This is a genomic window from Kitasatospora sp. NPDC029312 (genome assembly GCF_055569215.1).
On the sequence record NZ_JBVHXY010000001.1, the window covers coordinates 30,749 to 144,872 of the forward strand.

General features: G+C 72.6%; 90 protein-coding genes and 6 pseudogenes (1 of these 96 only partly in view). 50 read left to right on the top strand and 46 right to left on the bottom strand.

The genetic code is table 11. The features are described 5' to 3' along the window. Nucleotides 1-227: 227 nt before the first annotated feature. From ACZ4WV_RS00155 to ACZ4WV_RS00165, 3 genes are all read left to right on the top strand, one after another. Nucleotides 228-929: a class I SAM-dependent methyltransferase gene (locus ACZ4WV_RS00155; RefSeq protein ID WP_465741134.1), complete on the top strand. Its 702-nt coding sequence runs from the start codon at nucleotides 228-230 to the stop codon at nucleotides 927-929. A gap of 132 nt (nucleotides 930-1,061) precedes the next feature. Next, complete coding sequence (locus tag ACZ4WV_RS00160) at nucleotides 1,062-1,832, top strand: SDR family NAD(P)-dependent oxidoreductase (protein ID WP_465741644.1); 771 nt, start codon at nucleotides 1,062-1,064, stop codon at nucleotides 1,830-1,832. A 102-nt stretch (nucleotides 1,833-1,934) separates the two neighbouring features. Further along, nucleotides 1,935-2,540 carry a TIGR03086 family metal-binding protein gene (locus ACZ4WV_RS00165; RefSeq protein ID WP_465741136.1) on the top strand — a complete coding sequence of 202 codons (606 nt, stop codon included), beginning with the start codon at nucleotides 1,935-1,937 and terminating at the stop codon, nucleotides 2,538-2,540. A 126-nt stretch (nucleotides 2,541-2,666) separates the two neighbouring features. Here the strand turns inward: ACZ4WV_RS00165 and ACZ4WV_RS00170 are convergent, their stop codons facing one another. Beyond that, complete coding sequence (locus ACZ4WV_RS00170) at nucleotides 2,667-3,929, bottom strand: hypothetical protein (RefSeq protein WP_465741138.1); 1,263 nt, start codon at nucleotides 3,927-3,929, stop codon at nucleotides 2,667-2,669. Nucleotides 3,930-4,194: 265 nt separating this feature from the next. On the opposite strand from ACZ4WV_RS00170, the gene ACZ4WV_RS00175 reads away from it, so the two are divergent. Then, the gene (locus ACZ4WV_RS00175) at nucleotides 4,195-4,602 is read left to right on the top strand and encodes a hypothetical protein (protein WP_465741140.1); all 408 of its coding nucleotides are present in this window, start codon (nucleotides 4,195-4,197) and stop codon (nucleotides 4,600-4,602) included. Nucleotides 4,603-4,666: 64 nt separating this feature from the next. Here ACZ4WV_RS00175 and ACZ4WV_RS00180 read toward each other — a convergent pair whose 3' ends face one another. Continuing rightward, nucleotides 4,667-5,131 carry a (2Fe-2S)-binding protein gene (locus ACZ4WV_RS00180; RefSeq protein WP_465741142.1) on the bottom strand — a complete coding sequence of 155 codons (465 nt, stop codon included), beginning with the start codon at nucleotides 5,129-5,131 and terminating at the stop codon, nucleotides 4,667-4,669. Nucleotides 5,132-5,216: 85 nt separating this feature from the next. Continuing rightward, complete coding sequence (locus ACZ4WV_RS00185) at nucleotides 5,217-7,580, bottom strand: xanthine dehydrogenase family protein molybdopterin-binding subunit (RefSeq protein ID WP_465741144.1); 2,364 nt, start codon at nucleotides 7,578-7,580, stop codon at nucleotides 5,217-5,219. A gap of 485 nt (nucleotides 7,581-8,065) precedes the next feature. Here ACZ4WV_RS00185 and ACZ4WV_RS00190 point away from each other — a divergent pair, with 485 nt between their 5' ends. From ACZ4WV_RS00190 to ACZ4WV_RS00200, 3 genes are all read left to right on the top strand, one after another. Further along, nucleotides 8,066-9,349 carry an MFS transporter gene (locus ACZ4WV_RS00190; protein ID WP_465741146.1) on the top strand — a complete coding sequence of 428 codons (1,284 nt, stop codon included), beginning with the start codon at nucleotides 8,066-8,068 and terminating at the stop codon, nucleotides 9,347-9,349. Nucleotides 9,350-9,461: 112 nt separating this feature from the next. After that, the gene (locus ACZ4WV_RS00195) at nucleotides 9,462-10,193 is read left to right on the top strand and encodes a Mut7-C RNAse domain-containing protein (protein WP_465741148.1); all 732 of its coding nucleotides are present in this window, start codon (nucleotides 9,462-9,464) and stop codon (nucleotides 10,191-10,193) included. Between the two features lie 188 nt (nucleotides 10,194-10,381). Continuing rightward, a complete protein-coding gene (locus ACZ4WV_RS00200; protein ID WP_465741150.1) occupies nucleotides 10,382-10,807 on the top strand; it encodes a cupin domain-containing protein in 426 nt (141 codons plus the stop codon). Nucleotides 10,808-10,825: 18 nt separating this feature from the next. On the opposite strand, the gene ACZ4WV_RS00205 is transcribed toward ACZ4WV_RS00200, so the two are convergent. Further along, nucleotides 10,826-11,641: a hypothetical protein gene (locus ACZ4WV_RS00205; RefSeq protein WP_465741152.1), complete on the bottom strand. Its 816-nt coding sequence runs from the start codon at nucleotides 11,639-11,641 to the stop codon at nucleotides 10,826-10,828. A gap of 130 nt (nucleotides 11,642-11,771) precedes the next feature. Between ACZ4WV_RS00205 and ACZ4WV_RS00210 the strand changes: the two genes are divergently transcribed. Then, nucleotides 11,772-12,257 (top strand): inorganic diphosphatase, encoded by a 486-nt coding sequence (locus ACZ4WV_RS00210; protein ID WP_465741646.1) that lies wholly within the window; start codon nucleotides 11,772-11,774, stop codon nucleotides 12,255-12,257. A 265-nt stretch (nucleotides 12,258-12,522) separates the two neighbouring features. Here ACZ4WV_RS00210 and ACZ4WV_RS00215 read toward each other — a convergent pair whose 3' ends face one another. Continuing rightward, nucleotides 12,523-13,887 carry a pyroglutamyl-peptidase I gene (locus ACZ4WV_RS00215; protein ID WP_465741154.1) on the bottom strand — a complete coding sequence of 455 codons (1,365 nt, stop codon included), beginning with the start codon at nucleotides 13,885-13,887 and terminating at the stop codon, nucleotides 12,523-12,525. A gap of 70 nt (nucleotides 13,888-13,957) precedes the next feature. On the opposite strand from ACZ4WV_RS00215, the gene ACZ4WV_RS00220 reads away from it, so the two are divergent. Continuing rightward, on the top strand, nucleotides 13,958-15,142 hold the full coding sequence (locus ACZ4WV_RS00220) for a cytochrome P450 family protein (RefSeq protein WP_465741156.1): 1,185 nt from the start codon (nucleotides 13,958-13,960) through the stop codon (nucleotides 15,140-15,142). Between the two features lie 127 nt (nucleotides 15,143-15,269). Continuing rightward, nucleotides 15,270-16,358: a TerD family protein gene (locus ACZ4WV_RS00225; protein ID WP_465741158.1), complete on the top strand. Its 1,089-nt coding sequence runs from the start codon at nucleotides 15,270-15,272 to the stop codon at nucleotides 16,356-16,358. 110 nt (nucleotides 16,359-16,468) lie between these two features. On the opposite strand, the gene ACZ4WV_RS00230 is transcribed toward ACZ4WV_RS00225, so the two are convergent. Both ACZ4WV_RS00230 and ACZ4WV_RS00235 read right to left on the bottom strand, forming a co-directional pair. Beyond that, a complete protein-coding gene (locus ACZ4WV_RS00230) occupies nucleotides 16,469-17,188 on the bottom strand; it encodes a C39 family peptidase (RefSeq protein WP_465741160.1) in 720 nt (239 codons plus the stop codon). Between the two features lie 88 nt (nucleotides 17,189-17,276). Further along, a complete protein-coding gene (locus ACZ4WV_RS00235; RefSeq protein ID WP_465741162.1) occupies nucleotides 17,277-17,897 on the bottom strand; it encodes a TetR/AcrR family transcriptional regulator in 621 nt (206 codons plus the stop codon). Nucleotides 17,898-18,058: 161 nt separating this feature from the next. Between ACZ4WV_RS00235 and ACZ4WV_RS00240 the strand changes: the two genes are divergently transcribed. Beyond that, entirely contained in the window at nucleotides 18,059-19,096 is a 1,038-nt protein-coding gene (locus tag ACZ4WV_RS00240; protein WP_465741648.1) for an aldo/keto reductase, read from the top strand. A 71-nt stretch (nucleotides 19,097-19,167) separates the two neighbouring features. After that, entirely contained in the window at nucleotides 19,168-19,419 is a 252-nt protein-coding gene (locus ACZ4WV_RS00245) for a hypothetical protein (RefSeq protein WP_465741164.1), read from the top strand. A 14-nt stretch (nucleotides 19,420-19,433) separates the two neighbouring features. Here ACZ4WV_RS00245 and ACZ4WV_RS00250 read toward each other — a convergent pair whose 3' ends face one another. Continuing rightward, nucleotides 19,434-21,500: an MDR family MFS transporter gene (locus ACZ4WV_RS00250; RefSeq protein WP_465741166.1), complete on the bottom strand. Its 2,067-nt coding sequence runs from the start codon at nucleotides 21,498-21,500 to the stop codon at nucleotides 19,434-19,436. Between the two features lie 177 nt (nucleotides 21,501-21,677). Between ACZ4WV_RS00250 and ACZ4WV_RS00255 the strand changes: the two genes are divergently transcribed. Beyond that, nucleotides 21,678-23,216, top strand: coding sequence for an MFS transporter (locus tag ACZ4WV_RS00255; RefSeq protein ID WP_465741168.1), 1,539 nt, complete (start codon nucleotides 21,678-21,680; stop codon nucleotides 23,214-23,216). Further along, nucleotides 23,213-23,854 (top strand): maleylpyruvate isomerase N-terminal domain-containing protein, encoded by a 642-nt coding sequence (locus ACZ4WV_RS00260; RefSeq protein ID WP_465741170.1) that lies wholly within the window; start codon nucleotides 23,213-23,215, stop codon nucleotides 23,852-23,854. Before ACZ4WV_RS00255 ends, ACZ4WV_RS00260 begins: the two co-directional genes overlap by 4 nt. 3 nt (nucleotides 23,855-23,857) lie before the next feature. On the opposite strand, the gene ACZ4WV_RS00265 is transcribed toward ACZ4WV_RS00260, so the two are convergent. After that, nucleotides 23,858-24,685 (bottom strand): ABC transporter permease, encoded by an 828-nt coding sequence (locus ACZ4WV_RS00265; RefSeq protein WP_465741171.1) that lies wholly within the window; start codon nucleotides 24,683-24,685, stop codon nucleotides 23,858-23,860. Further along, nucleotides 24,682-25,593 (bottom strand): ABC transporter ATP-binding protein, encoded by a 912-nt coding sequence (locus ACZ4WV_RS00270; RefSeq protein WP_465741173.1) that lies wholly within the window; start codon nucleotides 25,591-25,593, stop codon nucleotides 24,682-24,684. Before ACZ4WV_RS00270 ends, ACZ4WV_RS00265 begins: the two co-directional genes overlap by 4 nt. Before the next feature lie 125 nt (nucleotides 25,594-25,718). On the opposite strand from ACZ4WV_RS00270, the gene ACZ4WV_RS00275 reads away from it, so the two are divergent. Both ACZ4WV_RS00275 and ACZ4WV_RS00280 read left to right on the top strand, forming a co-directional pair. After that, nucleotides 25,719-26,951, top strand: coding sequence for a sensor histidine kinase (locus ACZ4WV_RS00275; protein ID WP_465741175.1), 1,233 nt, complete (start codon nucleotides 25,719-25,721; stop codon nucleotides 26,949-26,951). Next, nucleotides 26,948-27,670, top strand: a complete 723-nt coding sequence (locus ACZ4WV_RS00280; protein WP_465741177.1) for a response regulator — start codon at nucleotides 26,948-26,950, stop codon at nucleotides 27,668-27,670. The genes ACZ4WV_RS00275 and ACZ4WV_RS00280 overlap by 4 nt, the downstream gene beginning before the upstream one ends. Nucleotides 27,671-27,718: 48 nt before the next feature. On the opposite strand, the gene ACZ4WV_RS00285 is transcribed toward ACZ4WV_RS00280, so the two are convergent. From ACZ4WV_RS00285 to ACZ4WV_RS00300, 4 genes are all read right to left on the bottom strand, one after another. Further along, nucleotides 27,719-28,495, bottom strand: a complete 777-nt coding sequence (locus tag ACZ4WV_RS00285) for an SAM-dependent methyltransferase (protein WP_465741650.1) — start codon at nucleotides 28,493-28,495, stop codon at nucleotides 27,719-27,721. Between the two features lie 205 nt (nucleotides 28,496-28,700). Further along, nucleotides 28,701-29,471: a hypothetical protein gene (locus ACZ4WV_RS00290; RefSeq protein ID WP_465741179.1), complete on the bottom strand. Its 771-nt coding sequence runs from the start codon at nucleotides 29,469-29,471 to the stop codon at nucleotides 28,701-28,703. 200 nt (nucleotides 29,472-29,671) lie between these two features. Continuing rightward, a complete protein-coding gene (locus ACZ4WV_RS00295) occupies nucleotides 29,672-30,664 on the bottom strand; it encodes a DUF1648 domain-containing protein (RefSeq protein WP_465741181.1) in 993 nt (330 codons plus the stop codon). A 14-nt stretch (nucleotides 30,665-30,678) separates the two neighbouring features. Beyond that, nucleotides 30,679-31,026, bottom strand: coding sequence for a GntR family transcriptional regulator (locus ACZ4WV_RS00300; RefSeq protein ID WP_465741183.1), 348 nt, complete (start codon nucleotides 31,024-31,026; stop codon nucleotides 30,679-30,681). A 132-nt stretch (nucleotides 31,027-31,158) separates the two neighbouring features. Between ACZ4WV_RS00300 and ACZ4WV_RS00305 the strand changes: the two genes are divergently transcribed. Both ACZ4WV_RS00305 and ACZ4WV_RS00310 read left to right on the top strand, forming a co-directional pair. After that, nucleotides 31,159-32,136: a right-handed parallel beta-helix repeat-containing protein gene (locus tag ACZ4WV_RS00305; RefSeq protein WP_465741185.1), complete on the top strand. Its 978-nt coding sequence runs from the start codon at nucleotides 31,159-31,161 to the stop codon at nucleotides 32,134-32,136. A 126-nt stretch (nucleotides 32,137-32,262) separates the two neighbouring features. Continuing rightward, on the top strand, nucleotides 32,263-32,556 hold the full coding sequence (locus ACZ4WV_RS00310) for a hypothetical protein (RefSeq protein WP_465741187.1): 294 nt from the start codon (nucleotides 32,263-32,265) through the stop codon (nucleotides 32,554-32,556). Here the strand turns inward: ACZ4WV_RS00310 and ACZ4WV_RS00315 are convergent. Together ACZ4WV_RS00315 and ACZ4WV_RS00320 are read right to left on the bottom strand one after the other, a co-directional pair. Beyond that, nucleotides 32,505-34,514, bottom strand: a complete 2,010-nt coding sequence (locus ACZ4WV_RS00315) for a family 20 glycosylhydrolase (RefSeq protein WP_465741189.1) — start codon at nucleotides 34,512-34,514, stop codon at nucleotides 32,505-32,507. The genes ACZ4WV_RS00310 and ACZ4WV_RS00315 overlap by 52 nt on opposite strands. A gap of 695 nt (nucleotides 34,515-35,209) precedes the next feature. Continuing rightward, nucleotides 35,210-36,514, bottom strand: a complete 1,305-nt coding sequence (locus tag ACZ4WV_RS00320) for a helix-turn-helix domain-containing protein (RefSeq protein ID WP_465741191.1) — start codon at nucleotides 36,512-36,514, stop codon at nucleotides 35,210-35,212. 261 nt (nucleotides 36,515-36,775) lie between these two features. Between ACZ4WV_RS00320 and ACZ4WV_RS00325 the strand changes: the two genes are divergently transcribed. The 4 genes from ACZ4WV_RS00325 to ACZ4WV_RS00340 all read left to right on the top strand — a co-directional run bounded on the left by ACZ4WV_RS00325 (nucleotide 36,776) and on the right by ACZ4WV_RS00340 (nucleotide 43,652). Next, on the top strand, nucleotides 36,776-38,059 hold the full coding sequence (locus ACZ4WV_RS00325; RefSeq protein WP_465741193.1) for a L,D-transpeptidase: 1,284 nt from the start codon (nucleotides 36,776-36,778) through the stop codon (nucleotides 38,057-38,059). A 662-nt stretch (nucleotides 38,060-38,721) separates the two neighbouring features. Beyond that, nucleotides 38,722-40,638 (top strand): putative Ig domain-containing protein, encoded by a 1,917-nt coding sequence (locus tag ACZ4WV_RS00330; protein ID WP_465741195.1) that lies wholly within the window; start codon nucleotides 38,722-38,724, stop codon nucleotides 40,636-40,638. A 1,014-nt stretch (nucleotides 40,639-41,652) separates the two neighbouring features. Further along, the gene (locus tag ACZ4WV_RS00335) at nucleotides 41,653-43,245 is read left to right on the top strand and encodes a restriction endonuclease fold toxin-2 domain-containing protein (protein WP_465741197.1); all 1,593 of its coding nucleotides are present in this window, start codon (nucleotides 41,653-41,655) and stop codon (nucleotides 43,243-43,245) included. A 17-nt stretch (nucleotides 43,246-43,262) separates the two neighbouring features. Further along, nucleotides 43,263-43,652: a hypothetical protein gene (locus tag ACZ4WV_RS00340; RefSeq protein WP_465741199.1), complete on the top strand. Its 390-nt coding sequence runs from the start codon at nucleotides 43,263-43,265 to the stop codon at nucleotides 43,650-43,652. A 368-nt stretch (nucleotides 43,653-44,020) separates the two neighbouring features. On the opposite strand, the gene ACZ4WV_RS00345 is transcribed toward ACZ4WV_RS00340, so the two are convergent. The 3 genes and pseudogenes from ACZ4WV_RS00345 to ACZ4WV_RS00355 all read right to left on the bottom strand — a co-directional run. Next, nucleotides 44,021-45,115 (bottom strand): hypothetical protein, encoded by a 1,095-nt coding sequence (locus ACZ4WV_RS00345; RefSeq protein ID WP_465741201.1) that lies wholly within the window; start codon nucleotides 45,113-45,115, stop codon nucleotides 44,021-44,023. 20 nt (nucleotides 45,116-45,135) lie between these two features. Continuing rightward, entirely contained in the window at nucleotides 45,136-46,245 is a 1,110-nt protein-coding gene (locus ACZ4WV_RS00350; RefSeq protein ID WP_465741203.1) for a hypothetical protein, read from the bottom strand. 153 nt (nucleotides 46,246-46,398) lie between these two features. Next, nucleotides 46,399-46,497: pseudogene (locus ACZ4WV_RS00355) on the bottom strand (transposase); the annotation flags it as partial. 388 nt (nucleotides 46,498-46,885) lie between these two features. On the opposite strand from ACZ4WV_RS00355, the gene ACZ4WV_RS00360 reads away from it, so the two are divergent. The 10 genes and pseudogenes from ACZ4WV_RS00360 to ACZ4WV_RS00405 form a co-directional block, all read left to right on the top strand. Then, nucleotides 46,886-50,515 carry a hypothetical protein gene (locus ACZ4WV_RS00360; RefSeq protein WP_465741205.1) on the top strand — a complete coding sequence of 1,210 codons (3,630 nt, stop codon included), beginning with the start codon at nucleotides 46,886-46,888 and terminating at the stop codon, nucleotides 50,513-50,515. A gap of 3 nt (nucleotides 50,516-50,518) precedes the next feature. Then, nucleotides 50,519-54,250 (top strand): hypothetical protein, encoded by a 3,732-nt coding sequence (locus tag ACZ4WV_RS00365; protein WP_465741207.1) that lies wholly within the window; start codon nucleotides 50,519-50,521, stop codon nucleotides 54,248-54,250. Between the two features lie 30 nt (nucleotides 54,251-54,280). Further along, a complete protein-coding gene (locus tag ACZ4WV_RS00370; protein ID WP_465741209.1) occupies nucleotides 54,281-55,234 on the top strand; it encodes a hypothetical protein in 954 nt (317 codons plus the stop codon). 8 nt (nucleotides 55,235-55,242) lie between these two features. Then, entirely contained in the window at nucleotides 55,243-55,974 is a 732-nt protein-coding gene (locus tag ACZ4WV_RS00375; RefSeq protein WP_465741211.1) for a hypothetical protein, read from the top strand. Further along, nucleotides 55,971-56,885: an MvdC/MvdD family ATP grasp protein gene (locus tag ACZ4WV_RS00380; RefSeq protein WP_465741213.1), complete on the top strand. Its 915-nt coding sequence runs from the start codon at nucleotides 55,971-55,973 to the stop codon at nucleotides 56,883-56,885. The genes ACZ4WV_RS00375 and ACZ4WV_RS00380 overlap by 4 nt, the downstream gene beginning before the upstream one ends. A 15-nt stretch (nucleotides 56,886-56,900) precedes the next feature. Continuing rightward, the gene (locus ACZ4WV_RS00385; RefSeq protein WP_465741215.1) at nucleotides 56,901-58,403 is read left to right on the top strand and encodes a hypothetical protein; all 1,503 of its coding nucleotides are present in this window, start codon (nucleotides 56,901-56,903) and stop codon (nucleotides 58,401-58,403) included. A gap of 317 nt (nucleotides 58,404-58,720) precedes the next feature. Then, nucleotides 58,721-59,083, top strand: a complete 363-nt coding sequence (locus ACZ4WV_RS00390) for a hypothetical protein (RefSeq protein WP_465741217.1) — start codon at nucleotides 58,721-58,723, stop codon at nucleotides 59,081-59,083. Between the two features lie 150 nt (nucleotides 59,084-59,233). Continuing rightward, on the top strand, nucleotides 59,234-60,400 hold the full coding sequence (locus ACZ4WV_RS00395; protein WP_465741219.1) for an alpha/beta hydrolase family protein: 1,167 nt from the start codon (nucleotides 59,234-59,236) through the stop codon (nucleotides 60,398-60,400). A gap of 122 nt (nucleotides 60,401-60,522) precedes the next feature. Beyond that, nucleotides 60,523-60,756 (top strand): hypothetical protein, encoded by a 234-nt coding sequence (locus ACZ4WV_RS00400; protein ID WP_465741221.1) that lies wholly within the window; start codon nucleotides 60,523-60,525, stop codon nucleotides 60,754-60,756. A gap of 61 nt (nucleotides 60,757-60,817) precedes the next feature. Then, nucleotides 60,818-61,525 (top strand): annotated as a pseudogene (locus tag ACZ4WV_RS00405) (HAD-IC family P-type ATPase); the annotation flags it as partial. 309 nt (nucleotides 61,526-61,834) lie between these two features. Here ACZ4WV_RS00405 and ACZ4WV_RS00410 read toward each other — a convergent pair. From ACZ4WV_RS00410 to ACZ4WV_RS00425, 4 genes are all read right to left on the bottom strand, one after another. Next, nucleotides 61,835-62,746 carry an esterase/lipase family protein gene (locus tag ACZ4WV_RS00410; protein WP_465741223.1) on the bottom strand — a complete coding sequence of 304 codons (912 nt, stop codon included), beginning with the start codon at nucleotides 62,744-62,746 and terminating at the stop codon, nucleotides 61,835-61,837. A gap of 1,356 nt (nucleotides 62,747-64,102) precedes the next feature. Next, a complete protein-coding gene (locus tag ACZ4WV_RS00415) occupies nucleotides 64,103-64,432 on the bottom strand; it encodes an esterase (RefSeq protein WP_465741225.1) in 330 nt (109 codons plus the stop codon). Between the two features lie 88 nt (nucleotides 64,433-64,520). Beyond that, nucleotides 64,521-64,733, bottom strand: a complete 213-nt coding sequence (locus tag ACZ4WV_RS00420) for a hypothetical protein (RefSeq protein WP_465741227.1) — start codon at nucleotides 64,731-64,733, stop codon at nucleotides 64,521-64,523. 9 nt (nucleotides 64,734-64,742) lie between these two features. Continuing rightward, nucleotides 64,743-65,642: an SPDY domain-containing protein gene (locus tag ACZ4WV_RS00425; RefSeq protein ID WP_465741229.1), complete on the bottom strand. Its 900-nt coding sequence runs from the start codon at nucleotides 65,640-65,642 to the stop codon at nucleotides 64,743-64,745. Between the two features lie 140 nt (nucleotides 65,643-65,782). On the opposite strand from ACZ4WV_RS00425, the gene ACZ4WV_RS00430 reads away from it, so the two are divergent. Next, nucleotides 65,783-66,046 carry a hypothetical protein gene (locus tag ACZ4WV_RS00430; RefSeq protein WP_465741231.1) on the top strand — a complete coding sequence of 88 codons (264 nt, stop codon included), beginning with the start codon at nucleotides 65,783-65,785 and terminating at the stop codon, nucleotides 66,044-66,046. 72 nt (nucleotides 66,047-66,118) lie between these two features. On the opposite strand, the gene ACZ4WV_RS00435 is transcribed toward ACZ4WV_RS00430, so the two are convergent. After that, a complete protein-coding gene (locus tag ACZ4WV_RS00435; protein ID WP_465741652.1) occupies nucleotides 66,119-67,213 on the bottom strand; it encodes a transposase in 1,095 nt (364 codons plus the stop codon). 294 nt (nucleotides 67,214-67,507) lie between these two features. Between ACZ4WV_RS00435 and ACZ4WV_RS00440 the strand changes: the two genes are divergently transcribed. Then, nucleotides 67,508-67,855, top strand: coding sequence for a hypothetical protein (locus ACZ4WV_RS00440; RefSeq protein WP_465741233.1), 348 nt, complete (start codon nucleotides 67,508-67,510; stop codon nucleotides 67,853-67,855). 178 nt (nucleotides 67,856-68,033) lie between these two features. On the opposite strand, the gene ACZ4WV_RS00445 is transcribed toward ACZ4WV_RS00440, so the two are convergent. Further along, nucleotides 68,034-68,600: a hypothetical protein gene (locus tag ACZ4WV_RS00445; protein ID WP_465741235.1), complete on the bottom strand. Its 567-nt coding sequence runs from the start codon at nucleotides 68,598-68,600 to the stop codon at nucleotides 68,034-68,036. A 415-nt stretch (nucleotides 68,601-69,015) separates the two neighbouring features. Here ACZ4WV_RS00445 and ACZ4WV_RS00450 point away from each other — a divergent pair, with 415 nt between their 5' ends. From ACZ4WV_RS00450 to ACZ4WV_RS00460, 3 genes are all read left to right on the top strand, one after another. Continuing rightward, a complete protein-coding gene (locus tag ACZ4WV_RS00450) occupies nucleotides 69,016-69,210 on the top strand; it encodes a hypothetical protein (RefSeq protein WP_465741237.1) in 195 nt (64 codons plus the stop codon). Between the two features lie 141 nt (nucleotides 69,211-69,351). Further along, a complete protein-coding gene (locus tag ACZ4WV_RS00455; RefSeq protein WP_465741239.1) occupies nucleotides 69,352-69,684 on the top strand; it encodes a metalloregulator ArsR/SmtB family transcription factor in 333 nt (110 codons plus the stop codon). Next, nucleotides 69,681-70,418: a DUF2071 domain-containing protein gene (locus ACZ4WV_RS00460; RefSeq protein ID WP_465741241.1), complete on the top strand. Its 738-nt coding sequence runs from the start codon at nucleotides 69,681-69,683 to the stop codon at nucleotides 70,416-70,418. The genes ACZ4WV_RS00455 and ACZ4WV_RS00460 overlap by 4 nt, the downstream gene beginning before the upstream one ends. Nucleotides 70,419-70,521: 103 nt before the next feature. Here the strand turns inward: ACZ4WV_RS00460 and ACZ4WV_RS00465 are convergent, their stop codons facing one another. Beyond that, on the bottom strand, nucleotides 70,522-71,004 hold the full coding sequence (locus ACZ4WV_RS00465; protein ID WP_465741243.1) for a MarR family winged helix-turn-helix transcriptional regulator: 483 nt from the start codon (nucleotides 71,002-71,004) through the stop codon (nucleotides 70,522-70,524). Between the two features lie 58 nt (nucleotides 71,005-71,062). On the opposite strand from ACZ4WV_RS00465, the gene ACZ4WV_RS00470 reads away from it, so the two are divergent. The 4 genes from ACZ4WV_RS00470 (at nucleotide 71,063) to ACZ4WV_RS00485 (ending at nucleotide 76,525) form a co-directional block, all read left to right on the top strand. Next, nucleotides 71,063-71,566 carry an SgcJ/EcaC family oxidoreductase gene (locus ACZ4WV_RS00470; RefSeq protein WP_465741245.1) on the top strand — a complete coding sequence of 168 codons (504 nt, stop codon included), beginning with the start codon at nucleotides 71,063-71,065 and terminating at the stop codon, nucleotides 71,564-71,566. Nucleotides 71,567-71,869: 303 nt separating this feature from the next. Further along, nucleotides 71,870-73,075 carry an SMI1/KNR4 family protein gene (locus ACZ4WV_RS00475; protein ID WP_465741247.1) on the top strand — a complete coding sequence of 402 codons (1,206 nt, stop codon included), beginning with the start codon at nucleotides 71,870-71,872 and terminating at the stop codon, nucleotides 73,073-73,075. Between the two features lie 52 nt (nucleotides 73,076-73,127). Continuing rightward, nucleotides 73,128-75,857, top strand: coding sequence for a tetratricopeptide repeat protein (locus tag ACZ4WV_RS00480; protein WP_465741249.1), 2,730 nt, complete (start codon nucleotides 73,128-73,130; stop codon nucleotides 75,855-75,857). A 92-nt stretch (nucleotides 75,858-75,949) separates the two neighbouring features. Further along, on the top strand, nucleotides 75,950-76,525 hold the full coding sequence (locus ACZ4WV_RS00485) for a hypothetical protein (RefSeq protein ID WP_465741251.1): 576 nt from the start codon (nucleotides 75,950-75,952) through the stop codon (nucleotides 76,523-76,525). A gap of 425 nt (nucleotides 76,526-76,950) precedes the next feature. Here the strand turns inward: ACZ4WV_RS00485 and ACZ4WV_RS00490 are convergent, their stop codons facing one another. Next, on the bottom strand, nucleotides 76,951-77,703 hold the full coding sequence (locus tag ACZ4WV_RS00490; RefSeq protein ID WP_465741253.1) for a hypothetical protein: 753 nt from the start codon (nucleotides 77,701-77,703) through the stop codon (nucleotides 76,951-76,953). 261 nt (nucleotides 77,704-77,964) lie between these two features. Between ACZ4WV_RS00490 and ACZ4WV_RS00495 the strand changes: the two genes are divergently transcribed. Further along, nucleotides 77,965-78,183 carry an aromatic-ring hydroxylase C-terminal domain-containing protein gene (locus ACZ4WV_RS00495; protein ID WP_465741255.1) on the top strand — a complete coding sequence of 73 codons (219 nt, stop codon included), beginning with the start codon at nucleotides 77,965-77,967 and terminating at the stop codon, nucleotides 78,181-78,183. A 671-nt stretch (nucleotides 78,184-78,854) separates the two neighbouring features. On the opposite strand, the pseudogene ACZ4WV_RS00500 reads toward ACZ4WV_RS00495, so the two are convergent. From ACZ4WV_RS00500 to ACZ4WV_RS00555, 12 genes and pseudogenes are all read right to left on the bottom strand, one after another. Beyond that, nucleotides 78,855-78,992: pseudogene (locus ACZ4WV_RS00500) on the bottom strand (GNAT family N-acetyltransferase); the annotation flags it as partial. Further along, nucleotides 78,944-79,309, bottom strand: a complete 366-nt coding sequence (locus ACZ4WV_RS00505; protein ID WP_465741257.1) for a transposase — start codon at nucleotides 79,307-79,309, stop codon at nucleotides 78,944-78,946. The pseudogene ACZ4WV_RS00500 and the gene ACZ4WV_RS00505, both read right to left, overlap by 49 nt. Before the next feature lie 800 nt (nucleotides 79,310-80,109). Continuing rightward, nucleotides 80,110-80,952 carry an SDR family NAD(P)-dependent oxidoreductase gene (locus ACZ4WV_RS00510; protein WP_465741259.1) on the bottom strand — a complete coding sequence of 281 codons (843 nt, stop codon included), beginning with the start codon at nucleotides 80,950-80,952 and terminating at the stop codon, nucleotides 80,110-80,112. Nucleotides 80,953-81,616: 664 nt separating this feature from the next. Continuing rightward, nucleotides 81,617-82,251: pseudogene (locus tag ACZ4WV_RS00515) on the bottom strand (FAD-binding protein); the annotation flags it as partial. A gap of 247 nt (nucleotides 82,252-82,498) precedes the next feature. Beyond that, nucleotides 82,499-88,714 (bottom strand): amino acid adenylation domain-containing protein, encoded by a 6,216-nt coding sequence (locus ACZ4WV_RS00520; protein WP_465741261.1) that lies wholly within the window; start codon nucleotides 88,712-88,714, stop codon nucleotides 82,499-82,501. Between the two features lie 20 nt (nucleotides 88,715-88,734). Continuing rightward, entirely contained in the window at nucleotides 88,735-88,920 is a 186-nt protein-coding gene (locus ACZ4WV_RS00525; protein ID WP_465741263.1) for an MbtH family protein, read from the bottom strand. Next, nucleotides 88,917-90,149: an aminotransferase class V-fold PLP-dependent enzyme gene (locus ACZ4WV_RS00530; RefSeq protein WP_465741265.1), complete on the bottom strand. Its 1,233-nt coding sequence runs from the start codon at nucleotides 90,147-90,149 to the stop codon at nucleotides 88,917-88,919. Before ACZ4WV_RS00530 ends, ACZ4WV_RS00525 begins: the two co-directional genes overlap by 4 nt. Then, nucleotides 90,149-91,432, bottom strand: coding sequence for a phenylacetate--CoA ligase family protein (locus tag ACZ4WV_RS00535; protein ID WP_465741267.1), 1,284 nt, complete (start codon nucleotides 91,430-91,432; stop codon nucleotides 90,149-90,151). Before ACZ4WV_RS00535 ends, ACZ4WV_RS00530 begins: the two co-directional genes overlap by 1 nt. Beyond that, on the bottom strand, nucleotides 91,429-92,442 hold the full coding sequence (locus tag ACZ4WV_RS00540) for a TauD/TfdA family dioxygenase (protein WP_465741269.1): 1,014 nt from the start codon (nucleotides 92,440-92,442) through the stop codon (nucleotides 91,429-91,431). Before ACZ4WV_RS00540 ends, ACZ4WV_RS00535 begins: the two co-directional genes overlap by 4 nt. Then, nucleotides 92,439-95,543 (bottom strand): non-ribosomal peptide synthetase, encoded by a 3,105-nt coding sequence (locus tag ACZ4WV_RS00545; protein ID WP_465741271.1) that lies wholly within the window; start codon nucleotides 95,541-95,543, stop codon nucleotides 92,439-92,441. Before ACZ4WV_RS00545 ends, ACZ4WV_RS00540 begins: the two co-directional genes overlap by 4 nt. Further along, a complete protein-coding gene (locus ACZ4WV_RS00550; protein WP_465741273.1) occupies nucleotides 95,540-96,133 on the bottom strand; it encodes a DUF6817 domain-containing protein in 594 nt (197 codons plus the stop codon). Before ACZ4WV_RS00550 ends, ACZ4WV_RS00545 begins: the two co-directional genes overlap by 4 nt. Then, complete coding sequence (locus tag ACZ4WV_RS00555) at nucleotides 96,126-97,436, bottom strand: MFS transporter (protein ID WP_465741275.1); 1,311 nt, start codon at nucleotides 97,434-97,436, stop codon at nucleotides 96,126-96,128. The genes ACZ4WV_RS00550 and ACZ4WV_RS00555 overlap by 8 nt, the downstream gene beginning before the upstream one ends. A 650-nt stretch (nucleotides 97,437-98,086) precedes the next feature. On the opposite strand from ACZ4WV_RS00555, the gene ACZ4WV_RS00560 reads away from it, so the two are divergent. Then, complete coding sequence (locus tag ACZ4WV_RS00560; protein WP_465741277.1) at nucleotides 98,087-98,890, top strand: AfsR/SARP family transcriptional regulator; 804 nt, start codon at nucleotides 98,087-98,089, stop codon at nucleotides 98,888-98,890. Between the two features lie 78 nt (nucleotides 98,891-98,968). Beyond that, a pseudogene (locus tag ACZ4WV_RS00565) lies at nucleotides 98,969-99,901 on the top strand (IS5 family transposase). A 936-nt stretch (nucleotides 99,902-100,837) separates the two neighbouring features. On the opposite strand, the gene ACZ4WV_RS00570 reads toward ACZ4WV_RS00565, so the two are convergent. The 3 genes from ACZ4WV_RS00570 to ACZ4WV_RS00580 form a co-directional block, all read right to left on the bottom strand. Then, nucleotides 100,838-102,088: an NAD(P)/FAD-dependent oxidoreductase gene (locus tag ACZ4WV_RS00570; RefSeq protein WP_465741279.1), complete on the bottom strand. Its 1,251-nt coding sequence runs from the start codon at nucleotides 102,086-102,088 to the stop codon at nucleotides 100,838-100,840. A 140-nt stretch (nucleotides 102,089-102,228) separates the two neighbouring features. Then, nucleotides 102,229-102,660 carry a nuclear transport factor 2 family protein gene (locus tag ACZ4WV_RS00575; RefSeq protein ID WP_465741281.1) on the bottom strand — a complete coding sequence of 144 codons (432 nt, stop codon included), beginning with the start codon at nucleotides 102,658-102,660 and terminating at the stop codon, nucleotides 102,229-102,231. A 7-nt stretch (nucleotides 102,661-102,667) separates the two neighbouring features. Beyond that, nucleotides 102,668-103,471 (bottom strand): MBL fold metallo-hydrolase, encoded by an 804-nt coding sequence (locus ACZ4WV_RS00580; RefSeq protein ID WP_465741283.1) that lies wholly within the window; start codon nucleotides 103,469-103,471, stop codon nucleotides 102,668-102,670. Between the two features lie 306 nt (nucleotides 103,472-103,777). On the opposite strand from ACZ4WV_RS00580, the gene ACZ4WV_RS00585 reads away from it, so the two are divergent. The 3 genes from ACZ4WV_RS00585 (at nucleotide 103,778) to ACZ4WV_RS00595 (ending at nucleotide 106,604) form a co-directional block, all read left to right on the top strand. Continuing rightward, a complete protein-coding gene (locus ACZ4WV_RS00585) occupies nucleotides 103,778-104,671 on the top strand; it encodes a PhzF family phenazine biosynthesis protein (RefSeq protein WP_465741285.1) in 894 nt (297 codons plus the stop codon). Between the two features lie 139 nt (nucleotides 104,672-104,810). Further along, nucleotides 104,811-105,233 (top strand): tautomerase family protein, encoded by a 423-nt coding sequence (locus ACZ4WV_RS00590; RefSeq protein ID WP_465741287.1) that lies wholly within the window; start codon nucleotides 104,811-104,813, stop codon nucleotides 105,231-105,233. 114 nt (nucleotides 105,234-105,347) lie between these two features. Next, nucleotides 105,348-106,604, top strand: coding sequence for a phosphotransferase family protein (locus ACZ4WV_RS00595; RefSeq protein WP_465741289.1), 1,257 nt, complete (start codon nucleotides 105,348-105,350; stop codon nucleotides 106,602-106,604). A 105-nt stretch (nucleotides 106,605-106,709) separates the two neighbouring features. On the opposite strand, the pseudogene murJ reads toward ACZ4WV_RS00595, so the two are convergent. The 3 genes and pseudogenes from murJ to ACZ4WV_RS00610 all read right to left on the bottom strand — a co-directional run. Beyond that, nucleotides 106,710-107,711 (bottom strand): annotated as a pseudogene (gene murJ / locus ACZ4WV_RS00600) (murein biosynthesis integral membrane protein MurJ); the annotation flags it as partial. Nucleotides 107,712-107,797: 86 nt separating this feature from the next. Then, nucleotides 107,798-108,055 (bottom strand): ferredoxin, encoded by a 258-nt coding sequence (locus ACZ4WV_RS00605; protein ID WP_465741291.1) that lies wholly within the window; start codon nucleotides 108,053-108,055, stop codon nucleotides 107,798-107,800. Then, nucleotides 108,052-109,272: a cytochrome P450 gene (locus ACZ4WV_RS00610; RefSeq protein ID WP_465741293.1), complete on the bottom strand. Its 1,221-nt coding sequence runs from the start codon at nucleotides 109,270-109,272 to the stop codon at nucleotides 108,052-108,054. Before ACZ4WV_RS00610 ends, ACZ4WV_RS00605 begins: the two co-directional genes overlap by 4 nt. Nucleotides 109,273-109,860: 588 nt before the next feature. Between ACZ4WV_RS00610 and ACZ4WV_RS00615 the strand changes: the two genes are divergently transcribed. The 3 genes from ACZ4WV_RS00615 to ACZ4WV_RS00625 all read left to right on the top strand — a co-directional run bounded on the left by ACZ4WV_RS00615 (nucleotide 109,861) and on the right by ACZ4WV_RS00625 (nucleotide 112,131). Beyond that, nucleotides 109,861-110,946: an S-(hydroxymethyl)mycothiol dehydrogenase gene (locus ACZ4WV_RS00615; protein WP_465741295.1), complete on the top strand. Its 1,086-nt coding sequence runs from the start codon at nucleotides 109,861-109,863 to the stop codon at nucleotides 110,944-110,946. After that, nucleotides 110,943-111,575, top strand: coding sequence for an MBL fold metallo-hydrolase (locus ACZ4WV_RS00620; RefSeq protein WP_465741297.1), 633 nt, complete (start codon nucleotides 110,943-110,945; stop codon nucleotides 111,573-111,575). Before ACZ4WV_RS00615 ends, ACZ4WV_RS00620 begins: the two co-directional genes overlap by 4 nt. A 154-nt stretch (nucleotides 111,576-111,729) precedes the next feature. Then, nucleotides 111,730-112,131 (top strand): pyridoxamine 5'-phosphate oxidase family protein, encoded by a 402-nt coding sequence (locus tag ACZ4WV_RS00625; protein WP_465741299.1) that lies wholly within the window; start codon nucleotides 111,730-111,732, stop codon nucleotides 112,129-112,131. 69 nt (nucleotides 112,132-112,200) lie between these two features. On the opposite strand, the gene htpG is transcribed toward ACZ4WV_RS00625, so the two are convergent. Then, nucleotides 112,201-114,124, bottom strand: the 3' portion of a protein-coding gene (gene htpG, locus ACZ4WV_RS00630; RefSeq protein WP_465741301.1) for a molecular chaperone HtpG. The gene runs 8 nt beyond the window's last position; only the last 1,924 of its 1,932 coding nucleotides appear in the window; its start codon lies beyond the right edge, outside the window; its stop codon occupies nucleotides 112,201-112,203.

Genomic DNA, 114,124 nt, shown 5'->3' on the forward strand with positions numbered 1-114,124 from the left:
CCCCTTCCCCCCCCCCCCCCCCCCCCCCCCCCCCCCCCCCCCCCCCCCCCCTTCCGCCCCCCCCCCCCCCCCCGCGTTCGCAGGATCGCGCGCCGGGTGTCCGTGTCGGGTGCCGGTGTGTGTGCCGGGTGCGGCTGCGTGTGCCGGCGCCTCCTGCGGGTGGGGGATGCCTCCGGTCGCCGGGTACCCGCTGCGGACGGCGCCGGTAGGGTCGGATGATGGTTCGATTGATCAGTGACAGTGCGCTCACCGGCAGCTCCGTGGTGGCCAACAGCGCCATGAACCGTGAGCGGGGGCTCAGCGGCGTCAACAGCTACGCCCGCGAGCTCGGCTTCGATCCGGCGGCCTGGCTGCGGGAGCACGGTGGCGCGGCGCCCGCCTGGCTCGACCTGTGCAGCGGGGAGGGGCGGGCGCTCGCGGAGGCCGCGCGGGTGCTGCCCGCAGGCGTCGAACTCACCGGCGTCGACCTGGTGGGGCCGCTCACCCCTCCGCCCGTTCCGCCGCCCGCCGCGCCGTCGGACGTGTCCGCCCGGCCCCGGCTACAGCTGGTCACGGCGGCGCTCGCCGACTGGACGCCCGCGCGGTCGTACCACCTGATCACCTGTGTGCACGGCCTGCACTACCTCGGCGACCAGCTCGGCGCGATCGCCCGGGCCGCCGCCTTGCTGACGCCGGACGGCCGGTTCGCCGCCCACTTCGACCCGGAGTCCGTGCGACGGCCGGACGGGTCCAGCGCCGCCCGCCAGGTGGTGGCCGCCCTGCGGGAGGCCGGCTTCGACTACCGGGCGCGTCGGCACCTGCTGCTGCTCGACGGCGGGCGGCCGGTCGAGCTGCCCTTCGAGTACGCGGGCGCCGACCCGTCGGCCGGGCCGAACTGGACCGGGCAGCCGGCGGTCGGGTCGTACTACCGGGGGCGTGTGGAGTCGTAGTTGAACGTTGAACGCGACGTCTGAATACCGCCGGAACCGCGGGCCGTTCCAGCCGAGGATCGAGTCATGTCCGAGAGCGGACCGAAGAGTTCTGCACACATGACCGTGACGACCGCGATGGCGGAGACGACGATGACGATGACGGAGACGGCGATGAACGGTGCGACGGCGCTGGACGGCAAGGTGGCCCTGGTGACCGGCGGCAGCCGGGGGATCGGGGCGGCGGTCGCGCTGCGACTGGCCGAGGAGGGCGCCGACGTCGCGCTCACCTACCAGGGCGCGGCGGAGCGGGCCGCGGAGGTGGTCGCGAAGATCACCGCGATGGGCCGGACCGGCTGGGCCGTCCGGGCGGACAGCGCCGACCCCGAGGCGGTGCGCGCCGCCGTGGCGGCGGTCGCCGAGCGGTTCGGCCGCCTGGACGTCCTGGTGAACAACGCGGGCGTCGGTGCGATGGGGCCGATCGAGGAGGTCGGGCTCGACGACCTCGACCGGGTGCTGGAGGTCAACGTCCGCGCGCCGTACCTCTATGCGCAGGCGGCGCTCGGCCACCTGGCCGACGGCGGGCGGATCGTCAGCATCGGCAGCTGCATCGCCCAGCGCGTCGCCTTTCCCGGCGGCACGCTCTACGCCACCAGCAAGGCCGCGCTGATCGGTCTGACCAAGGGCCTGGCCAGGGAACTCGGCCCGCGCGGGATCACCGCCAACCTGGTCCACCCGGGCCCGATCGACACCGAGATGAACCCGGCCGACGGGGAGTCCGCCGACTTCCAGCGCGGCCTCACCGCGCTCGGCCGCTACGGCACCGCGGCGGAGGTGGCGGCCGCCGTCGCCTACCTGGTCGGCGAGGACGGCCGGTACGTCAACGGCGCGGAGCTGGCGGTGGACGGCGGCTTCGCGGCCTGACGGCCGGTACACGGGGGCCCGGTGTCGTGCCGGGCGGTCGTCGGTGCGCGCGCTTACGATCGCCCGGCACGACCCGTGCCCTTGCCGACCGAGAGGTGTGCCATGACCGCAGCGGACGATCCGATCGGGCTGCTCGCCCGGGCCCTCGCCCAGACCGCCGGCCTGATCGACGGCACCGGTGTGGAGCTGGCCGGGCGCCCGACCCCCTGCCGCTCCTGGGATGTCGGCGACCTGGTCAGCCATCTGCTGTTCGACCTGCGGCAGTTCACCGTGCGGGCGCAGGGCGGCCAACCCGACTGGTCGCAGTCCTTCGAGCGGGTGGAGGAGGGCTGGCTGCACGCCTTCGAGGCCGGCGCGGAGCGGCTGATCTACGCCTGGCGGGCGGTCGGCGACCTCACCGGGGTGGTGGAGCTCCCCGGCGGCCACACCCTTCCGGCGCGCTTCCCGGTGGATCAGCAGACCGCGGAATTCGCCGCCCACGCCTGGGACTTGGCCCGCGCCACCGGCCAGTCCACGGACGGCTTGGACCACGAGGTCGCACTCGCGGCTCTCGCCTGGGCCCGCGGCGCACTCAAACCCGAGTACCGCGGCGAGGAGTCCGAACAGCAGGCGTTCGGCCCCGAAGTCCCCGTCCCGGCGGACGCCCCGCCGTACGACCGGCTCGCCGCCTTCTTCGGCCGGGACCCGCAGGCGGCCATCGGCTCGTGACGGTACCGGGCGGCGAATCCTGGTACCCGGCCCACGGGCGAAGCACGCGCCGTGGCCACTTCGGCCGGCGCGAACGGGCCGCTGCGGAAGCCGCGGCTGCCGAACCCCGTCCGTGGAGAGCGCGGTTCACCGCAGCACGGCCAGAACGGCGCCCCACTGGGAGGTGGTCCGGCCGGTGGCCACGCAGTGATCGGGGTCGGTCGTGATCCGGTGCGCGGTGGTGAGGCGGAACGACGACAGCGGCAGCACCGGCAGGGTCGTCCAGCCGGTGCCGAACTCGGGAGCGGTGCCGGAGTTGCTGCCGACCGTGCCCACCAGGAGGTCGCCCGGATCGCAGGCGGCCGCGTTGGCCGCGGTGGTGAAGGTGGTGCCGCCGGCGTCGCCGGAGGCGCGGGTGACGGCCCGCACGGTGGTGACACCCCGGAACTCGTCCACGCTGACGTGGTACTCGGCGGCGCGCGGGTAGTCCGCGCGGATCGAGTCGGCGGTGGTCAGGGCGGAGGCGTCGAAGGCGGCGAGGACGAGCACCCGGTGGCGCAGCGAGTCGGTCACGTCCCCGAGCAGCTGGAAGCGGTCGCCATGACTGTCGGTGACCTTGATCGGGCCATCGCAGGTACTGATGAGCATCATCGAGACGACCAGGGCGTCCCCTCGGGCGACCGCGACGCGTACGGGCAGCGTGATCCCCGTACTGGAGCCGGCCCGTTGTTCACCGGCGGTCCGGGCGATCCAGGACGGGGGCGCGGTGCTCGCGGCCGGGCCGTCCTGCGCCGTGGGCGTCGGCTGCGGGTCGGGGGCATCCGGGCCCGCCGGGGGACAGCCGTGCGCGTCGGGCTGCGCGGCGGGCGCGCGCACGGCGAGCAGGCCCAGGGTGCCGAGGACTCCGAGCACCAGGCCGAGGAGCAGGCTGAGCGCGTGCGTCCAGAGCCGGCGGGGGTGTGAGTGCGGGTGCGGCGCGGCCGGCGGCGATGGCTCCGGCGGCCCGGACAGCCCCGACGGCCCCGGTACCTGCAGAGATCCCGGCACCAAAGCCGGCACCAAAGCCGGCGCCGGGGCCGGCCCGGGCGCTGCGGGCGGCGGCTCGGCGAGCGGAGGCTCTCCCGGCGGTTCGCCGCTGACGGCGGCGGTCCAGCGGCGGTGCCACTGCTCCTCGTTGCCGCCGCACGCCTGGACGAAGGCCCTCGTGGTGGGCCATGAGGGGAGGCGGGAGCCGCAGGCCGCCTCGTAGAGCGTGGTGTGGGAGATCGAGCCGGCCCTCTTGGCCATCGTGCGGAACGACGGCTGGCCCGCGTCCAGCCGGAGGGTGCGGAGCTCGCCCGCGAAGCTTTCGGCGGCGGTCGGTGCCGGAGGTTCCTGCCCCGGTCGCGGCTCCTGCCCGTGCTGCGCCATGGCGCCCCCTGTTGTCAGATGTCAGATCCCTTGGTGGCGCTGCTTGCTCGTCGCGTCCGGATCATAGTGGCGCGTGGCCAACCGCGATCGGTGCTCTGCCAACTTCGGTCGGAGTGAGGGCCCGTGGGGCTCTCGCCGGCCGGGTGTCAGCTGTTGTCAGTTCCTGTCAGGCGGTACCGAACACCGGTGGGGATCGGGTCAGCTGTGTCCGCCGCCGGGGTCAACCGGTGGCGCGGAGACGGTTCGACCGGACAGGAGAGTCGATATGGTCAAGGGCATCCTCAAGAAGATCGGGCGCCGGGGCGGCACCACGGTGGCGGCGGTGGCGCTGGCGGCGGCCGGTGTCGGTCTGTCGGCAGGCGACGCGAACGCCGTCGGCTGGTACTACCTCAACAACCACCCGACCAACCACGGCGTGGGCGTCTACTCGCAGCCGTACTCGTGGTCGGCCAAGGTCGCCGGCGACCTGTACTCGTACTCGTGGTCCGGGGACGCGGTCGACATGGTGTGCTGGACTCGCGGCGAGAACATCAACAACCAGGGCAACGTCTGGTACCAGGTGACGACCGTGTATTCCACGAGCTACGGCTACCACGGCCAGACGGCCTACGTGTACGGGGCCTACACGGACGGCAACTGGAACTTCCACGTTCCGACCATCCCCGAGTGCTGAGCCCGCACTGACACGCGTGCGCCCCGTCCCTGGAATTCGCCTTCCTGGGCGGGGCGCACGCGTGTCAGTGCGTTCGGCCGGCGGTCGCCGCGCGTTTGACGGCCTCGCGGATGCGCGGGTAGCTGCCGCAGCGGCAGATGTTCTGGATCTGGTCGATGTCCGCGTCCGTGGGGTCGGGGGTGCGGCGCAGCAGGGCGACGGCGGTCATGATCTGGCCGGGCTGGCAGAAGCCACACTGGGCGACGTCGCAGTCGATCCAGGCCTCCTGCACCGGGTGCAGGACGTCGCCGTCGGCCAGGCCTTCGATGGTCGTGACGGTGTGGCCCTCGCAGTCCTTGACGGAGCGGGTGCAGGGCTGGAACTCCTGGCCGTCGAGGTGGCTGGTGCAGGCCCGGCAGACGCCCACCCCGCAGCCGTACTTGGGGCCGGTGACGCCGAGCTTGTCGCGCAGCACCCAGAGCAGCGGCATGTCGTCCGGGGCGTCCACGGTGACGGGCTGCCCGTTGAGGACGAAGGTGTGGGTGGGCATGGGGAGTGGAGGTCCTCGGTTCGGTCGGCGGCGGTTCGGTCGGATCGGACGGGTGGAGTGGTTCGGCGGTTCGGTGGGCGACGGTTCAGAAGTCGACGGGGAAGGAGCGCGGGCTGGTGCCGGTCGCGCGCGCGTACGCGTTGGCGACGGCCGCCGAGGCCGCGGGGACGCCCAACTCGCCTGCGCCGCCCGGGGATCCGCTCGGCGGCATGAGGTGGATCTCGACCACCGGTGGGGTGTTCCGCTGCCGGGCGTAGTGGAAGTCGGCGTAACTCCCCTCCCGTACCGCGCCGTTGTCGATGTGGTTGCCCGCTTGCAGGATGACCGAGATACCGTCGACCAGCGCGCCGGTCAACTGGGCTTCCAAGCCACGGGGGTTGATGACCTGGCCGACGTCGGCGGCGATCACCGCCTTGGTGACCCGGGGGGCGGCCCGGTCGGTGGCGTCCAGTTCGACCAGGTAGGCGACCCGGCTGCCGTGCTCGTCGTGGTAGCCGACGCCCTGGGCCTGGCCGGCCGGCATCGGACGGCCCCAACCGCCGGCCTTGGCGACGGTGTCCAGGACGGCGCGGCCGGCGGTGTCACGCAGCCGGGCGCGGCGGAAGGCGACCTCGTCCTGGCCCATCCGGCGGGCGAGTTCGTCCATCATGATCTCGTCGGCGACCCGGACCGTGCCCGAGTAGACCGAGCGCCAGCTGCCGGTGTGCATGGCGAGCGGGACCTCGGCGAGCAGTTGGGTGGGGAGGCCGACGTCGTACGGGTTCTTCTCGGTGAGCAGGAAGAAGGCCTGGGCGAGGCTGAGGCCGGCCAGCGAGAGGTTGAACCCGGCCCCGGTGAGCGCCTCGCCGAGGCCGTGTGAGAGGTCGGTCCGGACGGTGGCGACCCGGTGCTCCCAGGTGAGGACCTGGCCGAGGCCGTAGGTCGCGCGGATGCGGTGGTGGCTGGCGGGCCGCATCCGGCCGTGGCGCATGTCGTCGTTGCGGGTCCACATCAGTTTGACCGGGCGGCCGGCGGCCTTGGAGATCCGGGCGGCCTCCAGGGCGGCGTCGAAGAACAGCCGGCGCCCGAAGGACCCGCCGCCGCGCACGACGTGGACGGTGACGGCGTTCTGCGGCAGGCCGAGTTCGGCGGCGATGGTCTGCTGGGCGATGATCGGGCTCTGCGCCGCGAACCACAGGTCGGCGCGGCCCGGCCGAACGTCGGCGACGGCGGTCAGCACCTCCATCGGGGCGTGGTTGACGAAGGCGAAGTCGAACTCGCCGTCCAGGTGGGGGGTGAGCAGCGGCGGGAGGAGGAACGGTGCGTGGGCGGCGCGCAGCCGGGCCTGGATGTCGGCGGTGGACAGGTCCGCGACCGGGCCCGGGTTCCACGTGGTGCGCAGGGCGTCGCGGGCCTTGAGTGCCTGGTCGAAGGTCTCGGCGAGCACGGCGACGCCGCTGGGGACCGGCACCACGGCGAGCACCCCGGGCATGGCGCGGGCGACGGAGGCGTCCAGGGACTTGAGGGTGCCGTTGATGGTGGTCGGGCGGGCGACCACGGTGGGCACGGCGCCCGGGATCCGGAGGTCCCCGGCGTACTCGGCGCGCCCGGTGACGATGTCGCGGGCGTCGATCCGGCCGGTGGGCCTGCCGACCAGGCGCCGCTGGTCGGCCGGCTTGGGGGTGGCGGGTATGGCGGGAACGGCGATCGCGGCGGCGTCGGCGGCGAGTTCGCCGTAGCCGAGGCGGCGGCCGTCCGGGGCGAGGACGGCGGAGTCGGCGGTGCGCAGGGTGGTCGCGGGAACGTCCCAGCGGTCGGCGGCGGCGGTCACCAGCCGGGCGCGGGCGGCGGCGGCCGCGGCGCGCACCGGATCGTACAGTGAGCGCACCGAGTTGGAGCCGCCGGTCAGCTGGTTGAAGAGCAGCTCGGGCCGGCCGTCGGAGAGCGGGACGTCCACGTCGGTGAGCCGGGCGTCGAGTTCCTCCGCGACGAGCATGGCGATCGCGGTGGTGAGGCCCTGGCCGACCTCGAGCCGGGGCAGGTGCAGGGCGGCACGCCCGTCGGGGGTGACTTCGAGCACCAGCAGGTGTGAGGTCGGCAGCCCGGCGAGGATCATCGCGTCGCCGAGGTCGAGGACGTCCGGAATGCCCGGCAGGCCGAGCAACTGCGGGGGTGCGGAGGCGCTCTGGGGCGTCGCGGCGGTCGCGGCGGCAGCCTCGGCAGCCTGGGCAGCGGACTGGACGGCGGCCTGCGCGGTGGCGGGGGCGGCGGCGTCCAGGCCGAGCCGGGCGGCGACGGTGAGGGTCGGGGCGGCCAGCAGGTAGGTGAGGAAGCGACGTCGGCCGGTGGCCTCGGGGGCGGCCGGCGTCGCCGCTCCGCCGGCGTGGCCGGTGGCGTCCGGGGACGCGGTGGAGGTGCTGATGGGAGGAAAACCCTTCGAGCCGGAGGCGGCGCCGGATCGGGCGGGCACCGACGGGCCCCGGCCCCGGTGCCGGATCGCGAACGCCGATGAGCATAGGAGGGTGCCACTGGCGGGGCAACACGGCAACCTTGGTCCTCTGGTGGGGCGGTGGAGCCGCTCGGTCGGCTTGTGTGGGGAGGTTGGAGCGGGTACGGACGGCGCTTGGGCGGCGCGGACGGGGCCGGGCCCACGGCGGTGAACCGGCCGCGCGGGGCAACAGGGTCCGTCGCACGGCAGTTCAGCGGTCGCCCGGCGGTGCGGCGGCGGCCCGGGAAATGGCCCAGGAAAACTCAAGATCACTGGACCTGTCGGCCGGTCCACTCGCCCTCTAGGGTGGGTTTGAGGACGCCGAGACCCACAGACAGCGGTTGCGAACGCCGCGCTCGCGCGCCGCCGACGGCGCGACCCCGCCCGCCGGGCTCGCGCGCCGGGCCGTCATGCCATCAGTCCGTCAGCTGACCAGCCGATCGGCTGGTCCGTCAGTCAGGAGAGAAGTGCCGAACGGGAGAGACACGTCGAACCGCGGTGCCGCCGCCCGGTTCGCCCTGCTGCCGCCCGCTGGACCGCAGCGGACGCTGGCCGCGGCCCAGTTGGCGAGCGCCGTGGGCGACGGCGCCTACTACACCTGCTCCGCGCTCTACTTCACCCGCGTGGTCGGCATGTCCCCGACCGCCCTCGGCATCGGCCTCGCCGTCGCCTGGGCGCTCGGCTCGCTCGCCGGCGTCCCGCTCGGCCACCTCGCCGACCGCCGGGGCCCGCGCCGTACGGCGGTGGCGCTCGCCCTCGGCACCACGGCCGTCGTCGCGGCCTTCCTGGTGATCCGCTCCTACGGGTCGTTCCTGCTCGCCGTCTGCCTCTACGCCACCGCGCAGTCCGGGCTGACCGCGGCCCGGCAGGCGCTGGTCGCCGGCCTCGTTCCGCGCGCCGAACGGACCGGACTGCTCGCCCACCTGCAGTCCACGCTCAACGGCGGGCTGGCGGTCGGCGCCGCCATCGGCGGCGTCGCGCTCACCGTCGGCACCAGGACCGCCTACCTCGGTGCCTTCACCGTGACCGCGCTCGGCTTCCTGGCCGGTGCGCTGGTCCTCCGCCGACTGCCCGAAGTCCCGTCCGCCGCAGTCGAGTCCGGCACCGGCCCGCGCCTGGCCGTGCTGCGGGACCGCCGCTACGCCGCCGTCACCCTGGTCAACACCGTGCTGCTGCTGCGGATGCCACTGCTCAGCCTGGTGCTGCCGCTGTGGATCGCCGAGCGGGCCCCGGGGATCGGCTGGCTCGGCTCGGCGCTGTTCGTGCTCAACACCGTTGCGGTGCTGGCCTTCCAGATCCGGGCGGCGCGCGATGTCACCGGACTGGACTCGGCGGTGAAGGCGGTCCGTACGGCGGGGGTGCTGCTGCTCGCCTCCTGCGCCGTCTGCGGACTGACCGCGCTGGACGTGCCGGTGTGGGCGGTCGGCGCACTGCTGGCGGTGGCGGCCGTGCTCCAGGTCGCGGGCGAGATGCGGCAGTCGGCCGGGTCCTGGCAGCTCGGCTTCGACCTGGCCCCGCCGGAGCGGATCGGCCAGTACCAGGGCTTCTTCGGCACCGGCGTGGCCGTCGCCCGCACCGTCGGGCCGCTGCTGCTCACCACCCTGCTGCTGGACGGCGGCCTCGCGGGCTGGCTGGTGCTCGGCGCGGTCTTCCTCGTCGCCGGGTTCGCGATGGGGCCGGTGGCCCGCTGGGCGGCGAGCGGCCGCCGGCCCGTGCCCGCCGGCCCGGCGGTCGCGGCCGCCCGGGGATAGCCGGGCAACGGGGCGGCCGGGGGGCAGGGGGCCGCGCTGACAAGGACGCGGCCGGGCGGGCACGCCCGGAAAACGGTGGCCTCCGCCCGCCGCGCGCTGGCATGCTGACCGCGTGGACAGACCCCTGATCTGGCTCGACTTCGCCCCGGAGCTGCACCTCTTCGTCTCCGCGCCCCGGCGGGCCGGCCGCACCCAGCTGCACACCGACGGCACCTCCACCCTCGGCCACGTCGTCGAGTCCCTGGGCGTCCCGCTCACCGAGGTCGGCGCCCTCCTGGTGGACGGACGGCCCGTCCCCGACTCGCACGTCCCGGCCGACGGCGAACACCTCACCGTCGAGGCCGTGACCAGGCCGCAGCCCTCGCCCGCCCCGCCGCGCTTCCTGCTGGACGTCCACCTCGGCACCCTCGCCCGCCGACTGCGCCTGCTCGGCGTCGACGCCGCCTACGAGAACCCCGACATCGGCGACGCCGCGCTGGCCGCCCGCTCCGCCGCCGAGCAGCGCATCATGCTCTCCCGTGACCGCGGCCTGCTGCGCCGCCGCGAACTGTGGGCCGGTGCCTACGTCTACAGCCACCGCCCGGCCGAGCAGCTGCGCGACGTGCTCTCCCGCTTCGCCCCGCCGCTGGTGCCCTGGAGCCGCTGCACCACCTGCAACGGCGCGCTGCGCAGCGCGACCAAGACCTCGGTGCGCGAGCAGCTGCGGGACGGCACCGAGCGCTCCTACGACGCCTTCGCCCAGTGTGAGGAGTGCGGGCAGGCCTACTGGCGGGGCGCCCACCACGCCCGGCTGGAGGCCATCGTCACCGACGCGGTGCGCGAGTTCGGGGGCGTTCCGGGATAGCCGTGGGCGGGTGCTTGGCCGGCGCGGGCCGGCCGGGCCGGCGGTGGGCCTGGCGGTCCGCCGGACGGTCGTGGTCTCATCGGTGGTGGGGATGTGCCCAGGAACTCCGCCACCGTTTCCGCCATGGGGCCTCATGAGGCGTACGTGCGGCGCCATGGTCGGTCAGGAGAGAGAGGCCGGGTCGTCGGATGAGCAACCAGCCGGTGCACCAACCCTTCGGAACCGCCGAACTCGATGACGCACCCCAGGTGACCGCCCCGGACGGCGCCGAGGTCCGGCCCCTCCTGGTCCTGGACGGGCAGGGCAGCCTCGCCGTCTTCCGCCTCGCCCCCGGGCAGGTCACCCACACGGTGTCGCACGCCACCGTCCAGGAGCTGTGGCAGGTCACCGCCGGCAGCGGGGAACTGTGGCGGCGCCAGGACGGCCGGGAGCAGACCGTCCGCCTGGTACCAGGGACGGCCGTGTCGATACCGCTGGGCACCGCCTTCCAGTTCCGCGCCGACGCGGACGCCGACGAGCCGCTGCGGATCACCGCCGTCACCATGCCGCCCTGGCCAGGGACGGACACCGAGGCGCGGCCCGAGGACGGCCCCTGGACGGCGACCGTCGGGTGAGGGGCCCGGACGGCGGCGCTACGGCGCGTGCAGACCGAGGGTCCAGACGTGGGTGGTGTAGTCGCCCATGCGGGTCGGATGGCGCTCGACGAGCGTCACGACCAGGCCCCCGGCGGTGCGGCGCAGCGAACCGGTGAAGCGGTGCTGCTCCTCCGGGGCCAGCGGGCGGAGCTCCGCCAGCACGACGTCGTCCAGATCCCGCCCGACGGCGCGGAGCACTCCCGCGTCCAGCACCAGCATCGTGCCGTCGGGCAGCACCAGCGGCGCCGGGGCCTGGGCGTCGGCGAGCAGCGGGCCGCGCTCGATCCGCCCACCGGGCAACAGCCGCACCACCCGGCTCTCGGTGGGGAGGCGGCGGTCCGTCTCGACCACCCGCAGGCCGCTGCCGACCACGTAGTGGCCGTAGCTGCGCCAGGAGTCGACGAGGGCGCCGTTCCGGTCGTAGGCCCAGGTGGCGAAGGTGCCGTAGCCCTCCAGCCCGAGCACGAAACGACCCCCGCCCAGCGCCGCGCCGCGTTGGCCGCGCAACTCGGCGACCGGGGAACCGTCCGCCAGGTCCAGCAGCAGGGCCGGGCCGAGGATGCCCCAGGCGGTGTACTCGAAGGAGTCGGTGGTGACCAGCACCCGGCCGGAGGAGACGTGCGCCGCGTTCGGCCGCCCCGGGCAGGGCTGCCGCCAGCGGATCCGGCCGGTGGAATCCACGCAGCTGATCTCGCCGTCCCGGCCGTGCACCTCCCAGCCGTCCCGCCGCGCCAGCGGCCCTTCCGGGCGCCCCTGCGGACGACCGCCGCGCTCACGTCGGTGGTCCGTGACCGTGACCCGCCAGCTTCCCATGGGTCGGATGCTACCGGCCGGCCCTGAACGACGGGGGCCGTTCGGCGGGTGCCCCCGGGGCCCGGACGACGGACAATCTCCTCAGGATGCCGAGCAGGAGGCCACGGTGGAGTTCGCGGAGTTCGATGTCATGATCGAGATCCCCCAGGGGTCCCGGAACAAGTACGTGATGGACTTCGACGCGGGCCGCATCCGCCTCGACCGCACCCTCTTCACGGCCACCCGCTACCCCAACGACTACGGCTACGTCGAGGGCACGCTCGGCGGCGACGGCGAACCCCTCGACGCCCTGGTCCTCGGCGGCGAGCCCGCCGTCCCGGGCTGCGTGCTGACCTGCCGGGCGGTCGGCATGTGGGTGATGCGGGACGAACGCGGCCCGGACCAGAAGGTGCTGTGCGTCCCGGCCCGCGACCCGCGCTACGCCGACCTGCGGGACGTGGGCGACCTCCGGGAGTTCGACCTGCTGGAGATCACCCACTTCTTCCAGGTGTACAAGGACCTCGAACGCGGCAAGTCGGTCGAGGGCTCGCACTGGGCGGGGCCGGAGGCGGCGTACGCGGAGATCGCGGAGTCCCGCGCCCGCGCGGCGGGGACGCGGTTCGCCCGCCCGGCGTAGGGCGGGCGGCGGGAAGGGCGGAGGCTCGGAGCGCGGACGGGCGCGCGAGAGCCGGGGGCGACCGCGGGGGAGCGTCGGCAGCCAGGCGGTTGCTCGTCGGCTGCGGGCACCGAAGGGGGAGAGGCCGGGCGCTGTGAGGTATCGGGCGGCGCGGTGGGCTGGTGTCACATGCCCGTCGCGCCGACCTGATTCCTGGCCCGCCTGTGTCCGGCGGGCCAGGAGGCCCGGGCTTTCGATGGGCAGGGCGCCCACCGGGCGCGGGTGGTCAGAGGCGGGCGCTGCGCAGGATGGCGCCGACCTGGTCCGAGATCGCGGCCTCGTTCTCTTCGAACTCAGGCGAGGTCACCTGGGCTTGATCGGCCGGGAGGCCGGTCAGGACCGGGGTGTGGAGGTGGCCGCCGGGGAGGTCGGGGGCGAGGTCGAGGCGGAGGCGGTTGGAGCGGTACGCGACCTCGTTGGAGAGGTACCCTCCGCCGCCTCCGGCGACGGCGCGGGAGCCGGGGGTGGGCCCGTCGTCGCGGGTGACCGGGGTGGTGGAGCCCGCAGGGATCTCCGTGACGGGGGTGTTGAGCAGGACCGGGTAGGGCTGTTGGACGGCCGTCATCGCGTCGGTGGGCAGGGTGGTGTGGATGAACTGGGGCCCGTCGGCCAGGCCCGGGGCGTCGACCGGGTGGGTGCTGGTGCCGCCGGAGAGGGCGCCCACGTTGTCGGTGGCCGGGTCGGCGGAGCGGGCGCGGCCGGCCCAGGCCTCCAGGGTGAACACGCCGGGGTAGCCCTGGCTGATGCTGGTGATCAGGTCGGCGGACTGGGGGCCGGGCACCAGGTGCGGGCCGAAGGCGCGTTCCACGATGCCGTCGTCGAAGTCGCCGTAGCGCACCGGCAGGACGACGGCCCGGACCTCGGCGGTGCTGCCGTCGGCGAGGGTGATCCGCCGGCCGTGCAGTTGCAGGACGGCGGCGCCGGAAGGGTTGGCGCGGCGCGGTTCGGTGTCCAGGCCGTACGGGTCGAAGCCGCTGACGAAGACCCGTCGGATGCCGGGATCGCCGGTGAAGCCGTCGTCCAGGCCGCGCGAGGAGTCCTCGAAGCGGGCCCGCAGACCGGCCTGGTCGACGTCGAACGTCGGTTGCCAACGGGCGAGTTGGACGGTCATGGCGAGCCTGGCCCAGTACAGCGGGCGGTCGTCGCGGGCGGGCAGCGCGCCGCTCGGCCGGCGGCCCTGGGCGCGGTCGAGCCCGGTCTGCCAGAGTGCCCGGCCCCAGGCCTGCACCACCCACTCGGCGCGGCGGGTGTTGCGGGCGGAGCAGAGAGCGGCGGGGAAGCGCGCCAGCAGCTCGTCGAAGCCGGTGTGCTCGGTGAAGGCGGCGGTGCGGCCGTCCTGGAGGCGGGCCTGCTCGGCGTCGAGGGCGGCGGTGGTGACGGTCCGGCAGCCGGCCTGCTCGGCCTGGGCGGTCGCCGGAACCAGCAGGGCGGCGAACGTCCCGGCGAGGGCGGCGGCCAGAGCGGCGGCGCGGCCGACGGTGTGTCCGGCGGTGTGGTGGGCGGTGCGCCCGGCACGTCCGGAGCCGCGTCCGGTGGCGCGGGCAGGGTGACGTTCGGCGGCGCGGGCGGAGGCACGGCGAGGCTGTGTCATGTCCACCGACAATAGGTCCCGGGCTGACACCCCGCCAGAGCACCCGCCGCCGCGACCGTAGGCTGGGCGGGTGACACCCATCGACCCGACCGTGAAGTCCCTGCTCACCGACCCCTACGGCAGCTACGCCGAACTGCGCGCCGAGGCCCCCGTCCGACGGATCGTCGGCCCGGACGGGCTGCCCTTCTGGTTGGTGACCCGCTACGCGGACGTCCGCCAGGCGCTCGCCGACCCCGCGCTCGCCCTCGACAAGGCGCACGCCGCCCCCGGGAACTACAAGGGCTTCGCGCTGCCGCCCGCGCTCGACGCCAACCTGCTCAACATGGATCCCCCGGACCACACCCGGATCCGCCGCCTCGTCTCCCAGGCCTTCACCCCGCGCCGGATCAGCGCCCTGCGCGCGCCGATCGAGCGGACCGCCGAGCAACTCCTCGACACCATCGAGCCGTTGGGCCGTACCGACCTGCTGGCGACCTACGCCGCGCCGCTGCCGATCACCGTCATCTGCGACCTGCTCGGCGTCCCGGAAGGCGACCGGCTCGACTTCCGCACCTGGACGGACACCCTGATCACCCCGGACCCGGCCCGCCCCGAGCAGGCCCGCGCCGCCGTCGCGTCGATGCTCGGCTTCTTCACCGGCCTGATCGAGCGCAAGCGCGCCGAACCGGCCGACGACCTGCTCTCCGACCTGATCACCGTCCGGGACGAACAGGACCGCCTGAGCGAGGACGAGCTGACCTCACTCGCCTTCCTGATCCTCTTCGCCGGCTACGAGAACACCGTCCACCTGATCGCCAACGCCGTCCTGGCCCTGCTCACCCACCCCGAGCAACTCGCCGCGCTGCGCGCCGAACCGGAGCTGATCGCGGGCGCCGTCGAGGAGTTCGCCCGCTACGACGGCCCCGCCCCGCTGGCCATCCGCCGCTTCCCGCGCCACGACGTCACGATCGGCGACGTCACGGTCCCCGCCGGGGAGACGGTGCTGCTCTCGCTCGCCTCCGCCAACCGCGACCCCGAGCAGTTCACCGAGCCGGACCGGCTCGACGTCCGGCGTCGCGAGAACGGCCACCTCGCCCTCGGCCACGGCATCCACTACTGCCTGGGCGCTCCGCTGGCCCGCCTGGAGACCTCCCTCGCGCTGACCGCGCTGCTGCGCCGCTTCCCCGACCTCGCCCTGGACGTGCCGGTCGGACAGCTGCGCCACCGGCCCGCCCTGCGGGCCCGGGGCCTGCTGGAACTCCCCGTCCGGTACTGACGGGGACACCTGCCGGGCAGCCGCGAGCCGCTGACGCGGTCTTGACGCGGCGGGTGGGAACCGGCGTGACCTCTACAGCGTTGTCGTGGTCGAACAGCGTGATTCGGACGGTGGTGGAGGAAACCCCATGAGTGTGGCCCTGACGAAGGGCGGCAACGTCTCCCTGGGCAAGCAGGCCCCCGGCCTGCGCGTGGTACGGGTGGGCCTCGGCTGGGCGGCCGGCGGCGGATACGACCTGGACGCCAGCGCGCTGCTCTGCGGCGCCTCCGGGAAGGTCCTCACGGACCAGCACTTCGTCTTCTTCAACAACCTGCGGAGCCCGGACGGGTCCGTCCGGCACCAGGGCGGCAGCGGCGGTGGTGACGACCGGGAGCGGATCGAGGTCCGGCTCGCGGAGGTCGCCGCCGACGTGGAGAAGATCGTCTTCGCGGTGGCGATCTACGACGCGGCGCAGCGGCGGCAGACCTTCGGTCAGGTCCGTGGCGCCTACATCCGGCTCACCGACGCGGACGGCGGCGCCGAGGTGGCCCGCTACGACGTGCAGCCGGAGGCGGGCAGCGAGACCGCGATGGTGTTCGGCGAGCTCTACCGGCACGGCGCGGACTGGAAGTTCCGCGCCGTCGGGCAGGGGTACGCCGCAGGCCTCGCGGGCATCGCGACGGACTTCGGCGTCGACGTCCTGCAGCCCGCGCCCGCCGCCGCCCCGACGCCCGCCCCGACGCCCGCGCCGGTTCCCCTCCCGGCCGTGCCGTCGGCCCCCGCGGTGTCGCCCGCCGTTCCGAAGCCCCAGCCAGCAACAGGGAGTTCACCCGTGACGTGTTTCTTCGACCCCTCGCACGGCTACGGCTCGACCGCCGTGCTCTGGCAGCCGCAGTGGGGCGTGCCGCGCCAGGTCGAGGCGTGCGCCGCCTGTGCCCAGCGGATCCAGACCACCGTCCCGCCGTTCTACACTCCGCAGCAGGCGGGCTATCCGCAGCAGGCCGCCTATCCGCAGCAGGCCGCCTATCCGCAGCAGGGCGGCTTCCCGCAGCCGGTCCAGCAGGGCCACCCCCAGGTGCCCGGCCAGCAGGACCAGGGCCGGCGCTTCGGCACCGGCGCGCTGATCGGCGCGGGCGCGGCGGGCCTGGTCGGCGGGGTGCTGCTCAACGAGGCGCTGAGCGACGACGCGCCCGAGGTGGTCGTCAACAACTACTACGAGGACGACGACTTCTTCTAGACCGTCAGACGCGAACGCACCGGTACGGGCCGTCGGGGATGCTCCGGCGGCCCGTAGCGGCTGCCCGTCCGCCTGTCGCCTGTCCGCCTGTCGCCTGGCCGATTCGGCGGTCAGTCGATCACGACCGCCATGTGGCCGTAGGTGGCGTAGCCGTTCTCGAAGTCCTTCTCGGAGACCGTGGTGCGGCCGCGGGCGGGGTCGTTGAGCGACACCCTGCCGTTGTTGAAGCCGGTGACGACGACGGTGTGCTCGGCGGGCCCGGCGTACGGGACGCTCCTCCCGTCGTAGGCCGTGTAGGTGGTCGCGTCCAGGTGCCGCCACAGGTAGTCCACCCAGACGATCGCCGGGTGGCCGGCCGCCAGCTGGTCCTTGAGCGTCGCCGTGGAGACGTCCTGGCCGTCCTGGAGCACGGTGAGCCCGAAGGCGCGGGCGGCCTTCGCCACCGGCGGGTCGTAGACACCGAACCCGGTGCCGTCCTCCTCCGAGCCGTCCGGATCGCCGACGAAGGCCTCGAAGGGGTCACCGGACAGCGGGCCCGAGTGGCCGAACTCGTAGTGCACCCGGTCGACGCCGATCCGGTCCAGCACCTCTCGGTCGTCCGCGGTCACCCCGCGCGCAGCGAGGATCATGCGCAGCGCGGCGGCCTCGCAGTCGTCATTGAGCTGCTGGCGGTAGTAGGGGACGCTCGCGGCGGTCGGCGCGGCTGCGGGGGCTGCGGCGATCGTCGCGGCTGTGGTGACTGCCGCGGCGGGACCGGCGCCGACCGCCAGGACCGTGCTGGTCAGCGCGACGAGCCAGGGCAGGCTTGCACGTGGTGAAGAAATCGTCATGGCCATGAAGCTACGAACGTTGGTCGCGCTCCGCAGCCGGTGGACCGCGATCAGGTGACGAGGCGTATGCCCTACCGCCGGTACGCCCCTACCGCCGGTACGCCCCGGCCCGGGCGGCCGCCTCGGCGGCGGCCGCGGCACGGTCGGCGGCGGGCTCGTCCAGCGGCTCGGCGGTCGTGAGCATCCGGTAGTAGAGCGGCGCCGAGACGGCCCGGATCACCTCCGAAGGGTCGGTTCCCGGCGGGAGTTCGCCGCGCTCGACCGCCTCGGTGACGCACGGCGCCCACTCCTCGACCCGGCGCCGGTAGAACAGCCGCAGGGCTTCGGCCGTCCCCGGATCGCCGTCGGCCGCCACGATCACCGCCCGGAACAGTGCGCCCTGCCGGGGGTCGGCCAGGGTGCGCTGGACGAGCCGGGCGTTGGCGCGCAGGTCCTCGGCGAGCGTGCCGCTGCGGGTGCGCGGCAGGGACTGCTCGGCCATGTCGGTGAGCAGGTCGGCGACCAGGGCGGTGGTGCTGCCCCAGCGGCGGTAGACGGTGGTGCGGCCGACCCCGGCCCGCTGGGCGATGTCGCCGAGGTCGAGTCCGCCGAAGCCGTGCTCGACGAGGGCGTCTTCGGCGGCCCGCAGGACGGCGGCGCGGACCCGGGCGGTTCGGCCGCCCGGGCGGATTGTGCCGGGTGTGGAGGTCTCGACGGGCTCGGCGACCATTAACGGGAATCCTGTTCCATTAGCTGGCGGAGATCTGCTAGGTTCGAGGCATCCTAACGGAATGGGAGTCCCATTAGGGGCTTTTCGAGGGGAGCACCGTCATGGCCACCACGACCACCGCCGGCGCCCGGACCACCACCGGCACCCGGACCACCGCCGACATGGAGTACCGCCGGCTCGGCGCGTCCGGACTCAAGGTCCCCGCGCTCAGCCTCGGCACCGGCACCTTCGGCGGCCGGGGCCCGCTGTTCGGCGCCTGGGGCACCACCGACGTCCAGGAGGCCCGTCGCCTGCTCGACATCGCCCTCGACGCCGGGGTCACCCTCTTCGACACCGCCGACGTCTACTCCGACGGCGCCTCCGAGGAGGTGCTCGGCCAGGCCGTGCGCGGCCGCCGCGACCAGGTGCTGATCTCCACCAAGGCCGGGCTGCCCGTCGGCGACGGCCCCCAGGACGCCGGCACCTCCCGCGCCCGGCTCATCCGCGCCGTGGACGACTCGCTGCGCCGCCTCGGCACCGACTACCTGGACCTCTTCCACCTGCACGCCTACGACGCCGGCACCCCGATCGAGGAGGTCCTGGCCACCCTGGAGGACCTGGTCCGCGCGGGCAAGATCCGCTACACCGGCGTCTCCAACTTCTCCGGCTGGCAGCTGATGAAGTCCCTCGCGCTCGCCGACCGCCACGGCCGCCCCCGCTACGCCGCCCACCAGGTCTACTACTCCCTCGTCGGCCGCGACTACGAGTGGGAACTGATGCCGCTCGCCCACGAGGAGGGCGTCGGCGCCCTGGTCTGGAGCCCGCTCGGCTGGGGCCGCCTCACCGGCCGGATCCGGCGCGGCCACCCGATCCCGGCCGGCAGCCGCCTGCACGACACCGCCGACTACGGCCCGCCAGTCGAGGACGAGCTGCTCTACCGGGTGGTCGACGCGCTGGACGAGGTCGCCGCCGAGACCGGCCGCACCGTCCCCCAGGTGGCGATCAACTGGCTGCTGCGCCGCCCGACCGTCTCCTCGGTCATCATCGGCGCCCGCAACGAGGAACAGCTCCGGCAGAACCTCGGCGCGATCGGCTGGTCCCTGACGCAGGACCAGGTGGCCCGCCTGGACACCGCCAGCGCCCGCACCGCCCCGTACCCCTACTTCCCCTACCGCCGGCAGGAGGCCTTCGCCCGCCTCAACCCGCCCCTCGCCGGCTGAACCGCCGGGCCCGACCACGCCTGCCGGCCGCCCGGCATGGGAGAGAATCGCGTGAGGGAAGGAGACGCGTTGTGAGTACGGCACCCCAGGCCCCTGGCGATTACAGCACCGTCAGTGACCCCGAGCGGGCCCTGAAGTACGCGATCCGGCACATCGCGGGCGACCGCACCGAGATCATCGAGGGCGTCATCACCCCCATGTCGCCGTCGTGGGCTCACGAGTCCGCCGCCGAGGTCGTCCGCCGCCAGCTCGCTCCCCGTCTCGAACAGCTCGACCTGGTATCCGCTCCGGCAACCTGGACCTGCTCGACCTCTCGGCTGTAGCCGCGGGGGAGTCGTCAGGAGCGGGCGGGTTCCTTGGGGCGGGCGTGGGCCGGGAGGCCGTTGGTGAGGTCCTCGACCAGGAGGCGCCAGGCGATGGCGTCGGCCGCGGTGCGCAGTTGGGGGCTGCGGGGGCGGCCGGCGTCGGCGTCGAGGCGGGCGTTGAGCCAGCCGGACCAGGCGCGGGCGAGGGCCTGGACTTCGCGGGCGCCGGCCTCGGTGGGGCTGAGCCGGTCGGCGTCGCGGGTGAGGTAGCCCTCGGCGGCCATCCGGTCGAAGACCGGCTCCAGCACCTCGGGCGGCACCCGCTTGCGGGCGGCGATGAGGTCGAGCGAGGCGTGCCCGACGGCCTTGGTGTGGCCGGCCACCTCCATCAGCGCCCAGGCGCCGGCCAGGTCGACCCGGGTGTCGGCGTCGCCGACGATCGTCCGTACGGTGTCGAGGTCGACGCCGCGCACGATCTTGCAGACGGCGTACTCCAGGTGCGGGTCGGAGTCGCTGGTGGTCGGTTGGGCGAAGCCCTCGCCCATGTCGGTGGAGCCGGCCCGGGTGGTGTCGCGCAGTTGCACCTGCTTGAGGAAGAGGGCGACCACGAAGCCGACCACGGCCACCGGGATCGTCCACAGGTACACGGTGTGCAGGGCGTCGGAGTACCCCTGGACGATCGGCGCGGCCTGTGCGGCGGGCAGCGCGTGCAGGCCCTGTGGGCTCTCGGCGGCGCGGGCGAGGGCGGCCGGGTCGGCGCCGGTGAGCCGGGCGGCGGAGGCGATGCCGTCGGCCAGGTCGGTCTTGAGGCTGTTGGCGTAGATGGTGCCGAACACGGCGGTGCCGAAGGAGCTGCCGATGGTGCGGAAGAAGGTCACCCCGGAGGTGGCGGTGCCGAGATCCGCGTAGTCGACGGTGTTCTGCACGGCGATGGTCAGCACCTGCATGCTCAGCCCGATGCCGACGCCGAGCACGAACATGTAGAGCGAGGCCAGTGCGGTGCCGGTGCCGGGCTCCAGCCGGGAGAGCAGGTAGAGGCCGACGGCCATCACCAGGGTGCCGGCGATCGGGAACAGCCGGTACCGGCCGGTCTTGCTGACCACGTTGCCACTGGTGATGGAGGCGATCAGCAGGCCGATGACCATCGGCAGCATCCGCACGCCGGAGACCGTCGCCGAGTCGCCGTCCACGTACTGCAGGAAGGTCGGCAGGAAGGTGAGCGCGCCCAGCATCGCGAAGCCGACGATGAAGCTGAGCACCGAGCAGACCGCGAACACCGGGTTGCGGAACAGCCGCATCGGCAGCATCGGTTGGGCGGCCCGGGTCTCCGCCCAGCAGAACAGTCCGAGTGCCACGATGCCGCCGGCGAACAGCCCGATGATCACCGCGGAGCCCCAGGCGTACTGGTTGCCGCCCCAACTGGTCGCCAGGATCAGGGCGCTGGCGCCGACCGTGACCAGCGCGATGCCCAGGTAGTCGATCACCGGCCGCACGGCCGCCCGCACCGACGGGATGGTCCGGGCTGCGGCCACCACCACCACGACGGCGATCGGCACGTTGACGTAGAACGCCCAGCGCCAGGACAGGTGGTCGGTGAACAGGCCGCCGAGCAGCGGCCCGATCACCGTCGCCAGGCCGAACACGGCGCCGATCGCGCCCTGGTACTTGCCGCGCTCGCGCAGCGGGATGACGTCGGCGATCAGCGCCATGGCCGTCACCATCAGACCGCCCGCGCCGATGCCCTGGAGCGCCCGCCAGGCGATCAGCAGGGTCATGTCGGTGGCCAGGCCGCACAGGAACGAGCCGGTGATGAAGACGATCGCCGAGAGCTGGAACAGCAGCTTGCGCCCGTACAGGTCGCCGAACTTGCCGGCCAGCACGGTGGCGACCGTCTCGGCCAGCAGATAGGACGTCACCACCCAGGACATGTGCGCGGCCCCGCCGAGGTCCGCGACGATGGTCGGCAGCGCGGTGCCGACGATGGTCTGGTCCAGGGCGGCCAGCAGCATGCCGAGCACGATGGTGGCGAAGACGACGTTCCGCTGCCGTACGTCGAGCACCGGTGGGGCGGAGGGCTGGGTCTCGGTGGCGACAGTCATGCCGCCAGCCTCGGGCGGGTGCGGGCCGGTCGCGATCCGGTTCGGCCGTTCGGGTGAGGGGCGCTCCTCACCTTGGCCCAGTGGCGGCGCCGTACCGGGCGGGTGACGATGGGCCGGAGCCGAGGGCGTGTCCGTCAGGCCGGAACGCCGACCCCCGGACACCGGGAAGGGGCTCCCATGACCACCCAGTCCCCCCGCGACGCGGGGAAGCCCGAGCCGCGCGGCGCCTCCGCCGTGGGCGGACGGGCCGAGGAACGGCGCTGGCGGGCGCTCACCGTCTGCCTGGTCGCCGGGTTCATGACCCTGCTGGACGTCAGCATCGTGAACGTCGCCCTGCCGACCGTCCGGGCCGGTCTGCACATGTCCGACAGCGGGCTGCAGTGGGTGCTCAGCGGTTACGCGCTCGCCTTCGGCCTGGTGCTCGTCCCGGCCGGGCGGCTCGGCGACGCCCGCAGCCGGCGGGCCGTCTTCCTCACCGGGCTCGCCCTGTTCACAGTGGCCAGCGCCCTCGCCGGGGCGGCGCAGAACCAGGAGTGGCTGGTGCTGGCCCGGCTGTTCCAGGGCGCGGCGGGCGGCGTGCTAGTACCACAGGTGTCCGGCTTCATCCAGACGCTGTTCCAGGGCGCCGAGCGCGGCCGGGCCTTCGGTGCGCTCGGCGCGACCATCGGGCTGTCCACCGCCGTCGGGCCGCTGCTCGGCGGGCTGCTGATCCACCTGTTCGGGCCAGAGAACGGCTGGCGCTGGGTGTTCCTGGTCAACCTGCCGATCGGTGCGGTCGCGCTGCCGCTCGCCTACCGGCTGCTCCCGCCGCCCCGCCCGGCCGCCGAACGGGCCGGGCACCGAGACTTCGACCCGGTCGGGGTGGTGCTGCTCGGCGCCGGGACGGTCGCGCTGCTGCTGCCCTTCGTCCAGCAGCAGCAGTGGCACAGCCCGGCCCGCTGGCTGCTGCTGCCGCTGGCGGCGGTGCTGCTGGCGGCCTTCGTCGGCTGGGAGCGGCACTACGCGCGCCGGTGCGAGCCCCTGGTGAGCATGGCGCTGTTCGCGGTGCGCCCGTACGCGGCTGGTGTGACGCTGTCGCTGGTGTACTTCGCCGGGTTCACCGCGATCTTCTTCATCTTCACGCTCTACCTGCAGGCGGGCCTGCACTACTCGGCGCTGACGGCGGGCCTGGCGATCACCCCCTTCGCGGTCGGCTCGGGCGTGTCGGCGGCGGTGGGCGGGCGCCTGGTGAGCCGGCTCGGGCGGCGGCTGGTCGTGCTGGGGCTGGTGCTGGTGCTGGTCGGGCTGCTGGCCTCGGCCCTGGCGGTGCAGCTGTGGTCGGGGCCGTCGGTGGGCTGGGCGACGCTCGGCCCGCTGCTGGTCGCGGGGGCGGGCAGCGGTCTGGTGATCACCCCGAACCAGACGCTCACCCTGCAGCAGGTTCCGGTCGCCCGGGCGGGCAGCGCCGGCGGCGTGCTGCAGACGGCGCAGCGGGTCGGCTCGGCGGTCGGGATCGCGGTGGTCGGCTCGGTGTTCTTCGCCCACGTCGGCGGCCGCCGCCCGGACTGGGCGCTGGCCTTCCAGCTGGGTGTCGCGGTGGCCGCGGGCCTGGTCCTGCTGGCCCTGCTGGTGGCGACGGCGGACGAGGTGGCGAACCGGCGGGCGGCCCAGGTGCCGTCCGGCGGCGCCGGGCCCCGGGTTTCCGGCGGGCGCGGCGGCGGTAGGTGGGGGTCGTGACGGATGCCCGAGCGGACTTCCTGGCCGCGGCCCGTGCGGCCGAGTCGCTGCTGCGCCGGGCGGAGGTGGCCGAGGCCTGGGCCCGGCCGAGTGCCCTGCCCGAGTGGAGCGTCGGCGGCCTGGCCGGGCACCTGGCCTACCAGGTGCTGTGCGTGCCGGAGGTCCTGGAGGCCGGGGCACCGGCGGAGGGGACGGTCGGGCTGCTGGAGCACTACCGGCGGTCGGCGTGGATCGGCACCGGGGTGGACGCCGAGATCAATGTGCGGATCCGGCGGGGCGGTGAGCTGGTCGCCGCCCCGGGTGCGGAGGCGCTGAGCCGCCGCGTCGCGGAGGCACTGGACGGAATGACCGCCGTCCTCGAGTCCGCGAGCGCCGACCGGCCGGTCCGGTTGCCGTTCTGGGGCCCCTGGTCGTTGACGCTCGACGACCTGCTGGCCACCCGCACGATGGAACTGGCCGTGCACGGCGACGACTTGGCGGTCAGCGTCGGCGTCCCGACGCCCGAACTGCCGCCGGACACGGCGGAGTCCGTGATCGCCCTGCTGACCCGGCTGGCGGTCCGCCGGCACGGCCCGGTGGACGTGGTGCGGGCGCTCAGCCGGGCCGAGCGGGCGCCGGGCAGCATCGCGGCGTTCTGACCGTCAGTGGTCGCGGCGCCGGATCACCGCCGCCGCGAGCGCCAGCGTGCCGAGCGACCAGGCGGCGTAGGTCGTCCAGGAGCCCGCGACGGTGGCCGGGAAGTCGGTCGGCCGCAGTCCGGACAGAGTGGTGCGGGCGAGGCGCTGCCAGGCCGGGAGGGGCAGGGCGTGCAGCAGGTCCGCCGTCCAGCGGTGGCCCTCGGTGAGGAGGGACGGCAGGAAGAACAGCACCACCACGGTGGCCACCGCGGCACCCGCACTGTGCCGGATCACCGTGCCGAGGCAGAAGCCGACCAGCGCGCACACCGGGGCGAACAGCGCGGCGGCGGCCAGGTACCGCAGGGCGGTCGGATCGGTGACGGACTGCCCGATGCCGCGGTCGGCCAGCACCGCCTGGGTGAGGCCGAAGGAGAGGCCCGCGCTGACCACCCCGAAGCCGAGCATCACCGCCGTCAGGACGGCCGCCTTGGCGAGCAGCACCGCCCGGCGGTCGGGGACGGCGGCCAGCGTGCTGCGGATCAACCCGGTCGCGTACTCGCCCGCGATGACGGTCGCGCCGAGGCCGCCCGCGAGCAGCATCAGGACGTCGGCGGAGACGGCGTCGAAGGAGTCGTTCAGCGCGACCTGGGCCATCACCGCCGGATCGCCCTCGCCGGGCGTGTAGTGGTCGTGGGTGTACTGCGCGGACTTGAGGTTGGCGGCGACGATCAGGAGCGTGCCCAGGCCGACCACCCACGGGATCGAGCGCAGCGACCAGAACTTGAGCCACTCGGCGGCCAGCAGATCGCCGAACCGGTGGCGGGGGAGGGGGCGGGGGGTCACGGTGCTCAACGGGGATCTCCGGCGAGGTATTCGACGCTGTCGGCGGTCAGTTGCATGAAGGCGTCCTCCAGGGAGGCACCCCGGTCGGTCAGCGCGTACAGCAACAGGCGGTGGTCCAGGGCGAGTTCGCCGATCCGGGCGGCGTCCAGGCCGGTGACGTCCAGGGTGGCGTCCGGGCCGGCCCCTACGGTGGCGCCGGCGGCGCGCAGCACGGCGGCCAGCCGCTCGGGTTCGGCGGCGCGCACGGCGACCGCGGCCCCGCCCGCGCGGGCGGCGAACTCGGCCGGGCTCTGGTCGGCGATCAGCCGGCCGCGGCCGATCACCACCAGGTGGTCGGCGGTGTGCTCCATCTCGGCCATCATGTGGCTGGAGACGAACACCGTCCGCCCCTCGCCCGCGAGCCGCCGGAACAGTCCGCGCACCCAGAGCACGCCCTCCGGGTCCAGCCCGTTCAGCGGCTCGTCGAAGAGCAGCACCGGCGGGTCGCCGAGCAGCGCCCCGGCGATGCCCAGACGCTGCTTCATGCCCAGCGAGTAGCCGCCGATCCGCCGCCCGGCGGCCTCGGCGAGGCCGACCTCGGCGAGGACCTCGCCGACCCGCGCGGCCGGGATGCCGTTGCTGCGGGCCAGCGCCCGCAGGTGGGCCGCGCCGGTGCGCCCGCCGTGCACGTCGCCCGCGTCCAGCAGCGCGCCGACCTCGCGCAGGCCGCGCGGCAGGCCGCGGAACACCCGGCCGTTGACGGTGGCGGCGCCGCTGCTCGGTTCGTTCAGGCCGAGGACCAGCCTCAGGGTGGTGGACTTGCCCGCGCCGTTGGGGCCGAGGAAGCCGGTGACCCGGCCGGGGCGGACGGTGAAGGTCAGGCGGTCGACGGCGGTCCGGCGGCCGTAGCGCTTCGTCAGTTCGAGGACTTCGATCATGGGCACCACGGTGCCGGGGATGCCCCGGCAGCCGCATCGGACCGGCGTCGACACCGCCGGTCACCCCCGGCCGTACAACCACGGTCGGATGACGGCGCCCGGCCCCCTGGTTACGATCTTGAACCATGTCCGCGACGCCTCCGCCCCCGCTGTTGCGACGGATCCCGCCCGAGGCCTGGGTCGCCCTCGCCTGGTGCGCGGCCGCCGCCTACCCCGCCGTGCTGCTCGGCGGCACCGCGCGACTGCACCGGGGCGCCGCCGAGCACGGCGGTCTGGCGTTCACCCTCGCCGACACGGCGGTGGCCTTCCTCGGCGCCGCGCTGGTGCGCCGGCTGCCGGTGCTCTCCGTCACCCTGCTGCTGATTGCCACCTGGACCGAGACCGACGGCTGGGCCGCCGGCACCCAGGTGCCCCCGGCGGCGCTGCTCGCCGTGGACGTCGCGCTCTTCCTGATCACCGCCACCCGGCCGCGCCGCAGCTCCCGCGCCGCCTTCGCCCTGGTGGCCGTCTTCCTGGTGCTCCACCTGGGGCTGGTGCGCGGCAGCACCGTGGGCATCTTCACCGGCACCCACATCGGCTCGGCCGACGGCGCCGCGCTGCTCGCCCTGGTCGCCTGGCTGGCCGGGCGCTCACTCCGGCAGAACCGGGAGCACGCCGAGGCCCTGAGCAGCCGGACGGCCGCCGAGGCGGTGACCGCCGAACGGCTGCGGATCGCCCGGGAGATGCACGACACCGTCGCGCACAGCATCGGCATCGTCGCCCTTCAGGCCGGTGCCGCCCGCCGGGTGATCGACAGCCGGCCCGAACGGGCCAAGCAGGCCCTGGGTGCGATCGAGGCCGCCGGGCGGGAGACCCTCGCCGCGCTGCGCCGGATGCTGGTCGCGCTGCGCGAGGCCGACGGCGAGGCGTCGGCCACCGCCCCGCAGGGCCTGGCCGACCTCGACCGGCTGGCCGGGGCGACCACCGCGGCGGGCGTGCGGGTCACGGTTCGGCGGGCGGGCGAACAGCGGCCGCTGCCACCGGAGATCGACCTGTCGGCGTTCCGGATCATCCAGGAGGCGGTCACCAACGTCGTCCGGCACGCGGGAGTCCGCGACTGCCTGGTGACGGTGGACCACAGCAGGAAGGGCGAGTTGGCCGTCGAGATCACCGACCGGGGCCGGAGTGAAGGCCGGGGCCGGGGCGAGGGCCGGGGCCAGGCCCAGGGGCGCGGTGCCGCGCCCGGCGGCGGCTTCGGCCTGGCCGGGCTGCGCGAGCGGGTCGCCCTGCTGCACGGCGAGTTCGAGGCCGGGCCGCGCCCGGACGGCGGCTTCCGGGTCGCGGCCCGGCTGCCCGTTCCCGAGGAGGTGGCGCGGTGATCCGCGTCGTGCTGGCCGACGACCAGCCGCTGGTGCGGGCCGCCCTGGAGATGGTCATCACCGAGACCACGGACGTCGAGGTGGTCGGCGAGGCCGGCGACGGCGCCGAGGCCGTCCGGCTGGCCGCCGAACTGCGCCCGGACGTCGTGGTGATGGACATCCGGATGCGCCCCCAGCCGGGCGGCCGGGAGGTGCCCCCGGTCCCGGACGGCATCGAGGCCACCCGGCTGGTCACCGCCGCCGGCGGACCGACCCGGGTGGTCGTGCTCACCACCTTCGACGAGGACGAGCACGTGTACGCGGCGCTGCGCGCCGGGGCGTCCGGCTTCCTGGTCAAGGACATGGCGCTGGACGACATCCTCGCCGCGGTCCGGGTGGTAGCCGCCGGAGACGCCCTGATCGCGCCGAGCGTCACCCGGCGGCTGATCGGGGCGTTCACCGGGCAGCAGCACCAGCAGCAGCGGCCGACGTCGGCGCCTGGCCGCCCGGCATCCGGCCCGGCCGCCGGGCGCCTGGCGGCGATCACCGCGCGGGAGCGGGAGATCCTCACCCTGGTCGGCCGCGGCCTGTCCAACGCCGAGATCGCCGCCGAGCTGGTGCTCAGCATCGCCACCGTGAAGACGTACATGACCCGGCTGCTGGCCAAGTTGGACGCCCGCGACCGGGTGCAACTGGTCATCCTGGCGTACGAGGCGGGTCTGGTCGCCGTTCCCGGCTGACCGTCCCCAGCCCCGGCCGTTCCCGGCTGACCGGGCCCGGTTCCGCCGTCACCGCTTGACGGCCACGCCCGCGTACATCGCGATGTCCTGGTCGCGGACCACCGGCGCGTCGGCGTCCGGCCGCCAGTGGTGGACGAGCGTGACGCCCGGGTCCAGCAGCTCGTAGCCGTCGAAGAAGGCCTCGGTCTGCGCCTTGTCGCGGATCTGCAGCGGGATGCCGCGCGCGTTGTACTCCCGGCCGACGCCGCCCACCCCGACCGGGTCGGTGTCGCCGGTGAACACCGTCAGGGCGAGGAAGCTGCCGGGCGCCAGCGCGTCCATGAAGCGGTGCACGATGCCCTGCGGGTCGTCCTCGTCCAGCACGAAGTGCACGATCGCGATCAGCGACAGCGCGACCGGCCGCGAGAGGTCGAGGACCTCGCGCAGCCGGGGGTCGTTGATGATCGTCTCCGGGTCGCGGAAGTCGGCGTCCACGTAGCAGGTGCGGCCCCCGTGGGTGCTGTCCATCAGGGCCCGCGCGTGGGTCAGCACGATCGGGTCGTTGTCCACGTAGGCGACCCGGGCCTCGGGGGCGATCGCCTGGGCGATCTCGTGCACGTTCGGCGAGGTGGGGATACCGGTGCCGATGTCCAGGAACTGCCGTACCCCGTACTCCCGGGTGAGGTGGCGCACCGAGCGCTGCATGAACGCGCGGGTGGTGCGCATCGACACCGGCAGCGACGGCCAGGCCCGCACCGAGGCGTGCGCGGCGGCTCGGTCCGCCTCGAAGTTGGTCTTGCCGCCGATCAGGTAGTCGTAGACCCGCGCGGAGTGCGGCACGTCCATCCGCAGGTCCACCGAGGGGTAGTGCGCCCCCGGCTCCCGCGACGCCTGCGACTCCCGCGGCGGCTCCTGCTGCGCCCGGACCTCGTTCGCCATCCTCGCCCTCCCGTTGCTGCTGGGCGCCCGTTGCCGCCGGGCGCCCGTCACCGGCCGCCGTGAGGGCGGTCCTTGGTCCGCATGGTAACGGCCTGCCGGTGCGACGAGATGACTAACCCTCAGGCTGGACCTCGGGACTGCCGAGCGGGAGGCCCTCGGACCGGACCGCCTCCGCCTGGTGCGGGAACGCCGCCCCCGTACCGCTCCCGCTCCGCCCGGCCGCCAGCTCCACCGCCGCGCCGGTCCAGGCCGCACCGAAGGCCCAGGTCGCCACCCACTCGCTCAGGTACATCGGCTGCACCGCCCAGTCGTCGCCGAACCCGACCAGCCCGCAGAGCGCCGCCGCCCCCAGTGCCACCAGCATCAGCACCCCCGCCGCCAGATAGGCCGCGCCGACCCCGGCCGGCTGCGCCGAGCGCGGATTGCGGAAGGAGTAGAGGCAGAACAGCGCCAGCATCACGAACAGCAGCGAAGCGAAGACCAGGTGGAAGGCCCCGACCACGCGCTGCACCTCCGTCGGGTTCCCCGGCGTCGTCGGGCACAGCGCGACTCCGAGGGCGAACACCCCGGCCGCCGTGCTCCACCGGTCGTCCCGCCGGTCGAAGCGGTAGCAGATCAGGAACACCCCGAGCGCGCACAGTGCCCCGACGAAGAGGTTCCGCGTGCCGGTGTAGTACGAGCCGCTCATCGTGGCCGGCCAGAAGCCGTCCGTGGCGCGCCCCATGACCTTGTCCATCAGCCAGTCGCCGAGCGGCAGGGCCGGTGGCAGCAGGATGCCGATCGCCCCGACGCCGAAGCGCAGGAAGGTGACCGTCCGTTCGTCCTGGACGCTGTGCCGCTGTGGGGAGTCGGGAATTCTCTCAGTGCGCAGGTCGTCGCTCACGGACGCCTCCTCGCCTACCGTACGGGCAGCCGTGGCCCGCGGATCTTCCGGCCGCTGGGGGTTCGCGTGGGGCGGTGTCGTGGGGCGCCACCGCACGGAAGCGGCCGTGAACTGGTGTACCCGCCAGAAGGCGTGGTCCACCGCCGGATCAGGTGGTTTACGGCAGCGCGGAATTGACGTCGACCCCCCCCGGCGGGGCGTCAGGCCCTCCGCGCGTCGGCCCGGTCGGCGAGGGCGTTGAGCAGGGCGGCCCCGCGCTCGGCGTCGTCGATGCTGACCGCGAACTCGGCGCCGGCGCGGGTGCGGACGACCAGGCAGCCGCCGCCGCGCAGCATCACGGTGGTGCCCAGGCCGTTCACCCGGTAGCCGAAGCCGCCCGCCTGGGCGGCGGTGCGCCGCTCGGCGCGCGCCGACTCGATCTCGGCGGGGGACCAGCTCCGCCGGGGCCAGCCGAACGGGCCGAAACCGACGACCAGCCCCTTCGCCGTCACCCGGGCCTGCACGGAGGAGACCGCGCCGATCCCGAGGGCGAGCGTGACCAGCGGCAGGAGCAGCATCCAGTGCGGGCCGGTCAGCCCGGTGCCGGACGCCACCGCCGTGCCGACGGCGCCGAGGCCGACGACGGCGGCGGTCAGCTGGAGCACCGGGTTGGCGGCCCAGGAGAGCCAGACCACCCGCTCGACGTCCGGGAGGTCCAGCACCGGCTCCCGCGCGGCGCTGCCGGCGCTGGTGCCGGCGCTCCGGGGCCGCCTGGTCGCCAGGCGGGCGAGCACCGCCACCAGGGCGGTCAGCGTCACGACGACGGCCACCCAGAGGTTCGCCGAGCCGGCGTCCTGCCACCGGGCGCGGTCCAGGTTGGAGTGGACGATCGACGCCTGCGCCCCCATCAGCAGCACCCCGCCGCCCGCGAGCAGCGCGGCGGGCAGGCCGGAGCCGGGGCCGCCCCGGAAGTGACGGGTGACCACGGCGGCGAACACCAGGGCCAGCCACACGCCGGCCGGGAACAGGGCCGCCGCCGTCACCGACATCGAACCGTCCGGCCGGCTCCCGTTCCAGTGCGTGGCCAGCGGGTCCGGCAGCCGGTCACGGGCTACCAGCGGCATCGTGACGAGCAGTGCCAGCACGCCGAGCGTCCAGGCCGTCCCCGCCCAGACCGCCCCCCGCCGGGTCATCATCGCCGGTCCCGTCCCCACGGGCTCCGAGTCCTTCACGGCATCCCCCTGATCAGTTCCACGAGTTCGTTCCTGCTGTAGCCGGCCCGCGCCGCGTCGGCGATCAACCGCCGTACCCGGTCGACCAGTTCGGCGCGCGATCCGGCGTCCGCCGCGACCGTGATGCCACGGCCCCGGCGGAACTCCAGCACCCCCTCGTCGCGCAGGGCGCGCAGCCCGCGCAGCACGGTGTTGGTGTTCACCCCGAGGGCCCGGGAAAGCTCCCGGGCGGGCGGCAGCTTGTCGCCGGGGGCGCACTCGCCCTCCGCGACGGCGCGTCGGATCGCACCCGCCACCTGCTCGTGCAGGGGGCGGGCGTCACCAAGGTCCAGCTTCAGCAACATGGTGCTACTGACGATAGCACCATGCCGACCCGGCCTTGCGGCTCCGAGGCGCCCTTGACGCCTGGAATGGTCCAGTCCACTGTGGGCGGCGGCCCGTTCCTACCCGTCGCACCCACCGCAGGGAGCACCGTCGTGACGAACCGCCTCACCACCCTCACCGCGCTCACCGCCCTCGCCCTCGGCTGCGCCGCCGCCCCCGCCGCCGTCGCGGCCTCCCCGACCGGGGCCGTGGTCAAGGTCAGCACCGCCAAGCAGTTGCAGGCCGCGCTCGCCGCCGCCGTGCCCGGCCAGACCATCCAACTCGCCGACGGCACCTACTCCGGCAGCTTCAAGGCGACCACCCCCGGCACCGCCGCCGCGCGGATCACCCTCACCGGCTCGCCGAAGGCCGTGCTCACCACCCCGACCGGCGGCGGCTACGGCCTCCACCTCGACGGCGCGAGCTACTGGACCGTCCACGGCCTGACCGTCACCGGCGCGCAGAAGGGCATCATGGCCGACGCCGCGAACTACGTCCTGCTGGACGGCGTGACGGTCCACCACACCACCATGGAAGGCGTGCACTTCCGCAACTCCAGCGCCCACGGAACGCTGCGCGACTCGCACATCCACGACACCGGCCTCAACCGGGACGGCATGGGCGAGGGCGTCTACGTCGGCACCGCCAACACCCTCACCGACCACAGCGACTACGTGCAAATCGCCGGCAACACCTTCGGCCCCGGCATCGGCGCCGAGAACGTCGACCTCAAGGAGGGCACCCGGGGCGGCGTGGTCTCCGGCAACTCCTTCGACGGGGACGGCCTCACCGGCCGCAACTACGACGACTCGTGGATCGACGTGAAGGGCAACGGCTACACCATCGAGAACAACACCGGCCGGCGCACCACCGACGACGGTTACCAGACCCACAGCGTCCAGCCCGGCTGGGGCTGCGGCACGGTCTTCCGGGGCAACCACTCCGACCTCACCGGCGCCACCGGGCCGGACCGCTACGCCATCGACGTCACCAACTACTCCGCAAGCTGCCCGGCGACCATCGGCGCGGGCAACACCGTCACCGGCGGCCGTGGCCTGGTGAACCCCGGCGTCCCGGTCGGACCGAACTAGGCGTCAGGGACCGCAGACCCGGGCCCCAAATCCCGGCCCTCGGCCCGGCGGTTTCTAAGGTCGTTGCAACACGTGGTCGGTTTCGTCAGGCTGCGATGACTTTGTGCGGGGGCTCGCGGCCAGGGTGTGCCGACCAAGGGGGAAGAACGGCAGACGTCGCCGACCGCCGAAGCCGCCCGCCCAGCCACCCGCCGCCGCCTGCGCCACAGCGAGCCGCGCACCGACCGCGTCTGCCCCCGTCTCAGCGACACCGGGTGGACGCTCCGCCAGGCCGCCGCCGGGCAGAGCGGCCTCGCCCCTGGCGGCTACACGGCCGCCGCCGCAGTCGCCGCCGCCGCGAGCACCGACCCCAACGCCGCCGTCGCCGACTACCGCTGGCCGGCGGCGGACGTCGAGTCGCCGGTCAGGTCGTCGGCGTAGGCGCCGGAGCCGACGTCGGCCACGGTGTGCGTGCCCGCGGTGATCATCCCGGTGGCGGGCGGGCCCCAGAATTGGGCCTCGGCGATGTTGGCGTATCCGCCGGCCGGGCTGACGTACCGCACCCAGCGGTACTTTCCGGTGTCGGTGACCGGCAGTTGGAACCAGTCGTCGGTGGGCCGGCTCGTGACGGTCGCCAGGGTCACACAGTTGCTGTCAGGACCGGTGGTGCAGCCCTGGAACAGCCCGTCGACCATGCGTTGCTCCTGGCCAGGGCGTGGCACGAAGCGGATCCTCGTGACCTGCTGTGGCGTGCCCAGGTCGAGGCCCGCGTAGCCACCGTCGGGCTGCGAGTAGTCGAAGTAGGTGCCGACATTGCCGTCGAACACGTTCTGGTAGGTGTTGGTGCCGTTCTCGTATGCGGGGGAGGTGCCGTAGGCGGTTCCGGCCAGCAGGGTGCCGCCCTGCGGCGCGTACTGCGGGACGCCGGGCGGGGTGCCGATCGCGTCGGCGTTGTCCTCGAAGGTGTAGTTGCTGCTCGCGGTGAGCGGTCCGCCCCAGGTGCGGTCGGCCAGGAGCTCGAGTGGGCGGTGCAGGTACGAGTCGAAGGTGGCGTCGGTCATCGTCTGCTTGTAGTCGCCCCACAGCGAGACCTCATAGCCGTTGATGCCGGTCGCGGTGGAAGGCGTCCAGGAGGAGTACAGGGAGGCGTCGTCGGGATAGAGGCCCAGGCCCGGTGTGATGTACCAGTTCTGGGAGCTGACGACGACCTCGTAGCCCTCCTGAGTGAGCCCAGTGGGGTCGGCGGTCCAGCCGTCGATGAGGATGTCCTTGTTCGGGCCGACTGTGGAGCTGTTCAGGGCGTCCCACCAGTTCCAGACCTCCATCCGTTTGCCGAGTCCCTTGACGACGGTGTCGAGCTTGTTCGTGAAGTCCACGAACACGGCGTCGGTGCTCGGGTAGTGGTTGTTCGCCGCGTACTGGACCAGCTCGGGGCATGCCTGCTGGGCTGTGTCATCGGGGTACTCGTCGCCGCCGGTGTGGAAGACCGGGGAGTTGGGGAACAGCGGCACGAACTCCTTGAGCAGGTTGGTGACGTAGGTCAGCGTGGCCGGATTGGTGATGTCCAGCGTCCGGTTGTTCTGACTCCCCGGGGCGGCCATCGACGGGCACTGCCAGGCCAGGCTCGGGTCGGCGGCCAGGATCGGCGCCGAGTGCGCGGGAACGTCGATCTCCGGTAGCAGCGTCACGTTGTACTTGGCCGCGTAGGAGACCAGATCGGCGATGTCTGCGTGGCTGTACGAGGCGCCGGGTGCGGCGAGGTTCGGGTAGGTCGTGGACCGCAGGCGGAAGCCGTCGTTGTCGGTGAAGTGGATGTGGAAGTCATTGAGCTTGTACCAGCTCATCTGCCGGATCTCGGCCTTCAGGTCGGCGACCGACCAGAAGTGCCGGCCGACGTCGATCATGACGCCCCGCTGTCCGACGGTCGGCCAGTCGACGGCCGTGCCGAGCGGAAGACTCTTGTGGGTGGGGCTCAGCGCGAGGATCTGCTCGATCGTCTGCTCGCCATGGAAGACGCCGGCAGCGGTCCGGCCGTGGATGGTGACGTTGGCGCCGATCGCCGCTGTGTAACCCTCGGCCTGGGTGGTGGTGGTGTCGAGTTCGACGAAGATGTCGCCGCTTTTCGGCGCCGAGCCGGTCACCACGGGCAGGGCCAGCCCGGTCTCGTTGGCCAGATCGGCGGCAAAGGTGCCGGCGTCGGCGGTCAGCGAGCGCGCGTCGGCAGGTCGGACCACGATCCGGCTCGCGCTGGTGAGGGTCAGTGTGCCGGTGCCGCCGGTCCACTGCTGGATCGAGGGAACAGTCAGCGGCGCCGGATTCACGGTCGCCGCGGCGGCGCTGCCGGAGGTGAGCGCGCTGGTGGTCGTGGTGAGGATTGCCAGGACTGCGAGGACTGCCACTCGCCGCCTTGATGACGCTCCGAGCGGGTTTCGGGTGCTGGCCGCCGCTGCCAGGAGGGCGGTTGGGGCGACGTGTGTGCGCCCGGTCCGCCGTCGGTGAAGTCTCACGGGAGCTCCAATGTGCGAGTCTGCTCGATATTGATCGAATAAGCGAGCAAAAACCCAGATTTTGGCAAAACCGTCGCACCCTGCAAGCAGCAAGTCAAGGAGAGCAGGCCGCACCGCAGTCGGGAGCAAAGTGGGAGTGGCCGCCAACGCACGTACTACCAAAGCACTTTGGGTGTAGCTCTTCTGCAGTGAGCACGTCGATCAGGCTGTGAGGGGTGCATCTGTCCTGGTGAACGTGTTAGGGGTGTTGTCAGGTCTGCTGGGGCCACGGGCGTCTGAGCACGCGTCATGGCGTGGTGGGCCCGGGGGCGCCGGGTGAGGCTGCGGTCGGCAGGTCTGCGCTGCCGGTGACGCGCTCCCGGATGGTGAAGCGGGCGAACAGCTCGGTGCGGTATCGGGTGGCGGCGAGGAGGTGGCGTCGGGTCGGAAGTGGAGTGAGATGCCACTGAGGAGGTTTCATCGTGATTCGTGCAGGTCACCGGCTGCGGTGTGGCGTGTGATGGGGGTGCTCGCGCAGCTCGAGCCCGTTCCGGCGGCCCCGGTTTCGACATCCGAGGCGGGGCCCCGGTGCCGGGACCCCGCGGCCGTCACTGCTGGAAAGGGCTCGGCTCCCAGTCCGTCCCGCCGGTCGGGTAGCTGTACAGCGGCCGGCCCTTGACCGCGCTGGTGCGGAAGGGCGTGCCCTGGCCGGGGTGCGTGCCCGTGTCGGGGCCGATGGTCAGCGTGCCCTTCCGGTTGCCGCTGGTCCACTCCAGTTCCAGGTACCAGCTGACGTCATGGGAGGTGGTCTCGGCGGTCACCTCGATGACCTCCGGGTCCCGCTCGCTCACCTTGACCGGCAGACCGGTGCTGCCCTCGGTCACGACCGGACGGGGGCGGGCCGCGTCCAGGTCGAGGTCGAAGGAGTGGACGTCGACTCCGCCGCCGCAGCCCTCGCCCATGGAGTAGGCGTTCCAGGGCAGCGGGGCAGCCATCCGGGCGATGCGGACGTTGAGGGTGGTCAGCACCACAGTCTCGCTGTCGGTGCCCTGCACGGTGAGCTCGATCGACTGGTAGTGGCCGGCGACCGCACCGACCCGGGAGACCCATGCCGGGACGTCCACCACTGCGGGCGGTCGGGGGACTTCCGACGGCGGGCGGTCGACCACGTACTGGTCGCACGCGGTGTCCCGGCCGGACGGCCGGACCGAGACGCTGATCGGGGCGTTCGCGCCCTGGTCCGCGGCGCCGGTCGGCCCCGACGGGGTCGCGCCGGTGCCGACGGGCGTAGCGGCAGAAGCGGGCGCCGGGGAACCGGTGGACGGACCGGCGTCCGCGGCCCGGGCGGGAGCGGAGGTGAGCGAACCGCCAGAGTGGGTCTTGAGGCCGGTGGCGACGGCCCCGATGGTGGCGAGCACCGCGGCAGCCGTCACGGCGGCGAGTGCACCCCGGGGCACTCGCCGCTGCGGTGGTACGGCGGGGACGCGCCCCGGGGCGGCCATCCCGGCCCCGGCGGCGGCTGCCGTGGCCGGTGTCTCCTCCCGTGTCTCCTCCGGTCCCGGAGCGGCAGGGGTGTCCGGAACCATCCGGGCCACCGGAGCCGCTGACGAAGCCTCCGCCTCCGCCGCGGGCGCGGGCGCCTGCCGGTTCGTCCGCGCCGCGTGGGCGATGACCCACAGCCGATAGAGCTCGGTGCGCTCCTCCGGTGTCGCCCGGCACAGCCGCGCGAGGCGCTCAAGCGGGGCGAACTCCACCGGCATCACATCGCCGTTGCAGTAGCGGTGCAGGGCCGAGGTGCTCACGTGCAGCCGTTTCCCCAGCGCGCCGTAACTGAGCCCCGACCGGCTCTTCAGCTCCTGGAGCAGCCGCGCAACCTCGTCCGCCTCCCTCAACTCCCCGGTCCCCTCTGGCACTGCTCCTCCACCCGCTCGTGAGCCCCCTCGGTGTCGACGCGAGCTCCGGCAGAGAAGCACGCCGCAGACCGTCCCGCGGTTCCCCGAGGCACCGCCGGCGCCGGCCGCGCGCTCCCGGCGCCGCGAGCGCGTCCCAGGAAGATTACGTCTTCCCAGCTCAAACCCGGTAAAGGCGTCCCCGCGTCCCTGATCGTCGGCGCACCGTTGCGGCCGGGACGACCCGGCGCCCAAGCTGACGGCGAACACCGAGAGGGAGCAACTGTGAGCACTGTTGGGGCGGCCCGGGCCGCGATACGCACCAGCGACCGTTTCCACCGCGGCGCGGTGGCACTGGCGATGGGCGGGGCCCTGCTGATGACCGCGGCCTGCGGCGACGGCCAAGGCGAGCATGGTGACGCCGCATCGGCCGGCGCCGCCGTCTCCGGAGCCTCCAGCGGGGCGGCCGCCGCCGCCTCGGCCGCCTCCGGCGGGGCCGCCGCTGCGGCGACGCCGAGGACATCGACCGCGGTGCTGGACGTGGAGCCGAAGGACGGGGCGCAGGGAGTCGCGCCGACCGCGCTCCAGGTGTCCGTCTCCCACGGAAAGCTCACCGCCGTCGACGTGACGGACAAGGACGGCAAGTCCGTCCAGGGCTCGATCACCCCGGACGGCACCGGGTGGAAGCCTGCCGCCGCGCTCGCCCCCGGCACGGCGTACACGGTGAACGCCCAGGCGAAGGACGGCGATGGTCTGGTCTCCGCGGCCACCAGCGCCTTCACCACCGTCTCGCCCGGCAAGCAGGTTTCCACCAACGACAACATCGCCGACGGCCAGACCTACGGCGTCGGCATGATCGTCAAGGTGGACTTCAGCACCAAGGTCGTGAACAAGGACGCCGTCGCCAAGGCCATCACCTTCGAGACGGACAACGGCACCGAGGTGAAGGGCCACTGGTTCGGCGACAACCGGATCGACTTCCGCCCGGCCGAGTACTGGAAGCCGAACACCAAGGTCACCATCCACTTCCGGCTGAAGAACGTCGAAGTCGCCCCCGGCGTCTGGGGCGACGTCGACAAGGACGAACCGTTCACCATCGGCCGCTCCCAGGTCTCCACCGCGGACGCCGCCGCGCACCAGATGACGATCGTGCGGGACGGCAAGTCCACCACCGTGCCCGCCACCCTCGGCGACGACAAGCACCCCTCCTGGGGCGGCACCATGGTCATCATGTCCAAGGAGAGGGTCACCCACATGAACTCCCAGACCGTCGGCCTGGGCAGTGAGTACGACATCCCCGCAGTACCGCACGCGATGCGGCTGACCAGGTCCGGCACCTACCTCCACGGCAACTACTGGTACAAGGGCGACCCGTTCGGCAAGACCAACACCAGCCACGGCTGCGTCTCGCTCAAGGACGTGGAGGGCGGCAGCGACACTTCCGTCGCCGGGTCGTTCTTCAACAGCTCGCTGATCGGCGACGTCGTCACGGTCGTGAACACCAAGGAGAAGACCGTCGCCCCCGACAACGGCCTCGGCGGCTGGAACCTCCACTGGGTCAACTGGTAGCGGATCAGAGAGGCCGGTCGCGGCGGCGTCCGGCGGATTCGTGGCTGAGGAGGCTGGCCCGGGTACGGCTGGAGGGGTTGGATTGGACGATGACCCCGACGACCTCGGCGAAGTCTTGCGTTCCTGTTGGCGCCGCCGACCCTCGGTGTTGGATTCAGGCGAGCCGGCGACGCCGTCTGAGGCCGGGTCCGATGGTGTTGTAACGCGTCGGGGCGGACCGGGCGTTGCCGAGAACGTCGGGCCGGTGACCGGGGTACGCGCTATTCCGGAGATCCCGAAATGATGGAAGACGAGAGCATTTCATTGCCGATTTCTCGTCAGGTTCTTCCCTTCCCACGAGTTTCGGCGGCGCGCACATCCTTCTTTTGCATTATCCGTTGACTGAGGCCTGTCACCGCTGCTTTTCTTCCGTTCACGGCCCCCGCCGGAGCCTCCGCAGGCCGGCCACCGGGCACTGGTTTCCGCTGCTCCACCACCGCACCGCAGCTCGCCGCTGACACGGCGTCGGTCGACGCCCATCAGCCCCCCACGGCACTGCCGGCAAGCACGGGCCACTCCACCGTTACGCCTCGCGCCCGAGTCCTCGCCGGCACCCGCCCTGCCACGAGCCGTCATCCGGGCCGACCGGCACCGGAGACGGCAGGAGAGAGGAACCCCCACACATGGGCATCCCCCACGTCCGTGCGCTCAGACGAGCGGCCCTGGCCGCCGTCGCGTCGCTGTCCTTCGTCACCGCCGCCCTGATCACCGGCGGTGCCGCCCAGGCGGCGGACGAAGCGGCGTCGTCGCAGAAGGCCTCCGTGACCAACCCGTACAGCCCTGCCTACCAGCACCCCTACCGGCATGGCGTCATGCCCACCATCGCACAGAACGAGAAGATGAAGCAGTGGGCCTCCACTCACCAGGAGTCCAGTGCCAGCGCGGCCACCGGACCGCAGACCCTCTCCTACGGCGGAGGGATCGACGGGATCGGCGTGCAGAGCGGCCACTCCAAGGTCTACCTGGTCTTCTACGGCAACCAGTGGGGCACGCAGACCACGGACGCCAACGGCAACGCCAAGTTCTCGGGCGACTCGGCCGGGGCGGCGGGCGCCACCCAGCAGATGTTCAAGGGCATCGGCACCGGCAACGAGCTGTGGTCCGCAGACCTGACGCAGTGGTGCGACGGGCCCAACGTGGCCGTCGGGGCCACCAGTTGTCCCTCCAACGCGAACTTCGTCCCGTACCAGAGCGGTGGCGTGCTCGCCGGCGTTTGGTACGACAACGCGGCGGCGTCGCCGAGCGCGGCCACCGGGCACCAGCTCGGCCAGGAAGCCGTCAACGCTGCGGCGCACTTCGGCAACACCACGGCGGCGTCCAACCGGGACGCCTACTACGTGATCCTGTCGCCGCACGGCACCAACCCGGACAACTACCAGAACCAGTACTGCGCGTGGCACGACTACAACGGTGACACCACGCTGACCGGCGGCGCGGTCAACTCTCCGTACGGCGACGTCGCGTTCAGCAACCAGCCGTACAACATCGACTCGGGCGCCGGCTGCGGCGTGGGCTTCGTCAACTCGCCCGGTACGCTGGACGGCTTCACGATGACCCTCGGCCACGAGTGGCACGAGATGATGTCGGACCAGAACCCGGCCGGCGGCTGGACGAACCACGTGTCCGGCAGCTCGTACAACGGCCAGGAGAACTCCGACGAGTGTGCATGGCTGTCCCCGGGCACCGCGGGCGGCGCGGCCAACATCACCTTCGGCAGCTTCGGCACCTGGGCCGAGCAGGCCAGCTGGTCCAACGACACCAACTCCTGCGCGATCTCCCACCCGATCGTGGGCGGCGGCTCGACGGGCAACACGGTGAGCGTCACCAACCCCGGCAACCAGACCACCGCGCAGGGCGCCTCGGTCAGCCTGCAGATCCAGGCCAGTGACTCGGCCTCCGGCCAGAGCTTCACCTACTCGGCCAGCGGCCTGCCGACCGGCCTGTCCATCAACTCGGCCACCGGCCTGATCACCGGCACCGCCACCGCCGCCGGCAACTACACCGTGACCGCCACCGCCAAGGACACCACCGGCGCCACCGGCTCCACCAGCTTCGGCTGGACGGTCAACGGCACCGGAGGCTCCTGCACCCCGGCCCAACTGCTCGGCAACCCCGGCTTCGAGACCGGCTCCGCCGCGCCGTGGACCGCGACCAGTGGCGTCATCGACAACTCGACGTCCGAGCCCGCCCACAGCGGCTCCTGGAAGGCCTGGCTGGACGGCTACGGCAGCACCCACACCGACAGCCTCGCGCAGACCGTCACCATCCCGTCGGGCTGCAAGGCCACCCTGAGCTACTGGCTGCACATCGACACGGCCGAAACCACCACGACCACCCAGTACGACAAGCTCACCGTGACCGTCAACGGCACCACGGCGGCCACGTACTCCAACCTCGACCACAACACCGGCTACACCCAGAAGACGATCGACCTGTCGGCCTACGCCGGTCAGAGCGTCACGCTGAAGTTCACCGGCGTGGAGGACTCCTCCCTCCAGACCAGCTTCGTCATCGACGACACCGCGATCCAGACCAGCTGACCCCTGGCCCGTCCGAACGTACGGCCCGGCGGCTCCTTGCCGCCGGGCCCACCCTTTGGGTGGTCGGCCGTCCATGGCGGCACCCGGGAGCCGAGCCGCCGCGGAACCTCGGGCCCGGATCCCACGGCGTGGCCGGCTCAGCGGTGGTCCGGCGAGCGCTCTCGAGCCCTGACCATGGGAACCGGGTCGGCGGTCAACGTACTGTCAAGCGCTGAGCAAGCGCTCGGCAACGCCCTCACGTCGGGCAGCCGCCTCCGATGATGTGGGAGCCAGGGCTGGATGAGGGTTTCGGAGGGCCGAGCGGCATCGGGGTTCGGTGCCGAGTGACCTCGCGGCCTGGTGGGAGGTGCACTAATCTCCTGGCGTGGCGTCCGCAGCCCGCGGCCGGGTGTTCTCCCCACGAGAAGAAGGACGGCGTCAGCGGCTCAGTACTCGCGCACCGACGTGTCGTCACAGATCCGGCTCGATCCTCCGATAGGGAAAGCCCTTTCGCGGAGCGTGATCAGCCACCGGCCACGATCAGGTCGGACGGTCCGGCGCCCCGCCCGCCGGGCAGCCGACCGGCGGCCGGTGAGGCTGGGGAGCAATCCGAGCCCGCCGCCGGGATGAGGAAGCCGGGCAGGCGGTGTCCACGAGCCCGGCGCCGTGGGGGATGGCGAGGCCCGAGCGGTGGTGCGAAGGCGGGCACCGCGACGGTCCCGGTCGGGACAGTCGCCCTGCCGACGACCGCGACGGCCCAAGGGCACGAGGACGGTCGGCCAGGCTCTACCCGGTCGGAGTGGAGGCTACCCCAGGGCCCCGCGCGGCGGGGGTTGGCACCGGCCGTGATCACCGGCCATCCTGATCTGCCTCTACGGGATCGACAGCCCGGTACCGAACTCCGCGAGCGGGTAGGCCACTAACGACGGGCGCTCCGAGACGAGTTGGCCGACCGCCCGCACGCGGAACCACAGCCGGACACGTCGTCGTCGCACATTGAGCGGCATGACGAACCCGGGGGGAAGGGGACAAGGAGTGGCAGGACCAGAGACAGGCACCGGATTCACCGTCGACCCGGACACCGTGTTCCGGGCATCACTGCAGTTCCTCGACACCAAGGACTTCATCTACAACATCGCCGACGGGATCGTCGGAGACCTCGCCTCCACCGCGGGCATGGCCGGTGACGACTCCATCGCCCACTCCTTCGCCGGGAAGTACGAGCCGGCGGCGAAGACTGTCGTCCAGGCGATAGGCAAGGCCGGGCAGGGGATGGCCACCGTGTCGAGCAGGCTCCTGACGATGGCCTCCAACTACCTGGCCGTCCAGGACTCCGTCGCCGCGGCCTTCACCGGAAAGATCAACACGTCGTCCGGTCTTGCCAAAGGCTCGCAGCAGTGCGAGCCGAACGAAGCCCACGCCAGCCTTCCCATGGTCACCGGCAGCAAAGAAGTCCACGAGATTCCCGTCATCGGGAAGTTCTGGCCCCAAGGCGACCCGAAGCGGCTGCGCAGCGCCGCCCAGGTCTGGGAACACTGCGCGTCCCTCATCGACCAGGCGCAGCGCAACGCGGGACTCCACGCGGCGGAAGTGACAGCGAAGTGTTCCGGGGACGCGGTCGAGGGCTTCAAGAGCTACGCCGCCACCGTGTTCAACGCCTGTCCCGCCGGGGGGACGACAGCGTCCTCGAAACTCTCGCTGATGGAGAACATCTCCGCCGCGTGCCGGGAACTGCAGGCCATCTGCAACGAGTACGCGAAGGCGATCGACGACTGCCAGAACAAGCTCATCGAGCTCGGCGTGACGGCCGGCGTGGTCACCACCGCCGGCGTGCTGCTGACGGTTTTCACGTTAGGAGGCTCGGACGCCGCCGCGGCTGCCGCTGACGCGGCCCTGGCCGCTGACGCCGCGGTCGCGGTCGAGGCGCTCGCGACCGCCGAAGCGGAGATGGCGGCGGCTGCCGCCGTCGCCGAAGCCGAGGCCATCGTCTCCTCTCTCGCCTCGCGGCTCGTGGTGCTCGCCGGCACCGCTACGGCCGCCACCGCGGTGGCCGGGGTTGACGCGGCCAACGCCGCACCCGGGGGCCCGGCCGGAGGCGCCCCGAATCCAGCCGGGCAAAGCCCGTTCGCCAATCCCGCCGTCGGTCCGGTTCCGCCCCCTCCCGAGCCGCGCCCGTACCCGCTCTACGACCCGGCGCAGCAGATGGCGGCCAAGACCTGGATCGAGAGCATGGATCAGCGGCCCCCGAACTACGGGACCGCAGACGACCGCGCCTACCAGCTGCGCGTGGCGGGCACGCCGGAACGGCTGGTCTACGGCGCGAACGGGGAGAAGGTGTGGGCGGACGGATTCCGGCCCGCCGACGGCGCGCTGATCGACGCGAAGAACGTCCGGAAGCAGGGCTGCAGTCCCCGGTCCCTCCAGGGGCTCCAAGAGGGGAAGTTCAACGTCAAGTTCGTTCTCGGTGACGACGAGTCCGAGCTGTCCCGTTACCAAGCCGCCATCGACAACCCGGCCAACCACGCCCAGTACCTGGAGGTCGACACCCCCGACCAGGCCACCGTCGGATACTGGCAGTACCTGCTCGCCAAGCACCATGTGAAGAGCAACGTCCGCGTCATCCCCTAATTCGGCAAGGAGCTCCGTTGGACACCATCTACCTCGGCGCCGCACCCGGCACCACCTGGTCGCTCACCCCGGAGGAGGCCGAAGAACACCTGCGCGCCCGATTCCCCGGTATGGAATCCTGGCTCAAGCACGCCCCGGTGAGCGACAAGGACTACATCGACTTCGACGTCGATGTCGACGGCATGGTCCGGCAGTGCAGCTACTTCGAGGACGGACAGTTGATCCTGCGCGACGGCGATCCCGCGGTGTGGGCCGACACCATTGCCTGGTTCCTCGGCCTCCTGCCACCCGACGCCAGGACGGTGGTGATGGTCGCCTCGGATCCGGACAACGTCCGCGTGGTTCCACCAGGCTCCGGCGCGCGGGACATCGAGGCCTTGCTGCAGTCACTGTTCGACCTCGGCTAACGACCCCTCAGAGCACCCTTGGCTGGACCGACAGGGGAAGCGAACTGCGCCCCGCTCCAGAGCACCGCGCGGTGCCTCGGCCGGGAGGTGCTGGCCGAGGCACCGTTGCTGTCAGGCCGCGCGGACGTACTCGCCGCGCCGGTCGGTCAGCACACCAGCACGTGGAACTTGTCGCGCCGTCCAGCACGCGCGAGGCCGTAGAGAAGTTGCCCAGCGTCTCGCCCTGGCTGTCGTTCTCGCTCTTGGGCACCCAGACGGAGCCGCTGTTCGGCGCAGACGTCCTGGCGGCGCCTTCGAGGGTCGTGGCGAACGGGTCACCGGTTCGGCGAGTGCCGGAGCGGCGCCGGAAGAGGCCACAACGGGCGGGGTCAGTCCCCGTGGCCCGGGTGGGTGCTCAGGCAGAGGGCCCAGACGTCGGTGTAGGTGTTCGGCGAGGGGGAGCCGCCGACGTGGACGGTGGCTGTCCAGTGGTCGGGGTTGTCGGTGCCGTCCTCAGCCGGGGTGGCGTCGGCGTCGCTCGGGTAGCTACCGGTGAGGTGGGTGCCGCCGGAGCCGGCCTTCGAGAAGTCGGTCGTCGTCACGTTGCCGCCGCTGGCCGCGGCACCCCCGCTCATCAGGCTCCAGCGGCTGTGGTGCTCGTCGGCCGAGTCGTCGCAACCGACCGTCGCCGTGCCGAGGGTGCCCGCCACGGTCGGTCCGCTCACCTCGGTGAAGCCGACCTTCGTGGTGAGGTTCTTGATCTTGACGTCGTCCCCGGTGCAGATCGCGTACGCGAACGTGGTGTTGCCGCTGTCGCGACCGCCACCGATGCCGCCGACGGCGGTCCACGAGTCGGGGTTGGTCTCGCCGTCGGCCGCGGCCTTCTTGCCGGAGTCGTGGGCGGCGTCGGCGAAGGTCGGGAAGCTCGCGATCGGCTTGAGGCTGCCGACGCTCGCGGGTGTGGTGCGGGCGCCGCCGCCGATCAGGCGGGTGCCGGTCGGGCAGGTGGCCGTGACGAGCCGCGAGTCCTGCGAGAGCGAGGGCCCGACGACCTTGTTCATGACGACCTGGGTGTGCCGGATCCGGTTGCTGTCCAGGCACATCGCGTACGGCGTGCTGGAGAACGCGGGGCTGGAGTTGCTGCCGCTGCCGCCGAAGGCGAGCCAGTGGGTGACGTCCCGGCCGACCACCCCGGGCGTGCCGGTGAACTCGCCCAGGTCGTCCGCGCCGGGCGCGATGCCCATCACGTGGTTGCCGTTGCCGGCCCGGTCGTCGCCGGTGGTCTGGGTGATCCCGCCGCCGGAGACGAGCCCGTCCTCGCAGTCGGCGTGTGCCGAGACGCCGGTGAAGGGCGTCGCCGGGCCGGTCGTGGCGCCGGGATTGGCCACCGTGACGCTCGCGGAGTCGGCGTACGCGAGGTTCGGGGCGGTGAGGGCGAGCAGTGCGCCCGGGACGGCTGCCTTGGCCAGAAGAGAGAGTCTCATTGTCAGTGCCTTCCGGTGGTTCAGACGCCGTCGTTGGCGCACAGGGCCCAGACGTCGGAGTGGGTGGTCGTCGAGCCCATGCCGCCGGTGTGCGTGAAGGCCGTCCAGGAGGCCGCCGTGGAGGTGCCGTTGGCGACCGGGTTGCCGCTGGAGTCGCTCGGGTAGCTGCCGTTGAGGTGGTCGCCGGCCGAGCCGGGGCCGGTGAAGTCGATGGTGGTGACGGAGCCGCCGCTGACGGCTGCGCCGCCGGCGATCAGGTTCCCGTCGCCGGTGCCGCAGGTGGCGGTGGTGTTCTGGCCGGTGCCACCGGTGCTGGGGCCGGCGGCCTCGGTGAAGCGGACCTTGACGGTGACGCCGCTGACATTGATCCCGCTGCCGCTGCAAATGGCGTATGCGTATGTCTCGTTGGTGGAGTTGGTGCTGTTGTCCCAGCCGACGGCGCTCCACGCGTTCGGGTTGGTGTCGCCGTCGGCGGCGGCCTTCTTGCCGAAGTCGTGGGCGGCGTCGTTGAAGGTGGGGAAGCTCGCGATCACCTTCAGGTTGCCGGTGTTGCTCGGGGTGGCGAGCGCGCCACCGCCGAGCAGGGCCGTGCCGGACGGGCAACTCGCCGTCACCAGGCCGACGATGGCCGCGCTGGTGGGCGTGTTGGCCTTGTTCATCACCACCTGGGTGTGGTTGATCAGGGTGCTGGTCAGGCACAGCGCGTACGGGGTGGTGGAAAAACCGGAGTTGACCTGGCCGCCGCTGCCGCCCTTGGCGATCCAGTACGCCACGTCGGTGCCGACGACGCCGGTGGTGCCGGTGTACTCGGTGCTGCCGTCGGAGCTGGGTTCGGTGCCGAGGACGTGGTTGCCGTTGGAGCCGGTGCCCGTGCCGTTGGTCTGGTCGATCCCGCCGCTGGAGACGAGGCCGCTGGCGCAGTGGGCGCTGGTGGAGACGGAGGAGTCGATCGCGGTGGGCCCGCTGGTGGCCCCGGGCGTCTGGACGGTGACGGCGACGCTGTTGGCGGCGGCCGTGCCCGGCGCCACGAGGACGAGCAGCGCGCCGACGACCACCGCCGTGCCGGCGGAGGTGAGGCGGCGGGTCGGGGCGGCGTCCTTGGTGTGGCGGGAGATCGGGAGTGAAGGCATGAGGGTTCCTCCAGGTCGGGTGTCGCGGGGGGCGGACCGATTGAAGCAACGACCTGATGGTAGGGACTACTGGTGCCCGGCACAGGGCACGTCTCCCCGAACTGGTTGATTCACCAACTGGCCCGCCCTGGATCAGGAGTTACTGACTTGGGCTCAGCAAAGTGAGGTCGGGGTGTCGAGGGTCAGGCCGGTGACGGCTATGAAGCCGTTGAGGGTTGCGGGACGGTATTGGAGGACTTCTGTCCGGCGTCGTCGTCGCCGGCCATGCCCGCGACATCGTCCAGGGAGAACACCAGGTTGCGGTAGAGCAGAGCGGCCGAGTCCTGCAGATCGGTGAAGCCGGCGGACGAGAGGATCCGCTGGCCCGGTCCGGTAACCGAGGGCGGTCCGTCTGCGTGGCCCGCCCCAGCGCCCGCCGCGCAGCCCGCCTGACAGCTGCATGCCCCGAAGGGGTGGCCCGGCCACATGGCCGGGCCATCCCATGCCGGAACCACCGAGGACGATTCCAGCGGGCACTACCCACAGTGACCGAATTGAGGTCTGCCCGAACCGGGAATAGCCTGGAAACACCGAGAGTTGACGGGTGCCGGTGGCCCCCGCCCCCTCGATCGGCACTGCGTCCATTCGCTGGGGGCGCGCGATGACAGACCACCCGGCACGGGCCCTGGCCGTCTGTACTCCGGGGCACGGCGAACTCCACCTCTTCACCGGCGCGGACGACGGCGGTGTGCGGTACCGGACGTTCGACGGCAGCTGGACCGCCTGGCGGGCGCTGGGCCGTCCCTGGCCCTCGCCCGGGGCTCCCGGCTTCAACTGGCTGAGTGCGACGGCGGTCGAGGGCGGTCCGGTCGAGGTCTTCGCCCTCAGCGCCGACGGTGAACTGTGGCGCCTGCGCCCGGGCGCTGAGGAGCGGCCGCACTGGACGCCCCTCGGCGCCCTCGCCGGGGAAGGCGCGGCCACCGGTTTCGCGGCCGTGCCGCGCCGGCCCGGTGAGCTCCACTTCGTACTGGACACGAACGTCCGGGGCTGGGAGTTCGTGCACTGGCACCCGCGCGAGGAGCCGATCGTGCTCCGAGCGGGCGAGCGGGCGCCCGGGCTCACGGCGACGGTGGCCGTCCCACCCGGCCGGGTCGACCTCCTCGTCGCCGACATCCTCGAACGGCGCCTGCGCCGTCGACGCTTCGTGAGCGACGCTCCACCGGTGCACGAGCCACCCGGGTGGGAGGAGCTAGGCCCCCTGCCCGACGGGGACGAACAGTCCTTCACCTGTCTCACCGCGACGGAGCGTGACGTCTTCCTGGGCGGCGACCGGGGCCTGTGGCACTCCGCCCTGGAACCCCGGCTCGGCTGGGAGCACCTCGGCGGCGACCTCACCACCCACGGCGCGGCGGGCCCCCGGCTGGCCGCCGTCGCCTCCGGAGGCGGCCGGACCGACGTGTTCGCCGTCTGGGCCGATGCCGCGCTGATGCACCGACGGTTCGACACCCGCTGGCAGGACTGGCAGCTCCTCGACCTGCCGAGCGCGGCCGCGCTCAGCTACCCCGTGCTGCGCCCGGACGACCTGGTCACCCTGACCGTCCGCAGCCAGGGCCTGCAGGAACGGACCGCGCCGGACGGCACGGTGCAGCTGGTGGCCGGTCCGGGCGGCGGCAGCCTGCTGGTGGACCTGCCCCCGCAGCACCTGGCCGAGACCGTGGTGGAATCCGGGCAACCGCCCCAGGGCTTCCTCGCCGGACCGTCCACCCTGTGCTTCGCCGTCGGCCCGGACCCGGTCACCCTCACCGTGACCGGCCTGCTCGACGCGATGAACCGGCTGCCGCTGGTCACCACGGCCTCCGCCGCCGCCGACCCCGTGACCAGGCTTGAACTCCCCTGGAACCTGCTGCTCGCCGTACAACCGGACGCCAGGTGCACCCACCGGACCCTGCCCGCCACCGGCTCGGCCGGCGGCACCGAGCTGTGGCACAGCCACGTCGCCGGCCCCGGCGGACACCTGACCGCGCACCCCGTACAGTCCCTGGCCGACGGAGCCGACCACGGGACTCCGCTGGACACCTGGTACCAGACGATCGTCACGACCGCCGGCCAGAACCCCGGTCATCCGCTCACGGTCGACCGGCTGATCCTGAGCGCCTACGGCGCCCGGTTCTCCGCCGCCGCCCACTGGCCCGGGCTGGAGTGGGCCCAGGACGCCGCGCTCGGCCGGGACTTCCACGTCAAGGTGTCCGTCCCCGGTGCGCTGTTCCCGTTCGGCCACCGGGCCGCCTACATCGAGGTGTCCGACCGCCGGTTCGACGGCACCGACCCCGCCGTGGCCGCCCTGCACCGGAGGGCCTTCCTGATCGTCACCGAGCCCGTCCGCGACGACTACGGCATCGGGGCGGGCGGCCCGCACGAGCGCAGGTTCCCGTTCCAGCGAGTCGCGATCGACCCCGGCCAGACCGACGACCTGGACGACGCCTCCTGGATCCCGCTGGACTCCTCGGCCGGCCCGCCGCGGTGTTTCTGGCCGACCCGCGGCCGGGTACCCGTCGTCTTCGCCCTCCAGGCGACGGCCGGGCAGCAGGACGTGGAACTGAACCTGCCGCTGCTGTTCGTCGAGGACGCCGCGACCGGCGCCGCCTACGGCGCGACGCTCGACGGGATCTACGGGAACGGCCCCAACACCGGAGACTTCGCGGACCTCGGTCGGCCCCTCTCGGACATCGGCACCCGCCTCCCGCTCGCCATGGAGTCCGCGACCCGGGCAGCCGCGGGCGCGGTGCAGGAGGTGCAGTCGATGACCTTCGGCGGGGTCGCGGCCGGGCTCTCACACACCGGGGTCGCTTTCTACCCGCAGGTGACGCAGCTGGCCGTCGGCCTGCCTGCGGTCCGCCAGCTGCTCGGCCCGCTGCCCGCGCTCCCCAGCACGATCTCGCAGGCGCTCGCCGCCACCCCGTCGGGCAGCCCGACACCCGACGCACTGCTCGACCTCGTGACCCCGCAGGCGCTCGACTTCGGGGCCGCCGGGGCGCGCGTCGGATCGCTGGCCGCCCCCAACATGACCGTGACGCAGATCTCGCGAACGCTCGGCCCGACCGTCGCCGACCTCCTCCAGACTGATCCCACGAAGCTGTTCGCCCCGGACGCCACCCTCTTCGGCGTCGTCCCGCTGAGCAGCCTCCTCGATGTCGTCACGGACCCGCCGAAGCTCCTGTGGATCGGCGAGGGCACGCCCACCGTGTCGGCGGAGCTGACCTGGACGCAGGCACTGACGAAGGACGTCGGGCCGTTCCGCCACGGCGCCACGTGCGCGCTGAACCTCGACGCCCGGGCCCAACTGGTGGACGGGAAGCCCGAGATGCACGCCACCGGAACGATCGGCGACTTCACGCTGGTCGTCCCCGGCGAGAACTTCCCGGCGTACGTCGTCCTCACCTTCGGGTCCGTGCGCTTCACCGCCGACCCCGGCAAGCGGCTGAACCTGGACGTCCAGCTGTCGGGCGCCACGCTCGACGGGGACCTGGGGTTCCTCGCCACGCTGGAGAAGTACCTCCCGACCGTGGGCAACGGCGGTCCGCGGATCGACACCTCGGCCACCGCCATCACCGCCTCGTACGCCATCGTCGTTCCCAGCGCCGAGCTGTTGGTGTTCAGCCTGCAGAACCTCACCATCCAGATCCGGGTCACGCTGTCGCTGACCAGCCAGCCCGTCGTCATGGACTTCGCCTTCGGCACCCGGGAGAAGCCGTTCCTGGTCACGGTGGCCGGCTTCGGCGGCGGCGGGTACCTCGAACTCGGCCTCGGCGCCGGAGGTCCGCACAGCGGCCTGCAGCGGTTCACCGGCGGGATCGAGTTCGGCGCTGCCATCTCCATGGACTTCGTCATCGCGTCCGCGGAGGTGCACGTCTTCGGCGGGGTCGTCTTCGCCATGAACGACACCAGCACCGAGATCACCGGCTATCTGCGGATCGGTGGCAGCATCTCCGTGCTGGGACTGATCAACGTCTCGATCGAGCTGACGCTCAGCCTGACGTACAACGCCACCCAAGGGTCGCTGAGCGGTTCGGCGAAGCTCGTGATCACCGTGGACCTGACGTTCTTCTCCAAGTCCTTCACGCTGGAGTGCCACAAGTGCTTCGGCAACTGCCCGGACGCCGCAGGGCTGCGCCGCACCCTGAGCGCCGCCGCACCCGGGCCGGATCCGTCGGTCGAAGCCGCGCTCGGGCCCGGGCCGCCGGGAGCACCCTTCCCCTGGCAGACGTACTGCCGGGCCTTCACGGGAGAGTGACCCATGTCATCACCGACCGGCCTGGAAAGGCAGTTCGTCTGGACCGTGATCCCGGCGGGCCGGGTGGTCACGGTCCCCGGCCAGTCCGAGCCGATGGCGCTGCTGTCCGTGCTGCTGACCCCGCGCCTGCTCAGCCCGGACGCGGACCCGCTCACCGTCGCGGACTTCGGGATGCAGGGCTGGCCGGAGCGGCTCGCCGCGATGGGCTTCGAGGTCCTCGCCGGCGGGCGGCCCGTCCCGTCCTCGCCCGTCCCGTGCACCGCCCTCGACGGGACCAGCATCCGGTTCACGCCGGACCGACAACTCGCCGCCTGGCAAGCGCTGTTCTCCGACGGTACGGTCGTGGAGCCGTACCGGGCCACTTCCTTCGACGGACGGGGCACCCAGGTGTTCCCGGCCGGCGACGCCGGTACGGAGGTCCGGAGCATCTACACGGCCACCGCCCAGGCCCTGGCCGCGCACCGCGGTGCGGCGCCGGAGAGCCACGCCGGGCTCCGGGCCGCGCTGCGGACGATCGGCGATCAGTGGCAGACCGGACTGCTGGAGCCCGCCACCGGTCCGGCAGGTGCCCCCGCGGACCAGCCGGCGCTCGCCCAGGCGTACGCCTTCTACCGGCGCGACACCTCCGTCACGGCGCCGCAGAGGAGCATGGCGCCTGCGCCCGGGAGCGAGTTCCACCAGACCGTCGCGCACCTGAGCGACCACCCCCTCGTCCTGCGCGCGCTCGGCCTGCTGATCGACCTCGCCGTACCCGCCTCCCAGCTCGCCCCGGCGAACCCGGCGGAGCTGAGCGCGGTGCCGCAGTGGCCGAGCCCCGACCCGAACCCGCCGCCGGGCTGGGCCGCGGCCACCCAGACCGACCTCTCGCCCACCACGGCCTACCTGCTGAAGGGCACCCGCTTCCTGCCGGACTCCGTCGACGGGCTGCCATGGACCACCGGCTTCAGCGAGGGCCTCCTCCCGCTGGCCGGCACCGGTCTCGCGCCCTCCGGCAACACCCGGTTCGAGGTGATGCCCTTCGACGTGGACGGCGCCGCTCTGCGCCTGGTCAGCACGGCCCGGTCCGATGCGTCGACGCCGCCGTCCGGCACGTCCCCGGTCGGGGCGCTGCCCGCACTGCACTCGCTGGGGTTCGCCCTGGTGGACCGGAACCGGGAGGACGAGCACCGCAAGCAGCTGCTGCGGGCGGCCATGCGCAGCACCCCGGCCGGCCTGCTCTCCCCGGCCCTGCTGGCGGACTCCCTCCTGGGCGGCTACCGGGTCGACGTGTTCGACGACACCACCAACGCCTGGCACTCGCTGTGCCGGCGGCGGGTGCACTACACGATCGGCGGCGTGCCGCTCCTGCCCGACGGCCTGCTGGACGAGGGCTGCCTGCGGCCCGGCGCGGTGGTCACCGGCGCCGGCCCGGCCGACGCGCTGTACCTGCACCAGATTGTGGCGCGCTGGGACGGCTGGAGCCTGGTGGCCCAGCGACCCGAGCGGATCACCGACGCCGGGGACGCCATGCCGCCGCCGGTGGTGCCGGCCCTCGACACGGTGGTGGAGTGCGACGCCGGCTCGCTGCCGCGGCTGCGCTTCGGCCGCCGGTACCGGCTCCGGGTCAGGATCGCCGACCTCGTCGGGGGCGGCCTGCACGCCGAGGAGGTCGGCGCCGCCGACGCGCAGACGGACCTCGTCCCGTACTCGCGCTTCGAGCCCCTGCCGCCGCCCGAACTGGTGCCGACCCTGGCATTCGCCGACGGCGACGGCCAGGACCGCATGGTGATCCGCAGCGACCGCGGCACGTCGGTGGACGACTACGCGGTCCTCCACGGATACCGCGCCTACGACCTGCGGCACCTGCTGCCGCCGAAGTGCTCGCTCGCCGTGGCGATGCAGTACGACGGCGCGTTCGACACCGCACTGGGCCCCGCCGCGCCCGCCACGGAAGTGGCGCGGCTCTTCGACGTCGCCACCCGGGCCGACCGCGCACTCACCGACCTCCCGGGCGCGCAGGTCGTCCCCGCCGGACCGGACGTGCCCTCCCCGTACGTCGTCGCGCCCGAGACCGACCCGACGCTGCCCTGGCTGGCCGACCCGAGCGGCTCCTTCGTCGCGATGAACGCACGGCCCCGGCCGATCGACCCGACGAACGGGCAGCCCGGGGCGATCGTGCCACCAGACCAGCCCGTGGTGGCCGTCTGGCAGGGCACCTGGCCCGACCTCCGCTCCGCGTCCGTGCGGCTGACGGCGGCCGCGAGCGGCTGCACGGTGAGCCGACTGGATCCCCGCCACCTCACGGTCGCGCTCGGCCAGGCCGAGCAGGTGACCTTCGACATCCCGTCGTGCGTGCAGTACGGCGACGTCGGGCTGTTCGGCATCGCCCGGTGGCAGGGCGTCGACCCGAACAACCCGCGGGCGCAGGCCTTCCAGGACATCGTCCTCGGCCGGAACCGCCTGATCACGCCGCCGCGGACGGTCACCATGGTGCACGCCGTGCAGCGGCCGCTGAGCGACCCGGGCGGGCGGCTGACGGCGCAGCGGCAACCCGGGGGCAACGACGCCGTCCTCGGCACGGACGGGCTCCTGATCGACATCCCGAGCACGGGACGGATCGACCTCCACGCCGAGTGGACCGACCAGGACGACAGTCCCCCGGCCGCACCGACCGTCCTCCAGCGGATGGCGCACGTCGGCTCGTACGAGGTCCAGCACCTGCCGCCCACCGAGGCGTTCCCGGTGATCCGCCAGGAGTTCGGCGACACCCGCCACCACCACGTGAGCTACGCCGTGACAGCCGTGTCCCGGTTCGAGGACTGCTTCGGACGCGCTCTCGCCGCCGACCCCGGCGCCTGCCTCGCCACCGGACAGCTCGCGGACACCGACGTGCCGAGTTCGGTGCGGCCGCCCGCCCCGAAACTCCTCCACTGCATGCCGTCGTTCTCCTGGACCCGCGCCACCGACGGGCAGCAGTCGCTCATCCGGCTGCGCCAGGGCGGCGGTCTGCGGGTCTTCCTGGCACGGCCCTGGTTCACCTCGGGGGACGGCGAGGTCCTGGCGCTGCTGACCTTCCCCGCCGGGCCGGTGCCCCCCGAGGCACTGCAGTACGTCGCGGTCGCCGGACGCGACCCGATCCGGGACACCGGCGCGCCGCCCGCCGTCCTCACCAGTGCCCAGATCAACGCGCCGCACCGGGCCCAGGTGATCCTGCCCGAGCTGCAGCGCCAGCTGGACGCCGCCGTGTACCAGGTCGAGTTCGACGCCGAGGGCGACCGTTGGTTCGTCGACCTCGACCTGGCGCCGGTGGTCTCCGCCTCGTACTTCCCGTTCGTCCGGCTCGCCCTGGCCCGCTACCAGCCGTACACCGTCCCTGGCGTGCCCGACGTGTCGCAGGTGGTGCTGACCGAACCCGTCCAGCTCGCGCCGCAGCGGCGGCTGACGGTCACCCGCAGCGCGGGGCAGGCGAGCGTTGTGCTGGAGGGCCTCGGGCCCGGCGGCGCCGGGAACGCCGTCCGGACCCAACTCCAGGTCCAGAAGGCCGGGTTGACGGCGCCGGACGGGATCACCGGCTGGTCCACCGTCCTCACGGCGAGCGCCGTCCTCGGGCAGACCAGCCCGATCAGTCTTCCCGACACCGGACAGCAGGCACAGCGTCTCGTCGTCCAGGAGTTCGAGACCCAGCCCGCCCCCACGGGCGCCGACACAACGGGACGACCGCTGTTCGTCGACGTCGTCCCGCTCGGGACGTGGTGAGGGACGGCGCCACGACGAGAGAAGGCGATCATGGCAGAGATGTTCCCCGACACCGGTCGGCTCCAGCTCGCGAACGGGGCCACCAGCGGACTGGTGCCCTTCACCGTGAGCCCCGCGGCGGTGACCTGGGTCCTGCTGATCGTGGCCATCGGCCCGGACTGCGCACCCCTGGGCGGCAGAGCCCCGGACATCGAGCTCCGGGCGGACGCCGGGCTGATCACCGCCGTCCCGGAGGCGCCCGCCACCGCGGACATCCTCGACCGGATCGGGGGACCCCCGGTCGCGACCGCGTCCTGGACCCGCGACGCCGACGACGTCTTCACGGTGCAACTGGCCATCTCCGACCCGGCCGACCGCATCTGGAACGTACGGATCACCAACACCGACCCCGAGGAGCTGGGCTTCGTCTGGACCTCGGAAGGAACCGTCAAGCGGGCCCGGCAGGCGCGGCCCGAGCTGAACACCTCGGTGCAGACCACCGTCTTCACCGGCAGGACGCCCGCGGACATCCTGGTCCCGATCGCCGACATCGGCACCGGGCCGATGGAGTTCACCGCCACGGCCGGTCAGCGCATGGGCGCGGGCTTCGTCCTGAAGAGCTTCCCGGCCGGCCTCGCACCCAACGCGTGCGACAACCTCCAGCTCGGTGTCACGCCTGCGACAGGCACCTTCCCGAGCCCCCCGGAGACCGCCACCTTCGACCTGACCTACCGGGACCCGGTGGATCGCTCGGTGACCCTGAGCCTTTCGCGCATGGAGCAGAAGAGCGGGAAGGACGGCAAGGACGGCAAGGACAGCAAGGAGCCCTCGAAGGACCACAAGGACGACAAGGACGGCACCATGGAGAAATCGCCCGAATCCAGGCCCCCGGGTGGTCTGGCGCCCCAGTCGCCCGCGCACTTCATCCCCCCGGCGCAGCGCCCCGATCTCACGGACAGCGCCCTCAGGGACGAACCCCCCGAACCGGAGCAGGCCGAAGGGTAGGCGCCGCAATGTGGCTGGTGCTCTGCGATCCGGCGGACGAGCCGGCGCTGTGGGCGTACGAGGGGCTGCGAGCGCGCGGGCTGGAACCGCTGGAACTGCTCTCCCCGCAGACCCTGCTGGGCTCCTCCAGATCGGCGCACCGCGTCGACCGGCACGGCGCGGGCTTCGAGATCACCCTGCCCGACGGGCGCGTGCTGGCCAGCCGGGACGTCGACGGCGTGCTCAACCGGGTGGCCTCCGCGCCCTTCGGGATGCTGCCGTTCACCACCCACGCCGACGCCGTGTACGCCCGGGAGGAGCTGAACGCGCTCCTGCTCAGCCTGCTCACCTGCCTGGCCCCGGTCTCGGTCAACCGTCCCTGCGGGTACGGGCTGTGCGGAGCCTGGCGCTCGACCGCGGAGTGGACGGTACTCGCGGCCAGAGCCGGTTTGCCCGTCCCACCGGCGCGGATCTCCGGCAGTCCCGCCGCCGAGCCGCAGCAGGACGTGTCCGGGCGCGGCGACGTCCTGGTGCTCGGCGAGCACGTCTTCGGCGCGCCCCTGGCCCAGGACGAGGAGGCGTACGTCCGGCTCGCCCGACTCGCCGAGGTCGGCCTGCTCGGAGTCGACCTCCTCCGCGACGACGGGCACCCGGCGGTCTTCGCCGGGGCGAGCCCGCTCCCCGATCTCCGCCCCGGCGGCGACGCGTTCCTCGACCGCCTGCTCAAGCACCTCACCGAGCTCTCGCCGGGTTCACCATGATCGTCGTCTGCGGCATCGCCAGCGAGTCGCCGGTCGCCCGGGTCACCGCCGAACTCGACGGACTCGGCCTGCCGTACGCCATGCTCCACCAACGGCACTTCCAGGAGCTGCCGTTCGAGCTGGAGGTCACCGACGCCAGGGTCCGGGGAAGCGTGACGTACAACGGCGGATCCGTCGACTGCGCCGCCGTCACCGGAATGTACCTCCGGCTGATGGACTGGCGCAGGCTCCCCGAGCTCCGTGAGGCGAGCGAGGAAACCGTACGCAGCTGCCGGTCCTGGCACTCAGCCCTGTGCACCTGGGCGGAAATCGCCCCGGGATGTGTGATGAACCGGGAGCGCGCGACGGCGTCCAACCTGTCGAAGCCCCATCAGGCCCAACTGATCCAGCGGTCCGGATTCCGGGTCCCGGAGACCTTGGTGACCAACGACCCTGACCTCGTCCACGAGTTCAGGGCGCGGCACGGCGAGCTCGTCTACAAGTCGATCAGCGGTGTCCGGTCCATCGTCCGGCTCCTCGATCGGGCGGCGATCGAGCGGCTGCCGCTCATCCGCTACTGCCCGGTTCAGTTCCAGCGGTACCTCACCGGCACCAACATCCGGGTGCACACCGTCGCCGGCGAGGTGTTCGCCACCCGGATCGAGACCGACCGGGTGGACTACCGCTACGCCCGCAGCGACGGCGGCCGGGCCCGCCTGTCCCCGTGGCAACCGCCCGACGACCTGGCGGAGCGGTGCCTGCGCCTTGCCGGGCAGCTCGGTCTCCCGCTCGCCGGCATCGACCTGATGCTGGCCGACGACGGCGAGGTCTACTGCTTCGAGGTCAATCCCTGCCCGGCCTTCACCTACTACGAGGCCAACACTCGCCAGCCGATCGCCCGTGCCGTTGCGCTCGCGCTCGCGGGACGCTGAGAAGAGGAGATTCCGATGGCCCAGCTCGTCATCACCGGCCAGATCCGCGGCCAGACCACCACCCTGTGCAACTTCACCATCGCCGTCGACGGCGGCGCTCGCGTCGGACCGGACAGCGTCGTCCTGGACCAGTCGATCTTCACCATCCCGGACACCGACGCGGCGGTCGACATCGAGGCGGCCGCGGTCGACCAGACGAAGTACGGAACGCTCACCGCTCACCTCGACATCGACGCCAACGGCACCGTCCAGGCCACCTTCCCGCCCGGCGACAACTGGCCCCCGCCGACCGTATCGCCGTCCGCGGTCGGCCAGACGGTCATCATGACGGTCCACTTCTCGCCGCTCCGCGACGTCACCGAACAGGCGCGGCTCAGCCTGGACCAGACCGGCAGCGACTACCCGGGCAGCCCGCCCGCCCCGGCGCCCGGCGACATGAGCTTCCGCACCCCCGGCGTGACCCTGCCGCCCGCGGCCTACTCCCCGCCGCCGGCCGTCGCCGACACCACCTTCATCGCCTCGCCGTCGATCGCCGGGGGCGCCATCCAGGTCGAGACCCGGAGCATGACACCCGACGGCGAGGCCGTCGTCCTGCAGCTCCCCGGGGTCGACGCGCCGCAACTGGTCGCCGTCTACTGGCCTTCCGGCGTGTCACGGGACCCCGGCGCATCGCCCGCGTCCTTCCTCGTCTACTTCCACGCGGGCATGGCCCAGAACTCGCCCGCCTTCTACAACGACGCCCGGGACCGCCACGACCCGGCCACGGGCGGCACCTACCCGTTCGGCTGGGACTACCAGTTCTTCGGCCTGCTCAACTACCTGCAGTACATCGACGATCCGTTCCTCGCCAATCCCTTCGCCAAGGGCCTCGCCCTCCAGGTCGAGAACTCGGGGCGCAACGTCGTGCTGGTGCTCCCGCTGATGCGGGTCGCCGGCACGCCCTGCGACGAGGTGTCGTCGTTCGCCGACGCCGACTTCCTCCAGGAATACCTGCCGGAGATCCAGGCCTTCATGTTCCGGCGCACCGGCAACTTCGACTTCGGCCCGATCGGCCGGCTCGCCATGGCGTCCTTCAGCAGCGGCCACGCAGCCCTGACCTGCTTCCTCAGCAACAGCACCAACCAGGCCCACACCCTGTACCTCGACACCCTCCAGGAGGTGTACCTGTTCGACCCCCACGCCGACCTGGTGACCGAGACCCTCGCCCCGCTGGCCCAGGTCGCCGCCTGGGCCGCTCGGGGCACCTCCGGCTCGAAGGTCGCCCGCCTCTACACCCAGAACGCCCCCGCCCAACTCGCCCCGCTGCTCACCCGACTCGGCGTGACCGCCCCCGGCCCCGCGCCCTTTGACGCCGCCACCCCGGACGACCGCAGCTCGCTCACCGCGCTTCCCCTGGCCGCCTGGAACACCCTGGCCACCCAACTCGGCAGCGGCGTCCCGTACGCCAACACCGGCCAGGTGCACCAGGTGATGTCGGCCCTGATGCTCACCGATGCCCTCCGCCGCAGCCAGCTCTGACACCGTCCGGCCGGTCTGCGGCCCCTCGCCGCAGAACAGCCGTGCGTCGGCCAGCCCGGCGGCTCAGGATCGCAACCCCTTGCCCCGGCTGGACAGCAGGAGCAGCACCGGTAGTCGACCTTGGTCTGCCCACGGGGCAGTGCGGCTTGCCGCCGGTCGAAACTGCGGGGCTTTGGTGCTGCGGCTCAGGACAGAGGGCGTTCAGCGCCGTGCGTCGGCCAGGGAATCCCTTGCGGTGCCGAGGTGTCGTTGGCCGGCCCTGAGCCGGTCGGGGTGGTAACCCTGGGGGGTTTCCTGACTCCTGCGGAGGTGTGGCCATGGCGGACATCGTGATCGACGGGGATCGGCTGACGGTTCGGCTGACGGCGTGGGAGCGGGTCGAGGCGCTGCACGGGGACGTCACCGTCCCGCTCGGCGCCGTCCGTTCGGTCGTGGTCGAGGAGCAGCCGCTGCGGGCCACGCGCGGTCTGCGGGCGCCGGGGACCGAGGCGCCGGGCGTCGTCAAGGCCGGTACCTGGCGCAGTTCGGTCGAAGGGCGGCAGTTCGTCATGGCGAACCGGGGTCGGCGCGCGGTGCGCATCGAGCTGGCGGAGGGGCAGGCCGACTTCGACGTGCTGCTGGTTGCTGTGACCGATCCGGAGGCATCAGCCGCGATGGTCCGGGCCGCCGCCGGGCTCTGAGGACGGGCCCGGCGGTTGGCCCGAACGGTGGAGATCGGCGCCGCGGGGAGGTCGAATTCGGTCATCGGCCCTGCGGAATCGGCTGAACTGTCACGGCAGCCCCGCGTCCGGGGCGCCACGGCCCGGCCCCCCGATCAGTGGAGCGAACCCATGCGCACACGCAAGCCCTCGTCCCGTCCCGTGGCCGCTCTGGGCTCGGCGGTCGCACTGATCGCGGTCCTCGGACCGGCCGCGGGCTGCGGCTCCGGCCGGAGCGCGGAGCCGTCCCCGGCCGGTTCCGCCTCCGGCTCCGCCACGGCTGCGACCCTGGTCGAGGCGGGCTCACCGACCCCCTCGGCCGGCGCGAGTGCGCTCACCTCCCCGGGCGACCACGAGGTCTCGTTCGTCGTCAACGGCACCACCACCTACGGCACGCTGCACATCCCGCAGAACTCCTCCGGCGCGAAGGTGCCGGCGGCCCTACTGCTCGCGGGCAGCGGACCGACGGACCGCAACGGCAACCAGCCGCCGCAGCTCATGCCCGACACCCTGGAGGACATCGCCCAGGTCATGGGCGACGACGGGATCATGACCCTGCGGTTCGACAAGTACGGCAGCGGGCAGACCGGCCTCGGCACCTACGCGAGCAATCCGGGAGGCCTGGACCTGAACGCCTTCGTCCAACAGGCCGCCGCCGCTTATCAGTTCCTCGCGGGCCAGCCGGGCGCCGACCCGCAGAAGCTGCTCATCGCCGGCCACAGCGAAGGCGGGATGATCGCCCTGGAGGTCGACCAGGGCGCGAAGCCGGCGCCGGCCGGGCTGGCGCTGTTCGAGCCCCAGGACGAGCGACTGCTCGACCTCGCCACCCTCCAGCTCAACGAGCAGGTGGACGCCGCCGTCTCGGCCGGCCAGCTCAGCTCGCCCGAAGCCACCACCATCAAGACCACGGTCACCAACGCGGTGGCCAGCCTCCGCGCCGGCAAGCCGGCCGACATCACGGGCCTGCCCGCACCGATCGCCGCCGTCTTCCAGGACTTCAACGCCAACCTCGACTTCACCCGCACCGACGACGCGGTGTACCCGCCCGACCTTGCAGCCAAGGTGCCGTCGAGCACCAAGGTGATGGTGACCTGCGGCACCGCCGACACCCAGGTGCCGTGCTCGACCACCGGCCCCCTGATCAGCGCCTTCAAGACGGCCGGCACCGGCGGCCCCGGCCTGGTCACCCTCCAGGACGTCACCCACCTCCTCCAGCCGGCCGGCTCCCCGCCCACCACCAACACCCTGGCCCCCGCCGCCCAGCAGGCCATCCACACCTTCGACCAGCTCTCGGGCTGAGCAGGCGGGGCGCTGCGCGGCAGGACGGACTCACCGCCGCGCCCCGGTGACGCCGCCTCCTTCGCCCCCACTCTCACTCGGGCGCCCGGGTGGCCCGGACGAGGGACTGCAGCAGGACACCGATGGCGAGGGCCAGGCCGAGCAGCAGCCAGGAGCAGCCGGCGAGCGCAGCCGTGCTGGATCCCGGTCTACCGTGCCCGCACCGCCCCCGTCGCTGCCGGTGCCGGCGCGGTGCTGATGCCGATGCTCCGGCCGAGCGCCACTTCCCCATCGCGGTCGTCCTCGGCCACGGCCTGTTCGCGGTGGTGACCGTCGTCCTGGTCCTGCTCACCGCCCTGGGCATCGGAGGCAGCTGAGATGAACCAGCACTCCGCCTTCGGTGTCGAGGCGATAGCGGCGACCGAGGAGCGGGACCTGCCGTCCCGGCTCCCGGCCCAGGCCCTGCGGGTCGTCCACGACGCCGACCGGGTCGATCTGGCGGCGGCCGAGCACGCCGCCGCGCGGTTCCTGCACGCCCTGGGCATATCCACCGACTCGGAGAGCCTGCGCGGCACGCCGGTCGCCGTCGGGGCCCCGGCCCGGCTGCGTCCCGACGCCGCCGCCACCGTGACCGCTCTGGCGACGCTCACCGGCAGCGCGCCGATGCTGGTCACCGGCGACAACCCGCGCGCAGCCGCCCGCCTCGCCGCCGAGGTCGGCATCACCGACGTCCGCGCCGGCCTGCTGCCCCAGGACAAGGTCACCGCCGTCCAGGAACAGGAGAAGGCCGGCCGCAAGGTCCTGGTGATCGGCGACGGCGTCAACGACGCCCCCGCCTTGGCCGCCGCCCACACCGGCATCGCCATGGGCCGCGCCGGCTCCGACCTCGCGCTGGAGACCGCGGACGCGGTGATCGTGCGCGACGAACTCGCCACCGTCCCCACCGTCGTCGCGCTCTCCCGCCGCGCCCGCAGCTTCGTCGTGCAGAACCTGGTGATCGCCTCGGTGTTCATCACCGGCCTGGTCATCTGGGACCTGGCGTTCACGCTGCCCCTGCCGCTCGGTGTCCTCGGGCACGAGGGCTCGACCGTCATCGTGGGGCTCAACGGTCTGCGGCTGCTGCGCGAGGCCGCGTGGAAGCGCGCGGGCGCCGAGGGCCGCAAGGCCGGCGGACGCCCTGTCTGGCTCGGCCGGGTCAACGACACCGAGGCGTCGCGGGACATCACCGCCTGGGTCGAAGCCGGCGGCCCCGGCCTCGCGGACGCGCCCGACATCCTCGACCTCTACACCTTCAGCCCCTCCCGCCGTATACGGCAGGCACTCGACGACTGAACAGAGCCGCGCGTGAAGGCGCCAACCGGCAGAGACGGTTGGCACCTTCACACCTGGATGTCAGGTCACATCAGGAATAGACCCAGCCCGCACTCACCCCAGCCGGTCCGCAGCCGAGCCGAGTCAGTACGAGCTTCCCGAGAGCGCCTTCTCGGAGCGGAGCACGGGCCACTCGCCGGAGGCCGTGGAGACGTACGCGGCGCCGTTGTTGCTCGCGGAGAGCGTGGCGTTCAGGGTGGTCTGTGTCTCGTTGTAGTAGTCGGTGTGGCCGATGAGGTCGCCGGCGGCGTAGCGCACCTGGTGGGCCGCCGTCATCGAGGTCGCGGAGTCGTCCGAGACCACCGAGTCGTAGTCCGAGCCGATGACGGTCCAGTCCGTGCCGCCCGTGCCCTGCGGGTTCTGTCCGTTGGCGTTGAGGTCGGCGAGGAACGGGGAGCCCGCCGTCATCTCGGCGCACTGGATGGTGGAAGTGGTGCACAGCGAGGCGGCGTTGGCGCCGTTGTGCGGCGTTCCGAGCGTCACCACGTTGCTGACCAGGAGGGACGGCGGGAAGACGCTGTCCTTGGCAGCCACCCGGTACAGGGCGTAGCGCGCCACCAGGCCGCCCATGGAGTGGGCGACGACTCCCACGTTCTGGCCCTTGGCGGTGTAGGTGTTGTAGACGTACCAGGCGAACTGGTAGGCGATGTGCTTGATGTCGGTGCCGGTGGAGTCCTCGCCGTTCACCAGGCCGCCGGGGTAGTACGTGCTCTGGGAGCCGTAGTTGTTCAGGTCGACGCCGCAGTTGCTGTCGTCGTAGTAGTACTTGAGCTTCACCTGGGGGCCCGTGAAGCCGTTGGATGTCAGGAAGTTGGACATCTTCGACCAGATCGAGCAGTCGCTGCCGAATCCGGTCGGGTCGTAGCCGTGCAGGTAGAGGACGGGCGTACTCGCGTTGCTGCTGCCCGAGTCCGCTTGCGCGGGCGTCGCGAAAAGGCCGGCGGCCAGGGCGAGTGAGGCCAGGAGGGCGGCTGTGCGTACCTGACGAAGACGCAAGGTTTCGCTCCAGGAGAGGAATCGGTGCGGAGGGCCGACGGTGCGGTGACTGCGGCGGTCACCACGCGGGCGGGTGGGCAGTCGGGCAGGCGGACGCGGAACGCGCGGGCGCGTGTTCCTGCGGTCGGTCCACCGTGGGGGGAAGGTCGGATGGGTTCCTGGCGCCTTTGTGGGGGCTCTGCCCAACCGAACGAGGGAACAGTATGTTTCCGCCCAGTAACCGTCAATCCCTTGGGTGCATTTGATATCCGCCTGAAAAACGAAACGCCGCGGAGCGCAATGCGCTGGCTGGTCAGGCAAGTTACGGTTGGCTGCTGTCCGCTTCTGGGGAATCCAGCGGCAGCGGTGGCGAGTCGGACGAGGTCGCCCAAGTCCTCGCATGCGTGCGCTGGAAGCCTCCGTCGCGGACCCGGTCCGGGTCGCCACTGCGGCTGGAAGATCGAGGAGTGTGTCCAGAGCGTGAGGTACGAGTATGGCCCTGGGCCAGATTCGGGCTCGCCGTCTTTTCTGAGAATGCGCCAAGGGAAGGCGGCGTCGCAGCTCGGTCTGGAACGGTGAATAACCAGATGGGACGGTCAGTAGAAAGGACTTCCACCGATACCTGTGGCGATCCGTCTCGCTGCTGGTCAGCGTCCCGAATCGGGAGGGGACGCCGATGCGGGGAGTTGGCGGGCGGTGGCCAGCCGGTGGAGGCTGAGCCGGACCGCGGCCGGGCGCGGGCCGAGGCCAGCGGCGAGCGCCTCGGGGTAAGGCGGGGCTTGCGCCGCAGGCGTTCGAGACGGCGCGGTCGGTTTGGCCTTCGCTGGCGCGGACGGTGTGGTAGGCGGCCAGCGGCCCGCTGCCGAGGGCGAACGGCCCTACGTGCATACGCCGTACGTGCCGGTCACAGCGGTGCTGGTCGCGGTGGCGGCACCGATCACAGCAGTGGAGCACCAGGCGATCAGCGCGGCAGGACGGCGGACCGGATGGTCGGGCATCGGCAGGTGGCCTTTTCTGCGGTCGTACGGGGGCGGGTGCCAGCCCGTCACTCGCTCTGGGTTGCCGTGCAGGTCGCTGCGGTGGCCCTGGCCGAGGGGCTCCCAGCCCTGGAAGGTGGAGGGCTTCCAGCGGGGGCGGTCCGGGATGCTGGTGTCGTCGGGGCGGGCAGGGTGCCGCGGTTTCAGCGGTTGCGGGCGTCACCGACGCTGATGCCCAGGTGCGCGGCGACCTCGGCGTAGCCTCAAAGCTGCTGGTCGTCGGCCATATGGGGGTCCGTTCCTGGTGTTTCGGCGATGAGCGTACGTGCCGCCGGCCGGGTGGGCGTACGGCGAGGCCGCCCTGGCCTGGTCGGCGCGGGGCGGCCTTGTGCGGCGGTGCTCAGGAGTCGGCAAGGCGGTTGGCGAGTTCGAGGGCGGCGGTGGCGACGGCGAGGGCGGAGCACAGGCCGGTGACCTCGTCCAGGGTGGGGCGCACCAGGTGGGGCCAGTCGTCGGGGGCGGCGGGCCAGGTGACGAGGTGGACGTCGGTGGTGGCGAGGCCGAGACGGGCGATGACATCCCAGCCGGCCTCGGGGGCCTGCTCCCACCGGAGCAGGATGCGGCCGAAGGGGAGTCTGGGTGCGGTGGTCGGGAGCCAGAGGACTTCGATCGGCTGGCCTGGGTCGGTGGGGATGCGGCGGACGAGTGCCCCGCTCGCCCACGGTGGCACGGGGTGCAGCGCGATGCGGTCGAGCGGCTGTCGGCGGGCGAGGCGGCGGGTGGTCGGGATGTGCGGGCTCCTTCGGGCGGGTGGTGGTTCAGGCCCAGGCGAGTTCGTCGCGGACGGCGGCGGGCAGGTAGTTCTCCTGGCCGTCCTCGGCGAGGTAGGCGATGCCGTCGTGGACGACGACGTCACTGCCGATGTAGTGGGCGAAGGCCCAGTCCGGGTTGACGGCGAGGCGCACGCGCAGGTTCGGGTCGACGGCCTGGAGCTGGGCGATCAGGTGGGCGACGGTCAGGTATTGGGGCACGGTGATCTCCTAGAAGTGGTGCCGCCGGTCGGGTATTGGGACGGAGTGGGGTGTTGCGGGTCGAGCCGGGGATCTCACGTGGGTGAGCGTGGTGTCCGGCGGCGGCGGGGGAGAACGAGGACGGGTTCGTCGGCGGGCCACGGGTCGCAGCTCTCCCACGGGCAGCCCCGGGTGAGGACAACGGTGCCTTGCGAGCCTTCGACCTGAGGCAGGCCGCAGACGCCGCACCCGCACGCCGGGTCGTACGGCCCGGGGTCTGCCGGGTAGGGCCCGGAGGCGAAGAAGTCGGTGCGGCGGCAGAGCCCCGGCCTGGCGGGAGCAAGGCGGAGACGATGAGGTCCCCGGGGCGGACCTCGTCGGCGCGGACAATCCGAAGGGCCGGGCTGATGAAGTGGCTGTCCTGCACGGCGAGGTCGAGAGGGGTGAGCGGTGTGCCATGGGCGATGACGTGGTCCAGTCGGGGTGTGGGCAACAGCTGCTCCGATCAGGGAAGTTGGGATGGTCAGTAGGTGGGGTTGGCGATGAGCGCGGCGAGGAATCCAGGACGGCCTCGGAGGGGGTGTGGACGCCGAACTCCTGGGTCCACGGGGCGGCGTCGGTGGGCTGGACCTGGATGCGCCAGACGATGCCGCGCTTCCAGGCGTCGGGGTCTTCGGGCAGCCAGCCGACGTAGACGCGCCCGTCCGGGCTGGTGCAGTGCACATTGGCCTCGGGGGTGTCGACCGTCGGCCAGCCGAGGCCGCCGAGGAGGGCGAGGACGGGCTCCGCGCTATGGTCGCTCGAGAGCCAGGAGCGGGCTTCGGCGGTCGGGTGGATGGGGGCGGGCAGGAGGCTGCTGGGGGTGTTCACGGGGCCGGGGCCGGGTCCCTTCGTTGACCTGCGGTTTCGGCGACGTGAGTACGTTGACATGGGACGTCCCGAAGTTCGTAGTCGTTTCCCGGGTACGGCTGTCTGCCGTGGGCGAACTGGAAGGGAATGGATCGCGGCCTCGGGGTGCTCAACCAGGGTTACGGCGTCGGACCGTACGGGACCGAAGGGGGACGAAGGCGATGGCGGCGAGCAGAGGCCGGGACATGGCGGCGCTGGAGCGCAAGGTCCGCAGCGCGGGTCGAGCGTGGACGATGGGCGACGTCACGGTGATCGCCGAAGGCCAGTGGGCCGTGCGCACCATGAGCCGGATCGAGCTGGAGCAGGAAAAGGCGGTGGAGGCGCGGCTGGCGGACGGCCGGCGGGTGGAGCTGACCGTGGAGGAGCTGGCCCGCGTGGTGGGCGCCACCGATCCGGGAGCCCACCACGGCTGGGAGGCGAACTGACATGCGCCTAGAAGTTTGCTGAAGATCTTGCTGACGGAGGGGCTGTCCCGGTTGGGGACAGTCCCTCCTGCGTTATGTGGTTGCGTGGGCGATGGTCCAGGTGTGGCCTGTGCGGGTGAGGCCGAGGTTGATCAGTCGACGGAGATTGAGGGCGGCAGCGCGGTTGTGGAACCAGGTGTTGTTCTTCAGAACGCTTCGGTAGGGGACCCTGCGGTTGCCCCGGGCGGTGAGCCAGGCGATGGCTCGTTCGACCGGTGGCCGCCAGCGGCGGTATTCGGCCTGCCAGTTGGGGTCGGTTGCGTGCTGGCGGGCGGTTTTGAGGCGGTCGTACTGGGGGTGGACGTTGAAGGTGCGGCCGGTCTTGGAGTGGGCGGTCCCTTGGGCGATGCGCCACCGGCCGTCACGGCCGTCGTCGGCGGGTTCGACGTCCTGCCCGGCGACCAGGGCCAGCAGACCGACCGCGTCGGCGGCCTTCTCGTCGAGCTGCCGCTCGGGTAGACGGCCCAGGAGGTTGTGCGCGTCGGTGACCAGGGCGTCCACGAGTGTGGCGCGGGCCTGCTCGTCGTTCCAGGCGATGCGGGGCTTGCCCGGGTCGGTGTAGTCGTGGGCGGTGCACCAGGTGGTGGCAACCCGCTCGGCGCCGGGCACATCGCGGATCACCCGGCGGATCGCGGCGACGAGCTGGGTGACGGTGTCCTGGGTGGCGACCGCGTCGTCCAGCACGGTGGAGTCCAGCGCCCGCCGGTGCTTTCCCTTGAGGACGCCGGTGGCTGCGACGACCTCCTTGACCTTGGTGAACAGCCGGTTCGGGTCCGTAGAGCGTTGCAGCCGGCGCCGGAAGTACGTCAGCAGCGAGGGGTCGAACGCGGTGTCGTTGAGGCCGAGCCCGCAAGCTGCGTTCCATCGCAGATCGCAGCGCAGTTCCTGGACAGTGTCGAAGTCCGACAGCCCATGCAGACACTGCAGAACCACCGTCGCCGCCAGAATCTGCGGCGGCATGCTCGGCCACCCGTTCGTCGACGGGTACATGTCCGCGAACATCGATCCCGGGAACAGCGCCTCCCGATGCTCGGCCAGGAACGCGAACACACTCCCCGCTGGGATCAGATCCCGGCAGGTCTCCCACACATCCGGCCCGACCAGCCCACCAGCCCAGTCCCCCTGCACACAGCAGTCTGGCCTCATCCCGGATCGGGTGAGGCCAGAACCTGAAAGTTTTTCAGTGATCTTCTAGACGGCGCTGTCCTCCGCCTAGAGTCCAGCCTGCCTGCGCAGCGGTCCGATCGACCAGTAGACGCTGCCGAAGTGCCAGGCCTCGACAGTAATGCGCCCGACGGCAACTGTGGTCATCCCGTTCTGTTGCACTCTGGGCCGAATGTCAGGAACGATCCGCCGTATCTTTGCGCTGCGAGTGACGGGCACGGATTCGACTGCATCTGCCTCGGATATGACCCGGAACCGATGACCATGGAAAAGTGGCTCAAGCTCGGAATGCGGACAGACTATGCCGTCTATCATCAGGCTTTCCAGCCCGTGGAAGCCCGGTTCACCTCACCGCTACGTCCTGCCCTGGCCCGCCTTTTGCTGGGCGACCCGAGTGCTCACCCTGAGGGCCGCAGGCTCGTTCTCCGGGATGTCGGCCTCTACCTCACCGCCCTCAGCCTGATCGAGGCCAACGGCTCGACGAGCGCAACCGAAATCATCAAGGCCATCGGCGGGCAGCTGCTCATCGAGCGCGTTCACGCCGAGCTGGACGCCCTCCTTGAGCAGGAGCTCCTGTGTGCTCAGCCTCCCGAATCAGCGGGGTAAGTGCCGGACCATGTCGCCCGAGCTCGCTGAACGCCGAGCTCATCACGACAGGCTGCACCGCCCCCACCCCAACGACCGAGCCCGGCCCCGCTGCGGGTGAGGAATGCGACCGCGGCGCTGCAGCTCCCGGACCCCGCGCCGTGCAGCCTCGCTGGCGGCCACCACGAACTCGCCCTGTTTACGGGTGGTACTTCTCGGCGATGGTCTGGGCGAGGCCCAACGAGGAGTCCAAGGTGACGCGGACGGTGACGGCGCCGGTCTTCGCGGCCGTCTCCAACTGGTCGGTGGTACACCTCGTGGTGCCGTAGCCCTGGCGGTCCATGGTCACGGTGCTGCCGTCGGGGGAGCAGATCGCGGCCGCGCCGAGGACCTTGGTGGCGTTGTTGAGCATGAACACCTGATCGCCGCCGCCGTTGTCGGGCTTGACCATCAGCTTGCCGGGCGCGAGGTAGCTCAATTTGCCCACGAGCGTCTGCTGGTGGCCCTCGTCGGACCCGCCGCTCCCACCGGAGGTTGAGGAGGAATCCTGACCGCTCGCCACGGACGCGGTGGCGGTGGGCTTGCCGCTCCCACCGGAGGTCGAGGAGGAACCCTGACCGCTCGCCACGGATGCGGTGGCGGCGGGCTTGCCGCCGGCCTGCGCGGGACTCGTGGCAACCGGCACGCTGGTGGCGGAGGGGGCGCCCGAGGAGGTCGCGTCTTCGGGTCCGCACGCCGTCAGCGCCAGCCCAGCGACGACGAGCACCGCAGTCGACAGTCCCCAACGAGCAGTCCTGATATGCATGTTGTCCCTCATTCACTCTCGACGCTGTCCCACCGGAATGGTGGCGGTGCGGGCGGCCCCGCCCCTTCCCGAGGCGGCCTCCCCGCTGACACGGTGATCCTCGCACTGGCCGTCCACACACGTCAGCGCCTGTTACAGGCCCGTGGCGCAACCCGCACACGTCATAACAATCGGCACGAGAGCGTCGCCGCTGAGCCGACCCACACCGACCATCGCGGCCCACCTGGGACGTGAACCGACTGCCGCTCCGGTGCGGTTCGTGCCGCTGACGGGAGCCCCGCGGCGCCGGGTCTTCGTTATCTGGCGATCCACCTCGGCCGCGTCCTTCGATCGCCGCGGCGGTCGAAGCTCTAGTCGAAGCCTGTCCGGTCACCTGATGCGCTCCTACCGCCGTCTGATCGCCTACCTCGCCACCGGCGCCACCCTGGACGGCCCAGCCAACCGCAGCCGGCTGGGCACTTGGCTGCGTAAGCAGGCGTCCCCTGGCCGCCCCGCCCCGCTCCTCGCCGTCCCGGCCTACCTGGCCGGGACGGCCGCCCGTACTGTCACTGGCCAATTCGCTCGGTTCTGATCCACTCTTTGTGGAGCCGTGGCTGGGGGGGCAGGTGACCAAGCGTTTGGCGGGCCGAGCCGAAGCGGTCAGCAGCAGCTCTGCGGACGGAGGTACTCGGGCGCCTTGTTAGAAGCTTAGCTAAGATGCTAAATATCTAACATGGCAGAAGCGCAGAACGAGGCGGGGGCCTTCCGGGCCCTCGCTGATCCGACGAGGCGCCAGATCCTCGAGGACCTCAGAGGCGGTGAACTCGCGGCCGGTGAGATCGCCGCCAGGTTCGCGATCAGCGCACCCTCCATTTCGCGACATCTCGGGGTGCTCAAGGGAGCCGGACTGGTCACTGAGCGACGGGAGGGCAACCGGATTCTCTACGCGCTGGACGCGGATCGCCTGGCCACCTGCATCAGTCGCTTCCTCAGCGCCGTCTGCCCCGAGCAGATCGTGCTTCGCCACACCAAATGGCGCCCCGGGGCGCAGAGCGAGGGATCATGAAACAGCCGCGACTGTCCAGTGTCGTCGAACGAAGGCTCCTGGTGAACTACCGCGTCGCGCCGGATGTCGCGGCACGGCTGGTCCCTGGGCCACTGCGCCCGCAACTGGTGCGCGGCTACGCGGTCGCGGGCATCTGCTTTCTACGCCTGGGGAGTGTCCGACCTGCCTGGGCACCCAAGGCGTTCGGACTGCGCAGTGAGAACGCGGCTCATCGGATCGCCGTCGAGTGGGACGGACCGGACGGCGTCGAGATCGAGACCGGCGTCTACATCCCACGACGCGACACAGCCTCCCGGCTCAACGCCTGGGCTGGAGGCCGCCTCTTCCCCGGCGAACACGGCCGCGCCGACTTCGAGGTGCACGAGACCCCAGGTCAGATGCACGTCGCACTGGCGACATGGGATGGCGACACGCGAGTGGACGTCATGGTCGAGTTGTCGGACGACCTGCGAGGCAGCGAGCTTTTCGCGAATCTTGCCGAGGCTTCTCGCTTCTTTCAGGGCGGGGCAAAGGGCTTCTCGGCCACCCGCTCTGGCTGTCACCTGGACGGCATGGAGCTGCGGACCAGCGCTTGGCAGGTGGAAGCCGGCCGGGTTCGCTCCGCCGCGTCGTCCTTCTTCGACGACCCGGATCGCTTCCCGCCGGGGAGTGCGACCTTGGACTGTGCTCTGGTCATGCGCGACGTTCCCGCAAGTTGGCGGCCGCTCGCGGCCATGGCTACCGAGCGAGGCTGAACTCGCTTCGACCGAGCGCCCCACGGCGGGGCACGTCGACTGGCGGTGGAAGCGGCCGCCCGCCCTCCTTCTCCCGTCCGGACTGTCTCTACCTGGCCGGACGTCATCGGTCCCGCGTTCGTCCAGGGATCGGCAGCTCCATGAGGCGCGCCGTCTGCTCTTCCTGGACCCGGCGGGCCGTCTCCAGGAAGTCGATGATCACGGCGAGTTGCTCCTCGCCGTAGTGTCGGAGCGCCAGCATCCCCGCCTCACCGACGGGTCCGTACACCTCGCGTTCAGCGGTGCGGGCGGTATCGGTGGCGGTAACCAGAACCCGCCGTCGGTTGGCGGCGTCCCGGTTGCGGGTGACGAAGCCCGCTCGTTCGAGGCGGTCGATGGCGGTTGTTGTCGCCGCCGGGCTGAGCTTGGCCGCAGCAGTGAGCTCTCCGGCCGAGATCGGTTCCTTGGCCAGGACCAGATCTAGGCAGCGCAGGTCGGTGCGGTTCAGCCCCAGCAGGGTTGCGGCCGCCTCGTCGAAGGCGTCGAAGCTCTGCTGGAGCAGTCTCATCTGCACGGCGATTTCGCCCGCGCCAAATTCTTTCGACATTCGAAGCTTTCTGTTACCGTAGGGTTCGACAGTCGAAATGATAGCTCAGGAGGACGCCATGCCCACCAGTAACGAGCAGATCGCGGAGTTGTTCGAACAGTTCATGCAGGCGTGGACCGACAACGACGCCGCCGCCTTCGGCGCCTGCTTCACCGCCGATGCCGACTACGTCTCCTACGACGGCACCCACGCGACCGGCCGCCCGGCCCTCCAGGACAACCACGACCGGCTCTTCCGCGGCGTGCTGGCCGGCTCGGCGCTCGTCGGCGATCTGGAGGCGATCCGCCACATCACTGCTGACGTCGCCATCGTCCACGGCACGGCATCGGTGCTGATGCCCTGGCGATCCGAGCTGCCCAAGCGGCGCCTGTCCCGGCAGACCGTCGTTGTCGTCCGCACCGAGCAGGGCTGGCGGATCTCCGCCATCCACAACGGTCGCGTGCGGCCGGTGACCATCCCAGACCCCGATGCCTTCCCGTCCCGCATGTCACAGGCGATGAGCAGGATCGGCCGACGCCTGGGCGCGGGCCGCCCCGACCCCGGCACCTCGCGGACACGGTGACTGTGAAGATCGTCGCACTCCAGCGTGAGCCATCGGGGAGGCGAACCTCAGCATCGACGTTGCAGACCTCGTCGAGTACTCATCAGGGTTCGGAAGGAAGGAAGCCTCGAAGCCACCGGTTCGGACGCGATAGTAGGGGCCGTCCCACCGGCCTCGGATCGCAGTTCCGTGCTCATGCTGGTCACCTGGGGAGGATCCCAGCGCATGACGCCGGGCACAACTGGCTTACGGGCAGCCGATCACACTGGTGATACCCCTGCCGGTGGACAGGTAGTTTGCGGGAGGACAGAGAGAAGAGTTCGCATGGACTCCCGGATCGCCCGCATCCGACGCAAGCTCGCCAAGGTGCCCTATGCCGCCCTGCGAAGCCACTCCTTCGGCGAAGAGAAGCACGGGTTCCACCTCGAACCTCCGTTGCCGGACGTGAAGGTCGCCGAGTTCCAGGCTGATCACCACATCCAACTTCCCGGTCCCTACCGCAGCTTCCTGACCACACTGGGCGGGGGCGGAGTATCGCCTCTCTATGGCCTGCTGCCGTTGCAGTCATGTCGGCTGTTCACGATGGACCCCCGAGGCGAGCCCGGCCGCCCTCGGGGGTTCACGCTCGCCGACGGCCCGCCTCACCGAAGTGACCTTTTCCTGCACATCATCGAGGCAGGGTGCACCGACCTGGTGCTTCTCGGCATCACAGGTCCCCTGGCCGGCCGCGTCGTCACCGGAAACGCCGACGGCTTCTGGGGCCCCAACGTCTCGTCGGCCACCGACTTCCTGGCCTGGTACGAACGCTGGCTCGACCACATGCTCGACGGCCGCGACAACCGCGACCTGGAACTGACCTCACCTGCCCTGCGAGCGCCGGTCGGACCGCATCCTGAGGCAGCACCACGATCGCGAGGACCTGTCACGGCCCTGAGAATCCGGAGCTCCGGTGGTGGCCCCGCTGCGCGCAGGGCCACCACCATGGACGACCCGCCCCGCCCGGTGCCCGGCCCCGCTGCATGCCTTCCTCCCGGAGATGGCCGGGCCCCTCACGCTCGTCGACAGCCGCCGCAGGCAGCGCGGCGTGCGGCAGGCGTCGACCCGGGAGCCGGGCTCGACGACGAACCCGACGCCCCCTTCCCTGAGAGTGCCTCTCCTCACGGCGGCTTCCCGGACGAGGCCTTCCCGCCCGCCGACGAAAGCGCGACCGACCCGCTTACGCCGGACACCGCGAGCAGTGTCCGAGGCACCGGCCTCGGCCTCCTGCGCCGTACCCCGACCGATGCCGAAGCCGGCGCCCTCACCGGCCCGGGCACCGCGATCACGAAGGCGCGCCCCGTCGGCGGCTCCCGCCGCCACACCGTCGACGCCACCGATGCCGAACTGAAGGCGATCATGCGGGTGCTGTACCTGAAGTCCCTCTACCGCGGCGCCACCGGCTACCGCCATGTCCTGCGTCGCTCGGCGGGTGTTGGCGGGATTCCGCGGGAGCGGCCGGAGCCCGCGTTGTGCTCATCTCACCCCCGGTAGGCCGAAAGCACCTAGGCTTCGACCCATACAACGGGAGAAGGCGGGGGCCGCGGTGACCGACGACAGTGCTGTTCCCGACGCCGCTCCCGGCCGCGGGCCTGCGGAGCCGGAGGAAGCGGCACCCGCAGCCGTGTGGAACTCGATCAGGGACAGCACGATCAACGGCCCGGTCTTCATGGCGGGCTCCATCCATGACGTCCAGTTGACCGTCCAGCAGATCACCCAGCCCCCGCTCGGGCAGCAGGTGGTGGGAGCGATCCCGTTGCTGGCCAGCGCCTTCCAGCCGCGTACGGCGATCCGGGAAGCCGTCGGGCGAGCCCGCCGCGAGGGCGAGACCGTGGTGCTGACGCAGCTGCTGAGCGGTGCGGGCGGGGTGGGCAAGACCCAGCTCGCCGCCCACTACGCGAGGCAGGCGGTCTCCGACGGCATCGACGTCGTGGTGTGGGCGGACGCCACCGAACAGTCGGCCGTCTCCGGTGTCTACGCCCGCGCCGCCGTGGCCGTGCGGGCGCCCGGCGTCTCCGGCGACCGGGCCAGCACGGAACAGGACGCCGCGTGCTTCCTGGACTGGCTCGCCGCCACAGAGCACACCTGGCTGGTGGTGCTCGACAACGTCACGGACTTCGGCAGGAAAGGGCTGTGGCCGACCACGTCCAGGTGCGGCAACGGCCGAGTCCTGGCCACCACCCGGCGGCGGGACGCCGCTGTCAGCGCGGGCGGCCGCGCCGTGGTCGACGTCGACCGCTACACCCCCGAGGAAGCCGACCGATTCCTGCGCGAGCGCCTCGCCCAGGCCCGACGACCGGATCTGCTCGACGGCCGGGCCGCCGAACTCGCCGCCGCACTCGGCTTCCTCCCGCTCGCCCTCGGGCACGCCGCCGCCTACCTGATCAACACCGGTTCCACCAGCGGCGCCTACCTGACCATGTTCCACCAGCGGAGCCGGACCCTGGACAGCGTGCTTCCCGCCAGCGCGGACGCCGAAAACTACGGCAGCCCCGTCACCGCCGCGCTGCTGCTCGCCCTCGACGCCGCGCAGCTCCAGGAGCCGCAGGGACTGGCCGTGCCCGCGATGAGGCTGGCCGCCGTCCTCGACCACGCCGGCCACCCCCGCCGGCTGTGGACCACGGAGGCCGTCACCCGCTACCTCGCCGAGCACCGCTCCCCGGCCGAGGCCCCGACCGCAGGTCTCGCCGGTCACACGGACGCCGACTCTCCGCCCCGGGCGGATGGCCGGCGGTGGCGGTGGCGGTCGCGGACGCCCAAGCCGGTCGTGACACCGGTGAGTCCGGACGACGCCCTGCGGGTACTGGCGGTACTGCACAGCTTCAACCTGCTCACCGACCAGGGCCCGGCCGGCGGGTCGCGCTCCGTCACCCTCCACACCCTGACCGCCTGCGCCGCCCGGGACACCGACGCCGACCACGACCCGTCCCTACGGGCCGCCGCCGACGCGCTCACCGAGCTGTGGCCCGACCCGCTCGACCCCGACCGCGAACTTGCCGACGCCCTGCGCTCCAGCACCGACGCACTGTCCCGTCATGCGGGCGATCGGCTCTGGGGGATGCGCCGCCATGCCGTCCTCTACCACGCCGCCGAGGACCTCTTCAACGCCGGCCTGTACCGGGCCGCCGTCGACAGGTGGGTGCACCTCCACGCCCACACGGAGAAGACCTTCGGCCCCGACAGTATCGAAACGCTCCTCGCCTGTTACTCACTCACCGCCAGCCTGGTCGCGGCCGACCGCCCCGACCAGGCCGTCTCCTTCGTGCACGGGATCGCGGACATCGCCAAGCGGAAACGATGGCGCCGCCATCCCGCCTACCTGATGCTGCAGTCGGTACTGGCCTCGGCCTACCGGGACGCCGGGCACACCGCGGCGGCCCTCCGCCTGGGCGAGCTCCTGCTGCCCGACTACGAGCGCACCTTCGGACACGCCGGCGCCGAGACGCTGAGCCACCGCAGGGAGCTCGCCCACACGTACGACCAGGCGGGACGCACGGAGGAGGCCGTCGCCATCCTGGAACGCGTCATCGCCGACAGCGAGCGCCAGTTCGGGCCCGGCCATCCCGAAGCCGTGAGCGCCCGGCAGAACCTGGCCGGGTGCTACGCACGCGTCGGCCGCACGGACCGGGCGCTCGCCCTGGACGAGGAGGTCGTCGCCGCCCTGCCGAAGACCGTCGGAACCGAGCATCCGCACTACCTGGTCGCCCAGGTAGGCCTCGCAAACTCCTACGAACAGGCCGGCCACCCAGAGGAAGCCATCGCCGTCCTCCAGCGGACGGTGGCCGAGGCCGAACGACTGCTAGGAGCCGACGACCGTCGCACCCTTGACGCCAAGAGCGGCCTCGCGTTCGCCCTGGCCCGGGTCGGCCGTACTCGCGAGCCCGTCACCCTCCTGGGCGAGGTCCTCTCCGTGAACGAACGCCTCCACGGACCCCGGCACCCCAGGACCCACACGGCGCGCGCCAATCTCGCCACCGCCTACTGCCACGCCGGCCGCGCGGGCGACGCCATCCCGCTCCAGCGGCAGGTGCTGGAGGCCAGCGCACGCATCGCCGACGCCCGGCCCGACCGGCACACCGCCCGCGAGAACCTCGCGTTCATGCTGGTCGAACACGGCGGGGAACTCCAGGACCGCGACCCAGAAACGGCGCACCGGCACGCCGCGGAAGCCCTGGACCTGGTGGCTCCCCTCCGCCCGGCCGCCGGTGGGGAACTCGCAGAACTGCGCCGTTCGGCAGCCCTGCTCGCCTCCGTCACCGGCAACCGCCGCACCTGACTCCGACCGCTGGCCGCCCCGCGCTGTCCGACCATGCTGACCGTACCGACGAGAGCAGCCGCTTCTCGCACTGGTCCCTGGCCCAGGCCCAGGTGTCCAGGGCCGCGTCCCAGCGCGAGGGGACCACCCTGCTCACGAACTACCGCTACGACGACGGCCACCACCTCCGTCAGGAGTACGTCCGCCAGGAGCTCAACTGCCCCGAGGATCTCGAACTGTCCAACCTGACGGTCGACCACGCCCTCCAGTTCGCCGCCGTCACCGCCGCCCAGCCCACCGTCCACGCCGCCAACCAGCGCCTGCTCGCCCTGTTCGCCGCACTGCCCACCCCGAAAGACGACACCGAGTTCTGGCGCGCCTTCGGGAAGGCCGCCGGCAACGGCTACTTCCTGCTGGGCAACCTCCAGAACTCCCTGCGCCTGACCTACGCCCACACCACCGAGACCGGCCTCGCTGGACTCCTGCTCTCGGGCTTCGACGAGGTGCCGGCCAACGAGCGAGAAGCTCTCGCGAACCTCTTCGGCGACCGCCTCGGGATGGGCACCCGCGGCGGACACCTGTGGATCACCGCCGTCGAGCAAACCGCGCTGGCTGCGCTGGTCGCCTCGCACCTCCCCAAGACCGCCGAAGAAGTCGAGGACTTCCGCGAGGGCTGGCGCCTGGACTGAACCACCCGGTGGTGGTCCCGCTGTGCGCCGGGCCACCACCAGGGACGACCCGCCCCGCGCGGTGCCGGGCCCAGCCCCGCTGCAGGCCTTCCTCCCGGAGATGGCCGGGCCCCTCACGCTCGTCGACATGAGGGGCTCGGCCATCAGCTTACGACCGACCCTCCGCCCGGCGTTCGCGGGTACTACAACCCCAGCGCCCCACTGAGGGCACGTCGGCCGCCTCGTCGGTCGGCGACCCAGCGAGGCTGCGCCGGTAAGCCGGTGCGAAGCACCGAGGCGGCCGGGCCCCCGGGTACCGACCGCACTCACGGGTGGATCTATATCGGGCTAACAGGACCAACCCACTGATTTGGGATGACGGCTGCCCGCGCCGTCCCCCGGCGGCGAGGGGGAGGGCACCTCGGCGCGACCCCGGAGGCCGCCCATCAGGGCCGGTACCGCGCCGCGAGGTCGCCGTAGCCGCCCGCCGTCCAGACCGCCCGGCGGAAGTCCGCGAGGCTCAGTGCCCCGGTGCCCTGGCCGGCGGCTGGCGGGAAGTGCGTGGTGCCGCAACGAGCGCAGTACCAGGCCTGGTTCCAGAGGCGTTCGGCCCGCGGCCGGCCTGCCAGCCGTCGGCGCCTGGCGAGGAACAGGGTGACCGCCCCCACCACCAGGCCGATGACGACGGCCATGAGCAGGTACGACACCACGAGCACGGTCGGCGTGCTGTCCGCGTCGGCCAGCGGGGCCGCCGCCCGGGAGGCCGTGGGGCTGGGAGCGGCGCCCGGGACGAGCCCCGGGTAGTGGCCCGGGAAGTCGTTCGGGAACTCGGGATGCCTGGACCCCCACCAGGCGGGCGGCGAGAAGTCGGGCTGGTGCTCGCCGGAGGCGTTGCGCTGCGTCATGCCTTCGATGAAGGTCACGATGGCCGCGAACAGCGCCGGGAAGGCCAGCACTATCAGTGCCCGGAACGCCGCGGTGGCGGTAGGCGGCGCGGGCGCCAGAGCCCGGCCGAGCGCCGAGACCTCCTCACGGGTCTCGGCGCGGCCGTTGCTGCCGGAGCCGCGGATGGTGACTGTTCGCCGTTCGTCCCGCGAGACCGCCGGCACACCGCGGACCCGGTCGGTGAGCGCGCAGCTCGGGCATGGCGTCAGGGAGCCGTGCGGCGGTGGTGCGGACACGGCGTCGTTGATCGGCATGTGCGGAAGTCCCCCCAGCGGTACGGCGGTCGGGCGACCGTTCGTATCGAGTGCGACGCGGGCGCCCCGCAGCCGGTTGCGGCCAGCCCCGAGGAAACCGGACCACCGCCCCCGGCCGGTCGTCCACAGGCGGTTCCCAGCCACTACCGCCGGTTCACGGCCTGCTTGACGGTCTTGATAGACGGCGCCGTCTCGACGGGGGTGACGGCGGGGAGCGCGGCGACCCGGGTGGTCAGGTAGCGCGACCTCGGCCGGGTCCGGGTGCACCAGCTCCTGCGCTCCGGCCGGGGCCTCCTGCTCGACCCGCAGGACACCCTCGCCGGGGCCGTCGGTCCCTGGGCCGACCGGGTGGACCGGGCCGACGGGGGAGCGCCCGTCGAACGGATGCTGATCCGCCCGGACGGCCACGTCTGCTGGGAGGGCACCCCGGAGACCCTGCGGCTCACCCGCTGGTTCGGCGCGCCGAACCGGACCGCCTGACACGTCCCCAGTGCCGGGCGGGGGCCGTGGTCAGCCGCCCGTGGTCATCCGGTCGAGCAGGGCGGCCAGTTCGGCGGGGCGGACCAGGAAGCGGGAGTGGCTGCCGGGTAGTCGGTGGACCCGGGCCGTGAGACTCTCCAGCCGGGCCGGCCCTCCAGGACAACCCGACCCGGACGGGTCCGCCGTACGAATCCGTGAGCCGGTACCGCCCGAGCTGTAACCGTCACGTATTCGGAGTGCGCCGTATGCGTCAGCCGGAGGGGAGAGGCCCCGTCTGGGGGTTCGTCAGGCACATTGGGTCAGCGGTTCCAGCGCACCCGGCGCCGCAGCGGCACCACCGGGGCGAGAGGTCCGCTGTCGTCGGCCTGGCCGGTCTCGGACTCGGCGGTCACCAGGGTGGTCGGTTCCGGTGGGCGGGGCTTCGCGTGCCGGGGCGGCCCGGTTGGCGGCGGGCAGAGCGCCGGTCCGTTGCAGTGGCCGCAGGCGCAGATCCGTGGCGTGCTCTCGCCGGGCGGGCGCCGGTGCCGCCCAGGGCCCGGCTTGGACGTTCCAGGCCATGGCCTGCTCAACGACCGGCCGCACCGACCCCGGCACGGCCGGGCTACAGGCGGCGGTGCCGCTCGTTGCCGAGGGCGGCGCGCAGCTCGGCCAGGAGCCGGCGGGCGGCCGGCTCAAAGGGTCGACTTGGTCAGGGACCACACGCCGAACCACTGCCCGGCGTCGAACTCCTCGAACCGCTCCACCTCGGTGAACCCCAGCTTCACCGCCAAGCGCACCGAGCGGTCGTTGGCGGCCTGGGTGCACAGCACCTATCGGATCCGACGACAGCGTCGGCCCTGACCGACTGTGAGTCGATCACGCCCGCGCTTGGCTCCGGATCCCGCCCGGCCTTCTCGCGGACCTGGCGGCGGAGCCGGTCGTGCAACTCCCGGATCAGGTCCTGCTCGCGCCAGCGGCGGAAGAAGGCGTAGACCCGGTCCCATGGCGGGAAGTCGGCTGGTATGGCCCGCCACTTCGTGCCCTTGTCGACCAGATAGCGGATTGCGTACAGCATCGCGCGGTGGACCTCCGGCTGCCCGCCCCGGCCCCGCAGCCAGCCCGGCACCGGTAGCAGCAGCCGCAACACCGCCTACTCGGCGTTCGACATGTCCGTCGGGTAGCGGCGCTCGCGCACCCCGTGGTCGCCGGCGTATCTGGAGGACGGGGCCGCCGAACGGCCGTTCCTCCTCGGCGAGCGAGCGGACGAAGCCAGCCAGCCCGTGCTTGGTGCCGGCGTAGGCCGCGTAGCCCGGCCGGTCGGGTGCCGAAAAGCGAGCCCACCAGGACCAGGTCGCCGCCGCAGGCGTCCAGTTCGGGCAGCAGACGGCGGGTGAGGAGCATCGGCGCGAGGAGGTTGATCTGCGCCGCGCGTCCACGAGGTGACGGCCTGGCCGTACCACCCGCTGCTCGCCGAGGCCATGGCGGAGGCCGTGGTGTGGGTGATGGACCGCCCAGGGGGACGCCTGGGTGTCGGAGATCGTCATCGACCCGACCGAGGCGCGGCACTGAACCGCCGGCATCGATCCGTCTCCCGAGGCCGAGCCCGCGACCGGACACTATTCCCGGCAGAAAGGCGCCATGCCATGACCACCTTCGACTGACCCGGCCGGGCAACTGCTCGCCGCTCTCGTACTCGCGGCGGGCCTTGCGCTGAGGCGGAACGCCCCGGGGCGCCGTCAGCGGCTGGCAGCGGGCGGGTAGCTGGCGGAGCGCGGCGATGACGCGCACGGTGTAGCTCTGACCGCGTCGTACGCTCACGCCCTGGTCGACGTGGGCCGCTCGGCGGGTTCCAGGGCACCGGCGCGGAGGAATTCCAGTCCGCGGCCTTGACCGGCATGGCGAGAACGGCCAGCAGCTCCGGCGTTGGTCGGATGCGCTCCCTCAAGGTCAGGGGGAGAGAAGGTCGCGCATGCGGGTCCGTTCGGCCCGGGAAACCGCGGCGGGGCGTCCGGCCGTCATACCACCGTCGACTGCGAGATCCTGCCCGGTCACCAGGCGGCTGGCGTCGCCGGCGAGCCACAGTACTGCCGCGGCGATGTCGTCGGTTCGGACGGTACCGGGAAGCGGTTGGCTGGAGTCCAGCAGCGGTTTGAACGCTTCGGCCACTGACGTGGCCGTGGCGTCAGCAACCGATGCGTCGGCTCCGGAACCCTTGGCGAAGATGCCCGTCGGCACGAAACCGGGGGACACGCTGTTCACGCGGACCTCGTGCTCGCCCAGGTCCACTGCCGCGCACCGGGTGAGGTGGAGTGCCGCGGCCTTGGCGGTCGAGTAGTCCAGGCCGGACCAGCCGGCGATCTTACCCGCCAGGCTTGCCACGTTGATGATGCTTCCTGAGCGCTGGGTCACCATCTGCCGTCCGGCGTGCTTGATGCCGTGCATGACGCCCGCGACATGGACCGCCAGTGTCCGCGTGAACACGGCCGAGTCGAAGTCGGTCACCGACGCCATGTTCCCTGGCCCACCCGCGTTGTTGACCATGATGTCCAGCCGCCCGTAGCGCTCGACGGCGTGGCCGACCAGTGCCTCGACGTCCGCCTCGACCGACACGTCGCAGCGCACGAAGGTCGCCGACTCGCCCAGTGCCGCGGCCCGCAGGTGTCCTTCCTGCTCGCGACGGCCGGCGAGGACGACGTGGGCGCCCTCGGCGGCGAACACCTCCGCAATACGGGCTCCGATGCCGCTTGTCGCCCCGGTGACGATGGCAACCTTGCGGTGCAGACTCTTCATAGCGCAACTCCGGTGTCGGGTCCAAGGCACATGCGATAGGACCGGGTACGGCAAATGTTGATCTTTATCATTGGTCATCAGGGACCCCTGAACAAGTCACGCCGTCCAGCGAACGGGATCGCGCGCGGCTGGGCTGGCGTGGACTGGCATTCGACGGCAGCGTGATCGCCTACGACATGATCACCAGCTGTAGCTGGGGCAAGGTATCGGCCTTGGGACCACTTTGGGACCAAGCGCCGTGGACGGGAATGGACGTCGATGGTCCGAATCGGACGCTTCTGTACAAAGTAAACCCTGAGCAACAGTCAGCTCGCTTGGTGCGCGGCACGCTTCGGTCGTTCAGTCAACTCAAGGAAAGACCAACTAAGTTGCGCAACAAAGAAGCCGGAGCGACAGGCTTCGGCTGCCGACAACAGTTGGACCGCTTGACTGGGGGTCGAGGGGCGCGGGTTCAAATCCTGTCGTTCAACCGGGGGCGATCACGGGCATCGGTGCCGGACACAGTGACGGACCAGGGCTACCGCCGGCCGAGAGTCGCCAGGGGTGGCAGAGCGAGAGGTGGTCCAAGCGGCTACCGAAGCCGGTGGACCCGGGCGCGGGGACCCGGTCCCGCGCCGGTTCGGGCCGGTGAGGCGGTGTCGTGCGAGATGGATCGGCCTGTCGGTTATGCGTTCTGCCGGGCGGCGGCGCGGCCCGCCTGGCGGGCGCTGAACAGACAGCCGCCGAGGAAGGTGCCTTCGAGGGCGTTGTAGCCGTGGAAGCCTCCGCCGCCGAAACCGGCGACTTCGCCGGCGGCGTAGAGGCCGTCGACGGGGGTTGCCGTCGGGCCGAGGGCGCGGGAGTCCAGGCCGGTCTGGATGCCGCCGAGGGTCTTGCGGGTGAGGGTGTGGAGCACGCCGATGAGGGGTCCGTGGGCGGGGTCGAGGATCCGGTGGGGGCGGCGGCGCGGCCGAGGCGGTCGCCGAGGTAGCGGCGGGCGTTGTGCAGGCCCTGGATCTGCGAGTCCTTGCTGTAGGGATTGGCGATCTGGAGGCCGCGGGCCTCGATTCTGGGCCCGGATGTCGGCCGGGTCGAGGAGGGGTTCGGGTGTGATCCGGTTCATTCCCGCGACGAGTTCGTCGAGGGTGCGGGCGACGACGAAGTCCTCGCCGTGGCGTTTGAAGGCCTCGACCGGGGCGGGCGCCCCACTGCCGAGCAGGCGGGTGCGCAGGAAGGCGGTGCGGTCCTTGCCGGTGATGTCGGGGTTCTGTTCGAGCCGGAGAGGGCGAACTCCTTCTCGGTGATCTTCTGGGTGAGGATGTCCCCCAGGCCGTCGGCCCCCGGTGGGAAGCTGGAGACGGCGGCGGGGACGGCCAGCAGCAGGCTCAGGGCACCGGCGGCGGAAACGAGCAACCTCTTGCGCACGTGGTCCTCCAGGGATCACTGGAACGATCGGGTCGCAACGATCCCTGTCCCGTCACTCCCTTCCCATTCCTCGGAGATGAGAACTTCACAAGGAACGAGCACGGGATCCGGCGCCCGGGCGGGGGCGCCGGATCCCGTGGTCTCAGGCGGCGTCCGGGTGCGCCGGCGGGCAGGGCGCCTGCACGTCGGCCGCAATGAGGTCGAGGGCCTCCCGGACGAGGGCGCCGAGGCGCTGGGCGGTCCCGGCCAGGTGTTCCGCGTTGACGCCGGTGGAGACGTCGAGCAGCCGGAGCCCGGTGGTGCGGCTGCGGGAGAACTGCACCCGCATCCGGACGCTGTGCTCGTCGGCGAACCACCAGTCAACGACGTTCACCCGGTTCAGCCGCTTCACCTCGTCGAGGTTGTGGAAGTCGACGAAGTTGAACGCGACCTGGTAGAGCATGCCGTCGGCCAGCTGCCGGATCCGCCCCAGCGGGAACCGCCGGTGCGGCTGGGCCGCGCGCTCCGCGTCGAAGGCCGCCCGGGCGAGGCCCGCCCAGGTCTGCCCGGAGACGTCGGCGACCAGCGGCGGGACGTTGAGCAGGACGCCGAGGAGCCGGTCGGAGCCGGCCTCGTCGAGCCGCCCGTTCATCTGCACGCCGGACGCCACCACCGGCTCGCCGGTCAGCTGCGACATCGCCCAGAAGTGCGCGGCGAGGTACAGCGACTTCTGCGGCGTGCCGATGCCCGCGGCGACCTCGCGCAGCCGGGTGTCGAGCTCCGTCGGCAGCTCGGCCCGGTACTTCCCGTCGTCCCCGGGCAGTTCCGGGAGCTTCGGGTCGGGCAGCCGGTCGACGACGCCGGTCCAGAACGCGCGCGTGCGGGGCGAGTCGACGGCGGCCCGTTCCGCGGCGACGAAGTCGCGGTAGCGGGACGCGGGCTCCAGCCGGCCGACGACCTCGCCGCCGGCCAGCGCCGTGTCGTACGCCTGGAGCAGGTCGGTCATCAGCTGCGCGACGCTCCAGCCGTCCAGGACGACGTGGTGCAGCGCGATCGAGACCTGGAACTCCTCGGGCCCGCGCAGCACGTGGCAGCGCAGCAGCGGCGCCGTCCCGATGTCGAACGGGTCCGCCACCTCGCGGTCCCACCAGGCGCGCAGCTCGGCGTCGGGGTCGTCGCCGGCCGGTCCCTCGACGACGAGCGGGATGCTCGCCGTGCGGTGCACCAGCTGCATCGGCTGGCCGTAGCTGCCGATGTCGAAGGAGGTACGGAGGATCTCGTGGCGTTCGGTCATCGCGTCCAGCGCCCGCCGGAGCGCGTCGGCGTCGAACCGGCCACGGAGCTGGACGCTCGCCAGGTCGTGGTACAACTCCGGCCGGTCGTCGGCGAGTTCGCACTCGTAGAGGATGCCGAGCTGCATCGCCGCGGTCGGGTAGGCGTCCTCCACGTCGGCGGGCAGCAGCCGCTCGTCGAGCTGGAAGCGGGCCGATCGCGGTGTCTCGGCGGTGTCCTGCGAGCGGTCGCACTCGGCGGCCAGCTCGGCGATCGTCGGGTGGGTGAACACCCGCTCGACGGTGACCGGCAGACCGGCCGCGCGGGCGGCGATGCCGACCCGGATCGCGATGATCGAGTCGCCGCCGACGGCGAAGAAGTCGTCGTGCCGGCCCGGGGAGCCGAAGCCCAGCTCGGCCTCCCAGATCTCGGCGAGCGCCCGCTCGGTCGCGCCGCGCGGCGCGTCGCCGCGGGGCGCGACGGACGGGTCCTCGGCGACGGCGCCGCGCGCCGCGTCCGGCCGTGGCAGCGCGGCGGTGTCGAGCTTGCCGTTCGCGGTCAACGGCAGCGCCTCGCACCGCACGATCGCGGACGGGAGCATGTAGCCGGGGAGCCGCTGCGCCAGCAGTGTCCGCAGGTCGGGCAGGTCCGGTCCGGCAGGCACCGCGTACGCGACGATCCTCGGCTGCCCGGGCACGTCCTCGCGCAGCAAGCAGGCCGCCGCGCGCACCCCGGGCTGGTCGAGCAGGGCGCGCTCGATCTCGCCGAGTTCGATCCGGAAGCCGTGCAGCTGCACCTGGTTGTCGGAGCGGCCGCGGAAGACCAGCTCGCCGTCGGCCCGGCGGACGGCCAGGTCGCCGGTGCGGTACAGCCGGTCGCCGGGCGCGCCGAACGGGTCGGGCAGGAAGCGTTCGGCGGTCAGCGCGGGCCGGCCGAGGTAGCCGCGGGTCACGCCGGGCCCGCCGACGTACATCTCGCCCTCCACGCCGGGGCCGACCTCGCGCAGCTGCGGGTCGAGGATGTGCACCCGCACCTCGCCGAACGGGCCGCCGATCGGGCTGACGGCCGCGTCGAGGTCGGCGAGGTCCAGCGGCCGGATCGTCACGTGCACGGTGGTCTCGGTGATGCCGTACATGTTGACCAGGCGCGGCCGGGCGATGCCGTGGTTGCGGACCCACGGGCGCAGCGCCGCGGGTTCCAGCGCCTCGCCGCCGAAGACCACCAGCCGCAGCGCGTGCGGCAGGAAGCCGGCGCTCTCGGCGGCGCCGGCGAGGTGCTTGAACGCGGTGGGCGTCTGGTTGAGGACGGTGACGCCCTCGGCGCGCAGGAGTTCCAGGAACGCGGCGGGGTCGCGGCTGGTGAGGTGGCCGACGACGACGAGCCGGCCGCCGTACAGCAGCGCGCCCCACAGCTCCCAGACGGAGAAGTCGAACGCGATCGAGTGGAACAGCGTCCACACGTCGTCCGGTCCGAATCCGTAGCCGTCGGCGGTGGCTTCGAACAGCCGGACCACGTTGGCGTGCGGCACCACGACGCCCTTGGGCAGTCCGGTGGAGCCGGAGGTGTAGATGACGTAGGCGGTGTTGCCGGGGCGGACGTCGACCTCGGGCGCGGTGGCGGGCGCGTCCGGCGGCACGTCGCTCAGCCGCACCACCCGGCGGCCCGGCGCGGCGAGTGCGGCGGCGTGCTCGTCGTCGGTGACGACCAGGTCGCAGCCGGCGTCGCCCAGGACGTACGCGAAGCGGGAGCTGGGGTGGGTGGGGTCGAGCGGGAGGTAGCCGGCCCCCGACTTCAGGACGGCGAGCACCGCGACGACCAGGTCGACGGTGCGCTCGGCGCACAGTCCGACCAGCCGCTCCGGGCCGGCGCCGAGCGCGACCAGCCGGTGGGCGAGCCGGTTCGCGGCGGCGTCGAGTTCGGCGTAGGTCATCGACCGGCGGCCGTCGCCGACGGCGACCCGGTCCGGGTGCGCCGCCGCGACCTGCGCGAACAGTTCGTGCAGGCAGCGGCCCTCGGTCCGGCTCGCCGGGGGGCGGCGGGTGTCGGCCACCAGCTCGTCGAGCGCCGCCTCGGGCCGGCCGACGGCGGTGTCCAGCAGCTCGACGTACCGGCGGAGCAGGCCCTCGGCGCGCTCGGGGTCGAACAGCGCGGTGTCGTACTCGACCGTCACCTCCAGGTCGTCGTCGCCGGTCTCGGTGATCTCGACGGTGAGGTCGAACTTGGCCGTCCCGGTGTCGGCGGCGAGCGGTTCCAGGTCGAGCCCGGCGAGCGCCGCGTGGGGGCGCCGCCGGCCCTGGTAGGCGAGGGCGACCTGGGTCAGCGGCGGGCGGGACAGGTCGCCGTCGCGGGCGAACTCCCGGGCCAGCTGCTCGAACGGCACGTACTGGTGCTCCAGCGCCTCCAGCGTGGTGCGGTGGACGGCCGCCGCGAGCTCGCCGAAGGTGCCGCCGTCCGGCCGCAGCCGCACGGGCACCGTGGTGGCGAAGAAGCCGACGACGTCCTCCAGCCCGGGGTCGGGCCGTCCGGCGGCAGGCGAGGCGATCAGCATGTCGCGGACCCCGGCCAGTTCGCGCAGCAGCGTGCCGAGGGCGGCGGCGCAGACCGCGTACGGGGTGGTCCGGGTCCTGGTGGCGGCGCCGACGACGGCGGCCAGCAGCCCGCGGGCCCGGGCGGTGGTGCGGCGGCCGCGGTGTGCGCGCACCCGGGGCCGGGGTCGGTCGGTGGGGAGGTCCAGGACCACCGGCGCGTCGCGCAGCAGCTCCCGCCAGGGGGTGAGGTCGGCGGCACTCTCCCGGCCCCAGCGCGCGAAGTCCCGGTAGCTGCGGGTGGCGGGGGCGAACTCCGGGCTCCGCCCGGCGGTGCGGGCGGCGTAGGCGGTGGCCAGGTCGCGGTCGAGCAGGTCCACGGTCCACCCGTCGGAGACGATGTGGTGGGTCACCAGTACCAGGACGTGCTCCTGCTCGCCGAGCCGCAGCACGGTCGCCCGCAGCAGCGGGGCCCGGCCGAGGTCGAAGTGCGCGGCGGTCAGTTCGGCGACCAGCCGGGGCGCGTCCTGCGGACGGTCGGTCAGGTCGACCAGCTCGACCGTCGGCAGCCCGCCGTCGCAGTGGGCCACCAGGTCGCCGTCCTCGAAGACGAACGAGGTGCGCAGTTGCTCGTGCCCGGCGACGACGTCGGCGAGGGCCGAGGTGAGGGCGGCGAGGTCGAGCGGCCCGCGGACGCGGGTGACGACGGGGATGTTGTAGGACGTCCCGGCGGTCTCGTTCAGGTGGTCGAGGAACCAGAGGCGCCGCTGCCCGAGCGAGGGGACGAGCGGCGCGTCCGGGTCGTGCGGGACGGCGGTGGGCGCGGCCGCCGACCGGTCGAGCACGGAGGCCGTGCCCGCGACGGTGCCGGCCGCGAAGAACCCGCTCATGGTCAGGCCCGCGCCGAGCCGGGCCCGCAGTCGCGACACGATCCGCGCCGCGTGCAGCGAAGTGCCGCCCAGCGCAAGGAAGTCGGCGTCCCGGGCGACCTCGTCGAGGCCGAGCACCTCGGCCCAGACGGCGGCGACGGCCTGCTCGGTGGCGCCCTGCGGCGCGGCCGTCCCCACCCGGACGCGGACCTGCGGCAGCGCGGCCCGGTCGAGCTTGCCGTTCGGGGACAGCGGCAGCGCCTCCAGCGCGACGTAGACGGTGGGGAGCATGTTCTCCGGCAGCGCCGCCGCGAGCCGCTCCCGCAGGACGTGTTCGGGCACGTCGCCGACCACGTAGGCCGCGAGGTGGGCGGCGTCGCCGTCGCCGCGGGCCGCCACGGCGGCGGCCCGGACGCCGGGGATGTCGGCGAGCAGCGCCTCGACCTCGCCGGTCTCGATCCGCACGCCGCGCACCTTCACCTGGTGGTCGAGGCGGTCCAGGAACTCCAGCGCGCCGTCGGTCCGCAGCCGGACGCGGTCGCCGGTGCGGTACACCCGCGCGCCGGGGACGCCGGAGAACGGGTCCGGCACGAACCGCTCGGCAGTCAGCTCAGGCCGGCCCTGGTAGCCGCGGCCGACCTGGACGCCGCCGACGTACAGTTCGCCCTCGCCGCCGGGCGGCACCGGCTCGCCGTGCTCGTCGAGGACGTGCAGGTCGGTCCGCGGCACCGCCGTGCCGATCGGCACCACGGCGTCCTCGGCGTCCGGCCGACACCGCCAGTGGGTGACATCGATCGCGGTCTCGGCCGGGCCGTAGATGTTGTCCAGCTCGGCGCCGAGCCCACTGGCGTGGAAGCGCCGCACCAGCGCGGGGCTGAGCGCCTCGCCGCCGGCCACCACCTGCCGCAGCGACCCGCAGCCGGCCGGGTCGGCCGCCTCCAGGAACACGCTGAGCATCGACGGCACGAAGTGGGCGACGGTCACGCCGTGGCGGCGGACCAGGTCGGCCAGGTAGTCCGGGTCGCGGTGGCCGCCGGGCTCGGCGACCACGGTGCGAGCCCCGGCCACCAGGCCCCACAGGCTCTCCCCGACGGACACGTCGAAGCCCACCGGGGTCTTCTGCAGGACGACGTCCGCGGGCGTCATCCGGTACTGGTTCTGCATCCACAGCAGGCGGTTGACCAGGCCGGCCCGGGTGTTCATCGCCCCCTTGGGGCGGCCGGTCGAGCCCGAGGTGTGGACGACGTAGGCCAGGTGCCGGGGGTCCGTCGGGCGCGGCGGCATCGGCCCGCACGCGGCGATCAGCGCCGCGTCGGCGTCCACGCGCACCGTGGCGGCGTGCGCGCCGACGCCCGCCGCCTCCAGCGCGGCCCGCCGGCCGACGACCACCGGCGCCCGCACGTCGTCGAGCATGTACCCGATCCGTGCCGCCGGGTAGGACGGGTCGAGCGGGACGTACGCGCCGCCGCTGAGCAGTACGGCGACCAGCGCGACGAGCTGGTCGACCGAGCGGTCCAGCAGGACGCCGACCCGGACCTCCGGGCCGACGCCGAGGCCGGCCAGGTGGGCGGCGAGCCGGCCGGCCCGGTCGGTGAACTCCCCGAAGGTGACGTCGAGCGTGCCGTCGGTGACGGCGACGGCGTCCGGGGTGGCGCGCGCCCGGTCCAGGATCAGCGCCGCCAGGTCCGGCGGGCTCTCGTCGTGGTACGGCACGGTGTGCCCTTCTCCTCCTGTCACCGCAGGCTCGCCGGTCGCATGTCGGTCCACACGGCCGCGATGTGCTCCAGGCACTCGGCCCTGGACCCGGTCGGCCCGCCGGTCCGCCAGCCGGTGGGGACGGGCCGCCCGGCCGGCCAGATCGAGTACTGCTCCTCGTCGTTGACCACGACCAGGTAGTTGGCCTCGGACTCCGCGCTCATCGCCGAGCCCCCGTTCCCACCATCGGCGCCATGCAGGACAGCAGCTCGTCCAGGGCCTGGTAGAAGCCCTCGATCTCGGCGACCTCGTTGTACAGGTACGCCGACACCCGCAGGGCCTCGCCGCCGGCCAGTTCGGTGACCAGCGGCTGGGCGCACATGTGGCCGCTGCGCACCATGAAGCCGTGCGAGTCGCTCAGCAGCCGGGCGATCTCCCCGGCGGGGACGCCGTCGGCCAGCCGCAGGGTGGCGATCGGGATCCGGTCGACCACGTCCGGCGGGCCGATCAGGCGCAGCTCCGGGCGGGTCAGCGCGCCGCCGACCAGGGCGGCGCTCAGCTCGTCGGCGTGCCGGTGGCGGTCCGGGCCGTCCGTCGCCTCCAGGTATCGGACGGCCGCCGCGCAGCCGATGATCGAGGCGATCGGCGGCGTCCCGGCCTCGAAGCGGAACGGGATGCGCCGCTCCACGCTGCCGTCGAGGTCGACCCAGTCGACCATTCCGCCGCCGACCGCGAGCGGGCGCAGCTTCGCGAGCTGCTCGCTGCGGCCGAACAGGCAGCCGACGCCGGTCGGTCCGAGCATCTTGTGCATCGAGAACGCCATGAAGTCGACGCCGAGTTCGTGGACGTCGATGCGCTGGTGCGGCAGCGACTGCGCGGCGTCGAGCACGATCACGGCGTCGCAGGCGGCGCGGATCTCGGCGACGAGTTCGGCGACCGGGTGGAGCACGCCGGTGACGTTGGAGCAGTGGTTCAGGGCGACCACCTGGGGCCGCCCCTCCAGGAGCTTGCGGAAGTGGTCGCGGTCCAGGCGGCCGTGCTCGTCCACCCCGGCCAGGTCGAGGCGGCCGATCCGCCGCCAGGGCAGCAGCTGGGAGTGGTGCGCGTCTAAGCAGCCGACGATGTACGGGTCGTCGGGCAGGTCGAGGCCGCTGGCGACCAGGTTGAGCGCCTCGCTGGTGTTGCGGGCCCAGACCACCTCGTTGGTGGCCGCGCCGATGTGCCGGGCCAGCACCACCCGGGCGGCCTCGTACGCGTCGGAGGCTTCCTCGGAGAGCCGGTGCTTGCCGCGGTGGATGTTGGCGCCGTTGGTCTCGTAGTACTCGGTGACGGCGTCGATGACCGGGCGGGGCTTCAGGGTGGTGGCAGCGTTGTCGAGGTAGGAGATCCGCTGCCCGTCGATCTCGCGCAGCAGCGCCGGGAAGTCGGCCCGGTAAGGGTTCTGAGCGGTCATCACGCCCCCTCCGAGGAGATGTGGGAGATGCAGGGTTGGAACTTTCCGCTGCGTTCGCTAGCGATGTAGTCGACGGCCCGGAGCCGGGCGGTGGTCGGCGCGAGGGCGTCGGCAAGCCGGGCTTCGAGCGCCGCGAGGTCGGCGGGCTCCGGCTCGGTGTTGGTGACGTAGCGGAAGGTGAAGTTGCCGCTCCGGTCCTGTTCCAGCTGGTAGAGGTCCATCCAGCGCGGGTCGCCGACGGCGGCGTCGACGGACGCGGGGGTGACGACGCCGCCGCCCGGCAGCCGGACCAGGTGGGTGCCCCGGCCCTCGATGCGGACCTCCGGGAGTTCGCTGCCGCACGCGCAGGAGGCGCCCAGCGGGGTGAACCAGTCGCCGGTGGCGTAGCGGATGCGCGGGATCAGGCTGTCGTCGAGCGTGGTGACGTACAGCTCGCCCATCCGGCCGTCCGGCACGGGCTCGCCGTCCCGGACGAACTCGGGGTAGAAGTCGACGTCGTTGATGTGGCGCCGGCCGTGGTGGCACTCGAATCCCAGGTAACCCAGCTCGGACATGCCGATCATGTCGCCGATCGGCACGTCCGGCCCCATGAAGTCCTCGATCTGGCGCCGGGCGATCCGGGTCATCAGGGTGTAGCCGCACACGATGTGCAGCGGGCGGGGCGAGGCGATCCGCCGGCCCAGCCGGCGGGCCGCGCGGGTGAGGAACGCGAAGTGCGTGGGGTCGACGACCAGCATGTCGGGCTGGTAGGCCTCGATCTCGTCGAAGGCCTTGGTGAGCTGCCAGTCCGGGGTGGCCAGCAGGTCGTGGGCGACGGTCAGCACCAGGGTGCCGTCCGGGAGGGTCCGGTCCTCCATCGAGGAGAAGCCCGTCGCGCATTCGACGTCCGAGCAGTTCGGCGGCGCGAACCGGCAGATCCTGGGGCGCGCGCCCGGCCGCCACAGCGAGTCGAAGCGGCGGTTGACGCCGAGCGCGGTCGCCTGCCGACGCGCCAGGTCGTAGGACAGGATGGCGCTGTTCAGCCGCTCGCCGGACGTCCCGGAGCTCTGGAAGCGCATCACCCCCGCGGAGCTGAGGGTGTATCCGCCGGCCAGCACGCCGGCCGGGAAGTTGCGCCGGTAGTGGGCCTTCGCGGTCGGCGGGATCCGCCGGAAGTCTGCTGGGTCTTTGATGTCCTCGGGCCGCAGGCCGTTCGCGACCATGTGGTCGCGGAAGAACACGGTGTTCTCGAACGCGTAGACGATCTCGTCCCGCACCGCTTCGAAGCTCGCCACGTCGGTCACGCCATGGCCACCATCAGCGAGCGGTCGCCGGAGTACGGCCTTCGCCCGTGGGCGAACTGCTCATTGTCGACTACCAGGACGTCGCCGGCCTGCCAGGGGAAGGTGATCTCCTCGGCGGCGTACACGGCCCGGATCTCGGCGAGGTCGGCCGCCTCCAGCGGCGAGCCGTCGCCGTACATGGCGTTGCGCGGCAGCTCGTCCTCGGAGAAGCTCTCGCGCAGTTCGCGCTCAACCTCGGCGGGCAGCGAGCTGACGTGGAACAGGTGCGCCTGGTTGAACCACACCTGCCGCCCGGTGGTCCGGGACTTGATGCTGGCCTGGACCACCTGGCGGGTGCGGAGCCGTTCGCCGCCGAGCCACTCGACCTGGATGCCGTGTTCGGCGCAGTAGGCGGTGACCTCGTCGCGCTCCTCGGTCTGGAACGCCTCCTGCCAGCTCAGGTCGAGGCCGTTGCCGAAGTTGCGCACGTACATGACGCCGTGCCGTTCGAAGCGCTCGCGGGTCGCCGCCGACAGGCGCTCGTACACCCGCGCGCTGTCCGCGAGCGGCGTCTCGCCGCCCTCGGCCGCCGGGACGACGCTGGCGAAGAACAGCGTGGCCGGCCACGCGTCCGCGTAGGACATCTCGTTGTGCAGCGGGATGGCCTGGTCGGCCGGGTACTCGGTGGAGGTGAAGACCTTGCCGTCGACCCGGGTGCGGGGCGTGGAGCGGTTGGTGTAGTCGAGCAGCTCCCCCGACATGGCGGTGGCCAGGTCGGCGAGCCCGGTCGGGTCGAGCGGGCTGAAGCCGCGCAGCAGGACGGCTCCGTGCTCGTCGCGCAGCCGCTTCAGGGTGTCGCCGGAGCCGGACAGCCAGTCGCGGGCGTCGAGCCCGGCGACCACCGGCTCGCACCGCACCGCCCGGGTCCCGTCGAGCAGCGGGGCGGTCCGTACGAGGTCGCCGCCGCCGACTGACACCGGCTTGCGCTGCCGGCTGAACCGGCTGGTCGTCCCGGTCTGTTCGGACGTCATTCCCCCGCCTCCTTCTTCTTCAGGAGCTGGTCGATCAGCTCGGCGAGCTCGGACACCACGGGCCGCTCGAACAGGTCGCGCAGCTTGACACTGACCTTGAACTCCAGGCGCAGCTTCGCGATCAGCTGGGTGGCGAGCAGCGAGTGCCCGCCGATCTCGAAGAAGTCGTCCTCGGCGCCCACCCGGCTCAGCAGCAGCACCTGCGCCACCACGGCGGCGACGGCCCGCTCGGTGCCGGTCCGGGGCTCGACGAAGGAGCCGGCGGCCGCGTCGTAGGAGCCGGGTTCGGGGAGCATCGCCGCGTCGATCTTGCCGGTGCTGGTGAGCGGGAAGGACTCCAGCGCCACCAGGTGTGCGGGGATCATGAACTCGGGGAGGCGTTCGGCCAGGAACTCGCGGAGCCACTCGGCGGATCCGCGGCTGCCCTCGGCGTCGATCAGGTAGCCGATCAGGTGCGCGGCCATGCTCTCGCCGGTGTGCACGACCAGGCTGCCCGTCACCCGGGGGTGCTGCCGCATGACGGACTCGATCTCGCCGATCTCCACCCGGAAGCCGCGCACCTTGATCTGGCGGTCGATCCGGCCGAGGAACTCGACGCTCAGGTCGGGCAGCAGCCGGGCCCGGTCGCCGGTGCGGTACATCCGGGCGCCCGGGGCCTCGCTGAACGGGTCGTCGAAGAAACGTTTCTGCTCCTCCGCGGTGCCGGTCAGGTAGCCCTGGGCCACGGAGTTCCCGCCGATCCACAGCTCGCCGGGGACGCCCACCGGCAGCGGCCGCCCCTCGGCGTCGAGGACGTAGGCGCGGGCGTGCCGCATCGGCCTGCCGAGTGGCACGGTGGAGGTCAGAGCGGCCAGCTCGTTGCCGGTGACCTGCCCGCAGAGCACGCCGACGGTGGTCTCGCTCGGGCCGTAGTGGTTGTACAGCCGGCAGTCGCCCAGGAAGGTCCGGATCATGTTGAACGCGCCCCAGGCGAACGGCTCGCCGCCCAGCACCAGCGCCTGACGCGGGATCAGCCGGACCGGGTCGTCGGCGACCGCGAAGACGGCCTCCAGGTGGGACGGGGTGATCTTGAGGAGGTCGTACTCCTCCTGGGCCAGCAGCTCCGCGAGTGCCTGTGCGTCCGCCGAGACGTCGGCGGCGACGACCCGCAGCCGGCCGCCGGTCATCAGCGGCGGGAACAGCGCGGTGTTGCCGAGGTCGGTGCCCAGGCTGCTGAGCGCGACCGCGTCGACCTCGCCGTCCAGCCCGAGCCGGTCGAGGACGCCGTCCAGGTAGGCCGCGAGCTGCCCGTGCCCGACCAGCACGCCCTTCGGGGCGCCGGTGGAGCCGGAGGTGAACAGCACGTACGCCAGGTCCTCGTCGGCGCTCTGCACGTCGAGGCGGCCGGCGTCGTGCCGCATACATACTGTCAGATCCCTGTCGACCAAAATGACGTCGCAGTCCGTGGGCGGCTCCGCGTCGGCGGTGGCGACGACGTGGCGCAGGCCGACGGCCTCCGCGATGGCCGACCGGCGCTTGGCCGGCAGCCGGGGGTCGACCGGGACGTAGCCCGCGCCGGCCTTGGCGATCGCCAGCATCGCCACGATCGCCAGGTCGGACCGTTCGAGGCAGAGGCCGACCGAGCCGCCGGGGGCCACGCCGCGGCCGGCCAGCTCACGGGCCAGGCGGTTGGCCGCCTCGTCCAGCTCGCGGTAGCTCCAGGAGCGGTCGTTCGTCCGCAGCGCGGTGCGGTCGGGGAAGCGGTCGGCTGCCTGCTCGACCCGCCGGTGCCAGTGCGCGGGGCGCTGCGCCGGGGGCTGCGCGGCGTTGGCGGCGGCGACCAGCTCGCGGGCGGCGTCGGCGTCGAGCATGGCGACCGAGCCGACGGTCGCCGAGGTGTCGCCGGCCAGGGCCGTCAGCGCGGCGCGCAGACAACAGAGCAGCGCCTCGGCGCCGCCCTCGGCCAACCCCAGGACCTGGTGGCGCAGTTCGATCCGGATCCCGTCGCCGGTGCGGCGGGCCCGGACGGCGACCTTGCGGGCGTCGCGGGCCGCCTCCACCCACAGGTCCGCGTACGGCAGCGCCGCGTCGGACGGCAACTCGGCCGGCTCACCGAAGGCGAAGCCCGTGACGCCGCCGGCGCGCTGCGGGAGCGCCTCCGCGAGGCTGTCGGCGAGCTCCGCGGGCGCGGCCAGCTCCCGGTTCACCGCGGCCAGCAGACCGGCCAGCGCGGTGTCGGCGGACACCTCGACCAGGACCGGCAGCGGGCTCTCGAACTGGCCGACAGCCGTGGCCAGTTCGCTGAACCGGCGGCCCGGCAGCATGGCGTCGACCGCGAGCGACTCCGGCCGCCCGGTGGCGTGCCAGAGCGCGACGATCCAGCCGGTCAGCAGGACGCCGCGCAGGCCGTCCTCGGACGGGCCGGCGAGGTCCCGCAGCGACTGCGCCAGCAGCGCCGGGACCGTCCACGCCGTGCTCTCGTGGCCGGTCTCGGTGGACCGGAGCTCCAGCGGCAGGCGCAGCGGCGGCAGGGCGGTCAGTTGCGCCCGGCGCTCGGCCGCGGCCTCGGCCTGCTCCGCCGCCGGGGCCGCCTCCTCCAGCTGGACCTGCGTGTAGTCCGCGTACTGGACGATGTCCTCGCGGCTCCACGACGCGCCGTTCAGCTGCGCGCCGTAGGCCTGCTGGAGATCCCGGAAGAAGACCTCGGCGGACGCCTCGTCGATGCTCAGCCGGGGCGCCGAGAGGACCAGCGACCGGCTGCCGTCGGCGTGGGTGAACAGGACCAGGCGCAGGGCGTTCTCGAAGCCGTCCGCGGCGGACTCGGCGCGGACCAGGGCGGCCAGGGCCGCGTCGTCGCCCGCGCCCTCCGCCAGCTCGGTCCGCGGCTCGTCCTCGATCACCATCAGCCGGGTGCTGTTCTCGCCGAGGACGGTGCGGTAGGCGGAGCGGAGGCTCTCGTGCGCCGCGGCCACGTCGTGGAGCGCGCGTTCGAGCACCGCACGGTCGATCGGGCCTGCGAGGCGCACCCCGGCCACCGTGCGCCCCGGCGCTCCGGCGGGGGCGAGGCGAAGGAGCCGCTCCTGCTGGCGGGAAAGACGGAAACCCTCCCAGGACTGGGTCACCGGTTCTCCTCCGGATCGATCCACAATTCGCCTCCAGTGAATGTGTTCCAGGTCTTGATCGTGTCCGGGCCGAAGTACTCGGCCGCCATCTTCCAGAACCCCGCGTATTCCGTCGGAAGGTCCACCAGGGTGTGACCGACCTGGGGGGGCATGTGCGCCAGGACATCGCCGAGCTTCAGCCGGAGGATGTCCAGGTACTGTTCGCGGTCCAGCGGTATTTCCTCGCCGGTCCGACGGTCCTTCAGTTCGGGCGTCCCGCTCGGCCGCATGATCCGGCGGAAACTCTTTCCGAGTGAGGCGTAGCTCATCACGGAGAAGGTGAAGATCACCTTCTCGACCTCGGGGCCCACGATCTCCCGGACCACGACCCGCTTGCTCTCCGGAATGGAGTCGGGGTCGTCGTTGTGCAGGCCTTCGGTGCCGTAGGAGCCGTGGAAGAGCCCGGCGAGGCAGACGGACTCCTTCGCCTTCATGTCCTGCAGAATGGCGCAGGCGCGGAACATGTGCTCCACCAGGGTTCCGTCCTGGTGCGCGACCTTGTGCATGCCCAGTCGCACCAGGTCGTCCCGATATGTCTCTGGATCAAACACTCGACGCTCCCTCCTTGCTCTCCTGAGTGCTGTCGCCGATGTCGAGATCGGAGACGGTTCGAATGCGCGGGAACGGCGAGAGGAACGTCATGGCGGCGGGGACGAGGAATCCGACGCCGATGACGGCCAGCGTGGTCCGGCCGCCGAAGGCGTCGCCCAGGAAGCCGGCGGTGAGCGCGCCGATGGGCAGCGTGCCCCACACCACGAAGCGCATGGCGCCCGTCGTCCGAGCCATCAGATGGGCCGGGGTGATCATCTGACGGATGCTGATGACGTTGATGTTGAACAGCGGCTCGGCCGCGGTGACCAGCAGGTATCCGAGCGTGAGCGCGGCGATCGCCAGGGGCGACCGGCCGCTGGACATCGCCAGGAACAGGCCGCCGAGGCCGCCGACGCACATCGACAGCACGATGCACCAGCCCAGGCCGCGCCAGGCGATGATCCGCGCCACCACCAGGACCGCGAGGAACGAACCCACGCTGCCCACGAAGACGACCACCGCGACGGTCGCCGAGCTCAGCTTCAGCTCGCTCTCCAGATGCACGAAGAAGATCGTGATCAGGGCGCTGGTCAACAGGTTCCAGGTCGCGGCGATGGCGGCGTTCCAGCGCAGGAAAGCCGATTCGCCGACGAACCGGAGACCGGCCTTGAAGTCCCGCCAGATCGTCGAGCCCTGCCGCCTGGCCGGCCTCCGGTCGGGCGCGCGGATCGAGTGCACGAACAATGCCGAAAGGGCGTACGAGGTGGCGTCTACCAGGATGGCGATCGGCGCCGACACGGCCTTCAGCAGCACCGCGGCGAATCCGGGCCCGGACATGTTGCCGATCGACCTGCTGGTCTCCAGCCACCGGTTCGCCGTCAACAACTCTCCGGCGACGACGACATCGGTCAGAGTGCTCTGATAGGCGATGTCGAAGAAGACGGTGCACGAGCCGACCACGAAAGCAACCGCGAACAGCCACTCGATGGTCAGGGAGTGCGAGAACATCAGCACCGGAATCAGCAGCAGCGTCGCGGCCCGGACCCAGTCCATGATGATCAACACCCGGCGCGAACGCCAACGGTCGATCAGGACGCCGGCGAAAATGCCGAACAGCAGGAACGGCGCGCGCGACAGCGCGTTCAGGGTGCCCACTTCCGAGGCGCGGGCGTCCAGAACGGCGAGGGCGGTCAGCGGAAAAGCGATGAGACTGACCTGTGAGCCCATGATCGAGATGGACTGCGCACTCCAGAGCCTGCGGAAGTCCGGCCGTTCTGCGGCGAACGACCACCATTTCCTGCCACCTGCCGCCTTACCGGTCATCGGTCTTCCACAGATTCTCCCGAGCCTCCACGAGAAACACAGACAATCAACACCTCTTGGTCACCGCGCAGGGCGGAGCACCCCACGGCGCCCGGTGCTTGATCGTGCCCAGTTGTGCTTCCCGGCCGCTTCCGGGCCACTTCCACACCGATTCGCCCAGCGCGCCGGCCCGCCCGGCCCGCACCCGGCCACCCGCCCTTGACCGGCCATTGACCGATTGATCAAGTCTGCTTACGCTCTGTATTGTTCGGGTCTTGACAAGCCCATCCGCCCGATGGAAGCTCCGGGGGTCGCCGACCACAGATCTCCGCCGCCCTCCGCGGGAGACTGGACCGGCTCATCGACCTGACGGGGGTGCGTGTGGTGCGGGAGGACATTGCCATCACGTCGCCGGCGGGCATCACCATTCGTCCCGGCCCGCCCCGCGGACCCCTTGTCGACTGACATTCGTCGACGGCCTTGCCATCCGGCCTGTCCGGCTGTGGAGTGTCCGCCGTAACCGACGTTCAAGCCGAGGAGACTCCCCGCCCGCAGGCGTCGATCACACCTGCCACCGGGGATCACCGCCGCCGTACCGCGTCGACGCGCCCACCGGCGCGACCGACCGCGGGGCATCCGCGGCCCAGCCCGATAGGAAGGTGGGACAAGAGGTGGGAACTCCGCAGCAGGGTCTGCGATTCGGAATTCTCGGCCCCGTCGTGCTCTGGCACGACGACCGGGAGGTCGACCTGGCCACACGCCCGTCACGCACCCTGCTGGCGCGCCTCCTCCTCGCCCTCGACCGGGCCGTGCACGTCGACATCCTGATCGACGCCGTCTACGGCAGCAAGCCGCCGCGATCGGCCCGCAACCAGATCCAGAAGAGTGCCTGCGAGCTGCGCGCCAAGGGCGTGGAGCTCACCGCCCGGGATGGCAGCTACCTGCTGAGCTCCATCCCGGAGGCCCTGGACGCCGAGAAGTTCAGCGAACTCGTCGACCAGGCACGGTCGTTACCGGATCCCCAGGAACGCGCCAACGCGCTGCGGCACGCCGACTCGCTGTGGCGCGGCCCCACGCTCGACCGCCTCGACGCCAGCGTGTTCCGCTCCGCGGCCGCCGAGTGGGACGAGAAGCGCCTGGTGGCGGTGATCGAACGCATCGAGGCCGAGATGCTCTGCCACCAGCACCGCCAGGTCATCCCCGAACTGCGGCGGCTGATCATCGAGCACCCGCTCAACGAGAACCTCCACACCCTCTTCATGATCGCCTGCTACCACGCCGGCCGGATCAGCGAAGCGGCCCGCTGCTACTCCGCCCTGCGCGTCCAACTCGCCGAGGAATTCGGCATCGACCCGCCCGCCGCCCTCCAGGAGGTCCACCGCATGATCCTCCGCCAGGACCCCGACCTGATCCGCATCACCACCCTCCACCAGGTCGAAGCCCTCGCCGAGGGAGCCCTCACCCACGCCTCCTGACGCCGGCCGCGCCGCCGCGGACTAGGAGCTGTCCGGCCGATCATGTGACTTTCGCTTGCCCTGGTCGTTGATTCGGGCATGGGGCGGGGTGATCTGACGGATACCGAGTGGGAGAGGCTGCGGCCGTTCCCGCCGGTCAGCAACAGGCGTTGTGGCCGGTGGCAGGACCACCGGCAGGTGATCGACGGGATTCTGCACCGGGTGCGGACCGGGGTGCACTGGCGCGACCTGCCAGAGCGGTTCGGGCCGTGGAAGACGGTCTATGAGCGCCATCGCCTCTGGTCCGCCGACGGTACCTGGGAACGGCTCTTGCAACAGGTCCAGTCCGCGGCCGACGCAGCCGGCGACATCGACTGGGACATCTCGGTGGACTCCACCATCGTGCGCGCCCACCAGCACCCGGCCGGTGCCCGCACCGACCCCCGCTGGCGCTCACTGACTCAAAGGGGGACGAGGCGCTGGAACACCAGGACGAAACTCCGTGGCAGAGCCTCGCCGGCCGGCTGGTGGAGGTGGTGCAGGAGGCGAGGGCCTGGGTCGTTCACGCGGTGGCTTCACCAGCAAAATCCACCTGAGCGCGGACGGTCTCTGCCGCCCGCTGTCCCTGATCGTCACGCCGGGGCAGCGGGCCGACTGCACCCAGTTCATTCCGGTGCTGGAGAAGATTCGGGTCCCGCGGCTCGGGCTGGGCAGGCCCCGCAAGAAGCCGGACAGCGTCGCGGCCGACAAGGCCTATAGCAACGGTCCGTGCCGCGACTATCTGTGGCGGCGCGGCATTCGGCACACGATCCCGGAGAAGGCCGACAGCCAGGCTGCCCGCCTGCGCAAAGGATCGCGAGGCGGACGGCCCCCGGCTTCGACGACGAGCGGTACAAGAGGCGCAACACTGTCGAGAGGGCCATCAACAAGCTGAAGAACTCCCGCGCCGTCGCGACCCGCTACGACAAGCGCGGCTACGTCTTCCTCGGCACCGTCACCGCGGCCACTCTGGTCATCCGGCTGCGGGCTTGAGGCCCTCACAGGGCGAAGGGTCGGTACTCCAGAGCCTGATCGACGACCTCGGCAGCTGTCAGCTCCCGCCCCTTGGGCCAGAAGATCAAGTCGCTTACTTAGCCGGTTGGACAGCCAAGGGCCCTGCCCAGCGCCTCCAGCACGCCGTAGGCCTCGGCATCGTCGGCATAGTCCGCTTCCCTGATCTTCTGCACCAACGCAACGGCCGTTGCACGAGCCATCACCGCCACAGCTACCCCTCCCAGAAGAGGGCCAGCCTAGACAGTCACATGATCGGCCGGACAGCTCCTAGTCGCAGCCACCCGCCCTGACCGTGGAGCTGGACGGTGATCCTGGTTGCGCCGCGGGCGTGGCGGTCGGCGTTGGTAGCGGCCTCCTGGGCGATCCGCAGGACCGCGGCGGCGATCTCGGCCGGTGCGCCGTCCAGTTCCTCCTCGCCGCTGACGGCGATCTCGGGGCGGGGCTGTTGCCGGGCCGGGCGAGGGCGGTGAACTGACGGGCCAAGATCGCGCGGGCGGTGAACGAGGATGGTCGCTGGCCGTACGTCTGGGACGGACCCGCCCCGGTGCTGGCTGAGCCTCGTCCCTTGCCGCTGCTCTTGTTGGACTCCGACGAGGTCTCGGCCGAGTGGCAGGGGAAGGGCGTCGGAAGATGCGCCTGGCCGTTCCAGGGGCGCTCGCCGTCGAGTATCCGGCCCCGATCCAGGGTCACGAGCCGGATGCGCCGTGGCGGCTATGACTCGGAGGGCCCCGTAGCCCGGCGGCCGGACCGAGAAGCGATGGAGGAGCTTCGCCGGGCCGGGGAACGGGACGTTTCTCCCTTCTCGCGGGGGTCTGTACGCCCGCCGATGGAGCCCTGGCCGGCGGCGGCCATGTTCGTGTGCGGCCCGCAGCGGTGATCGGTTGGCTGCTCGCCGGCCAGGGCTCTGGTCGTGTCTCAGACCTCGCCGAGGGGGACGTCCGGGTCGGCCAGGGCCTTGACGTCGACCACCCGCTTGCTGCGCACCAGTTCGCGGATCGGGTCGGTGATGTCCCAGATGTTGACGTTCATGCCGGCGAGCACCCGGCCGCCGGAGAGCCAGAAGGCGATGAACTCGCGGGTGGCCGGGTCTCCGCGGAACACCACCCGGTCGTAGCCGCCCGGCTCGACGTAGCCGACGTACTCCATGCCGAGGTCGTACTGGTCGGTGAAGAAGTACGGCACCCGGTCGTGGACCGCGTCCGGGTGCCCGAGCATCGCCCGGGCGGCGGTCTGCGGCTGGTTGAGGCCGTTGGCCCAGTGCTCGACGCGGATGTGGGTGCCGAACAGCGGGTGGTAGGCGTTGGCGACGTCGCCGGCCGCGTGGACGTCGGGGTCCGAGGTGCGCAGCCGCTGGTCGGTCTTGATGCCGTTGTCGATCTCCAGCCCGGCCGCCTCGGCGAGTTCGGTGGCGGGGGAGATGCCGATGCCGACCACCACCGCGTCGGCCGGCACCTCGGTGCCGTCGCCGAGCCGTACGCCGCCGACCGTGCCGTCCGCGCCGGTCAGTTCGGTGACCTGGACGCCGAAGCGCAGGTCCACGCCGTGGTCGCGGTGCAGGTCGGCGAAGACCTGGGCGACCTCCCGGCCCAGCACCCGCAGCAGCGGCAGCTCCATCGCCTCCAGGACGGTCACCTCGGCGCCCGCCGTCCGGGCCGCGGCCGCCACCTCCAGGCCGATCCAGCCCGCCCCGATCACCGCGATCCGGGCGCCCGGGCGCAGCGCCGCCTTGATCCGGTCGCTGTCCTCGACCCTGCGCAGGTACAGCACGCCGTCCTGGTCGGCGCCGGGCACCGGCAGTCGGCGCGGCACGGAGCCGGTGGTCAGCAGCAGCTTGGCGTACTCCACCCGGCCGTCGTCGGCGAGTGTCACGGTGTGCCCGGCGGGGTCGATCGCGGCCACCCGGGTGCCCAGGCGCAGCGTGACGTCGTGCTCGGCGTACCACTGCGGCGGGTGGACGTAGATCTTCTCGCGGGACTCCTTGCCGAGCAGGTAGCCCTTGGACAGCGGCGGGCGCTCGTACGGGCGCTCGTGTTCCTCGCCGATCAGGACGATGCCGCCCCGGTACCCGGCGTCGCGCAGGGCCTCGGCGGCCTTGGCGCCGCCCAGGGACGCCCCGACGATCACGATCGGACGCTCGCGCCCGGTCCCGGCCTGTGTGTCCGCCATCTCGACTCCTCAGCTCTCGCCCGCAGATCCGGGGCCAGCCTGCCGCCGTACGGGTGGCGTGTCGAGACGGCGGCGGGCGCGCCGCTCCCTGCTCGCCCGTTCGGGTGAACGTGTGGTGCCCGGCGGCTCCGGGTCGCGTCCTACGGTGTCATCGCCTCCCGGACCAGGGCGGTGTCGGTGAACTGCTCGAAGCGGACGATCCGGCCGCAGCGCACGGTGAAGTGGTGGGCGACCCGGACGGCGAGCGGTTTCCCGGTGGCCCGGTGGACGGCCGTGTAGCGGGCCAGGACGACCACGTTCTCGCCGTCCACCACGTAGGTGTCGTCGTGCGTCGTCCAGTCCTCCCATTCGGCGGCGAGGCGCTCCATCACGTGGGTGGTGACGCCCTTGGGGGTGCGGTAGGTGCCGGCCAGCGGGAAGCCCGCCATCTCGGTCCACTCGACGTCGTCGGCCAGGGTGGCGCGCAGCGCGGCCAGGTCGCCCCGGGCGGAGGCCAGGTACTGGCGGCGGACCACGTCGGCGGGCGCGGGGGACTCGGCGAAGGCGGCGACGTCCCGGGGGATCTCGATCATCGGCTCGTCACCCCCAGGCCATTTCGCCCATGGCGACCTTGGTGCCGATGTCGACGGCCATGCGCAGCCCGAGCTGCGGGAAGCGCCGCTCCAGTGCCTCCTTGGCGGACTCCGCGTCGGCCGCCCGGCCGAGCTCCGTCTCGAACGCGCGCAGGTAGGCGCGGGTGTGGTCGACGGCGTTCATGTCGGTGGGCGCGTCGGCGACCCGGTGGCCGGCCGCCACCCAGGTCGGGTGCAGGGCCTCCATGCCGTCCAACAGGTCGATCCAGGCGGCGCGTTGGGCGGCCTGCGGGGTGTCGGCCGTCCACACGTGTAGGCCCTCGAAGAGCAGCACTCCGCCGAGCACCGCGCGGTGGTGGTGCTGCCACAGGTAGTGCCGGTCGGGCAGGTGGAAGTCGGCGCCGCGCACCTCGAAGCGGTGGCCCTCGAAGACGATCTCGTCCCCGTGCAGGACCTCGGGCCGGACCAGCCGGGTCGGCAGCTCGGGGCCGAGGTGGGACCAGGCGCGCAGCTTGGCGTGGAAGGTCTCCTGGATGTGCTCGACGGTCGACGCGGTGGCGAGGAAACGGGCCTGCGGGAAGGCGTCCTGGACCTCCTGGGCGCCGAAGTAGAAGTCGGGGTCGCCGTGGCTGATGAACACGGTGGTCAGCCGCTTGCCGCCGGCCCGCACCCGCTCGACCAGGCGGCGGCCGTCGGAGCGGGTGAACCCGGCGTCCACCAGCAGGGCGTCCTTGGGGCCGGTGACCAGGACGGACGTCTTGTTGAGCGAGCTGTCGGGGCTGTCGATGATCTCGAAGTCCAGGGCACTCATCGGGGTCGAGCATCCTTCCTCGCGGCGGGCACGCCTCGTCGCCAGGATCCGTGGTGGCGGCCCGGTCCGCATCCGGAGCGGCGGGGCGCCGGGCGCTCTACCGGCTCGACCTGGCGGGCAGCGCCCGGCTCGGCTGGGACTTCCTGAAGGCGCTGCTGCGGTGGGCGGTGCCGTGGTGGTGCTCATGGCGAGTCAGCACGACGGTCAGCAGGGAGCAGGGAGCAGGGAGCAGGGAGCAGGGAGCAGGACCTGGAGACGGAGACGTGGGACGGGAACAGGAACCGCCCGGAACACGTTCGTCCCGTCATGACCGACGATGAGGCCGCTGTCGCCCTGCCCGTTGACTCGCCCGTTGACCAGCCCGAGATCCTCCGTTACGCCGCCTTCGCGACCCGCCCCGACGGCGGCAACCCGGCCGGCGTGGTGCTCGACGCCACCGGACTCACCGACGGGCGGATGCTCGCCATCGCCGCCGAGGTCGGGTACTCGGAGACCGCCTTCCTGACCCCCGGGCCCGCTCAAGGAACGTACGCCGTACGGTACTTCAGCCCGCTCGCCGAGGTCCCGTTCTGCGGGCACGCCACCGTCGCCTCGGCCGTGGCGCTGGCCGAGCGGACCGGACCCGGGCGGTACGTGTTCGGCACGGCGGCCGGCGATGTCCCGGTCGAGGTCGAGCGCGACGCCGACGACTCGCTGCGGGCGACGCTCACCAGCGTCGAGCCGAAGACCGAGGAGACGCCGCAGGCCGACACCGCCGAGGCGCTCGCCCTGCTGGGCTGGTCCGCCGCCGACCTCGACCCCGCCCTGCCCCCGCGCATCGCCTACGCGGGCGCCCGCCACCTGGTCCTCGCCGCCGGCACCCGCTCACGCCTCGCCCGCCTCGACTACGACTTCGACGGCCTGGCCGCCTACATGCGCGCCCGCGACCTGACCACCCTGCAACTCGTCTGGCGCGAGGCCCCCGAGGTCTTCCACGTCCGCGACCCCTTCCCGGTCGGCGGCGTCGTCGAGGACCCGGCCACCGGCGCCGCCGCCGCTGCCTTCGGCGCCTACCTGCGCGAACAGGGTGCCGTGACGGCCCCGGCGGTGCTGACGCTCCACCAGGGCGAGGACCTCGGCCGCCCCGGCGTCCTGCGGGTCGAACTGCGCGCGGAGGACACCCGGGTGCGGGTCTCGGGCACGGCGGTGGCGATCCCGTAGCGCGCCCGCCGGCGGTCCTCTCGCCGGCGGCCCTCCCTCCGGACAGTATGTACCTACTAGTATGGACGGAACTGGGGGGTGGGCTCGGTCCTGGCCGCCCCGAAGGACGGCGGCCGACGGCCGAGAGAGAGGAACCGCGATGCCCTTCGTACGGATCGACGCCCTGCGGGCCGACGGCGCCCGACTGGACGCGCTCGGCCGCGCGGTGCACGAGGCTCTGATGGAGACCATCGGGATCCCGCCGGAGGACCACTTCCAGGTCCTGGTCGGCCATGACGGCGTCAACAGCACGCTGCGCTACGGCGATTACCTCGGCGTGCACCGCGACGAAGGCATCGTCTACATCGCGATCACGCTGCGTGCCGGGCGGACGCCCGAACGGAAACGGGCGCTGTACCGGCGGATCGCCGAACTCGCCGAGCGGTACGCGGGCACCGAGCCGCGCAACGTGTTCGTGACACTGACCGAGAACGCGGCGATCGACTGGTCCCTCGGCGACGGCCTGGCCCAGTACGCCCCGGACTGCGGCTCGGAAGCCCCTGGGCACGGGGACCCAGCCTGACCGAAGTCGCCGCGCCGGACCGGCGGTTCGCTGTCGGCCGAGCCGTCAGCCGCGCCGTCGGCCGCGCCGGAAAACCGTTCGCGTCAGGGGGCCTGCATGGGTCACGCTGCCCGGATGCAGCGAGCGAACAGCCGTACCGTGACGGTCGATCTCACCCACGGGCGCGAGTACTTCGGCCGGCTGGGCCCCTTCGAGGCCGGCCTCGGCTGGTGGTCCTCCGTCGACGGGGTGGTGGAGCGGGCGGCGGAGCTGGCCGGGGTGCCGGTGCTCGTGCTGCGGCTGGTCGACGGGCACAGTGCGGACGCCGGGCACGGCGGCCGGGTGCGCTACCACGCGGAGGCCCTGCGGCGGCCGACCGCGCTCGACCCCCTTCCCCCGGACGGCGAAACGGCCGCGCTCCTGGCCCCCGCTCCGCGGCGCGCCGCCTGGGCGACGCCGCAGGGGCTGCGCGAGGCGCTGGCCTGGGCGGAGGCGGAGCTTGCGGCGGCCGGCCGCCCGACTGCCGGCCCCGCGCGGCAGATCCGCACCTGGAATCTCTCCGGTCTCTTCCGCCTGCCGACCGCCACGGGCACCGACGCCTGGCTGAAGACCACCACGCCCGCATTCAACGCCCGTGAGGGCGAGGTCATCGCGCTGCTCGGCGGGGTCGACGCCGCGCTGGTGCCGACCGTACTCGCCGAGGAGCCGGCGGGCGGGCGGCTGCTGCTCGACCACGTGCCCGGGGACGACTGCTGGAGCCCGTCCGCCGGGACGGTCGCCGATCTCGTCCCCAGACTGGTGGCCGCCCAGGCGGCGCTGGCCGAGCGCCGGGCCGCCCTCGCCGGCCTGCGCGACCGGACGCCCGGCACGCTGCTCGCCCAGCTGCGGACGCTGCTCGACCGGCTCCCCGCCGAAACCGACCTGACGCCCGAGGAGGCGGACCGCCTCCACGCCTTCGCCGCCGACCTCCCCGAGCTGCTGGACCGGCTCGCCGACTGCGGCCTCCCCGAGACCCTGGTGCACGGCGACTTCCACCCGGGCAACTGGCGCTCCGACGGCGCGCGTTCGGTGATCGTCGACTACGCCGACTCCTGCCTCGGACACCCCGCCCTGGACGGGCTGCGCCCCCGCGCCTACCTCACCCCGGACGCCTGGCGGCACCACGCCCGGGTCTGGACGGACGCCTGGCGGGACCACGCCCCCGGCTCGGACCCGCAGCGAGCCCTGGAGCTCGCCGAGCCGCTCCACCACCTGTCGTACGCGCTGCGGTACCAGGAGTTCCTGGACCACATCGAGCCCAGCGAACGCCCCTACCACGAAGGCGATCCGGCCGCCGAGCTGCGCGCCGTCCTCGCCTCGGCGCAGCGCGGCCGAGGAGTGCCCCGGCCGTAGCCCGCCGCCGGGCGGAAGGCGGCCGGCGGCGGGCTACGGCCCGGCCCCGCGGACGCCCCGGCCCGGCTCCACGGCCGGGCTCCACGGCAGCCCTCACCCCCGGAGCAGGCCGCGCAGTTCCCCGATTCCCAGCAGCCGTACGAGCAGCAGGAACAGCAGCGCCATCGCGACGCCGCCCGCGGCCAGCGAGACGGCCGGCAGCCAGGAGGCCGGTACCGGGCCGTGGCCGCAGGAGCGGGCGACGAGCCAGCCGGCGGCCCCGGCGCCGGTCGCGGCCGCGGTCGACTTGGCGTAGGTGCGGCAGATCCGCCGGCCGTCGAGGAGCCCGCCGGTGCGCCGTCGCAGCCGCAGGGCGGTGAGCAGCAGACCGACCGCGTAGGACAGGGCGTAGGCGGCGGCCATCCCGGTGACCGACCACCGGGGCGGCAGCAGCAGGTGGCAGGCGACGGCCAGGGCGATGTCGATGCCGCCGATCCACAGGGCCATCCGGAAGGGCGTGCGGGTGTCCTCGAAGGCGTAGAAGCCGCGCAGCAGGAGGTACTGGGCGGAGAACGGGATCAGACCGAGGCCGAAGGCCTGCAGCATGTGGCCCAGCGGGGCGGTCGCCGCGGAGTCGGCGGCGCCGTGGGCGAACACCAGTTGCGCGATCTGTGGGCCGAAGGCGGAGAAGAAGAACGCCGCCGGGACGATGACGACTCCGCTGGCCCTGAGCGCGCGGGACAGGTCGGCGCGCAGGTCGTCGAGCCGGTGCTCGGCCACCGCCCGGCTCATCCGCGGCAGCAGCGCGGTGACGAGGGAGACGGTGACGATCGACTGGGGGAGCATCCAGATCTGCTGGGCGTAGCTGTAGGCGGTGTAGCCGACGCCGTCGCTGGGCAGCGCGGTGTCCGCGGCGGATGCCAGGCGGGTGACCACGGTGCTCGCCACGAGGTTGGCCAGGACGAACAGCAGGGTCCAGCGGGCCGCGCTCGCACTCCTGCGCAGGCCGGTACCGCGCCAGTCGAAACGCGGCCGCAGCCGGAAGCCGGCCGCGTGGGCGTACGGGACCAGGGCGAGCGCCTGGACGGCCAGGGCGAAGGTGGTTCCGACGCCGATCAGCCTGACCTGGGTCACAATCTACGGTCGTCCACCCCGGGTGAGAGGCCTGGTGCCGCCTGCCGCCACGGTCGCAGCAGGCGGCACCGGACGGGCCGTCAGTCCGGCGGGGCGATCCGGTAGCCGCCGCGCGCCGAGTGGAGGGCGAGCGCCTCGACCGGGCAGAACTCCACCGCCTCGGCCAGCCCGTCGGTCAACTCCGCGCCGCCGTCGGCGTATTCCGCCACCGGTCGGGCCCGTCCGTCGGCGTCCAGGGCCAGCGAGCCCGGGGCGCTCAGCGCGCACATCCCGGAGCCGATGCAGCGGTCCCGGTCGACCCGGACCACCACCGCCTCGGTCTCGGCGGGGCCCGTCACCAGGCGACCCGGAGCGAGTTGGGGCTGCGGGTGAGCAGCCCGCGCCGCCAGTCGATGCCGTCGACCGGGTCGGTGGTCCGCAGCGCCGGGAGCCGGCGGGCCAGCCGGTGGAGGGCCAGTTCGAGCTCCATCCGGGCCAGCCACGCGCCCAGGCAGTGGTGGGGGCCGGCGCCGAAGGTGAGCATCGGCGCGGCCAGCGGGGAGAACAGCTCGGTGCGCAGGTCCCCGGTGTAGACCGACGGGTCCAGGTTGGCGGCGCCGGTGTCGGCGGCGACCACGCTGCCGGCCGGGATCGCCACGCCGCCGATCTCCACGTCCTCCACCGTGCGGCGCAGCAGTCCGGGCATGAACTCCTGGGCGTCGCCGAGCGGGACGGCCCGCAGGATCTGCTCGGTCGCGGCGGCGGCGCTCGCCTCGTCGGAGGCGAGCCGCTGCCAGGCCTCGCGGCCTTCGTCCAGCAGGTAGACCAGGGCGTTTCCGAGGCTGGTCATGGTCGTCTCGTGCCCGGCCACCACCAGGCCGACGACCAGCGCGACCAACTGCCCCTCGGTGATCGAGCCGTCCTCGGCGGCGGCCGCGAGCAGGCCGCTGACCAGGTCCTCGCCGGGGGCGGCCCGGCGCTCGGCGATCACCTCGGCGCCGAAGGCGCTGAACTCGGCCATCGCGGCGGAGATCGCCTCGGCCGGGAAGGCGGTGGTGGACAGCGCGTGGTCGCTCCAGTGCGCGAGCCGCTTGCTGTCCAGGTTGTCCAGGCCCATCAGCCGGCTGATCACCGCGACCGGCAGCGGCCGGGTGTAGCCGGCGACGATGTCGGCGGGGGAGCCGTGGTCCATCAGCTCGTCGATCAGCGACTCGACCACCGAGGCGACCCAGGGCTTCCAGCGCGCGATCGCGCGCGGGGTGAACGCCCGCTGCACGGTGCGGCGCAGCCGCTGGTGCTCGGTGCCGTCGATGTTCAGCATGCTCTGCGGGTCGTCCAGGATGTTCGGCGTGACCGTGATCGGCGGCGCGTCCGGCGCGTAGAGCGGGGCGCGGCCCAGCCGGGGGTCGGTGAGCACCTGTCGCACGTCGGTGTGCCGGCTGACCAGCCAGACCGGGGTGCCGGTCGGCAGCGCGGCGAGCCGCGGCGGGCCGGGTTCCAGGTGGCGCAGGCAGTGCAGCGGGGGGAGCGGGGCGGTGCCGGTGCCGGCACCGGTCGCACTGTTCTCGGTGGACATCCGTACTCCAGACTCCAGGTCAGCGGGCCGCTCTCGGGCGGCCGCACGGGGGGTGATCCGGGATCGTGCGGGGGACGGGCGGTTCGGCCGCGGCGGCTCGGCTCGGGGCCGGGACAGCGGATTGGGCCGGGGGCGCGGCCCGCGCGGGGGGCGGGCCCGTGCGCGGGTGGCGCGAAACGTGCGGAGGCGTACGGTCGGTACGCGCCCGGCACGGGCGGCGCGCGGTGGCGTGCCGTCGGGTGGGGCGGGTGTGCTGTGCGTGGTCGCGTGGACCGCTTCTGCTACGACCGTACGTGGACGGTGGGGCGCCCGTCTGCGGCACTTCCAGCCAACAGCGGTGGTTTCCGGGCAGTTCGTCGCGCGCTGACGGGCGTTCAGCGACCTGTGCGCGCCCCCGGTGTCCGGCCGCGCCGGGGTGGGTGCGGCGTGAGGCCTGGTCAGGTGGCGGGCACGCGCCGGGCGCACGCGGTGAGGCGGATCACCTGGCCCGGCTCGGCGGCGGGCGACGGAGCGGGCGCTACGCTTCGTATTTGTCGCAGGTCACGCCGGTGCGCAGCCGCACCGGCCGACGGACGGAGGTGGAATCGGATGCCCCAGCAGGTCAAGGCGGTCATCGCGCGTGCCAAGGGCGCGCCCGTGGAGGTGACCACGATCGTGGTGCCGGACCCGGGGCCGGGCGAGGCGGTGGTCCGGATCCAGGCTTGCGGCGTCTGCCACACCGACCTCCACTACCGCGAGGGCGGGATCAACGACGAGTTCCCGTTCCTGCTCGGCCACGAGGCCGCCGGCCTCGTGGAGTCGGTCGGCGAGGGCGTCACCGAGGTCGCGCCCGGCGACTTCGTGGTCCTCAACTGGCGCGCGGTGTGCGGCCAGTGCCGCGCCTGCAAGCGCGGCCGCCCGCAGTACTGCTTCGACACCCACAACGCCCGGCAGAAGATGACGCTGACGGACGGCACCGAGCTGTCCCCGGCCCTGGGCATCGGCGCCTTCGCCGAGAAGACCCTGGTCGCGGCCGGCCAGTGCACCAAGGTCGACCCGGCCGCGGACCCGGCCGTCGCCGGTCTGCTGGGCTGCGGTGTGATGGCGGGCTTCGGCGCCGCGATCAACACCGGCAACGTCGGCCGGGGCGACTCCGTGGCCGTGATCGGCTGCGGCGGCGTCGGCGGCGCGGCGGTGATGGGCTCCCGGCTGGCGGGCGCGGCGAAGATCATCGCCGTCGACATCGACGACCGCAAGCTGGAGACGGCGCGCCGGCTCGGCGCCACCCACACCGTCAACTCCCGGACCACCGACCCGGTGGAGGCGATCCGCGAACTCACCGGCGGCAACGGCGCGGACGTCGTGGTGGAGGCCGTCGGCCGCCCCGAGACGTACCGGCAGGCCTTCTACGCCCGCGACCTCGCCGGCACCGTCGTCCTGGTCGGCGTCCCCACCCCGGAGATGACCCTGGAGCTGCCGCTGCTGGACGTCTTCGGCCGCGGTGGCGCGCTGAAGTCCTCCTGGTACGGCGACTGCCTGCCCTCCCGCGACTTCCCGATGCTGATCGACCTCCACCTCCAGGGCCGCCTGGACCTCGGCGCCTTCGTCACCGAGACCATCGGACTCGACGCGGTGGAGCAGGCCTTCGAGCGCATGCACCACGGTGACGTCCTCCGCTCGGTGGTGGTCCTGTGACGTCCGTGCGCATCGACCGGCTGGTCACCGCCGGGACCTTCGAACTGGACGGCGGCAGCTGGGAGGTGGAGAACAACGTCTGGATCGTCGGCGACGACCGGGAGGCGGTGGTGATCGACGCCGCCCACGACGCCGGGGCGATCGAGGCGGCGCTCGGCGGCCGGCGGCTGGTGGCGATCGTCTGCACCCACGCGCACAACGACCACATCGACGCCGCCCCGGCCCTCGCCGAGCGCACCGGGGCACCGATCCTGCTGCACCCGGACGACCTGCCGCTGTGGAAGCTCACCCACCCCGACCGGCTCCCGGACGGCGCACTCGCCGACCGGCAGCGCATCGAGGTGGCCGGCACGGCGCTGACCGTGCTGCACACCCCGGGCCACGCGCCGGGCGCGGTCTGCCTGTACGCCCCCGAGCTGGGCACCGTGTTCACCGGGGACACCCTGTTCCAGGGCGGCCCGGGCGCGACCGGCCGCTCCTTCTCGCACTTCCCGACCATCATCGAGTCGATCCGTGCGCGGCTGCTGTCGCTGCCCGCCGAGACGGTGGTGCGCACCGGCCACGGCGACCCGACCACGATCGGCGCCGAGGCCCCGGCGCTGCCGGAGTGGATCGCCCGCGGGCACTGAGCCGGGGCGGGCCGGCCGGCCCGCGTCAAGTCGGAAGGCCGGGTCGGGCCGCGCGGCCCGGGAGAACCGGGAGAACCGGGCGGGCCGGGCCTCCCGGGACGGCGGTACGGCCCCCGGGGCGTTGATCGCCGCCGGGGGCCGTACGATCGCGATCATGGCCCATGACCCGCGCGACCTCGACGGTGCCTTCCTCGCCTTCTGGCGCGAGCGGCACATCGCCACCCTGACCACCACCCGCCCGGACGGCTCGCCGCACGTGGTGCCGGTCGGCGTGACCTTCGCGCCGGAGACGGGCACCGCCAGGGTGATCACCAGCCGCACCAGCCGCAAGGCGCGCAACGTCGCGGCGGCCGGGACGGCGGGGCTGCGGGTCGCGGTCTGCCAGGTGGACCGGGCCCGCTGGTCCACCCTGGAGGGCGTCGCGGTGCTGCGCGAGGAGCCCGAGCAGGTCGCCGACGCGGAGCGGCGCTACGCCGAACGCTACCGTCCGCCCCGGGAGAACCCGGACCGGGTGGTCATCGAGATCACCGTGGACCGCGTCCTCGGCCGGCCCTGAGCCCCCGGCGAGGGGGTGCGGGCGGCCCGGGAGCCGGGTCGCCCGCACCCCGCGTTCACCCGGCGCCCGTCACAGGGCGCGGGTGAGGCGCTCGGTGAGCAGGCGGGCGAAGCGGGCCGGGTCGGGCAGGTCGCCGCCCTCGGCGAGCAGCGCGCCGCCGTACACCAGCTCGGCGATCTCGGCGAGCGCGGGGTCGTCCGGGTCGGCCTGGTGCGCCGTGCGCAGCCCGGTGATCAGCGGGTGCGTCGGGTTGATCTCCAGGATCCGCCGGACCGGCGGCACCTGCTGCCCCATCGCCCGGTACATCTTCTCCAGGGTCGGGGTCATGTCGTGGGCGTCGCCGACGATGCACGCCGCGGAAGTGGTCAGCCGCGACGACAGGCGGACCTGCTTCACCTGCTCGGAGAGGGCGGTGCCCAGCCACGGCAGCAGGGCCGCGAAGTCCTGCTCGCGCCGGGCCTTCTCGCTGTCGGCCCCCTCCTCGTCCCCGGCCGCCCCGTCGAGGTCGACCTGGCCCTTGGCGATGGACTGCAGGCGGTGGCCGTCGAAGGCCGGGACCTGGTCCACCCAGACCTCGTCGACCGGGTCGGTGAGGATCAGCACCTCGTACCCCTTGGCGGCGAAGGCCTCCATGTGGGGGGAGTTCTCCACCACGGCGCGGGTCTCGCCGGTGAGGTAGTAGATGGCGTCCTGGCCCTCTTTCATCCGCCCGACGTACTCGCGCAGGGTGGTCGTGCCCTCCGGGTCGTGGGTGCTGGCGGCCGACACCAGTTCCAGCAGGGCTTCGGTGTTGTCGCCGTCCTCGAGGAGCCCCTCCTTCAGCACCCGTCCGAACTGGGACCACAGCTTCGCGTAGCGCTCGGTGTCCTTGGCCTGCACGGTCTTGAGCGCGCCGAGGACCTTCTTGACCAGGCGCCGACGCACGGCCTGGATCTGCCGGTCGTGCTGCAGGATCTCGCGGGAGATGTTCAGCGAGAGGTCGTGCGCGTCCACGACGCCCTTGACGAAGCGCAGGTAGTTCGGCATCAGCGCTTCGCAGTCGTCCATGATGAACACCCGCTTCACGTACAGCTGCACGCCGCGCTTGGCCTCGCGGGAGAACAGGTCGAGCGGTGCCTGCGAGGGGATGAACAGCAGCGCCTCGTACTCGAAGTTGCCCTCGGCGCGCATGTGGATGGTCTCCGCCGGCTCGAGCCAGTCGCGGCTGATCTGCCGGTAGAACTCGTGGTACTCCGCCTCGGTCACCTCGCTGCGCGGCCGGGCCCACAGCGCCTTCATGGAGTTGAGCACGTCCATCGCCGGGGCGGCGGCGGTCTCCGCGTCCGCGTCCGCGTCGGCGGGGCGCTCGGCGGCCATGCGGATCGGCCAGCGGATGAAGTCCGAGTACTGCTTGACGATCTGGCGGATCTTCCATGCCGACAGGTAGTCCGCCAGGCCGTCCTCGCTGTCGGACGGCTTGAGGTGGAGGGTCACCGAGGTGCCGACGGGCAGGCCGTCGACGGGCTGGAGCCGGTACGTGCCCTCGCCGTCGGACTCCCACCGGGTGCCGGCCTCGGTGCCGGCCCGACGGGTCAGCAGGGTGACCCGGTCGGCGACCATGAACGCCGAGTAGAAGCCCACGCCGAACTGCCCGATCAGGCTCTGCGCGGCGGCGGCGTCCTTGGACTCCTTGATCTTCTCCAGCAGGCCGGCGGTACCGGACTTGGCGATCGTGCCGATCAGCTCCACGAGCTCGTCCCGCGTCATGCCGATCCCGTTGTCGCGGACGGTCAGCGTGCGGGCCTCGCGGTCGACCTCCAGCTCGATGTGCAGGTCGGAGGTGTCGGCGTCGAGGCCGGAGTCGGTCAGAGACTCCAGCCGAAGCTTGTCCAACGCGTCCGAGGCGTTCGAGATCAGCTCGCGCAGGAAGATGTCCTTGTTGGAGTAGATCGAGTGGATCACCAACCGGAGCAACTGGCGGGTCTCGGCCTGGAACTCCAGCGTCTCGACACTG

What these genes read in the sequence shown, in the direction of transcription:
- ACZ4WV_RS00465 (WP_465741243.1), bottom strand. Translation starts at nt 71,004, where the DNA reads ATGTCGAAAGAATTTGGCGCGGGCGAAATCGCCGTGCAGATGAGACTG.
- ACZ4WV_RS00570 (WP_465741279.1), bottom strand. Translation starts at nt 102,088, where the DNA reads ATGGCGGACACACAGGCCGGGACCGGGCGCGAGCGTCCGATCGTGATC.
- ACZ4WV_RS00455 (WP_465741239.1), top strand. Translation starts at nt 69,352, where the DNA reads ATGGCAGAAGCGCAGAACGAGGCGGGGGCCTTCCGGGCCCTCGCTGAT.
- ACZ4WV_RS00205 (WP_465741152.1), bottom strand. Translation starts at nt 11,641, where the DNA reads ATGGGAAGCTGGCGGGTCACGGTCACGGACCACCGACGTGAGCGCGGC.
- ACZ4WV_RS00580 (WP_465741283.1), bottom strand. Translation starts at nt 103,471, where the DNA reads ATGAGTGCCCTGGACTTCGAGATCATCGACAGCCCCGACAGCTCGCTC.
- ACZ4WV_RS00540 (WP_465741269.1), bottom strand. Translation starts at nt 92,442, where the DNA reads ATGACGTCCGAACAGACCGGGACGACCAGCCGGTTCAGCCGGCAGCGC.
- ACZ4WV_RS00330 (WP_465741195.1), top strand. Translation starts at nt 38,722, where the DNA reads ATGGGCATCCCCCACGTCCGTGCGCTCAGACGAGCGGCCCTGGCCGCC.
- ACZ4WV_RS00350 (WP_465741203.1), bottom strand. Translation starts at nt 46,245, where the DNA reads ATGCCTTCACTCCCGATCTCCCGCCACACCAAGGACGCCGCCCCGACC.
- ACZ4WV_RS00470 (WP_465741245.1), top strand. Translation starts at nt 71,063, where the DNA reads ATGCCCACCAGTAACGAGCAGATCGCGGAGTTGTTCGAACAGTTCATG.
- ACZ4WV_RS00395 (WP_465741219.1), top strand. Translation starts at nt 59,234, where the DNA reads ATGCGCACACGCAAGCCCTCGTCCCGTCCCGTGGCCGCTCTGGGCTCG.
- ACZ4WV_RS00165 (WP_465741136.1), top strand. Translation starts at nt 1,935, where the DNA reads ATGACCGCAGCGGACGATCCGATCGGGCTGCTCGCCCGGGCCCTCGCC.
- ACZ4WV_RS00360 (WP_465741205.1), top strand. Translation starts at nt 46,886, where the DNA reads ATGACAGACCACCCGGCACGGGCCCTGGCCGTCTGTACTCCGGGGCAC.
- ACZ4WV_RS00270 (WP_465741173.1), bottom strand. Translation starts at nt 25,593, where the DNA reads ATGATCGAAGTCCTCGAACTGACGAAGCGCTACGGCCGCCGGACCGCC.
- ACZ4WV_RS00275 (WP_465741175.1), top strand. Translation starts at nt 25,719, where the DNA reads ATGTCCGCGACGCCTCCGCCCCCGCTGTTGCGACGGATCCCGCCCGAG.
- ACZ4WV_RS00175 (WP_465741140.1), top strand. Translation starts at nt 4,195, where the DNA reads ATGGTCAAGGGCATCCTCAAGAAGATCGGGCGCCGGGGCGGCACCACG.
- ACZ4WV_RS00250 (WP_465741166.1), bottom strand. Translation starts at nt 21,500, where the DNA reads ATGACTGTCGCCACCGAGACCCAGCCCTCCGCCCCACCGGTGCTCGAC.
- ACZ4WV_RS00180 (WP_465741142.1), bottom strand. Translation starts at nt 5,131, where the DNA reads ATGCCCACCCACACCTTCGTCCTCAACGGGCAGCCCGTCACCGTGGAC.
- ACZ4WV_RS00615 (WP_465741295.1), top strand. Translation starts at nt 109,861, where the DNA reads ATGCCCCAGCAGGTCAAGGCGGTCATCGCGCGTGCCAAGGGCGCGCCC.
- ACZ4WV_RS00390 (WP_465741217.1), top strand. Translation starts at nt 58,721, where the DNA reads ATGGCGGACATCGTGATCGACGGGGATCGGCTGACGGTTCGGCTGACG.
- ACZ4WV_RS00595 (WP_465741289.1), top strand. Translation starts at nt 105,348, where the DNA reads ATGCAGCGAGCGAACAGCCGTACCGTGACGGTCGATCTCACCCACGGG.
- ACZ4WV_RS00525 (WP_465741263.1), bottom strand. Translation starts at nt 88,920, where the DNA reads ATGAGCGCGGAGTCCGAGGCCAACTACCTGGTCGTGGTCAACGACGAG.
- ACZ4WV_RS00625 (WP_465741299.1), top strand. Translation starts at nt 111,730, where the DNA reads ATGGCCCATGACCCGCGCGACCTCGACGGTGCCTTCCTCGCCTTCTGG.
- ACZ4WV_RS00370 (WP_465741209.1), top strand. Translation starts at nt 54,281, where the DNA reads ATGGCAGAGATGTTCCCCGACACCGGTCGGCTCCAGCTCGCGAACGGG.
- ACZ4WV_RS00585 (WP_465741285.1), top strand. Translation starts at nt 103,778, where the DNA reads ATGACCGACGATGAGGCCGCTGTCGCCCTGCCCGTTGACTCGCCCGTT.
- ACZ4WV_RS00490 (WP_465741253.1), bottom strand. Translation starts at nt 77,703, where the DNA reads ATGCCGATCAACGACGCCGTGTCCGCACCACCGCCGCACGGCTCCCTG.
- ACZ4WV_RS00380 (WP_465741213.1), top strand. Translation starts at nt 55,971, where the DNA reads ATGATCGTCGTCTGCGGCATCGCCAGCGAGTCGCCGGTCGCCCGGGTC.
- ACZ4WV_RS00450 (WP_465741237.1), top strand. Translation starts at nt 69,016, where the DNA reads ATGCGCTCCTACCGCCGTCTGATCGCCTACCTCGCCACCGGCGCCACC.
- ACZ4WV_RS00590 (WP_465741287.1), top strand. Translation starts at nt 104,811, where the DNA reads ATGCCCTTCGTACGGATCGACGCCCTGCGGGCCGACGGCGCCCGACTG.
- ACZ4WV_RS00200 (WP_465741150.1), top strand. Translation starts at nt 10,382, where the DNA reads ATGAGCAACCAGCCGGTGCACCAACCCTTCGGAACCGCCGAACTCGAT.
- ACZ4WV_RS00510 (WP_465741259.1), bottom strand. Translation starts at nt 80,952, where the DNA reads ATGAAGAGTCTGCACCGCAAGGTTGCCATCGTCACCGGGGCGACAAGC.
- ACZ4WV_RS00160 (WP_465741644.1), top strand. Translation starts at nt 1,062, where the DNA reads ATGACGATGACGGAGACGGCGATGAACGGTGCGACGGCGCTGGACGGC.
- ACZ4WV_RS00425 (WP_465741229.1), bottom strand. Translation starts at nt 65,642, where the DNA reads ATGTCAACGTACTCACGTCGCCGAAACCGCAGGTCAACGAAGGGACCC.
- ACZ4WV_RS00375 (WP_465741211.1), top strand. Translation starts at nt 55,243, where the DNA reads ATGTGGCTGGTGCTCTGCGATCCGGCGGACGAGCCGGCGCTGTGGGCG.
- ACZ4WV_RS00255 (WP_465741168.1), top strand. Translation starts at nt 21,678, where the DNA reads ATGACCACCCAGTCCCCCCGCGACGCGGGGAAGCCCGAGCCGCGCGGC.
- ACZ4WV_RS00170 (WP_465741138.1), bottom strand. Translation starts at nt 3,929, where the DNA reads ATGGCGCAGCACGGGCAGGAGCCGCGACCGGGGCAGGAACCTCCGGCA.
- ACZ4WV_RS00440 (WP_465741233.1), top strand. Translation starts at nt 67,508, where the DNA reads ATGACCATGGAAAAGTGGCTCAAGCTCGGAATGCGGACAGACTATGCC.
- ACZ4WV_RS00230 (WP_465741160.1), bottom strand. Translation starts at nt 17,188, where the DNA reads ATGACGATTTCTTCACCACGTGCAAGCCTGCCCTGGCTCGTCGCGCTG.
- ACZ4WV_RS00575 (WP_465741281.1), bottom strand. Translation starts at nt 102,660, where the DNA reads ATGATCGAGATCCCCCGGGACGTCGCCGCCTTCGCCGAGTCCCCCGCG.
- ACZ4WV_RS00610 (WP_465741293.1), bottom strand. Translation starts at nt 109,272, where the DNA reads ATGTCCACCGAGAACAGTGCGACCGGTGCCGGCACCGGCACCGCCCCG.
- ACZ4WV_RS00285 (WP_465741650.1), bottom strand. Translation starts at nt 28,495, where the DNA reads ATGGACGTGCCGCACTCCGCGCGGGTCTACGACTACCTGATCGGCGGC.
- ACZ4WV_RS00400 (WP_465741221.1), top strand. Translation starts at nt 60,523, where the DNA reads ATGGCGAGGGCCAGGCCGAGCAGCAGCCAGGAGCAGCCGGCGAGCGCA.
- ACZ4WV_RS00235 (WP_465741162.1), bottom strand. Translation starts at nt 17,897, where the DNA reads ATGGTCGCCGAGCCCGTCGAGACCTCCACACCCGGCACAATCCGCCCG.
- ACZ4WV_RS00365 (WP_465741207.1), top strand. Translation starts at nt 50,519, where the DNA reads ATGTCATCACCGACCGGCCTGGAAAGGCAGTTCGTCTGGACCGTGATC.
- ACZ4WV_RS00385 (WP_465741215.1), top strand. Translation starts at nt 56,901, where the DNA reads ATGGCCCAGCTCGTCATCACCGGCCAGATCCGCGGCCAGACCACCACC.
- ACZ4WV_RS00345 (WP_465741201.1), bottom strand. Translation starts at nt 45,115, where the DNA reads ATGAGACTCTCTCTTCTGGCCAAGGCAGCCGTCCCGGGCGCACTGCTC.
- ACZ4WV_RS00555 (WP_465741275.1), bottom strand. Translation starts at nt 97,436, where the DNA reads ATGACCGGTAAGGCGGCAGGTGGCAGGAAATGGTGGTCGTTCGCCGCA.
- ACZ4WV_RS00475 (WP_465741247.1), top strand. Translation starts at nt 71,870, where the DNA reads ATGGACTCCCGGATCGCCCGCATCCGACGCAAGCTCGCCAAGGTGCCC.
- ACZ4WV_RS00430 (WP_465741231.1), top strand. Translation starts at nt 65,783, where the DNA reads ATGGCGGCGAGCAGAGGCCGGGACATGGCGGCGCTGGAGCGCAAGGTC.
- ACZ4WV_RS00210 (WP_465741646.1), top strand. Translation starts at nt 11,772, where the DNA reads ATGATCGAGATCCCCCAGGGGTCCCGGAACAAGTACGTGATGGACTTC.
- ACZ4WV_RS00240 (WP_465741648.1), top strand. Translation starts at nt 18,059, where the DNA reads ATGGAGTACCGCCGGCTCGGCGCGTCCGGACTCAAGGTCCCCGCGCTC.
- ACZ4WV_RS00300 (WP_465741183.1), bottom strand. Translation starts at nt 31,026, where the DNA reads ATGTTGCTGAAGCTGGACCTTGGTGACGCCCGCCCCCTGCACGAGCAG.
- ACZ4WV_RS00460 (WP_465741241.1), top strand. Translation starts at nt 69,681, where the DNA reads ATGAAACAGCCGCGACTGTCCAGTGTCGTCGAACGAAGGCTCCTGGTG.
- ACZ4WV_RS00530 (WP_465741265.1), bottom strand. Translation starts at nt 90,149, where the DNA reads ATGACCGCTCAGAACCCTTACCGGGCCGACTTCCCGGCGCTGCTGCGC.
- ACZ4WV_RS00225 (WP_465741158.1), top strand. Translation starts at nt 15,270, where the DNA reads ATGAGTGTGGCCCTGACGAAGGGCGGCAACGTCTCCCTGGGCAAGCAG.
- ACZ4WV_RS00215 (WP_465741154.1), bottom strand. Translation starts at nt 13,887, where the DNA reads ATGACACAGCCTCGCCGTGCCTCCGCCCGCGCCGCCGAACGTCACCCT.